Consider the following 115,343-nt stretch of genomic DNA (forward strand, 5'->3'; position numbering starts at 1 on the left):
AGTGCCTCGGCCTCGGCGACGGCCCGGTTGTGGCGCATCGGAATGACATAGCCGAGGCCGGCCATGCCGGCGGCGAGCGCGAAGAACGGGAACAGCGGCAGGCCGGGCATCAGACCGAGCAGCACCAGCAGTGCGGCCGCCACGTAGAGCGCGCGCGGATGGGCACCGAGCTGACCGAACACGGCCTGGTTGGTCGAACCGCGCGTGCCGCCCTTGGAGACCAAGAGGCCGGCGGCGAGCGAGACGATCAGCGCCGGGATCTGGGTGACCAGACCGTCGCCGACCGACAGCTTGATGAACACGTCGGCGGCCTGGCCCATGCCCATGCCGTGCCTGATGTAGCCGATGGCGATGCCGCCGACGATGTTGATGGCGGTGATGATGAGGCCGGCGATGGCGTCGCCGCGCACGAATTTCGAGGCGCCGTCCATCGAGCCGAAGAAGGAGGATTCCTCTTCCAGTTCGCGGCGGCGCAACTGCGCGGTCTTGTCGTCGATCATCCCGGCGGAGAGGTCGGCGTCGATCGACATCTGCTTGCCGGGAATGGCGTCGAGGGTGAAGCGCGCGCCGACTTCGGCGATACGGGTGGCGCCCTTGGTGATGACGATGAAATTCACCACGATCAGGATCATGAAGACGATGAGGCCGATGACGAAGTCGCTGGCCATGACCAGCTTGGAGAAGCCGGCGATGACATAGCCGGCGGCGTGCGTGCCCTCATTGCCATGCGACAGGATCATGCGCGTGGTGGCGATGTTGAGCGACAGGCGCAGCATGGTGGCGATGAGCAGCACGGTCGGGAACGAGGAGAAATCGAGCGGCCGCTGGATCCACAGCGCCACCATCAGGATCAGCACCGAAAGCGCGATCGAGAAGGCGAGGCCGATGTCGATGAGGAAAGCCGGGATCGGCAGGAACAGCACCGCCAGGATGACGATGATGCCGAGCGCGAAAAAGATGTCGCGGCCGTTCTTGGCCACCGCGCCGGGCTGGATGCTTTCGCTGATCGCCATTCTCGTCCTCGAACCCATGGGCTGCCGAGCATGCGACAGCCCGGCGAGGGTAGCTGGCCAAGCTTGCGCGAGGGTGGGAGAGTGGCCGGATGACTCTCTCGCGAAGGACAATCCATGCTGCTGATCATCGGTACGATCCGCCTGCCGCCCGACAGGCTCGACAAGGCAAGGCCGGTGATGGAACGCATGGTTCGCGCCAGCCGCGCCGAGGACGGCTGCCTTGAATATTCCTATGCGCAGGATGTGCTTGATCCCGGCTTGATCCGGGTCACCGAGGCATGGCGCGACAGGACAGTGCTCGATGCGCATTTCCGCTCGCCGCATATCGCCGACTGGCGTGCGACCTGGCCGGAGCTCGGCATCGGCGAGCGCAATCTCGTGCTCCACGAGGCCGGCGAAGCCATGCCGACCTGAGCGGTCCGGCGCCCCGATCCTTGCCGGCCGCCAGCAAGCAATCAGGTCCCGGCGGTGTCGGCGGTGGCAACGCCGACCAGCCACCGCCTGACCGCCCGTTCCTCCGCCGCCGACAGGCCGTCGGCCAATTGCCTCTCGATCGCATGCACCCGGTCCCGGCATCGCCGCAGCAGCGCCTCTCCGCTGGCGCTGAGCTCGATATGCTGGATGCGGCCATGAACAGCGTGCGGCTTGCGCACCAGCGAGCCGGCCCGCTCCAGATTGGTGACGATCACGCTGAGCGTTTGCGGGGTGAGCAGCGCCAGCCGGGCAAGATCGGCGTTGGAGAGGCCTGGATAGGCCGCCAGCATGGTCAAAGTGACGAATTGCGGCTGGGTCACGCCGAGGTCGGCCAGCGCCCGGTCGACTCTCAGCCGATGCGCGCCGGCCGCCTGCCGCAGGAGATAGCCGAGATAACCTTCCTCGCCGCGTTTGCCTTCGCCCGGAGCTGGAACCGACGGAGGCTGATTTGGCTTGCGCATGATGTAAGAGCTCTTATATGTAATTCGAACACTGATATTAAAGCAGAGCGAGGACGAAGACGATGGCCTATCGGATTTTTCTCGCCGGCGCCTCCGGCGCCATCGGGCAGCGGCTGGTCCCGCAACTCCTGGCCGCTGGCCATCAGGTGACGGGCACCACGCGCAATGCCGACAAGGCCGCCAGATTGGAGGCCCTTGGCGTCGAGCCGGCGGTTGTGGATGTATTCGATGCCGAAGCACTGATGCAGGCGATGCTTGCTGCCCGCCCCGACATCGTCGTCCACCAGTTGACCGACCTGCCGGCGGGCCTGGACCCGAGCCGCATGGCCGAGGCTGTCGTGCGTAATGCCCGCATTCGCGACGAAGGCACCCGCAATCTGGTCGCCGCGGCCGCCGCCGCCGGCGTCAGGCGCATGGTGGCGCAAAGCATCGCCTGGGCCTATGCGCCAGGCCCCGAGCCGCATGCCGAGGCCGATCCGCTGGATGGCGGGGCAAGCGGCAACCGCGGCATCAGCGTCGGCGGGGTCATCGCGCTCGAAACGGCCGTGCTCGACGCACCATTCGCCGGCATCGTCCTGCGGTATGGCCAGCTCTATGGCCCGGGAACGGGAGCGAATACGGCCGCCGGCGCGTCGCCGCTGCATGTCGATGCGGCCGCCCATGCCGCGCTGCTCGCGTTGGACAAGGGCGCGCCCGGCATCTTCAACGTTGCCGAACCCAACGGGGCCGTCTCGACGCGAAAGGCGGCCGAGGAACTCGGCTGGCGCGCTGATTTCCGCTTGCCCGCCTGAACCAATCCGCTCGGAGACATCGACATGATCAGCAATCATGCTCGTTTGCGCACTGGCCAGTCCCTGATCGCTATCAGTGCCGTCGCGGTTCTGTTCGCGCTGGCGGCGAAATGGGCCGGTCCGGGTTTGACGGGTGTTCTGCCGGTTGGCATGGAAACGCATATGAACATGGAAGGCGCTGCCGAGGGCAGCCCCGCCGCCGCGCGGCCCAAGACGGTCGTCACGCCGGTCTCTTGCGAAAGGCTGCCTAACGTGCCCGGCAAGTCGATCACCACGGTCGTCGTCGCATTTCCTCCAAATGCCTATACCCGACACCGGCATCCGGGCTCGGTCAGCGCTTTTGTGCTGAAGGGCACGCTGCGTTCGCAACTGGCGGGCGGCCCCGTCGGCACCTATACGGAGGGACAAACCTGGTTCGAGCCACCCGGAGCGATCCATCTCTTCGCCGAGAATGCCAGCACGACCGAGCCAGCCGAACTGCTGGCCACCTTTGTTGCCGACGACGATTGCGGCCTGCTGACGATACCGGACTGACCGCACGACGCCGGCGGTGGCTTTCCGCTCCCAGGGCGAGAAAAGCCGGATCGGGCGGTATCGCGGCCATATTGGCGCCTTTGATGTCGGCATTGTGGTTGTCACGACGTGCCGCCCGGCGTATCAGGCGGGTCTTCCTTTGCCTTTGATATCGGCGAGCCGTCCCGGTGCTTTCCAGAAACCAACCCCAAGTCTACGCCCGCCGGCTGCGCGCGGTGCTTTTGAGGTCAGTCCCTCTCCTGGAGGCGCGCGGCATCGCCGTGGTCATCATGGCGGGCGCTGTCGGCGTCATGGCCGGCATACTGGTTACCTCGATGAGCCAGATCGTGCAGGACCTGCACGGGCTGATGTTCGGTGTCCAGCCCGGCGGGCGGCTGTCCGGCATGTTCTCGCTCGCCAATCCGATGCAGGCGCTGATCCCTGCGATCGGCGGCATCCTGCTTGGGATATCGGTGATCTGGCTGAGGCTTCGGAAATTCCGCACGCCGGTCGACCCGATCGAGGCCAACGCGCTCTATGGCGGGCGCATGTCGCTGACCGACACCTTCATCATCGTCGTGCAGACGATGATTTCCAGCGGCTTCGGCGCCTCCGTAGGCCTGGAGGCCGGCTATACGCAGGTTGGCTCCGGTGTCGCCTCGAGGATGGCGCGCGCCTTCAGGTTGCGCCGCAACGATGTCCGCATCCTGGTCGGCTGTGGCGCCGCCGGCGCCATATCAGCCGCCTTCGATGCGCCGCTGACCGGCGCCTTCTACGGTTTCGAGCTGGTCATCGGCATCTACTCGGTCGCCAATGTCGCGCCTGTCATGACGGCCGCGGTCTCGGCGTCGCTGACGGCGGAAGTGTTCGGCGGCGTACCGTTCCCGCTCGAGCTTTCAGGGTTGCCGCAACTCACCGCCAGCCAATATGTGCCATTCCTTCTGCTCGGCCTGCTCGGCGGCGCGGCCTCAATCGCCATCATGCAACTGGTGACGCTGATCGAGCGCGGTTTCAACAGGCTTTCGATCGATGCCTCGCTGCGGCCCGTCATCGGCGGTGTCCTAGTCGGCCTCCTCGGCCTGATCACGCCGCAGGTCCTGTCCAGCGGCCACGGCGCGCTGCACCGCGAGTTCGCCATGAATTACGGGCTGGCGGTGGTGGCCAGCGTCTTCGTGCTGAAGCTGGCTGCGTCGGCCATCTCGCTGGGCTCGGGTTTTCGCGGCGGACTGTTCTTCGCCTCGCTGTTCCTCGGCGCGCTGCTCGGCAAGGCGTTCGCCGGTGTCATGGCGCTCGTCTCGCCGGCGACCGGCATCGACCCCTCGGTCGCCGCCGTCGTCGGCATGACGTCGCTTGCCGTCGGTGTCGTCGGCGGTCCGCTGACCATGACCTTCCTGGCGCTGGAATCGACCCGCGACCTGACGCTCACCGGCGTGGTGCTGGCCGCTTCGATCATGGCGGCGATTCTGGTGCGCGAAACCTTCGGCTATTCGTTCTCTACCTGGCGCTTCCACCTGCGCGGCGAGACGATCCGCAGCGCCCACGATGTCGGCTGGATGCGCAGCCTGACCGTCGGCTCGATGATGCGCGAGGACATCAAGACCATCGATGCGTCGACGACGCTGGCCGCCTTCCGCAAGGAGTTCCCGCTGGGGTCGGCCCAGCGCGTGATCGCCGTCGACCCGGGGGACGAATATGTCGGCATGCTGATCGTGGCCGAACTGCACAGCGATCCTTCCGGCGGCGAGGTGCCGGTGCGCGATCTTGCCCAGTACAAGGATGCCGTTCTGGTGCCCAGCATGAACGTGCAGACCGCCGCCGAGACCTTCCAGCGCGCCGGCGCCGAGGAACTGGCCGTGGTCGAGGACTTCGCCGACCACATCGTGCTCGGTCTGCTGACCGAGGGGCATTTGATGCGGCGCTATGCCGAGGAACTCGAAAAGGCGCGCCGGGACCTGTCGGGCGAGGGATAGGCGCGCCTGCGGTTTCCGAACTCGTCAGTGCTCGATCGGTCCCTTGGCAGGCACCAACGCCGTGCCGGCGGTTGTCGGGCGCTCGATCACGCGTCGCACGCGCGGCGGCTCATCGCCTGAGTGCAGCGCCCGCAAGCGTTCGCCGACCATGGCGTCGGCATGGGTGATGCGGCCGTTGTGCCTGACATATTCGAGCCAGGTCGGCGTGTGGTAATGCTCGATCCAGATCGACGGATTTTCGAGATCGCGCGCCAGCGTCCAGTTGCGGGCACCGTCACGGCGGCGGATGCGGCCACGTTCGGCCATGGTGGCGAGGAATTCCGCCTCGTCCTCGTGCCGGATCACATATTCGATCATGATGGCGATCGGGCCGCTGCGCGGCTTGAGGTCGAGGGCGAGATGCGGTTCCTTGAAGCGATTGAGCGGGTCGAGGTTGAGCACCTGCTGTTGCGGCAGCGGCAGCACAAGGCCGAGGGCGCCGCCGGCGAGCATTGCGATGGCCGCGGCGATCAGCGCGGTCCCGGCACCATGCGCATCGGCGACGACACCCCAGATCCAGCTGCCCAGCGCGATGCCGCCGAAGGTGGCGGTCTGGTAGACCGAGAGAACCCGGCCGACCACCCAACGCGGCGTCGCCATCTGCACCGTGACGTTGAAATGGGATAGCGCGATCACCCAGCAGGCGCCGCCGACAAGCAGGCCGAGCGAGGTCTGCCAGGCATGCTGGCTGATAGCGGCGTTCAAGGCGCAGGCAGCGAAACCGGCGAAGGCGCAGCGCACCATCGTCTCGCTGGAGAGCAACTGCCGCAGCCGCACGCTGATCAGCGCGCCGCCGACCGCGCCGATGCCGAAGGCGCCCAGCATGATGCCGTAGGTCAGCGCGTCGCCCCTGACGACGTCGCGGGCCACCAGCGGCAGCAGCGCCAGCACCGCGCCGGCGCTGAAGCCAAAGGCCGCGCCCCTGACCAGCACCTTGCCGATGTTGGGCGACATGGCGACGTAGCGCAGGCCGGCACCCATGGCGGCTCCCAATGACTCGCGCGGCAGGGCCGAGACCGGTACATCCGGCTTCCAGCGTGCCAGCACGACGATGAGGCCGACATAGCTCACCGCGTTCGCCGCGAAGGCGGCGGCCGCACCGGCGGCCGCGACGATGATGCCGCCGATGGCCGGGCCGACGCTGCGGGTCAGGTTGAAGCCCATGGAGTTCAGCGCCACGGCGGCGGGCACCTTGTTGCGCGGAACGATGTCGCCGACGGAGGCCTGCCATGACGGGCTGTTGAGCGCCGTGCCGCTGTCGATCAGGAAGGTGAAGGCCAGCAGCGTCCACGGCGTGATCAGGTCCAAATAGGTGAAGGCGGTCAGAAGCGCCGAAACGACCAGCATGAATGTCTGGGCGACCAGCATCACCTTGCGGCGGTCGAAACTGTCGGCGATGGCGCCGGCGACAAGCGCGAATAGCATGATCGGCAAGGTGGTCGAGGCCTGGACCAGGGCGACCTGATACGGCGAGGTGGCGATGGTGGTCATCATCCAGGCGGCGCCGACACCCTGGATCAAGCCGCCGAAATTGGAGACGAGGCTTGCGCCCCACACGGCGCGGAAGATGCCATGCCGGAACGGCGCCAGCGCCGAGACGCTTTCGCTATCCGGCTTTTCGTCAATCATGGGCGGTTCCTGCCACGGCGCGCTGATCCTTGCGGTGATCCGTTTCCCCGCATGATTTGCCGAAACTATGGCATCGCGGCGCAAAGGGCGAATGCCTTGCGGGGAAGATCATGGTCCAACAAGGGGATAGCGAAGGGCCACACGCCTGTGCCGGAAGGCGCCGAGCATCCTTTCTGGAATCGCTCAGAAACCGTTCTGGATGCGCTCGAAGATGACATTGGTGAAGGCCGATATCTGGCCGCCGATGAACGGGCCCGTAAGCGCCACCACCAGCATGATGGCGACGATCTTGGGCACGAAGGTCAAGGTGATTTCCTGGACCTGTGTCAATGCCTGGATCAAGGCGATGCCGATGCCGACGGCCATTGCGACCAGCACCACCGGCGCGGATGCCGTCAGCACCGTCCACACCGCGTACTGGACGATATCGAGTGCGTCGGCCTCGTTCATGTTGGCGGTCGGCCTAGCTCGCCGGCTTGATCGATACGCCCGCGCCGACGGGGACCGTGGTGCCATCCTGCAGCACTGCGATCAGGCCGTTGCTGCCAAGCGTCACCGACGCCACCGTGCCCGTGGTCTTACCATCGGCCGAGGTGATGTTGCGGCCTATGAGAGCGTCGGCCTGCGACAGCGCCGACGACTGCATGATCTGGTCGAGCTTGGTGTTGGTCTGCACCGACTGCTCGACCTGCGAGAAGGTGGCGAGCTGGGCGACGTACTGCGTCGAATCCATCGGCTTGGTCGGATCCTGGTTCTTCATCTCGGCGATCAGAAGTTTCAGGAACGAGTTATAGTCGACAGCGGTCTTGGCGGTCTGCGTGGTGGTCTGGTTGGCGCCAACCGGTACCGTCGTCGTCATATCCACGGTCATTAGTATCGTGCTCCTACGGCCAGCGGGCGCGCGGCGCCCGGAATATCGTCATTGCCGCCAAGCGCGCGGCGTTCGAGAGGATAAAGCGAACGGATCGCCTTCAAGGCCTCGTAGATGTGATCCTCGCCGACCATGCGGTCGACCTGTTTCAGCGCGCTGCCGATCTCGGCGTCTTCGAAACTTGCAATAAGCAGCGGCAGCGAGCGGCGGAACATCTCGCGGGCTTCATCGGCACCAGCGGGGTTCATCAGCATGACCTGCACGATGAAATAGAGCTGCCGCAATGGCGTCGACGCCTCGTCGGCCTGGATCACATGGCTTTCGAGCAGGAACTGCACGTCGTTCATCAGCTCGACGGTGACCTTGCGGTCGACGCGGATGACGGCGCCGTTGATGTAGATCTTCTCGTTGGGTTTCAGCGAGATCTTCAGCGTGTTGGTCATTGAATGCCGTCGCGGATGATCTGGGACACTTCGATCAGCCCCTCGAAATTGTCGGTGCGGCCCTGGCGGATGTCCTCGGCCTCGCGCAACAGCCACAGGCCGATGGAAATCAGGTTGGCGCGCAATTCCTTGGGGAGTGCGTTGTCGCTGGAGCCAAGATCCTCGACGAAGGTGGTCCAGACGCGATTGGTGAAATGCAGCGCCTCCACGGCCTCCATCGAAGCCTGACCGGCCGCGGCGGCGGCCGACAGCATGTCGATCGAGCGGGTCAGCAGCTCCCGTTCGCGGTCCTTGGCGTCCGCGACGGAGGTGCTCTGAACGTCGGCGTAGGAGAATTGGTACATTGTTGGCTCTACCGTTCCGCTAGAGGTGTCAGGTCAGGTAATTCAACAGGCTGAGCTGCTGCAGGCGCGCCGTCAGAGCGAAAGACGTCTCGATATGCTGCGTCAGGTCGGCGACGCGGGTCGCTGCTTCCGCCGGATCGACTGCTTCGAGATCCAGAATGTGCCGTTCGAACAGGTCGATCTGCGTCTTCATACGGTCGCTGGCGTCGGAGACGCGCTTCTGGACGATGCCGGTCTGGGATTGCACCTGCGCGATGCCGCTCAGCGCCTCGCCGACCAGTTTCTGCGAATGGTCGACGATGCTGTCCTTCGCCGCCTGGCTGATATTGGTGGACATCAGGCTGGAGACCAAGGCGGCCGCCATGGCAAGCTTCCTGATACCGTCGCTGTTGGCGCCGGTCGAGGTCTCGGTGGTTTCGTTGAGCGCGATGCGGCTGACGATCTGCTGGTCGGTCGCGTTCGACATGTTGGTCTGCCAGCCCGCGCCGAGGAACTGCGGCGTGACATCGTTGGTGATGAAATCATCCATCTGGGCCGCGGTGATGTTGGCCGCGGCCGGGTCATTGGGCGTGAAGCCGAACTTGGCGACGAAGGAGGCGTCAAAGGCGGCCTTGGCGGGAGAGCCGGCGGCCGTGAAATCGTTGATGGGCTTGACGTCGGTGTTTGTGCCGGCGAACAGATATTCGCCGTTGACGCTGGTGTTGAGGATCGACGTAAGCTGCTGGATGGTTGTCTGGCCGGTCGATTGGGTCAGGCTGTCGGTGTTGTCGCCCGACGATGCGGTGGTCAGGCTGGACAGGAAAGTCTGCGCGACGTTGGAGAGTTGGCCGAGCGAGGTCTGGGTCGATGAGAGCCGGGCGGCCACCAGTCCGTTGGAATCGACAATGACGTTGAGCCGGTCGAGGTCGCGCGAAAAGGTGACGGACTGTGCGGTACGCCCACCGAGTGCCAGACCGACATCGGCGACCTTGCCGGTCGAGGACTCCTTCGTGGCTTTGACGAGATCGGCCTGCATACGCATTTGCTGATAGCGCATGGCATTCGTAAGGGCAGCAGAGGAGACAAAGGTCATGGCTTATCCCACCGCGTTCAACAGAGCCGTCATCATGTCGTCGACGGTCTTCATCATCCGGGCGGATGCCTGATAGGTGTGCTCGAGATCGAGCATCAGCGACATCTCCTGATCGACATTGACGCCCGTTGCGTTGGACAAGGCATCGGCGCTGCGCTGTGCCAGGGCTTCCTTGGCGTCGGCTGCGGTCGAAGCCTGCTGACGAACGCCCTGCAACCAGCCGATCGAATTGGCGGCGTAGTCGGCAACGCTGGAGGTTGCCGAAATCCCGGCCGAGGGATCGAACGTCATCGGCTTGTCGAGCTGGTCGCCATAGGCGACCAGAAGGTTGGAGTATGAGGCCCCGCCAGTGTTGGCGACGTATGCGGCGCCATTGGCGCCGCCGTCACGCAGCAATGTCGGGTTGCCGCCAGTGCTGGGATCCATCGCGGCGTTGATCTTGATCGTTCCAGCAAGGCCATCGACGAGCGTGCCCGCGGCTGGCACCGCCGGTGCGCCCGACCAGGTGAACAGGCCCGCCGCGTTGGGCATCGACGGTGCGGTTTCGGCAAAGGCGGTGATAAGGCCGCGGGCGGTTTCGTCGAGCTGGCTCTGCATGGTCGAGGCGACGCCGTCGCGCAATTGCAGCAGGCCGGCAATCGTGCCGCTGGCGGTGGTGTTGCCGCCGCTGCCCGCCGAGACCGGTACGTTGTCGATGTAGACCGCGTTGCCGGCCGCACCCGCGGCATAGCCCGAAGATGGGGCGAAGCTGACGGCGCGTGGGATCGTCTCGAACAACGTCGTGCCGTCACCCGTGGTGATGACCATGTCGTTGTCGCCACGCGTGAAGGTCGATACCGGAATGTAATTGGCGATCTTCTTCAATAATGCGTCGCGTTGGTCGAGCGCATCGGAAACGTCGGTGCCGGAACGGGTTCCGGACATGACCGCCGTGTTGGCATCCTGGAACTGGTTGAGCAGCGAGTTGAGATCCTTGACGGCGGTATCGATCTGGCCGTCGGTCTGGGTACGAAAATCCTGAATGGCCTTGGAGCCTTCATTCAGGGACCGCACGACCTGTTTGGCCGCGTCGATCACGCTCGAGCCAAGATTCTGGTTGGACGGCGAGGTGGCGTATAGCTGCAGCGCCTGCTGCAGATTGGCGATGGCGGTCGAAGGTGAGGAGGCGTTGTCGACGCCATTCACTGAAACGTCGAGCTGGTCCATGCCGCCGTAGAGCGCGTTCTGGCCGGCGTAGGCGGACAGAGCGCCGAGGTTCTGGCGAAACAGCAGGTCGTTGGCTGCACGCTGGACATCGACCGAACGCGCGCCGGGCGTCGTGCTGGTGACCAGCGCGATGCGGCGCGAATAGTTCGGATTGTCGGCGTCTGCCACGTTGCGCGTGACGACGCTTGTCTGCCGCGAGGTGGCCAGAAGCGCCGATTGGGCGATGCTCAGTGCGGAGGAAAGCGACATGCTGGTCTTTCACGGGCGGAGCCCGGTTTATCTCTTCAGGTTGACGAGGACGTCCATCAGATCGGACCCGGTCTGGAAGACTTTGGAATTGGCGGTGTAACTGCGCTGAGCCGCGATCATGTCGGTCAATTCCTCCGCGATATCGACGTTGGAATTTTCGAGCGCGCCGGAAATGATCGAACCAAGCTTGCCTTCGTTGGCAAAGCCGACACGGATGGCACCGGAGTCGGTGCCTTGCGCGTAGACATTGCCAGGCAGCGCCTTGAGCTGGTCGGGGCTCTGCACGTCGGCCAGCGGAATTTTGTAGAGCGGCTTGGAGGTGCCGTCCTTGTACTGGGCGTAGATGGTGCCGTCCTTGCTGATCTGCACCTTGTCGATGGTGCTCGGCGCGTTGCCGTTGACCTGTGCGTCGGAGACGGTGAAGCCGGTGCCGAGCTGGGTCAGCTTCGACAGATCGAGGTCGAGGCTGGCGCCGCCCGGTACTGTGAATGAAACGTCGGTCGGGGTGCCGGTGAGCTTGCCGGTCGTGGTATCGAAGGTCAGGTTGGCCGTGCCCAGGGCACCGCCGGCAGCGTAGGGGAAGCCAGTTCCGGCCGTCGCCTTCGATTGGTCGAAGACCGCCACCTCCCAGGTGCCGGCACCGGTATTGGTGAAATAGACGTCGAGCAGCTTCTTGTTGCCGAGATTGTCATAGGCGACCATCGACGATTTCGAAGTGTACTGCGCGCCCGCCGAGTTCGTGCTGGGCAGGTTGCCGGCGGCGACCGGTGTCGCACCTGCCGGCAGATTGCCGCTGAAATTACCCTGGGTGCTCGGCGTCGCGGTCAGTCCCTGGTCGGAGATGACAACCGGCTCGAGACCTTCGAAGCCGTTGACCGTCGCCGCCGGAGTGCCGTTGGCATAGCTGTAGGCCATCAGCTGGAAACCGGCGGCATTGACCAGCCGGCCCTGGGCATCGGGAACGAAGGCGCCGGCGCGGGTCAGGAAAGGCGTGCCGCTCGGGTCCTGGACCACAAAGAAGCCATCGCCGCTGACGGCAAGGTCGGAGACCGAGGTCGTGTATTGAAGCACGCCCGGATCGCTCACCGCCTGGCGGATCGTCGTGGTGACGCCGCCGGAATTATAGGCGCCGCCGGTCGACGGCATGATCAGCGTCGAAAATTCGGCCGAAGACCGCTTGTAGCCGGTGGTGTCGGAGTTGGCGATGTTGTCGGCCGTTGTCGACAGGCGGTTTGCCTGGGCATTCATGCCGGAAACGCCGGTCCGCATCATTCCGTAGAGGCTCATCGAGATGTCTCCGCAATATCCATGCCGCTGGCTTCGAGGCTACGCGTCCTGTCTTGCGCGAGGCTGGCGCGGTGCCGCATCAGAACACGAGCCGGTAGCCGAGGAAGCGCTTGGAATCGATCGGGTCAGTGCCGAGCTTCTCGCGCAGTTTCTTGCGCAACTTGCTGATGTGGCTTTCCACCACGTTCTCCTCGACCTCTTCGTCGAAGATGCCGTAGATGGCGTTGAACACCTGGGTCTTGGTGACGCGGCGGCCGCGATTGCTCGCCAGATATTCCAGGATACGGCGCTCACGGCGCGGCAAGGGCAGCGGCTGGCCGTCGATCTCGGGATCGCGGCCGTCCATGAAGATGCGCATGGCGCCGATCTCGGTATAGGCGACGTCCTCGCTGGCGCGTCGGCGGATGGCGGTGATGCGGGCCAGGATTTCGCGGATGTGCACCGGCTTGCGGATGACGTCGTCGACGCCACTCTCGAACAACCGCAGCGTGTTTTCCAGCGAATGCTGCTCGCTGAGCGCAATGACCGGAGCTCCGGTGCGGTCGCGGATCTGGCGCGGCGAGATCGCGCCGTCACGGCAGTCGCCGATCAGGAAGGCCCGGACCGAACGCAGATCGGTGTCGGCGGCCGAGTTGACCCACTCGCCGAATTCACCCGGCGCGAAACCGGCGCAGGCGATCCCCTCGCGGTCGAAAAGTGAATTATAGCCCTCTGTCACGAGCTCTCGCTCGTCAACGATAACGATCATCGGCCCCGCCTCCGAATCAGCACATTTGCCCCGTGGGGAAAGGCGTATCCGCTGGCGGGAATCCTGAACAACCATCATTTCTTGTAACTAGTTTCTTGGGAGTCTGGAATCGCATCGGTTGCATTAGCATGCCGCCAGATATGCTTACCCGTCCAACTCGTGACGAAGTCGTACTACCCGCTTCGTGTCAGGGGATCGATGTATTAGCAGGAGAAAATGCGCTTAGGGGTTGCAGAAGGCGCGGGCGTTCGCGGTCCATTTGCCAAAGCCGGTGGCCACCATGTTGGCGATCACCCTGCAGACATAGACCTTCTGCGCCGGATCGTTGTCGGGACCGGCATGATAGCGGGCGACGGCCATCGACCACGTCTCGTGGCGGGCATGGAGGCTGGCCAGAAAGCGGGCCGCGTAGTCGACGTTCTGGCGTGGGTCGAGCATGTCCTCGACGCTGCGGAAATGCGAGGCATGGTAGTGATGGTTGATCTGCATGCAGCCGAGATCGATCAGCGTCTTACCCTCGCGCTGGGCGTTGGCGAAGGCGGCAAGGGCTTCGGTGCGGCTTCTCGGGAAGACTGCTTTCCCCTCTATATTCAATGCGTTGGGCTGAAGACTGCCTTTGTTGCCGGTTTCCGTCAACCCGACGGCATAGAGGATACCGGCGGGCACGCCATAGCGGTCGGCGGCACGCAGGATCTCGGGTTCGCAAGGATTGGTGGCGGCGCCAGCGCTGCTCGCGAGGCTAGATAAAGATATCGCCGCCAGCGCGCTCGCGAGAAGGCGAAGCGGCGCGGCCGTGTGCTTGCGCTTCATGATGGTTACCCCTTGCGGATTGATGACCCGACTGCTGGCCGCCGGCTCCGCTATTGCCGCCGCCGGAATTTCCAGGCTGGAAGAATGATGGATCGCGGCCCGGTGCAGCGCTGACGGAGGCGGTTGTATCCGTCCGGGTTGTAGAGGGAACTGCGACCGAAGGTTGCAGGATGGTGACCTTATCAACCTCGAAGCCCAGTCCGCGCAGCGACTTGCCGATCGCCTCGCTGTCGCTGGAAAGCCGGCGATAGGCATCGTGTGTTTCGGGCTTCAATTCAATCGACAGTTGTTCACCAGAGAGCCGAAGATGGGCAGTGACCATGCCCAGTTCGGCCGGGTGAAGTTCGATCTTCAACACATGTGTCGGAACGGCAACAGAGCCCGTCAGCTGAGCGGTCGCGGAAGCCGTGGAAAGCGCCTGGTTCGGGCCGCCATCGGCTGAAATGGCGCCGATCACGTTGAGGGCTGCCTGGCTCATCGGCGCCTGCGGCGGCGCAGGAAAGCTGCGTTCGGAAACCACTTCGATGCGTGTCGCCGCCGACTGGCGTTTTCCCGGCTCGGACCGCAATGAGGACTGAAGGTCGGTGATGGATTTCAGCTGCGGCGGCGCGTGTTGCGTCTTCACGCCCGGCACCTCCGCGGACGCCTCGGGCAGGGGGCCGGCCGCGATGGTATTGTCGTGTTTCGGCGCGCCGGCGGCATCGCGGACGAACTGACCGTCGAGTTTGGTCAACGGTCCGTCGACGAGCGATACCCGCTCAGGCTTGGACATGGGCTCGAGACCGTCGGCGGCGGATTTCGGCCGATAGGCCTTCGACGGAAGCTGTCCAACGACAGCCTCGTGTTGTCCTGTTTCGCTCGCGCTTGGGTCGGCCGACTTGGCCGATGTCGAGAAATGGCGCAGGTCATGAAAAGCCATCAGCAGCGGCAGATGCTCATCGAGCGCCGTCGCGCCCGGTTCGGCGGCCGGCGCGTCGGCGTCGGCATCCTTGTCCGCCCCGGCGTCCTTGCCGTCCTTCATGGATTTCGCGGCAGACGATCCGCTCGGCGTGGTCCTTGTCGTGCCGGTGGGCATCGGCTCGTCCTTGCCTTCCTTGCCAGCAAGGTCCGCGGCAAGTCTGCTCCAACGCGGATCGCGGGAGCCTGCCTCGGCCGGTGGCTGCTTTTCCGAATGAGCAGGGCTCGCACCGCCGCGCACCATCTCTCCGAAACCGGTGTCGTCCTTCTTTCCGGACGCGGCCGGCTGCTCGGCCGTGCGCGCGGCGGTAAATCCTGGCAGGGCCGGGCCGAGGCTGGGGGTCATTTCGGGGCGGCTCCAAGCATCTGGTCGATCAGGTCCAGCTGTCGACGGGTTTTCGTCATGGCGGCGTCGGTCGGATCTGTGGTGTCGGCGCTGGCCGAGGCCACCGGCGCCGATGCCCGCAGGACGGTCGCCGCGTCGGTGGGTGCGTTCGGCGCAGCCGGTGCTGCTTCCAGGGATGGCGCAACGGCCGGCTGTTCGGAGACGGCGCCCTCGACAGGCGGCAATCCGGCGGCATCGGTGGGCGACGCGGCCGCGATCTCGGGTTCGGGCGATGGCGCGACCAGGGCGCGCGCCGGATCTGCGGCCGGAGGCGAGGCAGGCGGCGCCACCACTTCGCCGGCGATGGTCTGGGCTGCCTCGAGCAAGGCGCGGTCGCCATCCGACAATTTGCTGCGGTCGATCTTGCCCAGTTTGGCGCGCACATCCTCGATGGTATCGGAGGTCACCGTGGACAGGCTGGAATAGAGCAGGGCGCGCGGATCGCCCTGATTGGTGTTGCCGTCGCGACCCTGTTCGGCCCGTGCCGAGGCGAAGGCCGACAAGTCGCTCATGCCGTCAATCGCGGCGCGGCGGGCGATGCGCAGATAGATTACCTTCTCGCGCTCGGGATCCATCATAGAGGTGATGTCGGCAAGCTTGTCCTGGCTGATCGACATGTGCAGTGCGATGACGCCGGAGACGAAGGAGTCGGCGAACTGGCTGGCATAGGGCGAATAGAGATAGCGCTCGACATATTGGGTGGAGGCAAGCGCGAACCGCGCCGCGTCGCCTTGCGTCACGGCAATGCCGACCGAGCGCCGCAAAGCCGCCTCCTCGACCAGAGTGCCGGGGCTGAGCAGCTTGGCCTCATCGAGCAGCGTGAGCGCGAGCGCCGGCTGGTCCGTGGCAAGCAGCGACCCTTTGACCAAGGCGAGGAACGCGCCGAGATCGCCTGGCAGGGCCATCGGGTCGATCGGCCTCAGGGCTTCGATCGCCTCGCCGGGCCGGCCGTTCAGATAGGCGATCACACCCTTGGCTATGGCAAGGTTCCGCGGATCGGAGGCGGCGCGCGACACCGCCGCCTCGACGGTCACCGGATTGCCGCCGCTCATGCCGTAGACCAGGAGTGCGCGAAGATTCCTGGGATCCTTGAAATCGTCGGCATCCGCCGCGCGCAAGCGCGCATCGGTCATCTCGAGCAGCTTGGCCTGCATCGGCATCGCGGCGTGGTCGCCGGCCGCGATGCGGTCCTGGACAAGCTGCAACGAGCGTACCAGCTGATAAGGCTGCAGCGTATCCTGGGCGAAGCCCGCCGACGGATACGCCGCGGCCAGCAGCAGCAACAGGCCCGTCAGGCGGCTGGTCAGCGCCGCCCGCTTCATCCGCTGGTCGCCATCAGGATTTCGATGCGGCGGTTGGCCGCCGACATTGGGTCTGCCGGATCCTTGGGCTGGCGATCCGCGAAGCCGGCAACCTCGGTGATGCGGCGTTCATCGACACCGCCACGCACGAGCATGTAGTAGGCGGAGTGCGCGCGCGCCGTCGACAGCCGCCAATTGTCGTAGCTGGCGCTGCGGAAAGGTCGCGCATCGGTGTGGCCGTTGATGCTGATGGTGCCTTTCTGGCCGTTGACGATGCGGCCGATCTTTTCCATCGCCAACACCAGTTCACGGCTCGGCACCGCCGACCCGACCTCGAACATGCCGAAGTCGAGCTGATCGGTGATGGAGATGACGACACCCTTGTCGGTGGCTTCGACCGAGACACCGTCATGCAGCTTGTCACCGGGCTTGAAGGCATCGGCGAGCTGCTGCTTGACGTTGGCTGCCGCCTTCACAGCGGCGGCGGTCGGAGCCTTGTCCGCCGCCTCGGGTTTTGTGGCCTCCTGCTTCGCGACGGCCGTGCCCGCCTTGTTGTCTCCAGCGTCGGCGTTGCCGGCCTTGGCATCGACAGTCTTGGCATCGCCGGTCTTGACAATTGTCGCGGCGGCGTCCTTGCCATCCCCGGCCAGGGGCTCGAGCGGTGCGTCCTTCACGGGCGGTGCCGGCGGCACGGCCTTGACCTTGGCGACCTGTGTCTCGGCCGCCTTGTCGCCGGACTTGAGCGGATCGCCCTCGATCCGGGGACGCTGGGCGCTGGCCTCGGCGCCCGGCACGGCGACCTGCTGCGACCAGAAGTCAGGCTCGAAGGGATCGCGGTAGGACGCGCCGCCCGAGGCGCCCGTCGCCGGGCCGGAATTCTGCGCGCCGCCATCGCCCTTCTGGCTGACATTCTGCATGACGCCGGTATCAGTGGCGATCTCCGAGAGCACCGCATAGGGGTCGGCGAAAAGATGCTCGTCGGACTGTCGCGACTGCTGCGGCTCCTGCTTGTCCTGCTTGCGATCAGATGAACCCGCCTCACCATTGCCGCCCTGATCGGCCTTGTCTTTCGCCTGTTGCGGGTTTTGCGCCGTCGTGCCGATCGCGTGCGGCCCGTCGCCAAGGTCCTCCAGACCTTTGCGGCTCGAATTGCGGTCGACCAGCTTGACGGGATTGAAGTAGCTGGCGACGGCCGCCTTGGTCTGTTCGTTGGCGGCATTGATCAGCCACATGACCAGGAAGAAGCACATCATGGCGGTCATGAAGTCGGCGAAGGCGATCTTCCAGACGCCGCCATGGTGACCTTCGTCGTGGTCGTCATGCCCGCGCCGCACGATGATGATCTCGTGCCTGCCATGATCGGCATCGGCGACGCTCATGACAGCACCTCGGAAAGTGTTGCCGACCATTCGGCCATGCGCGTCTCGAACACGGCCTCGTCGATGGTGACCGTCAGGTCGAAGCCGGGCGCCTCGATGAAGTCGAGATTTTCGGAGCGCGGCCCAAGCGATGCCTTCAGCGTTTCGAACAGCGGGAGCGGCCCGCGGACGGCGATGCGCACGGCTTCGCCATCGCCAACGGCGTCGCGGACCGCGCCGGCGAGCGCTTCAAGCGAGCGCTTCCGCAGATCGTCGCTGACAACGCCGCCGATGATGCGGGCGACCGTGGCGCCGACAAGATCCGTCACGCGAGCCTCCATGGCGTCGAGCCGCGACGAGACCGCCTTTCCGACATCGCCACCGAAGCTGTCGAGAAAGGCCTTCGCTTCCTCGACATTTGCCTGGCGTTCCGCTTCCAGCGCTGCCTCATGGGCCGCGGCAAGCCGTTCGCCGAGCGTTGCCTCCGCCTGGGCAACCGCTTCGGCGATCAGCGTACCGATATCGGCCGGCGGTGCAGCCGCGTCGGGCTTTTGCTCGGCGGCGGCCTGGGGCTGGCGGGCACGTTGCGCGCGGGTGCCGAAATCCGGGAGAAGATCGAAGAGGGCTGCTGAGGGCATGGTCTAGGCCGCGACTTCCTGGGCCGCCCATTTGCGCAGGATCTGCGCGGTGCGTTCCTCGTTGATGTCGACCATGCGGGCAAGCCGCTCCTGCGGGGCCGGCCTGATCTTCTGGCGCAGATCGTCGAGCGGGGTGGCGCCGGCACGCGTGCCGGGCAGGGCGCCGATGGGGGCACCGGCATCGGCGGAAGCGGCTGCCTCCGGCGTCGGCAGAGAGCGCTGGACTTCATCGAAATTGGGGCCTGCTATGGCGGGCGTCGCCTTTGCCGTCAACGCGGCCGCCATCGGCCGCAAGCCGAAGAAGGCGACCAGGAACACCACGACGATGAAGGCGCCGGCATTGATCAGCGTGCCGGCATGCTGGCCGATGGAATCGAGCATTCCCGCCTGGGGCACCGCCTCGCCGTCCAGCCCGTCTATGAACTCGACGGCCGAGACGTCGATGACGTCGCCGCGCTTGTCGTCGAAGCCTGTGGCGGAGCTCACCATCTTCTGGATTTCGGCGACGCGCTTGGCGATCTGGTCCGGCGTCGCGTCCTTGCCCAGGATCGACTTCAGCCGGTCCTGGTTGACGACGACGGCAATCGACATCTTGGTCACGGTATAGCCGTTGGAGACGGTGGCGATCTTCTTGGAGTTGATCTCGTAGTTGGTGATCTCTTCCTTGCGGTCGTTCGCCGACGAGGTTTGCGGGCCCTCGGTCGCGGTAGCCTGGGTCTCCGGCAGATTCTGCTCGACACTGGCGGGGGTCGAAGCCTGTTTCTGGTTGCTGTTCTCATTGGCGCGCACCGACTGCACGGAGCGTTCGACGCGGGAATTCGGATCGAAGATGGTCTCCTCCGTTTGACGGGTGTCCGTGTTGACATCGGCCTTGACGCTGGCACGGAAATTGTCGGGACCGAGATAGGGCGTCAGCGCGCGGCGGATGTTGTCGCCGATCTGCGCTTCGACGGTCTGTTCGACGCCGAGCGTGCGGGCGGCACTGGTGTTGGAGGGATCGTCACCGGCGGCCAGCAGATTGCCGTTGGAATCGAGCACCGTTACCTTGTCGGCCGACAGGCCCGGGACGGCGGCGGCGACGAGGTGGCGGATCGACATGGCGCTTTTCTCCGCGTCGATGCCGGCGTAACGGATGACGACCGAGGCGGAAGGCTGCTGTTCGTCACGGCGGAAATTGGCGCGCTCGGACATGACGATGTGGACGCGTGCCGCCTTGATGCCTGCTATGGACTGGATGGTGCGGGCGATCTCGCCTTCGAGCGCACGCACGCGGGTGATCTGCTGCATGAAGGAGGTGAGGCCCATCGCACCGACATTGTCGAACAGCTCGTAGCCGGCATTGGCGCTGGTCGGCAGGCCCTTCTCGGCAAGCAGCATGCGTGCCTGCGCCGTGGTCCCGGCCGGCACCAGCACGGAGGTTCCGTCGGCGCCGACGTCGAAGCCGATGCCGGCCTCGCCCAGCACCAGGCCGATCTGGTTCACGTCGGAGCGGTCGAGTCCGACATAGAGCGTGTCGTAGGCCGGTCGGTTGAGGTAGACCGAGGCAATGCCGATGACACCCATCACCAGGACGGCGATGCCCGCCAGCATGGCCAGGCGCCTGACGCCAAAGCCGCGGAGATTCGAGATGATGCTCTGGATCTGTTCCGGCACGATTGAGCGACTCCCAGCATGACTGTCCGCCGGAACACTAGCCCTCGAAGCTTGTGCGAAAATGAAATCGGGCCGCGCTTGCGGCGCGGCCCGTGAATTGGAAGTAGAAGTAACCCGTCAGCTAAGGCTGGACTAGCCGTTCTTGAACAGCGACAGGATCGACTGCGAGGAGCTGTTGGCGATCGACAGCGCCTGGATGCCGAGCTGCTGCTGCACCTGCAGCGCCTGGAGACGGGTCGATTCCTTGTTCATGTCTGCATCGACGAGTTGGCCGACGCCGCGGTCGATGGAGTCCATCAGGCTCTGCGTGAAGGTCTTCTGCAGGTCGATGCTGCTTTTGGCCGAACCGAGGATGGTGGCCTGGTCGGTCAACTGGGCCATGACCTTATCGATCTTGCCGATCATCTGAGTGATGATGTCGTCGGTCACGCCGGCCGCGGTGATGTCGAGATTGTAGGCGGAGACATTGTCGATCTTCGTGGCAGCCGGGCTTACCGCGGCCTGGCCCGCGGTGTTGGCGGCAATGTCCGTGGCGCCGCCAGCGAGCGCGGTCGCATAAGCGGTGTCATATTGGCTCTGTGCCGCCGCTGTCGAGTAGACAGAGGTTTGGCGATCGAGCGTGCCCTGGTTCTTGACGTCGGTAGCGAGGCCGGAATCGAACAGCTTGGTGCTCTCGACATTGATGTCGATCGTTCCAAGCGAAATGGCGCCCGAGGATGAGCGGTTGAAGGACGAGACGATCTTGGCGTCGGCCTGGACGCCATCATTCGGCGCGGCGACCTGCTTGGACGTCACCGAAAGGTAATTCGAACCCGAAAAGGTGGCGGCATCGGCAAAGGACTTCATCTGCGCCTGGAGCGCCGTGATCTCGGTCTGCGTCTTTGCCTTGGCGGCGTCCGTCTGGCCGACGGTGGAAAGCAGCTTGGTCTTGATCTGGCCGATCGACGTCAGAACATTGTTCATGCCGGTATAGGCGGTGTCGACTTTCGAGGCGCCGAGGCCGAGGGCGTCCTGCACGGTCGAGAGCGCCTGGTTGTCGGAGCGCATCGTCGTGGCGATCGACCAGTAGGCGGCGTTGTCGGAGGCCTGAGAGACGCGGTAACCCGTCGAGATGCGGGCCTGTGTCTGCTCGAGCGACTTGTTGGTGGCGTTGAGGCTTTGAAGTGCGGTCAACGCCGCAGCGTTCGTCATGATGCTCGCCAAGAAACTCGCTCCTTTTTCCAGACCGGTCTTCTCAAAAACCGGCGTTGCCCTCGCGAGCCGCTCGACCCGCCCGTGGATCGCCGCCGCCCCGATCGGGCCGATTCGGCAATCCGTTGTAAGTCATTGGTTAACCATGACTAGCGCGTTATGGTTAACGGCCTGTTAAAAGCTGACTTTTGAGGGTTAAGGAATGAGGGTTGCGCGGGGCTGGAGCAAACGCAAAACGGGCCGCGCTTTTGGCGCGGCCCGTCGGTCTAATGGAGCCGGTTGAGTGTGATCAGCCGCGGAAGAGCGACAGGATCGACTGCGAGGAGCCGTTGGCGATCGAGAGCGCCTGGACGCCGAGCTGCTGCTGAACCTGCAGCGCCTGGAGGCGGGTCGATTCCTTGTTCATGTCGGCATCGACGAGCTGGCCGACGCCGCGATCGATGGAGTCCATCAGGCTCGAGGTGAAGGTCTTCTGCAGGTCGATGGAGCTCTTGGCGGCGCCGAGCTTGGTGGCGGCGGTCGTCATGTCCTTGAGCGCGGCGTCGACAACCGTCATCATCTGCGAGATCTGGCTGTCGCTGGCGGCCGTGGTGCCCGAGAAGATGGCCAAGCTGGCGACCGAATAGGTGTCGGTGCCCGCTGCGGCAGCGCCCAGAGTCGGGGCCGAGGCCGATGTAACCGCTGCGCCAGTGGCGCCGAGGCGGTCTGTGTCCAGAATGCCCTTGGCGGTCGGTGCGGCGCCGGCGTCATAGAGCTTGATGCTTTCGACATTGACGTCGATCGTCGAAATCGAAACAGCGCCGGCGGCGCTACGGTTGAAAGCCGAAACGACTTTGACGTCGGCTGCCGTGCCCGAAGCCGTCGACACCGAAAGCATGTTGGTGCCCGAGAAGGTCGCGCCATCGGCGTAGGCCTTCAACTGATCCTGAAGCGCCTTGATTTCGACCTGGGTCTTTTCCTTGGAGGCGTCGGTCTGGCCGTAGGATGCGGTCAGCTTCTGCTGGATCGAGTTGATGGTGGTGATCGCGCTGCTCATGCCGGTGTAGGCGGTGTCGACCTTCGAGGCGCCGAGGCCGAGCGAGTCCGAAACGGTGGACATGGCCTGGTTGTCGGAGCGCATCGTGGTCGCGATCGACCAGTAGGCGGCGTTGTCCGAAGCCTGGGAGACGCGATAGCCCGTCGAAATGCGGGACTGGGTGGTGGCGAGGCTGTTCTGCGTGGCATTAAGGCTCTGCAGCGCCGTCAACGCGGCGGTGTTGGTCATGATACTGGCCATGGCTACTCGTACCTTGTTTTTACAGGTGTTTTTTGCATACCGGTTTGTCCGGTATGACGGAGCGGCATCATGCCAATGACCGTTGCGTTTGGGTCACCCGCCATCTGCGAGCGACTATGGCGGCGAGTCCCTACCAAAGGACTAAATCGGACGGTTAATCGAAAATAATTCGGAGAAAATTCGATAACGCTCGCGCCACCTGGTTTCTCGGAGCGAACGGTGTCTGATGCCGAGCGTGGGAGATCAGGTGAAAGAGCGCACCAGGCTCCCGACGAGCAGGTTCCAGCCGTCGATCAGGACGAAGAACAGGATTTTGAACGGCAGCGACACGACCGTGGGCGGCAGCATCATCATGCCCATCGCCATGGTGATGGTGGCCACGATCAGGTCGATGACCAGGAATGGCAGCACGATCAGGAAGCCGATCTCGAAACCGCGCCGGATTTCGGAGATCATGAAGGCAGGCACCAGGATGCGCAGGTCGACCGTCTCCTTGGCAACAACCTGGCCGCGCTCGCGGGCGAGGTCGGCAAAAAGATCGAAGTCCTTGTCGCGCACATTGTGCAGCATGAAGGTCCGGAACGGATCGGAAATCTTCTCGAAGGCCTCGGTCTGGCTGATCTGGTTGTCCATCAGCGGCTTGACGCCGGTGTTCCACGCCTGATCGAAGGTCGGTGCCATGACATAGAAGGTCATGAACAGCGAGAGCGAAATGAGGATGAGGTTCGCCGGCGTCGACTGCAGGCCGATGCCGGCGCGCAGGATCGAGAAAGCGATGACGAAACGGGTGAAGCTGGTCACCATGATCAGCAGGCCCGGCGCCACCGACAGGACGGTAAGCAGGCCGAACATCTGAATGATGTAGCCGACGGTGGTGCCATCGGCTTTGCCGATGCCGCCAAGGTCCAGTTGCTGGGCCGCCGCGACGGAGGTGGCGGCACCGATCAGTACCGCGGCAAGAAGGAATTTTCTCATTCGAGCAGCAATGTCCTGATAAGAATCTGTTTGACGTGCCCCTGACTGCGGATGGAGGCGCGTTCGTCGAGGTCGGCCTTCAGATGCTGGTAGCCGCTGGCACCTTCGATCTGGTGCATCTTCAGGGTACGCACGAAAGCCAGAAGATCCTGTTGAATGTCCTCCGCCATGGTCGGCGGCTGCGGCGCGTCATAGACCACGGATACTTCCATCCTGATCCATGTATCCGCGGGCGAGGCGATATTGGTGGTGATCGGCGCCAGTGCGACCAGTGTCGGGCCCGTGCCCGGCTGTTGTGCGGCGGGCTGGGCGACCTTGCCCTCATTTTCAGGCGCAGCCGGCACCGATGGTGGTGCATCGACGCCTTTGAGATAGCCGCCTGACATCCAGCCCATGCCGATGGCGGCGGCCGTCACCACGAGCAGCATGGCGCCTTGGATGGCAAGGGAAGGACCCTTGCGAGGCTGAACCTGTTCGACGTTGGCCACGGTGTTTTGCTCTCCAATCCCCACAAGGCCAAGAACTAGAACGGAAGAACCTGGTCGAGGACCTGCTGGCCATAGGCCGGTTGCTGGATCTCGGTGATGCGGCCGCGTCCGCCATACGAAATGCGCGCTTCGGCGATGCGTTCGTAAGGGATCGTGTTCTCGGCGCCGATATCGGCTGGGCGCACGATGCCGGCGATGGTCAGCACCCGGAGCTCGGCATTGACGCGCACTTCCTGCGACCCGGTGATCATCAGATTGCCGTTGGGCAAGACATCGGTGACGATGGCTGCCACATTGAGCTCAAGTGTTTCCGACCGCTTGATCTCACCGTCGGCAGTCGTGTCCGTCTGGGAGTTGAGCGCTCCAGAGCCCTTGCCGGCGGTGCTGAGCTTGTCCCATTGCGCGCTGATGTCATAGCCGAGTTGCCGACTGGCGGTGCGGCTTCTGTCATTCTGGTTCTTGAAGTTGGCGCGGTCGTTGATGCTGATTTTGACGGTCAGGATGTCACCTTGCGACAGCGCCCGCGGGTCGGTGAACAGTCGGCTCTGGCGGTCGTTCCACAGCGAGAACTTCTTTACCGGCTGCCGCGGCGTTTCCGGGTATTTATACAGCGAGCCGGTGTTGCCGACATCTATGCCGGAGCCGACCGGGGACAATGCCGGTTCCTTGCCGACCTCCTTGAGGTTGGTTCCGCAGCCGGACAGTGCTGCGACCGCGCACAGGATGAGCATTCTGCGGATCATGACGGATCTACCCTTCGGGCTGCGCTGGCCATGATGCCGGTAAGCGTCGCCGCCGCCTTCTGGTCCATTTCGTTGAGGATGACGCCGGCCTTGCGTGAATCGAGCTTCATCAGGATGGCCGCGGCGAGGTCGGCGTTGACGATCGCCAGGCGTTCGGCCGCCGCATCGGGCTTCATGCCGGCATAGATCTTGACGACGCCGTCCTCGGCCCGGGCCAGGAACACTTCACGCCGCTTCAGCCAGGTCTCGTATTCGGCCTTCTTTGTGTCCAGCGCCTTCATGCGCTCGTCGATGCCGGCCTGGAGCTGCTTCAACTCCTCGGCCTGCAAGGCATAGCGGCGATCGCGGGCGGCGTCGGCGATATTGGAGCAGAAGCGCTCGATCTCGCTCTGGTCCGGCGCCTTCTCCCGCTTCAATTGCCGCGGCGCGACCGTGGGCTGCGCACCGGGTAGGACCTGGCGCACGGTATCGTCGGCGTGTGCGCCGCCAAAGACAGGCATGGCCGCGAGGGCGGCCGCAAACAGAAAGGTGCGGGAGCGGCGTCTTTCACGGGATGAGAGGGAGGAGATCATCGGCATCGCCTATTGGAGAACCAGATCGGCTTGCAGGGCGCCGGCCGACTTGATGCCTTGCAGGATGGCAATGATGCCGTCCGGCTTGACGCCAAGACGGTTGAGGCCGGAAACGAGGGTTTGCAGGTCGGGTCCGTCGAGCACGGCGACGCGGGCGTCGGGCCGGCTGGCATCGATAGCGGTGAACGGCTCGACGGCGGTTTCGCCCTTGGAGAAGGGTTCGGGCTGCACGACGCGCGGGGCTTCCGTGATGCGCACCGTCAACGTGCCGTGGCTGATGGCGACACGTGAGATCTTGACGTCGTTGCCGATGACGATGGTGCCGGTGCGCTCGTCGATGACGACGCGGGCCGGCGTGTCGGACTCGACCACCAGATTCTCGATCTCGGCATAGAAGCGGGCAGCCGAAACGCTTTTCGGCCGCCTGATCTGCACGGTTCGGGAATCGCGCTCTGCCGCCACGCGCATGCCGAAGCGCTGGGCGGTGTAGTCGTTGATCGCGTCGGCGATGCGGATGGCGGTCGAAAAATCGGGATTGCGCAATTGCAGCGTCAGCGTCGACTGGTCGTCGAACTCGGCCTTCACCTGCCGCTCGACTATGGCCCCGTTCGGCACGCGGCCGGCGGTCGGCACGCCTTGCGTCAATTGCTGGGCCTGACCCTGGGCGGTGAAACCGGAAACGATGACCGCGCCCTGGCCGACGGCGTATATCTCGCCGTCCGCCGCCTTCAGCGGCGTCATGATCAGCGTGCCGCCGGCAAGCGATGTGGCGTCGCCCATTGACGAAACATCGATGTCGATGCGGGCGCCCGATTGCACATAGGGCGGCATGTTGGCGGTGACGATGACGGCGGCGACATTCTTGGCGCGCGCGCTGCCGCCTTCGGTGGCGATGCCGAGATTTTCGAGCATGGCACGGATCGACTGTTCGGTGAACGGCGAATTGCGCAGGCTGTCGCCGGATCCGGCCAGCCCGATGACAAGTCCGTAGCCGACGAGCTGGTTGTCGCGCGAGCTCTGCAGTTGCGCGATGTCCTTGATGCGCGAGGCGACCTGGCCTGGCGGCAGCGAACTCGGCCCCGGCGAAACGCGGAACATGCGCGTGGTGGTGGCCGGATCATATTCCGGATCGTCGTAGACACCGCCATTCCTGGCGGCGAGCTCGCGCTTGGCCTTGGGCGTCAGGCCATCGGCCAGCGCCGGCTGCAGGCCAAGTGCCGCCGCGAGCAGAAGGGCAAATGGGCGCATCATGAAGCGCCGACCTGGATGGTGCCGTCGGCCATCACCGTGCCGGAGAGGATCTTGCCGCTGTCGCTGTTGCGAACCTTGATGAAGTCGCCGGCCGAGCCCGGCTGCAAGGTCACGGCGGTGGCCGTTATCGTCAGCCCGCCGGCGACGAAGAAGACCTGCACGGCGGCACCCTGTTCGACCAGCCAGGCCTCGCGGATAGCGGCGGACGGAATATAGCGGCCCGGCAGCAGCGTGCGCTTGGCAATCTTGCCCTGGAGTTCCTCGGAACGGGTCGCCACGGCATCCGGCTTGTGCTTGCCGGGGAGGAGGGTCACCTGCTTCAGGGCGCCGAGTTCGATCGTCTCGCCGGGATAGATGACGCGGTTGGGGATCAGCACGACCTCGCCGGCAGGCTGGTTGCTGGCGATCTGGGTGGTCGATTGGCCCGTCGATTGGCTGGCCGACTGACTTGCCGATTCCTGGGCGAAAGCCGGCATGCCGCCGGCCACCAGCGCAAGGGTCAGCGCAGCGCGGCGGAATGCGGAGCAGGAGATCGGCATGGCCATCATCCGTTACCTGATGTTCTTGGAGACGACGGAGGCCATGTCGTCGGCGGCCTGGATCACCTTGGAGTTCATCTCATAGGCGCGCTGCGCCGAGATCAGCTCGGTGATTTCCTTGACCGGGTCGACATTGGAAGCCTCGAGATAGCCTTGCTGGATGGTGGCGAAGCCGGGATCGCCGGGCACGCCGACATTGGCCGGGCCGGAAGCCGTCGTTTCCTGGAACAGATTGTCGCCAAGCGGCGCGAGGCCGGCCTCGTTGGCGAAGTTGGCGATCTGAAGTTGGCCGAGCGTCTGCAGGTTGGTCTGGCCGTCGATGCGGGCGAAGACCTGACCGGTCTTGTTGACGATGACCTCGACCGCATTAGTCGGCACGGTGATGGCCGGAATGACACTGGCGCCGTCCACGGTCACCAACTGGCCGGTGGCGTTGGTGTTGAAGGCACCGGCGCGGCTGTAGAGCGTGCCGCCGTCGGCGCCTTCGATCTGGAACCAGCCCCTGCCGGTCAACGCCATGTCGAAACTGTTGCCGGTGCTGGTCAGCTCGCCCTGGGTGTGCACGTTGCGCACGGCGGTCGTCTTGACGCCGAGGCCGATCGAAACGCCTTCCGGCACCAGCGAGGCGTTGGAACGGTTCGGCACACCTTGCGTGCGATCGACCTGGTAAAGCAGGTCGGAGAATTCGGCGCGCGCGCGCTTGTAGCCGGTGGTGTTGATGTTGGCGATGTTGTTGGCGATGACTTCCAGATTGGTCTGCTGGGCATTCATGCCGGTGGCTGCGATGGCGAGTGCTTTCATGGCCTGCTCCTCAGATGCCCATGCGACTGACTTCGAGATAGGCCGAGACGACCTTGTCGCGGATGGCGACGGCGGTCTGCAGCGCCTGCTGGGCGCTCATCACGGCATCGACCACCTGGCGGGTGTCGGCGTCGCCCTTGAGCGCCTGCATCGATACCTGCTCGGCATTCTGCATGGTGCTGACAGTCTTGGAGGCCGCCTGGCTCACCGCTTCGGCGAAGGAGGTGCCGAGGTTGCCCGATGCCGCCGACGCAACACCGCCCTGCAGCAGGTCGGTGGCTGTATCGCCCAGCCCAGGCTTCAGGTTAAGCGCGCCGATGCCGTTGACGATCATTGGTTCCTCATCAGGTCGATGGTCATTGAAATGAGGTCGCGCGCCTGCTTCACGACTTGCAGGTTGGCCTCGTAGGAGCGGTTGGCCTCGGTCATGTCGGCCATTTCGATCAGCACGTTGACATTGGGCATCTTGACGTAGCCCTTGTCGTCGGCGGCCTCGTTGCCGGGCTGGAATTCGATGGGAAAGTCGCTCGGGTCGCGGTCGATCGAGTTCACCTCAACCGTTGAGCTGCCGGAGGCCCGGTCGAGTTCGGAAACGAAGCTGATGGTCTTGCGGCGATACGGGTCGGCGCCCGGCGTGGTGCCTGTCGACTGGGCGTTGGCGAGGTTTTCCGAAACCACGCGCAGGCGCTCGGACTGAGCGCCGAGGCCTGATGCTGCGACTTTGAGGGCTGCGGTCAGTGCGTCCATGGTCAGCTCTTCACCGCCATCATCATCATTGAGTGGAATGCCTTGACGATGGCCGTGTTGAGCTCGAAGGAACGGCGTACTTCGCCGGCCTTGAGAAGCTGGTCTTCAAGCACGACCGTGTTCTTGGACGGCATGATCACGCCATCGTCTTCCTGCGGCTTGATGGTGAAGCCGGCATTGGTGGCAGCACTGCCGAGATGGCCGGGCTCGGTGATCTGGAGCGACACCGCGGTGCGGTCGAGCACCTTCTCGAACGGCTCGACATCGTTTGCCGTGTAGCCCGGCGTGTTGGCATTGGCGATGTTGCCGGCGACCGCCGACTGACGCACGGACAGCCACTGCGCTTGCTTGGCGGCGAGATCGAAAAGGGAAACGGGCTCCATGAGAATCTCCGGGCATGTGCCCAAAGACTAGGCCGCCAGTCTTGCGCGGACCTTGCGGACGGTCGCTAGAGTATGACAGCGAAAAATATGAGGCGGTTTTCGGACGGCATCTTGCTCCGTCTTTTTGGACTTGGATCCGGCTCGAGGCAAAGCCGAAACAGCCTTATCTGGAAAGCTCGATCACCTGGTTGGCGCTGGTGAGCATGACCCATTTGCCATTGCGCTGTTCGATCGCCGATACCTTGCTGGAATCCGGTAGCGTCGAACCCCGCTGGACCATCCACAGGCCGGTGTCGTCCTCGATCATGGCGCGGCCGTTGGCGACATGGACCATGCGGAACTTCGCGATGTCGGCGGGGAAGGGCTGATCGCCGGGCGGCTCCGTTCTGGAATCGTCCTGCACCGTGCCGGTGGCAAGCAGGTCGACGTTGGTGTTGGGAACGTCCTTGGCTGTCAGTGGCGCGCTGCGCGCGGCAACCACGCCGCCGCCCGCACGTTCCGAATTGGTGCCTGTGCCGCCGAACTTGATCGCCTGCACGCCGAACTGGTCCTGATTGAAGAAAATGTACCAGGGAAACAGGGCGCAGGTCAGGCCGAGCGTGATGCCGAGCGCGGCGATGACGACGTCGGCGCGACGGTCCGCCTTCTTCTTGCCCAGTCTGGGGTATTGCGGCTTTGGCGGTTGCGGCCATTCGGTGGCGGCGAACAGGCCGTCGATCAGCGATTCGCGGCTTGCCTGCGTCATCTCGGGAGCATCGACGCCAGGAACCACGTGCGTTGAGGAAAGGGCGGTCCGACCAAGAACAGGTTCGGATCTGGGGAGAGCCGGTTTGACGGCCCTGGCCAGAACAGCCGCGGTCCTGGCAGCCATGACGCCGGCGGCGTTTGCCTTGGCGGCCCTGGCCTCCTCCGCTCGAGCCTGCTCCGCGGCGTTCGCCTCGGCGATCATCTCGTTCAGGAGGCGCTCGGTGTACTGGCGTTCAGTCTCCTGGTTCGGCATTCTGCTTTCCCTTGAGGTGGCGGGCAAGGTCGGAGAACGGATCGGCGGACGGACGGTCCCTCGGCGATTGCGTCAGCGCCTCATAGATCAGGGGCACCTGGCGCACGGCCATGTCGAGTTCGGCGTCGACGCCGCCCTGATAGGCGCCGAGCAGCCGGATGTCGCGCGTGTCCTCGAAGCGGGAGATCATCGACTTCAGCCGCGTCACCAGGGCCCGCTGCTCGACGCTCCAGGCCTTGCCGGCAAGTCGCGATATGGACGACAGTGGATTGACGGGCGGATAGCGGCCCTGTTCGGCGATCGCGCGGTCGAGCACGACATGGCCGTCGAGGATGCCGCGCACGGAATCTGCGACCGGATCATTGTGATCGTCGCCGTCGACCAGCACGGAAATGATGGCGGTGATCGAGCCTTTACCTTCGGCTCCAGGCCCGGCGCGCTCGAGCAGCTTGGGCAATTCGGTGAAGACCGAGGCGGGGTAGCCGCGGGCGACCGGCGGCTCGCCGGTTCCCGTCGCCACCTCGCGCAGCGCATGAGCGAAGCGGGTGATCGAATCCAGCACCAGCAGCACACGATGGCCCTGGTCGCGGAAGTGTTCGGCCACGCGCATGGCGGTGTCGGGCGCGCGCCGGCGCATCATGGCGCTCTCGTCGCTGGTGGCGACGACGGCGACGGTCTTGGCCATGCTGTCGCCGATCGTGTCTTCGAGGAATTCGCGGACCTCGCGGCCGCGTTCACCGATCAGCGCCACGACGACGGTGTCGAACGCGTCGGCGCCGGCGAGCATGGCAAGCAGCGTCGACTTGCCGACGCCGGAGCCGGCGAAGACACCCATGCGCTGGCCGAAGCAGAGCGGCGTGAAGATATCGATGACCTTGACGCCGGTCATGAAGGCGGTGCCGACACGCTGCCGCGCCATGGCGCCGGGTGTCGCGGCCGCCGCCGACATGTCGTCGCCCCTGACCAAAGGCGGACCCCCATCGATCGTCCGGGTGAGCGCATCGATGGCGCGACCGCGCCACGAGGCATGCGGCGCCACCGCGAGTGGACCCCTGCGGAACACGGCATCGCCGATGCCGGTGTCGGCGCTGCGTTCGAAGGGGGCGATCACAACCTCGTCACGGCTGATTTTGACGATCTCGCCGCGGCGCGCGCCGGCCTGACTGCGCTGCTCGACAATGTCGCCCAGCCTGGTGAAATCGGAAAGCCCGCGCACCTTGTAGTGCGTGGGCGTGACTTCGGTGACGAGGCCGCCGCGCTTGACCAGCCCTTCGCTGTGGCCGAAGCGCCTGACAATTCGCTCCAAAGCGGCAAGCCGATCCTGCGGCGCCGGCTGGAGCTGTCTTTCGGGTGCGCGGATGTATGGCTGCTCTGACGACATGCTATGACTTCGAGCCGAGCGTCTTTATCGCCTCGTCGGTGGAGGAATCGGTCTGCCGCATCAGCGCGGCGGTGTTCTCGAAGGCGCGCTGGACCATGATCAGCCGGGTCATTTCCAGCACCGGATTGACGTTGGATTCCTCGACGAAACCCTGCGCGACGCCGATGTCGGAGCGGTCGGTGACAGGTTCGGGCGTGCGCGCGGGCACAATGCCGGAATTGCCGTAGCGCACGAAATTCTCGCCCGGGTCGAAATTGTAGAGGCCGATCGAGCCGACGAGCTGTTCGTTCTGGCGCAGCGAGCCGTCGGCGCCGGCCTTGGGCGGACCGTTGCGGGGATCGAGCTGGATCGGCGCGCCGCCGGCGTCGAGCACCGGATGGCCCTCGACCGACATCAGCTCGCCATTCTCGTTCATCGAGAAACGACCGTCGCGGGTCATGACGGTGCCGGCCGGCGTGTCGATGGCGAACCAGGCGTTGCCCTGGATGGCGAAATCGAATGGATTGCCGGTCTCCGTCATGGAGCCATGAGCTCCCGACAGAAAGGTTTTGCCGGAGGATGCGAACGAAACCGACTTCTGCCCGGTACCCGACACCACGTCCGCGAACTTCACCCCCGTGGCGCGAAAGCCGACGGTGTTGGCGTTGGCGACATTGTCGGCGATCGTGTCGAGTCGGCGCTCGAGGGCCATCTGCGCGGAGAGGGCGACGTAGAGACTGTCTCGCATGATCAGAACTTCAGTTTCTGCATGGCCATCATCAGGTCGGTGGAGATGCCCGATACGACCGGTTGGGCGAAAAGCACGCTGATCGATGTCACGGCCGGCGAGGTCGGGTTGTTGATCTCGTACATGCTGGTGAAGCGGGTCAGGAACTTGTTCAGTTTCACGGGATCCGTGAAATCCGAGATGTCGAGCTTCTGCCCGAACAGTTGCGCCTGCTTGTCGATGTCGGCGGTGGCGAAGGAATCGGGCAGCCCCAGCGCGGTGCGCACGACGCTGGCAAGCGCGGTGTCGGCCAGCACGTCGTACCAACTGGTGATGTCGGGTGCCTTGCGCTGGAAATAGAGCGCCAGCCGCACGCCCTCATTGGTCTGGCCGGCATCCTCTTCCAGCGTCTGGCGCATGTATTTGTCGACGGTCGGCTGCTGCGCCGGATTGATGGTGGTGGCATTCTCGCCGTATTGTTCGAAGTTGAGGGCCGTAGCCAGTCCCGCGTAGGCCGGATCCGTCTGCTTGTTGGCGACGCTGTCGGGATCGCGCACGCCGCCTTGCAGGACCTGCTTGATAAGGTCCTTGTCCTCCGTCGCCGAATCGAGGCCGTACGCGGCCAGCGCGTAAGTGTAGAGCCGGCTGTTCGACATCAGATCGTCGACTGACTTCACCTTGGTGATGTTGGCGAGATAATACGTCGTCTCGCCCTTCACATAGTCCGAATTCGGATCGAGACCGGCGATTTGCGCCTGTATGGCGTAGTTCTTCGTCACCAGTTGCTGGGCCTTGTTGTAGATCGTCGCATCGGCGCCGTTGGCAGCGAAGTTGAAGGCGCTGACGAAGGCGGCGTAGCGCTTGTCGGTCAGCTTGTTGGCGAAACTGTTGGAATCCGTAACGCCTTCCTTGAGCGCCTTGACCATGAACGCCTTGGCGTAGTCCATGTTCTCCAGCCCGTAGGCCTTCATGGCATATTTGAACAGCCGGTCATTGTTGACGAAATCGTCGATCGATTTCACCTTGGTGATGTTGGCGAGATAATATTGGGTATCGCGATCGACCGTCGGCTGTTGCTCGATGCGGTCGATCGACTTGTTAATGTCTTTGGTGATCAACTGGTAGCTGGTGTAGGTACTGAGCAAGGACACGCCTCCGGCCGAAGCTATGCCAGCACAATAAGCTCACTTCCTTGCGCGAAACTGAATCGCCAATTTTCGGTCCCATGGCGGCTCGGATTCAAGCCTCACACAAGGCACGGGGACTATCGCTTGTCCGACGTGAAATGCGGAAGGACCGGTCGTGGGCATTCTGATTGGACTTGTGGTGACGCTCGGCTGCGTCCTTGGCGGCTTCATGGCCATGGGCGGGCATCTGCACGTGCTGGTCCAGCCATGGGAAGCCGTGGTCATCTGCGGCGCCGCGCTCGGCACCTTCCTGGTCGCCAATCCGATGAAGACGGTCAAGGATACCGGCAAGGGCATTCTCGAAGCTTTCAAGCAGGCTGTGCCGAAGGAGCAGGACTATCTGGAAACGCTCGGCGTGCTGCACAGCCTGATGCGCGAGCTGCGCTCCAAGTCGCGCAGCGAGGTCGAGGCGCATATCGACAATCCGGAGGAGTCGGCGATCTTCCAGGCCTTTCCGACCGTGCTCAAGAACCACGATTTGATGAATTTCATCTGCGACTACTGCCGCATCATCATCATCGGCAATGCCCGCTCGCACGAGATCGAGGCGCTGATGGACGAGGAAATCCAGACCATCAAGTCCGACAAGATGAAAGCCTATCACGCGCTGGTCGCGGTCGGCGACGGCCTGCCGGCGCTCGGCATCGTCGCCGCCGTGCTCGGCGTGGTCAAGGCGATGGGTGCGCTCGACCAGTCGCCGGAAATCCTCGGCGGCCTGATCGGCGCGGCGTTGGTCGGCACCTTCCTCGGCATCTTCCTGTCCTACGCGGTGGTCGGGCCTGTCGCCACCAAGATCAAGACGGTGCGCGAGAAGAAGAACCGCCTCTACATCATCGTCAAGCAGACGCTACTCGCCTACATGAACGGTGCGCTGCCGCAGGTGGCGATCGAGTTCGGCCGCAAAACCATCTCCTCCTATGAACGGCCGACTATCGACGCCGTCGAGCAGAGCACGATGAACACCGGCGGCGCCGAGAAGAAGGCCGCCTGAGCGATGCGCGACAGACCGGTGCCAAAACTGTCATGACCAGTCCGGGCAGCCCCTCGCAAGCGCGTTCGTTGATCATCGAGCGTCTGGTCGGCGACAGCGGCGAGGCCGACCAGGTCATCGACGCCGGCCGCGCCATGGCCGAACGGGCCGTACCGCTGCTGCAGAAGGCGCTCTCGAGCGAGCTGGGCGCTCCCGTGAGCGTTAATCTCAGGGCCGTGGAGGTCAGCCGTGTTCCCGAGGCGCGTTCGCGCGCCGGCGATACCTTCGCCATGACCGTTATCGGCTCGCCGGCATCCTCGGACGCGATGACCCTCGTCATCGACGCTCCGGCGATCGCAATCATCGTCTCGACGCTGTTCGGCGGCGACCCGGATATGCCGGTGTCGCCGATCGAGCGCGACCTGTCGCCGATCGAGGCCGATGTCTCGACCATGGTGTTCCAGGAGGTGGCGCAGGCGCTGAACGGATCGGGACGGCGCTCGCTCGAATTGCGGCTGCCCGCGCCGCGCGCCATGTCGGGCATCGAGGCCAGGCGGCACGTGTTGCGCGACGGCGCCGCGATCCGCATCGTCCTCGGCATCTCGACGCCGGTCGACAGCGGCTCGATCACGGTGACGATGCCGCAGCGTATCGTGCTGGCCGGCCGCGACGGCACGGCCAGCGTCAGCGAGGATGATCACGGCACCAGCTGGCGGGCACGCTTTTCGGAAGAGGTGATGCGCTCGACCGTGGCGCTCGAAGCCACCATGCCACTGGCGCGGCTGACGCTCGGAGACCTCGCCAATCTCGAAGTGGGCCAGGTGATCGACTTCGACGAAACGGCGCAATCACGGGCTCGCCTCGGCGCGCGCGGCCAGACGCTGTTCGTATGCGAGTTCGGCAAACTGGGACAGAATTACACCGTCCGAATCAAGCATCCTTTCGATGCCGGGCAGGATTTCATCGATGGGCTCATGCCGGCTGGTGCCGGGCGCGCCTGAGCTTTTGGAGACGACGCATGGCCAAGACCAAGGTAGAACCAGAGTTCGACCAGCCGGACGAGCGGCTCGATCGTGCCATCGAGGAATTGCGCGGGGTCCTGCACGAAGAAGAGCAGCGCCCCGAGATGGCGGCAAGGGCCGCGGCATCGGCCAATTCAAGCGTCATCATGAACATCCCCGTCGATGTCCAGATCATCCTCGGCAGCACCGAGATGGCGGTTGCCGATCTGATGGCGCTGCAGAAGGGTTCGACGGTCGCGCTCAACCGACGCATCGGCGAACCGGTCGATGTCGTGGTGAACGGCCGCAAAATAGCGCGCGGCGAGATCACCGTGCTTGAAAGCGACCCTTCGCGCTTCGGCATCAGGCTGACCGAAATCATCGCCGGCACGAAGGGCGCCTAGACATGGCTGGCGGGGCTTGCCGATGGCAGCGGAGGCGAGAGGCATGACGACGCCGCTGACGACCCTGACACGCGCACAGAAGGCGGCCGCCATACTGGTGGCGATGGGCAAGCCGTCGGCCAGCCGCCTGTTGAAATTCTTCAAGCAGGAAGAGCTGAAGGCGCTGATCGAGGGCGCCCGGCTGCTCAGGACCATTCCGCAGAGCGATCTCGAGCGCATCGTTGCCGAATTCGAGGCCGAATTCACCGAGGGCGCGGGCCTGCTCGATTCCGCCGACAGGATGGACACGATCCTCAACGAGTCGCTCTCGCCCGAAGAGATGAGCGCCATCATGGGCAACAAGAAGCCGGAGGCGGCGCCCGAAGGGCCGCCGCCGATCTGGCCCGATCTCGAAAAGCTCGAACCCTCGCGGCTGGGCGCCTTCCTCGCGGGCGAACATCCGCAGACTGCGGCCATGGTGCTGTCGAAACTGGCGCCGCAGGCGGCGGCGAGCGTGCTCTTGACGCTGACGAAGCCGATGCGCGGTGAAATCATCAAGCGTATGGTGACGATGGCCAATGTTCCGGCCGCCGCCAGCAGGATCGTCGAGAACCGGCTGCGCGCCAGCGTGCTGTCGGACACCTCGACCAAGGACACTTCGGCCGGGCAGGCGCGCGTCGCCAGCGTGCTCAACGAGCTGGAAAAGCCCCTGCTCGACGAGGTCATGCAGGATCTCGAAGCCGCCGGCACGCCCGACCTCGACGGCGTTCGGGCCCGGCTGTTCGCTTTCGACGACCTGCCGCTGCTCACCCAGAAGGCGCGGGTGCTTTTGTTCGACGGGCTGTCGACCGAGCTTGTCACGCTGGCGCTGCGTGGCACGTCGGCGGCACTGGCCGAAGCGGTGCTGTCGGCGATCGGCGCCCGCTCCCGGCGCATGATCGAGGCCGAACTCGGGCAAGGATCGGAGGGTGTTCCCGCCGCCGACATCATGGCGGCACGCAAGACGATCGTGACGACCACCATCCGGCTGTCGCGCGAAGGCGCTTTCGAACTTCCCTCGACGCAGAACGCCGCCTAAGGCATGCCCGACGCCGCCGACAAGGATTCGAAAACCGAAGAGGCGACGGAAAAGAAGATCCGCGACACAATCGAACAGGGCAAGTTGCCCCATTCGAGGGAGACCGCGATCCTGGCCTCCTTTGTCGCCATACTGGTGTTCACCGTCTTCTATGCCAAGGACGCCATCGTCGAGCTCGGCATGTTCCTGTCGATGTTTCTGGAGAAGCCCGAGGCCTGGCCGATGGACACCGAGACCGATGTCATCGAACTCTACAAGATTGTCATGCTGGAAGTGGGCCGCGCCGTACTCAGCCTGCTGGTGCTGCTGACCGTTGCCGGCATCGGTGCCTCGGTGCTGCAGAACATGCCGCAATTCGTCGGCGAGCGGATCAGGCCGCAGATGTCTCGCATCTCGATCGTCAAGGGCTGGAACCGGATGTTCGGCGCCCAGGGCTGGGTCGAATTCCTGAAGTCCCTTGCAAAAGTCGGTTTTGCCATCGCCGTGCTCACCTTCACGCTGTCGGAAGATCACCGCAAGCTGCTTGCCGGGATGATCACCAATCCGGTCGCTTTCGGTCTCGTCATTCGCGGCATCGCCGTCGACATACTGGTGGCGATCGTCTTCGTCATGGGGCTGATCGCGGCGATCGACATCGTCTGGTCGCGCTTCCACTGGAAGCAGGACCTGCGCATGAGCAAGCAGGAGGTCAAGGACGAGTTCAAGCAGGCCGAGGGCGACCCGATCGTCAAGTCGCGGCTGCGCTCGCTGGCGCGAGACCGGGCGCGCAAGCGGATGATGACGGCGGTGCCGCGCGCGACGCTTGTCATCGCCAACCCGACCCACTTCTCGATTGCGTTGAAATATGTGCGCGACGAGGATTCGGCGCCGCTCGTGGTGGCGAAAGGGCAGGATATCGTGGCGCTGAAAATCCGCGAGATCGCCAAGGAGCACAACATCCCGGTCTTCGAGGACGTGGCGCTCGCCCGCTCCATGTACAAGCAAGTTTCGGTCGATAATGTGATCCCGTCGCAATTCTACCAGGCCGTCGCCGAACTGGTGCGGATCGTCTATTCGAAAAAGGCTGAGCGCAGACAGATTTCATGAACCGGCAACCGCACGCAAAATCCCGCGAGATCATCGTCGCCAGCGCCATCGAGCAGGTGGTCGGCGAACTGAGGTTGATCGATGTCGCCGACTATATCGCCTTCATCCGGCTGGAGCATTTCGCCTGCCTGTCGGACTTGGTCGATTCGGCGGTGGAGCTGTTCTTCATGCCGGGTACGCTGAGGCTCGGCCATGGCGGCGAGGCGCATGTCGACTGGAGCGGCAGCCCGCGCATCGTGCTCGACCTGGAGCTCAGGCCACCCGGCGTGACCGTCTATTTCCAGCTGACGCTGAGCGAGGCCGGCAACACGGTCGTGGTCAATTACGTGTCGTTTGAAAAACCGGGCGAAGACCCCGAGCACAATACGGCGCTGCTGGAGGCGGTGATCGAACAGGCCCGCATCCGCAAAGTCGAACCGTTGGCGTTTTAAAACGCTCCCGTCAGCCGACATCTACTATTCGATAAGCCCCAGCCGCAGCGCCTTGGCGACTGCCTGATTGCGGTTGACGGCATTGAGCTTCTGGGTCGACTGGGTGAGGTACTGGTTGGCGGTGTGCACCGACAGTTTCAGGAGCCGCGCGATCTCCTCGCTGGTGTTGCCGTTGGCGGTCAGCTTCAGGCATTCGAGCTCTCGCTTGGAGATCGAGCGCATTCTGCCGGCATCGCCGGGACGCATGCGCGCGACCGCGGCAAAAAGCGAGAAGCAGCGAGCGTGGATTTCGTAGAGCGCATCCTGCGGCAGCGCGATCTCCGATCCCTGGAAGACGACGAGGCCGCATTGACCGCGATCGGCATGGACGGGAAAGGCAATGCCGCTCGATCCGGGTGTCAGCGGCTCCATCTGTCCGGTCCAGGCGAGACTGCCGAACATGTCGGCCATGGCCGACACGCCATCATCCGTCCACCAGCGCGGCTCGGTCGAAATCCGGCTATGGCGAACGATGTCCTCGCCATTGGCGCCTGAAATGAACTTCGTCGCCACCGCGATGCCGGGATAATCGGAATCAAAGCACGGGACCAGCCGGTCGCGCTCCGGCGACGGGCTGACGAAGAACAGGCCGAAGGCCGAGGCGTTGATGTCGACCGATATCCAGCGGCAGCGGCGCACCGCATCGGGAATGGTGACGGCGTGATGTGTTTCGGATCCCAGCGAGAAGGCGCCGAAGGGGCTGCGCTGCTCGTTGAAAAGGGCTTCCGCGGCATCCTTGATGTCGGCGTGTTTCAAATGATGCCACTCCTGATCGCCGTGGCGATGGCCATCGCGCGGTTGCTGGCCGCGAATTTCTGGATGGCGTGGGTGATGTAGCTGTTCACGGTGTTTGAGGAGACGCCAAGGATGACCGCCACCTCGTCGGTGGTCTTGCCTTCCGAGACCCAGAACAGGCATTCGCGCTCACGGTCCGAGAGCGGATCCTGCATGGCCGCGGCGGCGATCAACTGCGGAATGTGCGAGAGCGCGTAGCAGCATTTCAGTTGCGCCTTCATCAGCGCCGGCTGGTCGATCTGGCCGGCCGCCGCCGCCGAGAACAAGGCGAACAGGCGCCGACGGCCGACATTCAGCCGCAGTGAATAGATTTCGGCATGGCCGAGCACGTCGAGGAGCCGGGCCTCTTCACCCGAGACCAGCCCCTCGGCATCCGGCGCCTCGGCCGCCACGAACGGTGTCGGACGGATACCGGGTGCGGCGGTGAGCGGTCCCTGGGCAAGGCTTGCGATCAGCCGCTTGCCGATCAGCTCGATGGCGTCGAAGATCCAGTTCGAGGAGACGATATGCGCATCGTTGCGGTCCTGGTCATGGACGATGGCGACCAGCATGTAGCTGTCAGCGCCGATCTCGGCGGTCAGCTCCATGAAGAAGCTGGTGAGATCACCGCGCGACGTCAGGCGCGAGCCCAATGTGTCGGATTGAAGAGGCGCGGCGGGACTGCTCATCTGCTGCTTTTGGCCGGAATCGATGCTGATGTCCGGTTGCTGGGGAGCCAGCCGCCGAACCCGAAAACGCGTTACTTTTACGAGACACACACGAGGCGCGGGGCCGCGCCCAACCAGACGGAATCCATTCAGGGCACGCGAAGACATCCGCGTCTGGCGCCGGAGAAGTCCGGAACGTGAGACTTTGGGTGGTTGCCGCGCCCCCCGAGGACCGGCTGATTCGGGTCTAATCTACCCGCAGATGAATCCGACATCAAACGCGATTTGACAAAATCGAATCCGATGGACTCGGCCTGCGACTCAGGGGCCGATCTCCGTGCCTTTCCATGGGCGAGACGTCGAGCCGGGCAGGCCGGTCATCGCGTTTGCGATGGGCGCATGCAATGCCAAGTCGACGCAAAAAAGGGCGGCTGACGCCACCCTTCCTTGTCTGTCTTCCGTGCGGACCGTTGGTTCCTCTGGACGACGAATCTACCGATCCTCGAAGCCGGTCAGCACGCCGACGGCATTGATGCCGATCTCCTCGACGGCATAGCCGCCTTCCTGAACGAACAGCGTCGGCAGGCCGAGTTTGGCGACGCGCCGGCCGATCTTGGGATAGTCGGGGCTTTTCAGCTTGAACTGGCTGATCGGGTCCTTCTCGAAGGTGTCGACGCCGAGCGAGACGACGACGATGTCGGGCGCGTAGGCGGCGAGCCTGGCGCAGGCATCTTCCAGTGACGCATTCCAGGCCTCCCAGCTGGTGCCGAAGGGCATGGGATAGTTGATGTTGAAACCTTCGCCCGCGCCCGCGCCGCGCTCATCGGCATGGCCGAGGAAGAAGGGGTATTCGACCATCGGATCGCCGTGCAGGTTGAGAACCTGCACGTCGGCGCGGTCATAGAAGATCTCCTGCGTGCCGTTGCCGTGGTGATAATCGACGTCGAGGATCGAGACGCGTTTGGCGCCCTGGTCACGGAACCATTGCGCGGCGACCGCTGCGTTGTTGATGTAGCAATAGCCGCCCATGAAGCCGGCGCCGGCATGGTGGCCGGGCGGACGGCAGAGCGCGAAGGCCGATCTCTCGCCGTCCTTGACCAGGCCGGCCGCGGTCAGCGCGACGTCATAGGACGATTTGATCGCGGCCCAGGTGCCCTCGACGAAAGTGGCGCCGCCGTCGAAGGAATAGTAGCCGAGCAGGGCGTCGATGCGCTTGGGCGGCACGTCGCCGCGCAGGCCGCGCGTCGGCCAGGTGAAGGGCATGGCCGAGCCCGTGAAGCCGGATTCCACCCATTGCGGCCAGACCGTCGGCAGGAAGTCGATGTAGTCGGCTCTGTGGACGCGCTTGGCGGCGGCAAGGTCGTGCTCGACCGGCGCGATGATCGGACCGAGCTTCTCCGTTTCGACCCGCGCCTTGATGAACTCCGCGCGCGAGGGCTTTTCAAAGCCGGGCACGATGGCAGAGGTAACCAGTTCCATCTGGCCGGCGTGGCCGGCGTGAAGCGGCGAATAGACAGTCTTCATAAAGTTCCTCTCGAAGCGCGAAATCAACCAAGATTGAGATAGGGGCTCAGCAGCGCGAGCCACATGGTTTCGACATCGTCCTCGATGAGGTCGAATGTCCTGCGGTCCTTCTTCAGCCCCACGAGCCGGCAGGCATGCCCGACCTCCATCATCACCACGCCGAGCCGGCTGGCGATCTTGCCTTCGAGCGCCGGGTTTACATGCTGCAGCCATGCCGCATAGAGGGCGATGATCTGGTCGTCATATTCGTTCTGGATCGGCCGCAGGTCGGCATTGCCTGAGATGGCCTCGATCACCGGCATCAGGGTGGCGTTTTCGAGATAGAGCTTCGACGTGTCGATGAAGAGCTTGCGCACTTCGCGCCGAAACTCTTCGCGGTTGGTGGGCGGGGCAACCTTGATGCGCCTAGCGATCACCTCGGGAAAGGACGACAGCCAGCGCCGTGCTAGGTCCAGAAGAATGGCTTCCTTGTTGGGAAAGTACTGGTAGACCGAACCGACCGACAGGCCCGCGCGCTGCGCGATGGCGAGCGTCGTCGGCGTCTTGGTTCCTTGCTCCCGCGTCAGGATCAGCGCGGCGTCGAGAATCCTGTCGACCACCTTGCTGGATCGCTGTTGCCGAGGCTGCTTGCGCGGTTCGAGCGCTATCCTGGTTTTGCGGTCGAGACTGCGCTTCACTGCTTGATGCCCTCGTACCCCCGCCTGGTCCCAACACAGGCGGAGCGTGCTGTCCACAATACATTCTAAATCCGGCATGTTGACAAACGCGAATAATCAGTCGCATTCTTTATCCACGCTGTCTCTTGGGATAACAAGGGGAATTTCGAAGACAGCGCGCCGGCATCATTCGTTATCCGACGGTCCCGCTCCGTGGTCTGGCGGGTCGTTGGACGCGAGCTTTGCCGGTCTCAGTCAGTCGTCAAAAGCGCGGAGTCGCGATGTCGGTCACGGGTGCGGGTGATAGTGCGGATCTGATTGTCATCAACGGTCGTGTGCTGACCATGGACGGTGACAATCCCGCCGCCGAGGCCGTTGCCGTCAAGGACGGCGCCATCATCGCCATCGGCAGCAGCACCTCCATCGAAGAGTTCAAGGGATCGGGGACCAAGGTCATCGACGCGCTTGGCGGATCGGTCCTGCCCGGCTTCATCGAAGCCCACATGCATCTATTTTCGGGCGCCGCCGAGCTCGCCCATCTGCAACTGGCCGGCGTGCACGGGTTCGAGGCGCTGCAGAAGGCGATCCGCGGCTATGCAGCAACGCACCCCGACGCGCGGATGCTGGTCGGGCAGAGCGTCGACTATACCGTGCTCGACGACGAGCGGGTGACGCGCCACCATCTCGACGCGATCCTGCCGGACCGACCTTTCGTCATGGCCGCCCCCGACCATCATACGATGTGGGCCAACACCAAGGCGCTAGAACTGGCCGGCATCCTCAACGGGCGCACGCTTGGGCCGGGCAACGAGATCGTCATGGGCGACGATGGCCTGGCAGCGGGCGAATTGCGCGAGGGCGAGGCCTTCGGCCCGGTTCTCGACCTTGCCGGCGAAGGCCGCGTGCGACTGGGCCTGGCGACCGGCGGCGAGCCCGACCCGATGCCGTCGGCCGCCGAACGCGCCGCCGACCGCGACATCATGCGGCGCGGGCTTGCCTGGTGCGCGCGCCACGGCATTACCTCTATCCAGAACATGGACGGCAATCTCTACCAGCTCGAACTCTTGGCCGAGATCGAGGCCGAGGAAGGGCTGCCCTGTCGGGTGCAGATCCCCTTCCACTACAAGAATTTCATGACGCTCGACATGCTCGACAAGGCGTCTGTCATGGCAGAGCGCTACGACAGCGAGTGGCTGTCATCGGGCATGGTCAAGGTGTTCTATGACGGCGTGCTCGATTCCTGGACGGCGGTGATGGTCGAGCCTTATGCCGACCGCCCTGACTGGGTCGGCGAGCCATTGTTCACGCCGCAGCAGTTCATCGATCTGGCTGTCGCCATCGACAGGCGCGGGCTGCAGATCGCGGTTCACTCGATCGGTGACGGCGCCGTGCGTGCCGTGCTCGATGGCTACGAGGCGGCGCAAAAGGCCAATGGCAGGCGTGACAGCCGGCATCGCGTCGAGCATATCGAGGTCACCACCACGGCGGATGTGCCTCGGTTTGCCGAACTCGGCGTCATCGCTTCCATGCAGCCCCCGCATCCGCCGGGCGCCATGGATTTTCCGCTGGAGCCGACCGTGTCGCGCATCGGCCCGGACCGCTGGCCGCTGAGCTATGCCTGGCGGACCTTGAAGAACGCCGGCGCCCATGTCGTGTTCGCCTCGGACTGGCCGGTTTCGCCGATCGACCCGATCCTGGGCATCCAGGCGGCAGTACTGCGCAAACCATGGGCAGAAAGCGATCCCGACCAGAGCTTCTCGCTGCATGAATCGATCGCCGCCTACACGGTCGAGGGCGCCTATGCCGAATTCGCCGAGCACCGCAAGGGCATGCTGAAATCAGGCTATGTGGCGGATCTGGTGGTGCTGTCGGCCGATATCGAGAAGACGGCGCCGGCCGATCTGCACAAGCTGCGGCCGGTGACGACGATCTGCGGCGGCAAGGTCACCTATCAGGCCTGACAATGGCATGATGCTTGCTGGCCAAAAGACTGACTGAACTGTGATTCAATGCCGGGCTTGCCAACCTACCGGGCGTGTGGTCACATCCAACAGGGGAACAGCTCCGCCAGCAAGAGCGGGGTCAACAGTGAGGCGTAATCGTGCCGGACAAACCGGATCGGAATGCGATTGAAGTAGTAAACGTCAGCAAAATTTTCGGATCGGGTGAGGGGCAGGTCGCTGCCCTCGACAAGGTCTCGGTATCCATCCGCGAGAACGAGTTCTTCACGCTGCTGGGACCCTCCGGCTGCGGCAAGACGACCTTGCTGCGGCTGATCGCCGGCTTCGACTTTCCAACCGCCGGCGAGATCCTGCTCTACGGCCAGGACATCGCGCCATTGCCGCCCTTCAAGCGGCCGGTCAACACCGTCTTCCAGTCCTACGCGCTGTTCCCGCACATGACCGTGGCCGACAATATCGGCTTTGGCCTGGAAATGCTGGGCAAGCCGAAGGCCGAGATCAAGGCGCGCGTCGCCGAGATGCTGAAGCTGGTCAAGATGGAAGCGCTGGCCGGCCGTCGCACCGGTCAGATTTCCGGCGGCCAGCAGCAGCGCGTGGCGCTGGCCCGGGCACTGGCGCCGCAGCCGAAAGTGCTGTTGCTCGACGAACCGCTCTCGGCGCTCGACTACAAGCTCCGCAAGGAGATGCAGATCGAGCTGAAGCGTCTGCAGAACGAGACCGGCATCACCTTCATCTTCGTCACCCATGATCAGGAAGAAGCGCTGACGATGTCGGACCGCATCGCGGTGATGTCGTCGGGCAAGATCCTGCAGGTCGGCTCGCCCTGGGACATCTACGACAAGCCGGCGGAACGCTTCGTGGCCGACTTCATCGGCGAAACCAATTTCCTCACCGCCGCCATCTCAGGCGCCGGCAAGGGCAAGGCGCGCGCGACGCTCAAATCCGGTGCGATCATCGAGGCGACCGTCGCAGAAGGCTTCCAGCCGAAAGACAATGCCACCGTGGTGGTGAGGCCCGAGCATGCCAAGCTGACGAAGGACAAGGGCGACCTGTCGGGCACGGTCGAGAACATCGTCTATTTCGGCACCGACACGCATATACATGTCCATCTCGACAGCGGCGAGGCCTTCACCGTGCGCCAGCAGAACACGCGCAGCGCCGGCTGCGGTTTCGATCGCGGCGACAAGGTCGGCATCATGATCGGCAACGACGCCGCGCAAGTGCTGAGGGACTGATGGCGACAGCGGAAGAAGTCGCCAAGGCAGCGGAACGGCGCGATGTCCGTGACCGCTGGCTTTTGTCAGCGCCCGCGCTGCTGGTCATTCTGTTTGCCGCGACCGGCCCGCTGCTGATCGTGCTGGTCTATTCGTTCCTCACCCCCGGCGCCTATGGCGACGTGAAATGGCAGTTCTCATCCGACGCCTGGACATCGGTCTTCCTGGAACGCGATATTTTCGACGACACGCTGTCGCTCGCGGCGGCGCACGTCACCATCGTCTGGCGCTCGATCAAGCTCGCGGTGGTGACGACGCTCGCCACCTTGGCGCTCGGTTTCCCGACGGCCTATTTCATGGCGACGCGCAGCGAAAAGACCAGGGATCTCTGGCTGTTCCTGATCACCATCCCGTTTTGGACGAACCTGTTGATCCGCACCTTCGCCGTGCTGCAGATCATTCGCAACGAAGGCATCGTCAACACGATCCTGCTCAAGCTCGGCATCGTCTCGGCACCGGTCCAGATCCTCTACACCGACACTGCGATCCTCATCGGCATGGCCTATGTCTACCTGCCGCTGATGGTGCTGCCGATCTATGCCAGCATGGAGAAGCTCGATTTTCGCCTCGTCGAGGCGGGCTATGATCTCTATGCGACACGCTTCAAGGTGCTGCGCAAGATCATCTTTCCGCTGGTCAAACCCGGCGTCATTGCCGGCTCGATCCTGGTTTTCATTCCGGCACTGGGCGCCTATGTGACGCCGAGCGTGCTTGGCGGCGGCAAGAACATGATGCTGTCCAACCTGATCGAGTTGCAGTTCGGACAGGGCCGCAACTGGCCGCTGGGCTCGGCGCTGTCGATCACGGTGATGATCATCGTCATGGTGGCGCTGCTTGCCTATGTGCGCAATGCCGGCAAGTCGGGGGTGCGGCATGGCTAGCAACTTCTCCATCAAGCACCAGCCGGGCTTCACCGCGATCGCGGCAACCTGTTTCATCGTGCTCTATCTGCCGATCTTCGTGCTGGTGATCTACGCCTTCAATGCGGCAAGCTCGACCTCGGAATGGGGCGGCTTTTCGCTGAAATGGTTCCAGTCGGCATACCAGAACACGCAGGTCATCGATGCGACGCTGCGCTCGTTCCAGATCGGCTCCATCGCGGCGGTGCTGTCGACCATTTTCGCTACCATGGCCGCGCTCGCCACCACGCGCACGGCGTCCTATCCCGGCCTGACCTTCAAATACGCGGCGATCAACCAGCCTCTGATGGTGCCCGAGATCGTCACCGGCGTGGCGCTGCTGATCTTCTTCTCGCGCATCAAGATCTTCACCGGCTACTCCGGCATCGGCTACCTAGTCGCCGCGCATACGGCGTTCTGCATTCCCTTTGCCTATCTGCCGATCCGGGCGCGGCTGGAGAATATGGACCTGACGCTGGAACGCGCCGCGGCCGACCTCTACGCGACGCCGTGGAAGACCTTCCGCCGGATCACGCTGCCGCTTTTGTGGCCCGGTATCCTGGCCGGGCTGATGCTGGCCTTCGTCATCTCGCTCGATGACGTCGTCATCACCGAATTCGTCAAATCGGGCGGCCAAGACACGCTGCCCACCTACATGCTCGGCCAGATCCGCCGCGGCATCACACCCGAGATCAACGCGATATCGACCGCCTTCCTGCTGCTTTCGGTCGCGATCGTCACGTTGTTTTTCTTCGTCAGCAGGAAACGAGACTGAACCTGAAATGGGAGTTGAAACCATGAACTGGAAGACAACAGCGAGCGCCATGGGGTTGGCGCTGCTCGCTTCGACGGGCATCGCCCGCGCCGATGGCGAACTGAACATCTACAATTGGGGCAACTATACCAGCCCCGACGTGATCAAGAAGTTCGAGGCCAAATACAACATCAAGGTGACTATCACTGACTATGACTCGAACGACACCGCGCTGGCCAAGGTCCGCCAGGGCGGCACCGGCTTCGACATAGCGGTGCCTTCGCAGACCTACGTGCCGATTTGGATCAAGGAAGGCCTCGTGCTCGAGACCGATCCCGGCAAGATGGAGAACTTCAAGAACGTCGCGCCCGAATGGGCCAATCCCGACTTCGATCCAGGCCGCAAATACTCAGTGCCGTGGGCATTGGGCACTGTCGGCGTGGTCGTCAACACCGACGTCTACAAGGGGCCGGCCGACAGCTGGGGCATCATCTTCAACACGCCGGACGAGCTCAAGGGCAAGGTCAACGTCGTTCCCGAGATGAATGACGTCATCTTCGCGGCGATCAAATATGTCGGTGGCCAGCAATGCACCGACGACAAGGCGGTTCTGAAGAAGGTGCGCGATACGCTTGTCGCGGCCAAGCCGAACTGGATCGCCATGGAGTACAACACCATCGAAAAGATGGGCGCCGGCGACTTCAAGGCAACCAGCGACTGGAACGGTTCGGCTCTGCGTCAACGCCTGGCCAATCCGGCCATCCACTACAATTATCCGAAGGAAGGCTATGGCCTGTGGAGCGATAACGTCGTCGTTCTCAAGGAAGCCAAGAACGTCGAGAACGCCAAGCTGTTCCAGAACTTCATCATGGATCCGGAAAACGCGGCGGGCCTCTCTGCCTTCCACCGTTACGCCAACGCCATCACCGGCTCGGACAAGTATATGCCGGCGGACATGAAGGACGCGCCGGAAGTGGTCATTCCGGCCGCCGCCAAGCCACAAGGCGAATTCCAGAAAATGTGCGCACCGGAAATCCAGGACATCTACACCAAGATCTGGACCGAACTGCAGAAGTAGTCACAGACACAAGGGACCCGGCGGCACCCGCCGCCGGGTCTTTTCTTTTCCGGGAATGGCCTTTCATGGACTCCTATCGCAACAGCGATCCGCGGCCGCCGATCATGCAGGGCTCGCCGTCCGCCATGGTGCCGCCCAGGCTCGATTGGGACCGGCCACCGTGGAACCGATGGGCTTTCCAGCATATCAGGGAAATTCTGCCGACCGCCGAAGTCTGGCGTGGCGCTGGTCACCGCCACCGCATCGAACGCGCCGAAGTCGATCTCGACGGGCTGGCGGTAGAAGACAGCGAGGGCAGGCCTTCGACACTCGCCGGCTTGCTCGACGAGACCTATACGGACGGCTTCCTGGTGCTCAAGGACGGCAGGATAGCCTATGAGCGCTATTTCAATGGCATGGACGAGCGCAGGCTGCATCTGTCGCAGTCGATGGCGAAGTCCGTCACCGGCACGGTGTTCGGCATATTGGCCGGGCGCGGCCTGATCGATCCGGCCAGGCCGGTCACCGATTATTTGCCGGAACTGAGCGCGACCGGTTGGGCCGGCGCCAGCGTCCAGCATGTGCTTGATATGACCACCGGCGTACGGTTCTCCGAGGAATACACCGACCGCTATTCGGACATCGGCCAGGTCGATGTCGCCACCGGCTGGAAGCCGGTGCCGCCCGGCAGCGATCCGGATTTCCGCTGGCCTTCGCACATGTTCGAGCTGATCCTGGGCTTGAAAGAGACGGTGCGCCCGCACGGCGCGCAGTTTGAATATCGCTCGATCGAGACGGACGTGCTCGCCTTCATCATGGAACGGGTGACGGGCAAGCGGCTGGCGCAGCTGGTTTCCGAGGAGCTCTGGCAAAAGCTCGGCGCCGACGAAAGCGCCTGCTTCACCGTCGACAGCGGCGGTTATGCGCTGGCCGATGGCGGCTTCAACGCGACGCTGCGCGACTACGCCCGCTTCGGCCAGCTGATCCTCGACAATGGCGGCGGCATCGTGCCGGCCGACTGGATCGAGGCGACTCGCACTGGCAAGCATGGTCCGGATTTCTCCGCCAGCCTGCCCGATGGCAGCTATCGCAACCAGTTCTGGATCGAGAATTCCAGTTCGCGGGCACTGATGTGCCGTGGCGTATTCGGACAGTTGATCCACATCGACTGGAACACAGGAATGGTGGTGGTGAAGCTGTCGACCTACCCGGATTTCAGCAACATGGCCTATTCCGTGGCAACGCTGAAGGCCGTGCACGCCATCGCCGCGGCGCTCGCCTAAACCTCAAGAAGAAAAAGACTGGAAGGAAACGCCATGACCGGCAAGACCGCGTTCGAGACACGATACGGATTCCGCCGTAACGAGGTGCTGCTCGGCAACTGGCGCACGGGCCCGTTCAACCGGTGGTCATTCCAGAATCTCGGCGAACTGGTGCCGACCGCCCGCGTGGCTGCGGCGCCGGGCGTCGTCGAAGCCTCTGTGCGAGACCTCAGTGGCTTGCTCGGCGAGAAGGTCACGGTCGCGAGCGCACCGGAGACGGTGGCTGAATTCCTCCTGCGCTCCAGCACCGACGCGCTGACGGTGATGAAGGGCGGCAAGATCGTTGGGGACTGGTTCGCGCCGCATATGGATTTCGGCGCGCGCCACATCATCTTCTCGATCAGCAAATCGGTGACCGCGATCATCGCCGGCATACTGGAAGGCGAGGGGGCGTTCGACCCTGAAGCGCCGGTGACGCATTACATTCCGGAAGCTGTGGGCTCGGCCTATGGCGATGCAAGCGTGCGGCATGTGCTCGACATGAGCGTCAGCCTCGATTTCGAGGAGGCCTATCTCGATCCGGAAAGCGCCTTCGCCCGCTATCGCCGCGCGACGCTGTGGAATCCCGGCGGCGGCACCGAAAGCCTGCGCGAATTCATCCTGACCCTGCAGCGGCTTGCCGAGCCGCATGGCCAGACCTTCCGCTACCGCTCGCCCAATTCCGACCTGCTCGGCCTTCTCTTGGAACGCGCGTCAGGGCAGCGCTTCTGCGACTTGATGCGCGAAAAACTGTGGCTGCCGCTTGGCGCCGTCAGCGAGGCCTCCATCGGTGTCGACATGGAAGGCACGGCACGCACCGCCGGCGGCATTTCGGTGACGCCGCGTGACCTGGCGCGCATCGGTGACATGATGCGGCAGGGCGGCACGGCCAATGGCCGCCGCATCGTACCCGAGGCCTGGGTACGCGACACCACCGGCACCGGCGGCAGCTCGGAAGCTTGGCAGCGTGGTGCCATGCTGCCGCTGTTCCCGAAAGGCCGCTACCGCAACAAATGGTATCAGACCGGCTTCAAAAATGGCGCCTATTGCGGCATCGGGATCCATGGCCAGTGGCTTTACGTCGATCCCAGGACCGAAGTGGTGATCGCCAAGATGTCGTCGCAGCCGGAGCCGGTCGACGATCCGCTCGATATCGAGATCGTCGCGTTTTTCGAGGTGCTGAGCCGTATGGTCTGACCAGCCCGGACGATCCAATCGTCCGCGCTTTCCTGTGGACCTCCGCCGCCGTTGAAAACGTCGCGGTTGGCGGACTGAACGTGTGCGCTTATGGTCGCCGCTCTTTTCGACGAGAGTGGGAACGACATGGCATCCGACATCAAGCGCATCGCAGCCATCATCGCGGCCGAAATCAAGGCGCGGCCCGAACAGGCGGCCGCGGCGATCGGACTGCTCGATGAAGGGGCGACAGTGCCCTTCGTGGCACGCTACCGCAAGGAGGTGACCGGCGGGCTGGACGACACGCAGTTGCGCGACCTTGCCGAGCGTCTTGTCTATCTGCGCGAGCTCGGCGCCCGCCGCGACACCATCCTGGGCTCGATCCGTGAGCAGGGCAAGCTGACCGAAGAGCTTGAAACCAAGATCGCGGCGGCGGCCACCAAGGCGGAGCTCGAAGACATATACCTGCCGTACAAGCCGAAGCGCCGCACCAAGGCCGAGATCGCCAGGGAGCGCGGGCTGGGGCCGCTGGCCGAAGCCATTCTCAACAATCGTTCGCTGGTGCCGGCAGAAGTCGCGCTCGCCTATATCACCGAAGAGGTGGCAGACACCAAGGCAGCGCTCGAAGGCGCGCGCGACATCCTGTCGGAGCAATTCGCGGAAAATGCCGATCTGGTCGGCAAGCTGCGCAGCTACATGAAGGAGCGCGCCTTCCTGCGCGCCAGGGTGGTCGACGGCAAGCAGGAGGCCGGCGCGAAATTCTCGGACTATTTCGATCATGTCGAGCGTTGGTCCAGTGCGCCAAGCCACCGCGCGCTGGCCATGCTGCGCGGCCGCAACGAGGAGGTGCTGTCGCTCGATATCGAGGTCGACGCGGATGACACCTCGCCGGTGAAGCCGGTCGAGCGGATGATCGCCAATGCCTATGCCATCGGCGGCAGCCTGCCGGGCGATCGCTGGCTGATGGAGGTCGCCGGCTGGACCTGGCGGATAAAACTGTCGCTGCACCTGACGCTCGATCTGATGCGCGACCTGCGCGAGCGGGCCGAGGAAGAGGCGATCCATGTCTTCGCCCGCAACCTGAAGGATTTGCTGCTCGCGGCTCCCGCCGGCTCGCGGCCGACGATGGGGCTCGATCCAGGCATCCGAACCGGCGTCAAGGTCGCGGTGGTCGACGGCACCGGCAAGCTGGTGGCAACGACGACGGTCTATCCGTTTCCGCCGCGGAACGATGTGCGCGGCACGCAGGCCGAGCTTGCCGCGCTGATCCGCCAGCATAAGGTCGAGCTGATCTCGATCGGCAACGGCACCGGCAGCCGCGAAACGGAGAAGCTGGTGGCCGACATGCTGTCGGACATGCCCGCGGGGGCAGGCCCGAAGCCGCTCAAGGTGATCGTCAGCGAGGCGGGTGCCTCGGTCTATTCGGCGTCGGCGACGGCGGCGGCCGAGTTTCCCGGCCTCGACGTGTCGCTGCGCGGCGCGGTGTCGATCGCGCGGCGGCTGCAGGATCCGCTGGCCGAACTGGTCAAGATCGAGCCGAAGTCGATCGGTGTCGGCCAGTACCAGCACGATGTCGACCAGTACCGGCTCGGCCGCTCGCTGGAAGCGGTGGTGGAGGACGCCGTCAACGCGGTCGGCGTCGACCTCAACACTGCCTCGGCGCCCTTGCTGGCGCGCGTTTCGGGCCTCGGCGCGTCGCTCGCCGAAGCCATCGTCGCGCATCGCGATGCGACCGGCCCGTTCGCCAGCCGCAAGGATCTGCTGAAGGTGGCACGGCTTGGGCCGCGTGCGTTCGAACAGTCCGCCGGATTCCTGCGCATTGCCAATGGCAGCGAGCCGCTCGATGCCTCGTCGGTGCATCCGGAAGCCTATGGCGTGGCCAAGAAGATCGTCGCCGCCTGCGGCCGCGATGTCCGCGCGCTGATGGGCGACAGCGCCGCGCTCAAGGCGCTCGATCCACGCGTCTTCGTCGACGAGCGTTTCGGCCTGCCGACGGTGCGCGACATCCTGGCGGAGCTGGAAAAGCCCGGCCGCGACCCGCGTCCCGGCTTCAAGACCGCGACCTTCGCCGACGGCATCGACGACATCAAGGATCTGAAGCCTGGCATGCTGCTGGAAGGCACAGTCACCAATGTCGCGGCGTTTGGCGCGTTCGTCGATATCGGCGTACACCAGGACGGGCTGGTGCATGTCTCGCAACTGGCCGACCGTTTCATCAAGGACGCGCATGAGGTGGTGAAGGCCGGCGACGTGGTGAAGGTGCGCGTCGTCGATGTCGACATCAAGCGCAAGCGCATCGCGCTCTCCATGCGCAAGGATGCCGGCGACGGCGGTGCGTCGAGGAGCGGGCCGCGCGACAATGGCGGCGGCAGGCCGGCGCCACGCTCGCCGGCGCCGCAGCGCCAGTCGGAGCGGCCGGCACAGCAAGGAGCGTTCGGCGCGGCGCTGGCGGACGCGCTGAAGCGGAAGTAGCTACCACGCCAGAACAGCTGGCTCCTTCTCAAGCTGGCCTAGCAGCCAGTCTCGAAAGCTGGCAACCGGCGGATAGCCGCGCTTGTCGTGGGGAACGACGAGGTAATAGGCGCTGCGGCTTTGCATCGGCTGGCCTGGCGCTGGCACAAGCTGGCCGCGCTGTAATTCGCCCTCGATGAGGAGCAGCGGCAGGAGCGCCACGCCGAGCCCCGCCATGCAGGCCTGGGCGGCGGTGCCGAACTGTTCGAACTGCATTCCCGGCCCGGTCGGCGCGTTCAGCTCCTGATGCTCGAACCATTCCGTCCATGCACCGGGGCGGGTCGTCATGTGCAGCAGCGGCAAACGACCGATGTCGGCCGGCGTGGCGATGGCGCGGCCGGCGAGGAAATCGGGCGACACCACCGGCGCCACCGTCTCACGCACCAGCAGCGTCGAGTCGGCTTCCGGCCAGTCCGGCAAGCCGTAGTGGATGGCCGCATCCAGCCTCTCCTTGGCGAAGTCGAAGCGGCCGACGCGGGTTACGAAGTTGATGGTGATGTCGGGATTGCTTTCGACGAAATTGGGGATCATCGGCATCAGCCAGCGCGTGCCGAAGGTCGGCAAAATGGCCAGGTTCAGGATACCGCTATGTCGATTGCTCATCAATCCGAGCGCTGCGTCGCGCAATTGGCCAAGCGCCAAGCGTACCGCTTCGGCGTAGATTTCGCCTGCCGTCGACAGGCGGACGTTGCGGCTGTCGCGCTCGAACAATCGGCGGCCGAACTGATCCTCCAATAGCCTGATCTGCCGGCTGACAGCGCCCTGGGTCAAGTCAAGCTCCTGCGCGGCGGCGGTGAAGGACCCAAGCCGGGCCACCGCCTCGAAGGCAGCGAGGGCGCTGATGTTGGGCAAAAGGCGGCGCTGAACACTCATGATCCATTCCTAACGCTCATTGATCCGTGAAGCAATTTCGTTTGATTTTTTCAGGCCACGGGCCGATAAGCCGGGCTTCACCCTTGTGAGGATCAAGTCATGGCCGCCGACAAGAATGCATTCGACTGGGAAGACCCGTTCCTGATCGAGGACCAGCTTTCGGAAGACGAGCGCATGGTGCGCGACGGCGCGGCGGCCTTTGCCGCCGACAAGCTCGCGCCGCGCATCGAGGAGGCCTATCTCAACGAGACTTTCGACACGGCGATCTTCCGCGAGATGGGCGAGGCCGGCCTGCTCGGCATCAACATTCCGGAGGAGTTCGGTGGCCTCGGCGCCAACTATGTCACCTACGGGCTGGTGGCACGGGAAGTCGAACGCGTCGATTCCGGCTATCGCTCGATGATGTCGGTGCAGTCGTCGCTGGTGATGTATCCGATTTATGCCTATGGCTCGGATGAGCAGCGCAAGAAGTACCTGCCGAAGCTCGCCAGTGGCGAATGGATCGGCTGCTTCGGGCTGACCGAGCCGGATGCCGGCTCCGACCCCGGCGGCATGAAGACGCGCGCGGAAAAGACCGCCAGCGGCTACAGGCTGACCGGCTCCAAGATGTGGATTTCCAACGCCCCGGTCGCCGACGTATTCGTCGTCTGGGCGAAGTTGAAGGGCGAGAACGGCAAGGACGAGATCCGCGGTTTCGTGCTCGAGAAAGGCATGAAGGGGCTGTCGGCGCCGAAGATCGGCGGCAAGCTGTCGCTGCGGGCGTCGATCACCGGTGAAGTGGTGATGGAAGGCGTCGAAGTCGGCGAGGACGCATTGCTGCCCAACGCCAAGGGCCTCGGTGGACCGTTCGGTTGCCTCAACCGGGCCCGCTACGGCATCTCCTGGGGCTCGATGGGTGCGGCGGAAGATTGCTGGCATCGCGCTCGCCAGTATGGCCTCGACCGCAAGCAGTTCGGCAAGCCGCTGGCCGGCACCCAGCTTTACCAGAAGAAGCTCGCCGACATGCAGACCGAGATCGCTTTGGGGCTGCAGGCTTCGTTGCGCGTCGGGCGCCTGCTCGATGAGGGCAAGATGGCCCCGGAAATGATTTCGATCGTCAAGCGCAACAATTGCGGCAAAGCGCTCGACATCGCCCGCCAGGCCCGCGACATGCATGGCGGCAACGGCATCCAGATCGGCTACCACGTCATGCGCCACGCGCAGAATCTGGAGACCGTCAACACCTATGAGGGCACGCATGACGTGCACGCGCTGATCCTGGGAAGGGCGCAGACGGGGATACAGGCGTTCTTTTGAGCGACTTTAAGCCGGCAACGGGTTCTTTAATTTAGGTGCACCGCAACATCCGCTTGGAGAATGGCGGCCAGATGTGTCAGGGTTCGGCCAGCTAAACGCCGATCTACGGGGCCCCATGGCAATTCTGGCAGCCGTCTACCACCTGACCCACTACAAATACGACCGGCCGGTGATTCTGGGTCCCCAGGTGATCAGGCTTCAGCCCGCACCGCATTCCCGCACCAAGGTGTTGAGCCATTCGCTGAAGGTCGAGCCGGCGAACCACTTCGTCAATCTGCAGCAGGACCCCTACGGCAATTTCCTCGCCCGTTTCGTCTTTCCCGAGCCGGTGACGGAACTGAAGATCGAGGTCGACCTCGTCGCCGATATGACCGTCTACAATCCGTTCGACTTCTTCGTCGAGCCGTCGGCCGAGGCGTTCCCGTTCGATTATCCCGAAGAAATCAGGGATGATCTCGCCATCTACCGGACACCGGAGCCGGCGGGGCCGCTTCTCTCGGCTTTCCTGGAATCCGTCGATCGCAGCGCGCCCAACACGGTCAATTTCCTCGTCGACCTCAATGCGCGTCTGCAGCGCGAGATCGCCTATATCGTGCGCATGGAGACAGGCGTCTTCTCGCCGGAGGAAACGCTGGCGGCGGCCAAGGGCTCCTGCCGGGATTCGAGCTGGCTTCTGGTGCAGATCCTGCGCAATCTCGGCATCGCCGCGCGCTTCGTCTCGGGCTATCTGATCCAGCTCAAGCCCGACCTTGTCGCGCTCGATGGGCCGGCCGGCACATCGGTCGATTTCACCGACCTGCATGCCTGGTGCGAGGTCTATCTTCCCGGTGCCGGCTGGATCGGTTTCGACCCGACCTCCGGTCTGCTCACCGGCGAGAGCCATGTTCCGCTGGCCGCCACGCCGCATTTCCGCAATGCGGCACCCATTTCGGGCATGGCGAGCTTTGCCAATGTCGAGTTCGGCTTCGCGATGCGGGTCGACCGCATCGCCGAACATCCGCGCATCACCAAGCCGTTCTCGGATGAAAGCTGGCAGGCGCTCGACGCGCTCGGCAACAAGGTCGATGCCGCGCTCGAGGCCGGGGATGTGCGGTTGACCATGGGCGGCGAGCCGACCTTCGTATCGATCGACGATTTCGAATCCGCCGAGTGGAACACCGCCGCCGTCGGCCCGACCAAGCGTGAAAAGGCCGACGCGCTGATCCGCCGCCTACGCGAGCGTTTCGCGCCCGGCGGCTTTCTGCATTACGGCCAGGGCAAATGGTATCCCGGTGAAAGCCTGCCGCGCTGGACCTTCTCGCTCTTTTGGCGTGCCGACGGCGAGCCGGTGTGGAGCGACCCGTCGCTGATCGCGCGGGAGAAAAGCTCGGCTGATGTCGGGCCGAAACAGGCCGAAAGGCTGCTGACGGCGATCGCCGGCGAGCTCGGCATCGACACCTCCATGGTCAGCGAAGCCTATGAGGACCCAGCCGAATGGCTGCTCAAGGAAGGCAAGCTGCCCGAGAATGTCGACCCGTCTAACTCCAAGCTGGAAGATCCGGAGGAACGCAGCCGCATGGCGAGAGTGTTCGAGCGCGGGCTGACTAAGCCGTCGGGCTATGTGCTGCCGGTGCAGCGCTGGAACAGCCAGGCGTCCGATCCGCGCTGGCGCTCGGAAAAATGGAAGACGCGGCGCGGCCGGCTGTTCCTGGTGCCGGGCGATTCCCCGGTCGGCTATCGTCTGCCGCTGGGCACGCTGCCCTATGTGCCGCCGGCGCAGTTCCCCTACATCGTGCCTGTCGATCCATCGCTGCCACGTGGCCCGCTGCCCGTGCGGGAAGCGATCTTGCCTACTGCCGCTCCAGCCGAACTGGAAGGCGCCGACGAAATGGCCCGCCGCCAGCAGGCGGCCTCGTTCACGGCGGCGACCGGCCAGCAGGAGAGGGTCGAGCAGGAGATCACCGAGATCGGCGGCGCGGTGCGCACGGCGCTTTCGGTCGAACCGCGTGACGGCAGGCTGTGCGTTTTCATGCCGCCGGTCGAGGCGCTCGAGGATTATCTCGAACTCGTCGCCGCCGCCGAGAACGCGGCAAAGGCGATTGGCCTTCCCGTGCATATCGAGGGCTACGGCCCGCCGCACGATCCGCGCCTCAACGTCATCCGCGTCGCGCCCGACCCCGGCGTCATCGAGGTCAACATTCATCCCGCCTCGAATTGGCAGGATTGCGTGGCGACGACGACGGCGATCTATGACGAGGCGCGGCAGACGCGGCTTGGCGCCGACAAGTTCATGATCGACGGCCGCCACACCGGTACCGGCGGCGGCAACCATGTCGTGGTCGGCGGCGCCACACCTAATGACAGCCCGTTCCTGCGCCGGCCCGATCTGTTGAAAAGCCTGGTGCTGCAATGGCAGCGGCGTCCCTCGCTGTCCTATCTGTTCTCCGGTCTGTTCATCGGCCCGACCAGTCAGGCGCCGCGCTTCGACGAGGCGCGGCACGATTCGCTCTATGAGCTCGAGATCGCCATGGCGCAGGTGCCGCATCCCGACCAGGGGGCCGCACCCTTGCCATGGCTGGTCGACCGCCTGTTCCGCAATCTGTTGACCGATGTCACCGGCAATACGCACCGCTCGGAAATCTGCATCGACAAGCTGTTTTCCCCGGATGGTCCAACCGGCCGGCTTGGCCTTGTCGAATTCCGTGGATTCGAGATGCCACCCAATGCGCGCATGTCTCTCGCGCAGCAATTGCTGGTGCGGGCCATCATCGCAAGCGCCTGGAAGAACCCGCTCGACGGACGCTTCGCGCGCTGGGGCACCTCGCTGCATGACCGCTTCATGCTGCCGCACTATGTCTGGGCGGACTTTCTCGATGTGCTCGACGACCTCAAGCTCAATGGTTTCGAGTTCCGGCCCGAATGGTTCGACGCCCAGCTCGAATTCCGCTTTCCCTTCTGCGGCGAAGTCCAGCATGCCGGCATCAAGCTGGAGCTCAGGCAGGCACTGGAACCATGGCATGTGATGGGCGAGCAAGGCGCGATCGGCGGCACCGTGCGTTTCGTCGATTCCTCGGTCGAACGGCTGCAGGTCAAGACCGAAGGCCTCAATCCGGAGCGCCATGCGATCGTCTGCAACGGCCGCATCGTGCCGATGAGGGCAACCGACAACCGGGAGGTCGCGGTGGCGGGTGTGCGCTTCAAGGCCTGGCAGCCGGCCTCGGGTCTGCATCCGGCCCTTCCGGTCAACACGCCGCTGGTGTTCGACATCTATGACCGCTGGTCCGGCCGGGCGGTCGGTGGCTGCGTCTACCATGTCGCGCATCCCGGTGGGCGCAGCTACGACACCTTCCCGGTCAACGGCAACGAGGCGGAGGCACGGCGGCTCGCCCGCTTCGAACCGCGCGGCCATACCCCGTCCGGCTATGTGTTGCGCGAAGAACAGCCGGGGGAAGACTTCCCGATGACCCTTGACCTCAGACGTCCACCAAGACTGTGATCTGACATGGCAAAGGGGAATCACAAAAGGGTACGCGGCAAGCCGCAGGCCCATAGCCTGCTGGAGCACTACCAGCCGATCGATGGCGTCGTCGACGAGATGGTCGACGCGTCGGGCAATCCCCGCCCGGTCTGGAAGGATTTTGTCGAGGCGCTGGACGAACTCGGTGCCGAAAAGCTCGGCCAGCGTTTCGCCCGCGCCGACCAGTATCTGCGCGATGCCGGCGTCTACTACCGCGTCTATGACAAGGCGGGCGCCAACGAGCGCGAATGGCCGCTGGCGCACATCCCTGTGCTCATCGAGGACAGCGAGTGGCAGGCGATCAGCGCCGGCCTGGTGCAGCGCGCCGACCTGTTCGAGGAAATTGTCGCCGATATCCATGGGCAGAACCGGCTGGTCGAAAAAGGCATCCTGCCGGCAGGGCTGATCGCGGCGAGTCCTGAATATTTGCGGCCCGTGGTCGGCACCAGGCCGGCCGGAGGGCATTTCCTGCATTTCTGCGCCTTCGAACTCGGCCGAGGCCCGGATGGCCGTTGGTGGGTGTTGGGCGACCGCACCCAAGCGCCTTCGGGCGCCGGCTTCGCGCTGGAGAACCGTGTCGCCACCACGCGCGCTTTGTCCGACATTTATGGCGAGATGCATGTGCACCGGCTCGCCGGCTTCTTCCGTCGCTTTCGCGATGCGCTGATCGGCATGGCAAAGGAGAGCGACGGCCGCGTCGCCATCTTGACGCCGGGACCGCTCAACGAAACCTACTATGAACACGCCTATATCGCCCGCTACCTCGGCATCATGCTGCTCGAAGGCGAGGACCTGACCGTTTCCGGCGGCAGGCTGATGGTGCGCACCGTGTCGGGCCTGATGCCGATCAGCGTGCTGTGGCGGCGGCTCGACGCCGCCTTCGCCGATCCGCTCGAACTGCGCGCGGATTCGCAGATCGGCACGCCGGGCCTGGTCGAAGCGATCCGGCAAGGCACGGTATCCACCGTCAATGCGCTTGGCTCCGGCCTGATGGAGACGCGTGCGCTGCTTGCCTTCCTGCCCAAGATCGCGCGTGAATTGTGGGGCGAGGAGCTGCTTTTGCCCAGTGTGGCGACATGGTGGTGCGGGCAGGAGACGGAGCGCGCCCATGTGCTCGCCAATATCGACCGGATGGTGGTCGGCCCGGCGCTGTCGACGAGACTTGCCTTCGAGGATGACGGACAGACAAAGCTCGGCTCGGCGCTATCGGCCGGGGAACGGGCGGAACTGGTGGCGCGCATCGAACGCGATGGCGAGGCCTTCGTCGGCCAGGAAGCGGTGACGCTTTCGACGACACCCGTCTATGTCGGCGGCTGGCTGGAACCGCGGCCGGCGAGCTTGCGCGTCTATCTGGCGCGCACGCTCGAGGGATGGACTGTGATGCCGGGCGGTTTCGCCCGAGTCGGCATGTCGCTCGACCCGACGGCGATGGCCATGCAGCGCGGCGGCCAGGCGGCTGATGTCTGGGTGGTCAGCGACAGACCGGTCGAGCGCGAGACGCTGCTACCGCAGGAGGGCGACAGTTTCAATCGCACCAAGCCGGGTAGCCTGCCCAGCCGCGCGGCGGAAAACCTGACCTGGCTTGGCCGCTATATCGAACGCTCGGAAGACACCGTGCGCATCCTGCGCGCCTATCATGTGCGGCTCGCCGAAACATCCGATCCCGACATGCCTCTGCTGGCAGATATCAGGGACTATCTCGAGCCGTTCGGCATCGATGTCGAAACGGCGATCCCGTCAGGATTGATCGGCATGCTCGACAGCGCCGTCTACAGCGCCGGCCAGATCCGCGATCGTTTCTCGCCGGATGGCTGGCTGGCGCTCAAGGATTTGTCGAAGACGATCCATCGGTTCGCCACCACCGTGGCGCCCGGCGACGACGCGACGCGGGCCATGACGGTGATTCTGCGCAAGCTTGCCGGATTCTCAGGCCTGCTGCACGAGAACATGTACCGTTTCGCCGGCTGGCGCTTCCTCGAGATCGGCCGGCGGCTGGAGCGCGGCATCCAGATCGCCAGCACGCTGGCCCGACTGACCGGTGGCACGGCGCCGGATGGCGCGCTGGACATGATGCTGGAGATCGGCGACAGCGTCATGACCCATCGCCGGCAATATCCGGTGCAGGCCGGCCGGCGCACTGTGATCGATCTCCTGGCGCTCGATCCGCTCAATCCACGCTCCATCCTGTTCCAATTGGAACGGCTGAAAGCCGAGATAGGACTGTTGCCGGCGACCGGCGGCGAGGGGCACATGTCGGCGGCGGCCAAGGAGATCCTGCAGCTCAACACCGCCATCGCCATCAAGGAGCCGGCTGACATGACGACGAAGGCGCTGAACGAACTCGCCAGCGAAATCGGCGGCCTCTACAACAGCCTCGCCAGAGCCTATTTCGGCTAGAAAACAATGGCCATGCTGTACGACATCAGGCTTCTGCTCCATTACGACTATGCCGCCGCTGCCGGCGGCGGTCGGCATCAGGTGCGGGTGCTGCCGCCGACCATTGGCGACGTGCAGCGTGTCATCGCCGCTTCGCTTTCCTTTGAGCCGGCGCCCAATGAACGATCCGACTTCACCGATTTTTTCCGCAACAACGTCACCTCGATCGCGTTTCGCGACGCGCATGAAGCGCTCGACATAAGGATGAGCGCGCGCGTATCGGTGTCGCGGCCAGAGCCTGGGCTCGACGTGTCGCCCGATATTGGCCGGCTCAGGCAGGAACTGGCCGCCGTGCGGTCGCTGGCACCGGCATCGCCGCATCACTTCTTGGTGGCAAGCGGTCATGCCGGAATGGATGCGGCGATCACCGCCTATGCGCAAGACAGCATCGGTGGCTCGACCGCAGGCACGGCGATGAGCCTCTGCAAGCGCATCCACCATGATTTCACCTATGATGGCGAAGCGACCACGGTGCGAACCCGGGCCAGCGATGCCTTCCGGCTGAAGCGGGGCGTCTGCCAGGATTTCTCCCACATCATGATCGCCGGGCTACGCGGTCTCGGCATTCCGGCCGGCTATGTCAGCGGCTTCCTGCGCACCATTCCGCCCAAGGGCAAGCCCCGGCTGGAAGGTGCGGACGCCATGCATGCCTGGGTCAAGGTCTGGTGTGGACGCGATGCCGGCTGGCAGGAGTTCGACCCGACCAACGGCATGCGGGCCTCCAACGACCATATCACCGTCGGTTACGGGCGCGACTATTCGGATGTGGCGCCCATCGTCGGTGTGCTGAAGACGACCGGCGGACAGGTCGGGGAGCAGGCTGTCGACGTCATCCCGGTGGTACTCGAAAAGGCGTGAAACGGGGGCGTGCCAACTTGTCCGGCATGGATAGACAAAACGTCTTCTCAAACCTGAACGTGGCAGCTACTCTGTCTTCGTTTTGTTGAAGGAGACAATAGGTGTATTCTTAAAGCGCACGGGGCGGGTGCTGTGTAATTTGAAAACGGTTAGCGTAATTATTCCCGCGCACAATGCGGCAGCAACTATCGCGACGACGTTGGCGTCACTCTGCGGCGAAGCCGAGGTCATCGGCGAGGTCCTTCTGGTGGACGATGGATCCACTGATGATACTGTCGCCGATGCGCAGCAGGCGGCCGCTCGACTTTTGCTCCCGTTGCGCGTGTTGGCAGCCAGTTGCCGCGATGCCGGCGGTGCCCGTAACGTGGCGCTGGCGCAAGCGCGCCATCCTTGGGTGTATCTGATCGACGCCGACGACCTGCATCTTCGGGGCGGGTTGGGCGCGTTGCTGCGGCAGGCGGAGACCCAGCCGAAAGCCGACATGATCGTGGGCGCCTACCGGCGACGGGTGAGTGGCCAGGACCGGCAGATCAAGGTGCCGAACGGCTATCAGGCTGCGTGCCTGGCAAACGCTTCGGCCTATGTGAAGGGCGATATACGTTCGGTCGCTGTGGGCAGTGTGCTGGCATCCCGGCACCTGATCGGGGAGACGCGGTTTCCGGTCGGGCTGGCCTATGACGAGGACACGCTGTTCTGGGCGCGGCTGATGAGCAAAGCATCGCTGGCAATGATTCAGCAGCCCGTCATGATCTATGAGGTCTCGCCGGAACGATCCGACGATCGTTTCGCGATCAACCCGGTGCGGCGCTTCCTGGAGTGGCGCCGGCAACTGCGCACCCTGGCCGACTGCGACATCCCGCTCTCGGCGCTCAAGACCAGGGAGGGCCTTGTCGCGCTCAAGATCGCTCGTGTCCATTATGCACGGGGCGACCTGAACATGGCGGCGCGCTTTCTCGCAATAGCCTCGGCGGCGCCGAAGCGGCGCTCGGAAGCTTGGCGCTGCCTGCGCTACAAATTCAAGCTCGCGGCGCGTCGCCGGCTGTCCTTTCCGGTCACTCAGATGCGAAGCGCATTGTAGGCCTTGCCGACGCGAGCGGGATAGCCTGCTTTCCAGACGGGGTGTGGAACCAGCCGTCAGCCCGCAGCTTATCTACGCGTATTTCGTGTGGAGCTTACATGCTGCAGAGAACCGGATCGTCGCATAGCCGATTGGCCGATGGGGATAGCATACCCAAGAATGGAGCACAGGTTCCCGCCAGGGATACCGCGCTGACCTATGTCAGCGATGCCGAGCCCGGTATCCGCCGGCTGAAGGCTGGCAAGGGATTTGCCTACAAGGGACCGGGCGGGAAAGCGGTCTCCGATGCCGCCAGGGCGCGCATCGCGGCGATCGTCATCCCGCCGGCCTGGACCGATGTCTGGATTTCGCCCGATCCGAATGGACATATCCAGGCGACCGGGAGGGATCAGCGGGGGCGCAAGCAGTATCGCTATCATCCACAATGGGCCGAGGAGCGCGACGGTGCCAAATATTCGAGCCTCGTCGCTTTCGCCGAAAGCCTGCCGGACCTTCGGCGCAGAATCGACAGCGATTTGCGCCGTCACGGCCTCCCGCTCGAACGCGTGGTCGCCGCAGTGGTCTGGCTGCTCGACAACACGATGATCCGCGTCGGCAACGCGGCCTATGCACGCGACAACAAGAGCTTCGGCCTGACGACATTGCGGGACCGGCATGTCGACATCAAGGGGTCGAGCCTGCGCTTCGCCTTCAAGGGCAAGTCCGGCAAGGAATGGAGATTGAAGCTGATCGACCGCCGCATCGCCGGGATCGTTCGGGGCGCGCAGGACCTGCCGGGCCAGAAACTGTTCCAGTATCTCGACGAGGGAGACGATAGACGCCCGGTCCGCTCCGACGACGTCAACCGCTACATCCGGGACGCCGCCGGCGACGCGTTCAGTTCGAAGCATTTTCGCACATGGGGCGGCACCATCCACGCCGCGTCGCTGTTTGCGCAGACCGAACTGCCTGAAAGCCAAGCACGGCAAAAGCGGGTCATGAACGACGTCATCGACAAGGTGGCCGCACGGCTGGGCAATACGCGTGCGGTCTGCCGCAAATGCTATATCCACCCGCAGGTTTTCGAGGTCTGGTCGCAGGGACAGCTGCTTGCCGAAATGGCGGAAGCCAACAAGCGCAAGCGGTCCATAAACGGTCTCGATGAGGAGGAAGCGCTCGTGCTGAGATGGCTAAAAACACACGAAAGCTAACTCGGGCGACGGACGAACACCAAACCCACGGCTGCCGGATTTTTTTATCGACGCCGTGTCGGGATCGGTCATACTGTTTCGTCCTTTGATACAGAAAAGGACCGATCATGCTTTACGCCATCCTCTGCTACGCCTCCGAAGATGTCGTCTGCTCCTGGAGCAAGGAACAGGACGACAAGGTCATGGCCGACCTCCTCGGCGTTCAGGAGAGGTATGCCAACGCCGGCCGGCTTGGGCCCGTGGCGCGGCTTTTGCCGACAACAGCGGCAACGACGCTGCGAAAAGTGAAAGGCGAATCGCTGGTCATCGACGGGCCGTTCGCCGAAACCAAGGAACAGTTCCTCGGCTTCTACACGCTCGATTGCGCCGACCTCGACGAGGCCGTCGAATTCGCCCGCGAGCTTTCCGAGGTCAACCCGAGCGGCGGTTCCTATGAGATCCGGCCGGTATCGGTGTTCCTTCCGACCAGGATTCCAGCATGACTGAACTCGCCTGGATAAGCTCCGCGATCAGCGCTGCCCGCCCGCAGGCGATGGGCGCGCTGCTGCGCTATTTTCGCGATCTTGACACCGCGGAGGAAGCTTTCCAGGACGCCTGCCTCAGGGCAATCAAGAACTGGCCGCAAAACGGACCGCCGCGCGATCCGGCGGCCTGGCTGATCTTTGTCGGCCGCAACAGCGGCATCGATGCGGTGCGCAAGCGCGCCAAGCAGGCGCCGATGCCGGAGGAGGACCAGATCTCAGATCTGGAAGATGCCGAGAGCGACATCGCCGAGCGGCTCGACGGCGCGCATTACCGCGACGACATACTGCGGCTGCTGTTCATCTGCTGTCACCCTGATTTGCCCGCAACGCAGCAGATCGCAGTGGCGCTGCGCGTCGTCTCCGGCCTCACCGTCAAGCAGATCGCGCGCGCCTTCCTGGTTGGCGAGAGCGCCATGGAGCAGCGCATCACCCGTGCCAAGGCGCGCATCGCGGACGCCGGCGTGCCGTTCGAGACGCCGGACGCGGTCGAGCGCTCCGAGCGGCTCGCGGCGGTCGCGTCCATGGTCTACCTGATCTTCAACGAGGGATACTCGACCAACAGCGGCGAGGCGCCGGCCCGCGCGCCGCTCTGCGAAGAGGCGATCCGGCTGGCCCGGCTGCTGCTCAGACTTTTCCAGACCGAGCCGGAGATCATGGGGCTGACGGCATTGCTTCTGCTGCAGCATGCGCGCGCACCGGCTCGTTTCGACGGCGATGGCGAGATCGTTTTGCTCGAGGACCAGGACCGGAGCCTATGGAGTCGCAAGATGATCGACGAAGGGCTGGCGCTGGTCGACAAGGCCCTGCGCCACCGCAGGCCCGGTCCTTACCAGGTGCAGGCGGCTATCGCAGCGCTCCATGCGCGAGCGGAGAAGGCCGAGGACACGGACTGGGTGGAGATCGACCTGCTCTACGGCCTGCTCGAACAGATGCAGCCGTCGCCGGTCATCACGCTCAACCGTGCGGTCGCGGTCGCCAAGGTGCGCGGACCGGAAGCGGCGCTGGCGATGATCGAGCCGCTCGAACAGAGACTGTCTGGCTATTTCCATTTCTTCGGTCTCAAGGGCGGGCTCTTGATGCAACTCGACCGGGGCGAGGAGGCGCGCATCGCCTTCGACCGCGCCATTGCGCTCGCCAACACGGCGGCGGAAGCAGCCCATATCCGCATGCATATCGACCGTCTGATCAAGGACGGTGCCGTGCGCGCGCCGGCGAAAAAGGCAAACTGAGCGCGCTCTGTCCGGTCGGCTCAAGAGTCGCCTGGCTCAATCGTGCAGCTTGGGCTTGGACCATGCCGGGGTGGCGATTTTCCCCTGAAACAGGTAATGGCACGCCATGATAGCCCCTTCCAGCCGCGACGGCGCCGGGAAGGCATAGCGCAAGGCGTTGACCCCGCCATACGAGCGGCGGGATCTGAAAGGGACAAAAAATGACCATAGCGAAGGAAACGGCCGAGCTTCTGGCGAAACTGGGCGTGGCCAAGGAGGCGCTTGACGGCGGCGACCTGATCGTGCGCAGCCCGGTGACGGGTGAGCAGATCGCGGCGCTGAAGACGATCTCGCCGGCCGATGCGGCGAAGACCATCGATGCCGCCCACCAGGCGTTCCAGTCATGGCGGCTGGTGCCGGGTCCCAAGCGTGGCGAACTGGTGCGGCTGCTGGGCGAAGAACTGCGGGCGCACAAGGCCGAGCTTGGCCGGCTGGTGTCGATCGAGGTCGGCAAGATCCCCTCAGAAGGGCTCGGCGAAGTGCAGGAGATGATCGACATCTGCGATTTCGCCGTCGGTCTGTCCCGGCAATTGTACGGTCTGACCATCGCCACCGAGCGTCCGGGCCATCGCATGATGGAAACCTGGCATCCGCTCGGTGTCGTCGGTGTCATCTCGGCCTTCAACTTCCCGGTCGCGGTGTGGTCGTGGAACGCAGCGCTTGCGCTGGTCTGCGGCGATGCCGTGGTATGGAAACCTTCCGAGAAGACACCGCTGACGGCGCTTGCCTGCGAAGCGATCTTCAAGCGCGCGGTCAAGCGCTTCGGCGCGGACGCACCGCAAGGCCTGGCGCCGGTGCTGATCGGCGACCGCGCCGTCGGCGAGATCCTGGTCGACCATCCGAAGGTGCCGCTGGTTTCGGCCACCGGCTCGACCCGCATGGGCCGGGATGTCGGTCCGCGCCTGGCCAAGCGTTTTGCGCGCGCGGTGCTGGAACTGGGTGGCAACAATGCCTGCATCGTGTGCCCGACCGCCGATCTCGACATGGCGCTGCGCGCCATCGCCTTCGGGGCCATGGGCACCGCCGGCCAGCGCTGCACGACGCTGCGCCGCCTGTTCGTCCATGACAGCGTCTACGACGCCCTGGTTCCGCGCCTGAAGAAGGCCTATCAGAGCGTCTCCGTCGGCAATCCGCTGGAGACCTCGTCGCTGGTCGGGCCATTGATCGACAAGGCCGCGTTCGATGCCATGCAGAAGGCCTTGAGCGAAGCGACCGCCCATGGTGGCAAGGTAACCGGCGGGACGCGGGTCGAGAATGGCCATCCGGATGCCTATTATGTCCATCCGGCGCTGGTCGAAATGCCGAAACAGGTTGCACCCGTGACGGAAGAGACCTTCGCGCCGATCCTCTATGTGATGAAGTATTCCGATTTCGACGCCGTGCTCGATGAGCACAATGCGGTTGGCGCCGGCCTGTCGTCATCGATCTTCACTCGCGACCTTCAGGAATCCGAGCGGTTCCTCGGTGTCGACGGCTCGGATTGCGGCATCGCCAACGTCAATATCGGCACGTCGGGGGCCGAGATCGGCGGCGCTTTCGGCGGTGAAAAGGAAACCGGCGGCGGCCGCGAGAGCGGCTCCGATGCATGGAAGGCCTATATGCGCCGCGCCACCAACACGGTGAACTATTCCAAGGCGCTGCCGCTTGCCCAGGGCGTCTCGTTCGACATCGATTGAGAACGCCGCCCGCAATCAGTGTCGATCAAGCTCGCCGAGCAGTCGACACAGGTGGAGGGTGTGCACGCGGCAGTAACGCTGGACAGCTTCTGACGCCTGTCCAGCGTCGGCTTTTCGTAACTGGGCACAGGCCGAGCCGCCAACGCTGCCGAGGTCCTCGGCGTCGCGCGGCCACGCAAACGCAGAACCGGTCAATCGACCTGTTCTGGCAAAATTCCGGACGGAAAACGTTTCACACTTTTCCTGGAATTGCTCTCGTGCGCGGCGCTGCTCAGCCCTCGGCTTGCGATGGCGGAAAACAGGCCTTGAAGGCGCCGTCGACGACGGCCAGCTTGGCGGCCTGGACGGTCATGTATTCCTCGTAGAATCCGTGCGACACCCACATCACCGAATGGCCGCGCTGGCCGAGCCAGCCAACGCTGCCGAGTTCCTCCGCCATGCGCAGTTTGCGGCCGAGATGGGTCCGCGACAGCTTGAGCCATTTGGCGAAGTCGCCGATCGAAACCACGCTGGTCGGAATCCGCTCCAGGCCGGCGTGGTCGGGGTCGATGCCCGACATCAGCCAGTCCATGACGATGCCGCCATTGTTGAGCCAGATGAACAGGGAAAAGGTCTGGTTGGGTTCGCGCACCGGCTTGGACGCAAGCAGGCCGTCAGCCACCAGGGGCTGCAGCGTGGCAAGCATCTCGGGCCGCTCCAGGAATCTGGCCAGCCGGTCGCCGCCGTCGATGTGGTCGAGCGTGCGCAGATGGGCTGTCACCCAGCCGGTGAATCGCTCTATGGTGGCCGTCGTCGGCTGCAGGGGATGCGTGCGGCCGTCCCCGCCCGCCACATACTCGGCGATGTTGTAGTGCAGCATCTCCTTGATGAAGGCGTCGGCCGTGTTGCGGCTGGCCACCGCGTTCTTGTGCACGACCTCGATGAAACGCGATACGGTCAGCTCCTTGCGGCGGTCGTTCGGGTCGCGCCTGAAGTGCATGGCAAGGCCGATATGGCCCAAAAGCCAGCGCTGCTGCGTGGCAAAGATGGAAGCCAGCCGCGGGCTTTCCTCGTAGATACGGATCAGGGACTGCGACTGTTCCTGAACGTAGCGGTGCAAGGCCGGATGGTCGGCTATGTCTTCCAGATTCAGCGTTGATCTCCCAATGCCTTGAATGAGCTCGGATGGCGAGGTTGCGTCCCCATTTTCCAGTCTTCAGCGCACATGTCCAGTCGTACCGACTGCGAAGAACAGGGCCAGCCGAGGCACAGATCGACGGCGATGGTTATATGGCGCATTCCGCTAACTGATTGCTATAGCTGGAGAACTCCTTCCCAATAATCGTTAGCCGAACAGCGGAATCCAGCCCCAGCGTTGTGCGACGGTCGTCTGCAGGGGCGTGTCCAATCGCTGGTCATGGCGGCATCTTTCACCCCCATCAACCGATACGGCCGAACCCCGCGAAGTTGGATTAACTGTTGGACAGGTTCGATCCCACATTCCGGCCGGAGTTGAAACCGGCCCAGCGGGTCATGTCGCCTTCACTCGGCGGCCTGAACCCGGTTGGCCAGGATGATCGCGCGAATCTCGGACCGGCAGGAGCCGCAATTGGTCCCTGCCTTCAGCGTGGCGCCGATGGCGTCCACGGTGGTGCAGCCAGCCGACACGGCAGCCGTGATCTGGTTGACCCCGACGTTGAAACAGGAACAGACGGTCGCGCCGGCATCGGGTCGTTCGGCACCGGCGCGACCGGCAACGATCCTGAAGCGCTGGTGCTGGCTGGCGTGGATCTCGCCGAGCCGCTCGGCCGCCCAGCCGCGTGAGACCGCGACCGGACCGGGTGCGATGAACAAGGCACCCGCCAGATGCTCGCCTTCGAAGGCGGCAATGCGGTGCTGGCCGGCCTCGCGGTCGTGATAGGCCAGAACCTCGGCGTCCGCGGTACCGAAGAGCGAACCGGCGAAGGCCGTCCAGTCGACATCGTCATCGGCAAAGGCAAGCTCGACCCGCCAGCCGCCCCGGCATCTGGCTACCGCCCAGTAATCGGCGGCCATCGTCGTGGGTCTGTTGCGCGTCACGGCAAAGCCGAAGGCCCTGGCGGTGAATTTCTCGATGCGGGCCGCGACATGCTTCAACGCCGGCTGGCCTGACACCGGATCGGCAAGCGATGCCGTGAGCGTGTCGAGCCGGCCCCTGGCGGCGAATTGGTCGGTCCAATGCATCGGCGCGAACAGGCTGCCCGGGCGTTGGCGCGTGGTCACCAGCGCGCGGACCAGCACCTCGCCGCGCGGAGTCGAGATGCGTGCGATATCGGCATCGCCGATGCCGTGGCGTTGCGCATCCACCGGATGAATTTCGACGAAGGGCTCGGCGATATGCTGGGACAGGCGCGGGCTTTTGCCGGTGCGCGTCATGGTGTGCCAGTGGTCGCGGATGCGGCCGGTGTTGAGGATGAGCGGGAAGTCGGGGGTGATGCGGGTTTCGACGGTTGGGCGGAGGGCGACGAAGCGCGCCTTGCGGTCGGGTGTGTAGAAGTTGCCGTTGGCGAAGAAGCGGGTGGATCGATGCCTGGTGGTGCCGCCCACTTTTGGCGGATGTCGAGCTTGAACACCCCCCTCTGGCCTGCCGGCCATCTCCCCCGCAAGGGGGGAGATTGGCAGCGTTGCTGCCGGCGCCTGCCTAGCAACGTTGAAGATTGGCGAAGGCCGCGACAACATCCGATCTCCCCCCTTGCGGGGGAGATGGCCGGCAGGCCAGAGGGGGGTGCCTGGGCTCGGCGCCGGCCATTGGAAGGGCGCCAGCGCGTCGTAGGCCCCAGCATCGACCTCGCCATAAGCGCCGATGTCGAAATCGCGCTCGCCATCGTTCTCGAACCCTGACAGCGCCGCGTGCTCGGCGAAGATCTCCGCCGGCGTCTCATGCGCGAACGCCTCCTCAAAGCCCATGCGCCGCGCCACCTCGGCAATGATCCACCAGTCGGGCCGCGCCTCGCCGGGGGCCGGCAAGAACGCGCGCTGGCGCGAGATGCGGCGCTCGGAATTGGTGACGCTGCCGTCCTTCTCGCCCCAGGCCGTCGCCGGCAGCCGGACATGGGCGTGGCGGACCGTATCGGTCTCGGCCAGCACGTCCGAGACCACGACGAAGGGGCAGGCCTTGATAGCCGCTTCGACGGCGCCTGCATCCGGCATCGAATCGACCGGGTTGGTGGCCATGATCCACAGCGCCTTGATGCGTCCGTCGGCAACCGCCTTGAACATCTCGACCGCCTTGAGGCCGGGCTTCCCTGCAATCGCCGGCGCCTTCCAGAAGCGCTGCACGCGCTCGCGATGCTCGGAGTTTTCGATCTCCATATGGGCGGCGAGCATGTTGGCCATGCCGCCGACCTCGCGGCCGCCCATGGCGTTGGGCTGGCCGGTGACAGAGAACGGCCCGGCGCCCGGTTTGCCGATACGGCCGGTGGCGAGATGGCAGTTGATGATGGCGTTGACCTTATCGGTGCCCTGGGACGACTGATTGACGCCCTGGCTGTAGACGGTGACGGTCTTTTGCGTCCTGGCAAACAGGCTGTAGAAACGGCCGAGCTCGTCTTCGCTGAGCCCCGTGGCGGCAGCGATGCCGGCAAGGTCGAGCGCCGAGGCGGCGAACAGTGCTTGCCCAAAGCCGGTCGTATGCGCCGTGATATAGGCACGGTCGAGCGCATTGTGCTGGCCGAGCCAGGCGAGCAAGCCGGTGAACAGGGCGACGTCGCCATCCGGCGCGATCGCCAGATGCATGTCGGCGATATCAGATGTCATGGTGCGGCGCGGATCGACCAGCACCACCTTCATCTCGGGCCGCTTTTCGCGGGCGGCCGCGATGCGCTGATAAAGCACCGGATGGCACCAGGCGAGGTTGGAGCCGACCAGCACGATCAGATCAGCCAGTTCCAGATCCTCGTAGCTTCCCGGCACGGTGTCCGAGCCGAAGGCGCGGCGGTGGCCGGCGACCGAGGACGCCATGCACAGACGCGAATTGGTGTCGATGTTGGCTGAGCCGACAAAACCCTTCATCAGCTTGTTGGCGAGGTAGTAATCCTCGGTCAGCAACTGGCCGGAGACGTAGAACGCGACCGCGTCGGGACCATGCTCGGCAATGGTTTGCGAGAAGGTCGAGGCGACGAGGTCGAGCGCCTCGTCCCAAGAGGAACCGCGGCCGTGGATTTGCGGATCGAGCAATCGGCCGTCGAGGCCGATGGTCTCGGCGAGTGCGGAGCCCTTGGAGCAGAGCCTTCCGAAATTCGCCGGATGATCGGGGTCGCCACGGACGGACACCTGCCCGTCCGCGGCGACCTTCGCCAGCACGCCGCAGCCCACCCCGCAATAGGGGCAGGCGGTCTTTACCTGAAAGGGCGCCATGGCCTTCATCGACGGACCCAATCAGGTGAGGAGACAACCATGCTCGGAACGCATGGGCAGCGGCGCCATGTCGCCATGGCTCCCCGCCGTTCTGAACGGAGGGCGGCGGCCCAGATCAGCTTCGCCATGGACTATTCCGCGGCAGCGCGCGCGCCGGCCGCGAGGCGAGCCGCGGGAGCGACACGCTTCGGGCCGGTGCGGGCATGGGTGGAATAAAGCGTCAGGCCGACAAAGGTTATCCCGCCCACGAGATTTCCGAGCACGGTCGGAATCTCGTTCCATACGAAATAGTCCATGATCGAGAATTTCGCGTGGAGCATGAGACCCGAGGGAAACAGGAACATGTTCACGACGGAATGCTCGAAACCCATGTAGAAGAAGACCATGATCGGCATCCACATGCCGATCACCTTGCCCGACACGGAGGTCGACATCATCGCCGCCACAACGCCGGTCGAAACCATCCAGTTGCACAGGATGCCGCGGATGAAGAGGGTGAGCATACCCGCGGCGCCATGGGCGGCATAGCCAAGGGTGCGACCTTCGCCGATTTCGCCGATCTTCTGGCCGACGACGTTCGGCTCCACGGTGAAGCAGAAGGTAAAGACGATCGCCATCATCAGGGCGACCGTCAGCGCGCCGGCGAAATTGCCGATGAAGACCAGGCCCCAGTTGCGCAGCACGCCGCCTGACGTCACGCCTGGACGCTTGTCGATCAACGCCAGGGGAACGAGCGTGAAGACGCCGGTCAGCAGGTCGAACCCCATCAGATACAGCAGGCAAAAGCCAACCGGGAACAGGATGGCGCCGGCGAGTGGCTGCCCGGTCTGGACGTTGATGGTGACGGCGAAGACGGCGGCGAGCGCGAGGATGGCGCCGGCCATATAGGCGCGGATCAGAGTGTCCCTCGTCGACATGAATATCTTCGCTTCGCCGGCGTCGATCATCTTGGTCACGAATTCCGCAGGTGCGACATATGCCATGGTCAGGTCTCCTTGCTTGAAAGGAACAGGGACGGCGTCCGTCCGGAACGTGAGGTTCTCATGCTACTCCGCCGCGACCGCCACCACCCACGATTGGCCTATGGAAATCCGGTCATCCTCGATCCTGACCGGAATGGTGCGTACCGCGCCCTCGTCGGCGCCAAGCGCCTTGCCCGTCTCCAACGAGATCACCCAATTGTGCAAGGGACAGGTCACCGCTGCGCCATGGACGATGCCCTGGCTGAGCGGTCCGCCTCTGTGCGGGCAATGGTCGTCAATGGCGAAGACCTGATCGTCCGCTGTGCGGAAAACGGCGATCTTGCCCTGCGGTGTCGCGACGCAACGCGCGCCGCGGCGGGGGATGTCGGAGATCTTGCCGATCGATACCCAGTTCATCATCATCACTCCGCCGCCTGCGCAAACCCGACCGACGCCATCGGCCTGAACTCGTGCTTATCCTTGCCGGAGACGCGCTCCGACCAGGGATCGACCTGCGCGAATTTCTGCGAAAAGACGAAGCGCTCGTAATAGGCTTGACGCTTCTCGCCATCGTCCATGATCTGGCGCTTGATCTCGGCGATGCCGATGCGCTTGGCCCATTTGTAGATGCGCTCGAGATAGCGGCCCTGCTCGCGGTACATCTGCGTCAGCGCTACGATATGCTCCAGCGCTTCGCCTTCGGTTTTGACCAGCCCCAGCACTTCCGTGCCCTTGATGTCGAGGCCGGCGGCACCGGCGAAGTGAATCTCGTAGCCACTGTCGACGCAGATGACGCCGACATCCTTGCATGTCGCCTCGGCGCAGTTGCGCGGACAACCCGACACTGCCATCTTGACCTTGGCGGGCGTCCACGAGCCCCACATGAATTTCTCGATGCGAATGCCGAGCCCGGTCGAATCCTGTGTGCCGAAGCGGCACCAGTCGGAGCCGACGCAGGTCTTCACCGTGCGCAGGCCCTTGGCATAGGCATGGCCCGAGACGAAGCCGGCCTGGCCAAGATCGGCCCACACCGCCGGCAGGTCCTCCTTGCGGATGCCCAGCATGTCGATGCGCTGGCCGCCGGTAACCTTGACCATCGGAATCTCGAACTTGTCGACGACGTCGGCGATGGCGCGCAGTTCGGCCGCATTGGTCACGCCGCCCCACATGCGCGGCACCACCGAATAGGTGCCATCCTTCTGGATGTTGGCGTGGACGCGCTCGTTGATGAAGCGCGACTGGTAGTCGTCGGCATACTCGTCCGGCCAGTCGCAGACGAGGTAGTAGTTGAGTGCCGGCCGGCATTTGGCGCAGCCGCAGGAGGTTTTCCACTCCAGCTCCTGCATGACCGCCGGAATGGTCTTCAGGTGCTTGGCCTTGATCAGCCGGCGTACTTCGTCATGGCCGAAGGTGGTGCAGGAACACATGGGCTGCACCGCGGCGGGGTTGTAGGTGTCGCCGAGGGTCAGCACCATCAGCTTTTCGACCAGCCCGGTGCAGGAGCCGCAGGAGGCCGACGCCTTGGTGTGGGCGCGCACGTCGTCAAGCGAAGTCAGGCCCTTGCCCGTGATCGCGCCGGTGATCTTTCCCTTGCAAACGCCGTTGCAGCCGCAGATTTCCGCATCATCCGGCAAGGCTGCAACGGCCGCCATAGGGTCCAGCGGGGCACCTCCCTGGTAGGACTGGCCGAACATCAACGTATCGCGCATTTGCGATATGTCGGTCTGTTTCTTCTTCAGGTCGTTGAACCAGGCGCCATCGGCCGTTTCGCCGTAGAGCACGGTGCCGATGATGCGATCGTCCTTCAGCACCAGCCGCTTGTAGACGCCGGCGGAAGCATCGCGCAGCACGATCTCCTGGCGGTCGTCGCCGTCGGCGAAGTCGCCGAGCGAGAAGAGATCGATGCCGGTGACCTTGAGCTTGGTCGGCGTGTCCATGTGGACGAAGGCGGCGGTTTCGTCGCCGGCAAGCTGATGGGCGGCAACACGCGCCATCTCGTAGAGCGGCGCCACCAGCCCGTAGACCATGCCGCCCACCTCGGCGCACTCGCCGAGCGCGAAGATGTCGGGGTCGTTGCTGCGCATGCCGGCATCGACGACGATGCCTCTGTTCACGGCGATGCCTGCATCCTTGGCAAGTGCCGCGTTCGGCCTGATGCCGACCGCCATCACCACCAGCGTCGCCGGAATGATGGTGCCGTCGGCCAGTTCCACCTGCTCGACCTTGCCATTGCCCGTGATGGCCTGGGTGTTGGCCTTGGTGATGACCTTGATGCCGCGCTCCTCCACCGCGCGCTGCAGGAGGTAGCCGGCGGCCGGATCGAGCTGGCGTTCCATCAGAGTCGGCATGACATGCAGCACGGTGACATCCATGCCTTGTGAATTCAGTCCGGCCGCGGCCTCGAGCCCGAGCAGGCCGCCTCCGATGACCACGGCCTTGGCGCGCGACTGCGCGGCAAGCATCATCGCGCGGACGTCATCCAGATCGCGATAGGTCAGCACGCCCGGCAAATTGTGGCCCGGCACCGGGATGATGAACGGCACCGAACCGGTGGCGATGACCAGCTTGTCGTAGGGTTCGGTCACGCCGTGGTCCGAGGTGACGGTCTTCGCCTGCCGGTCGATGGCTACGATCTTGTGGCCCTTGTAGAGGGTGATGCCGTGCTTGATGTACCAGCCATCGCCATGGATGATGATCTCTTCATAGGCCTTTTCGCCCGATAGAACCGGGGACAGCATGATGCGGTCGTAGTTCACGCGCGGCTCGGCGTTGAAGATGGTGACCGCGTAACGGTCCGGTGCCTGCTCCAGGAGGTGCTCCAGCATGCGCCCGGGCGCCATGCCGTTGCCGATGATGACGAGTTTTTCTTTTGCCATCGCTGGAAGTTCAATGTCCCTGGGGGTCATCCTTGGGCCTCCTATTCCGCCGCCGCGACTGAAAGCGCGCCGTCGCCACGGCGCGTGCGGTGCGCGCGTTTCTGTTTGATCTGTTGCAGCAGCGCCGGATCGGGATCGGCGCCGCCTTCATACGCTTCGAGGAAGTCGAGCAATTCTTCGCGGTAAGCGTAGTAGTCCGGGTGGGCGAGCAGCGCCTTGCGCGAACGCGGCCGCGGCAAATCCACCTCCATGATGTTGCCGATGCGGGCGTTGGGACCGTTCGACATCATCACCACGCGGTCGGCCAAGAGGATCGCCTCGTCGACGTCGTGGGTGACGCAGATTGCGGTGACCTGGGTGCGCTTCCAGACATCCATGAGGACGTCCTGGAGTTCCCAGCGCGTCAGCGAATCCAGCATGCCGAACGGCTCGTCGAGCAAAAGCAGCTTGGGCGACAGCGAGAAGGCACGGGCGATGCCGACACGTTGCTTCATGCCGTTGGAGAGTTCGGCGGCCAGCCGGTGCATGGAGTCGCCGAGCCCGACCCGGTGCAGGTAATATTCGATGACGTCCTTGCGCTCGGCCGGCGTCGCATCGGGATAGACGCGGTCGACACCCAGCGCGACATTCTCGCGCGCTGTCAGCCACGGCATCAGCGACGGCGCCTGGAAGACGACGGCGCGCTCGGGTCCGGCGCCGGTCACCTCCTTGCCGTCAAGGACGATGCCGCCGCTGGAAATGCCGTTGAGGCCGGCCGCCATCGACAGCACCGTCGACTTGCCGCAGCCGGAATGGCCGATGAGCGTGATGAATTCGCCCTTCTTCATCTTGAGGTCGAAACCGTCGACGACGGTGACCGGACCCTTTGGTGTCGGATAGACCTTGCGCACCTCGAAGAACTCGACATAGCGCTCCTCGACCGGCGAGGCCGACGCCTCGCGATAGGCTTTCGGCGGCGTGCTCTTCTGAGTGATCGGCACGATTTTCGGCAGTTGGATGCCACTTTCGAGGTCGCCGCCTTCGGCGCCGGCATCGATCAGATACTGGGTCACCGCGGCGCGCAGGCGGATGAATTCCTCGTCATGGTTCATCGCGGCGCGGTTGCGCGGCCGCTCGATGTCGACGCGAAACGACGGCCCGAGCGTCGCATTCGGCCCCGGTTTCAGGGGGATGATGCGGTCGGCGAGCAGGATCGCCTCGTCGACGTCGTTGGTGATCAGGATGATGGTCTTCTTCTCCTTGCCGCAGATGTCGGCCAGCTCGTCCTGCAGCTTCGAACGGGTGAGCGCATCGAGCGCCGACAGCGGCTCGTCGAGAAGAAGAATGTCCGGCCGCGTCGCCAGCGCCCGGGCGACCGAGACGCGCTGGCGCATGCCGCCGGAAAGCTCGGCCGGCTTGCGGTCGATGGCGTGCGAAAGGCCGACCAGCTCGATATAGTCCCGCGTGATCGCCTGCCGTTCGGCCTTCGGCGTGCCCTTCAGGACGGCATCGACCGCCAACGCGACATTGCCGTAGACCGAAAGCCACGGCATCAGCGAATAGGACTGGAAGACCACGCCGCGATCGGCACCGGGACCATCGATCTGCTTGCCGCGCACCAGCACGCCGCCGCTATCGGGGCTGATCAGGCCGGCGATCGCCGAAATCAGCGTCGTCTTGCCGGAGCCGGAAAAGCCGACGATGGCGATGAACTCGCCCTCCTCGACCTTGAGGTTGATGTCGGACAGGACTTCGGTGCGCCTGGCTCCCTCGCCATAGGCCTTCGACAGGCCGGTCACTTCAAGAATAGCCATCGCGTGCGCCCTACCTGTTGGCCGAGAAGGTCAGCGCCGACTGCAGCGCGAACATGATGCGGTCGAGCACGAAACCGATGATGCCGATGGTCAGAACCGCGACCATGATGCGGGCGAGCGACGTCGACGAGCCATTCTGGAATTCGTCCCAGACGAATTTGCCGAGCCCCGGATTCTGGGCCAGCATTTCGGCGGCGATGAGCACCATCCAGCCGACGCCGAGCGACAGCCGCAGCCCTGTGAAGATCAGCGGCAGCGCCGAAGGCAGGACGAGCTTGCGGATCGTCGTGAGGGTCGAGAGCTGCAGCACCTTGCCGACGTTGACGAGATCCTTGTCGATCGAGGCGACGCCGAGCGCGGTGTTGATCAAGGTCGGCCAGAGCGAGCACAGCGTCACGGTGACGGCGGAAATGACCAGCGATTTCGGCAGCGCGTCGCTTGGATCGACATAGAGCGCCGAAACGACCATCGTCACGATCGGCAGCCATGCCAGTGGCGACACGGGCTTGAAGATCTGCACCAGCGGATTGACGGCGCCGTTGAACGTCTTGGAGAGCCCGGAGGCGATGCCGAGCGGCACGGCGACGATCGTGGCGATCAGGAAGCCGAGGCCGACGGTCTCGAGCGAGGTGAGGATCTGGTCGAAATAGGTCGGCTTGCCGGTGTAGGCGCGCTGCTTGACCTGGTCGGCCTTGCCCTCGCTCACCAGCTGCGCGTTGCGCGCCTCGAGCCGCTGGTAGAAGGCGGCTTCCTTTTCGCGCTCGGCCCAGTGGTCGGCCCATAGCACGCCGGCCTGCTGCCAGACCTCGACCGGGCCCGGTATGGCGCCGAGCGAGGTCTGCACGCGCGGAGCGAGCACGCCCCAGGCAGCCAGGAAAACCGCAATGCCAAGCAGCGGGATGACAAGCAGGCGCTTCAATTCGCCAAGCTGCTCGGCGACATTGTCGCCGGCGGCGATCCTGAATATCGGCGCCAACCAGGCGAGGCCGAGCACTTCCAGCCATCGCGCCGCGCCGTTGATGCGCGTGAGCAGACGCTCCTTGCGTTTGGCGCGGGCCACGTCCAACGCGGCGTTTGTTCCGGTTGCAAACGTCATCAGCCGGCGATCTCCGTGCCCTGGATGACCTGCTTGGCCTTCAGTCCGATCGAAAGGCTATCGATATAGGCGTTGGGCTTCTTGCCGTCGTAAGCGATGCCGTCGATGAACTCGGCCGTAGGCGCCTTGTAACCGTCGCTGTCCCAGGGGAAGTCGGCCTTGCCAGCCTTGCCCTCGTCGACCAGCATTTTCGCGGCCTTGAGATAGATGTCGGGCAGGTAGACGGATTTCGCGGTGTCGGCATACCACTGGTCGTCCTTGCCGACCGGGATCTGCCCCCAGCGCCGCATCTGCGTCAGGTACCAGATGGCATCCGAATAGTAGGGATAGTTGGCGAAATGGCGGAAGAAGACGTTGAAGTCGGGAACGTCGCGCTTGTCGCCCTTTTCATATTCGAAGGTGCCGGTCATGGAATTGGCGATCACCGCCTCGTCGGCGCCGACATATTCGGGCTTGGCCAGCATCTTCACCGCCGCCAGCCGGTTGGCGTTGTTGTCCGCGTCCAGCCACATCGCGGCACGGATCAGCGCCTTGGTGATGGCAATCGTGGTGTTTGGGTATTTTTCGGTGAACTCCTTGGTCATGCCGAAGACTTTTTCCGGATTGTTCTTCCAGATCTCGTAGTCGGTGATGACCGGAACGCCGATGCCCTTGAACACGGCGGCCTGGTTCCACGGCTCGCCGACGCAGTAGCCGACGATGGTTCCGGCCTCGAGCGTGGCCGGCATCTGCGGCGGCGGCGTCACCGAGAGCAGCGCATCCGCCTTGATCTGGCCCGAAATGTCGTCCGGCGAATAGAAGCCCGGGTTGATGCCGCCCGAAGCCAGCCAGTAGCGCAGCTCGTAATTGTGCGTCGAAACCGGGAAGACCATGCCCATGTTGAACGGCTTTCCCTCGGCCTTGAACTTGTCGATGACGGGCTTCAGGGCATCGGCCTTGATCGGATGGACGGGCTTGCCGTCCGCGACCGGGATGTGGGCCTTCATCATTTCCCATACGGCGTTGGAAACGGTGATGCCGTTGCCGTTGAGATCCATGGAAAAGGGCGTGACGAGTTCGGCCTTGGTGCCGTAGCCGATGGTCGCGGCAAGTGGCTGGCCGGCCAGCATGTGGGCGCCGTCGAGCTGACCGGTGATGACGCCGTCGAGCAGGACCTTCCAATTGGCCTGCGGCTCGAGCGTCACATAGAGGCCTTCATCCTCGAAGTAGCCGAGCTCCTTGGCGACGGCGAGCGGCGCCATGTCGGTCAGCTTGATGAAGCCGAACTTGAGCTCGTCCTTCTCGACGGCAAGCATTTCGGCACGGGCCGGAATTGGAAACAGCGTCTTTGCGGCGACGAACAGCCCCGCCGTCAGCGCACTGCTGGCAAGAAAATCGCGGCGCGTGAAATCCTTGAGGAGCGTGTCAGTTCCGATCCGTTTCGTCATCGTCGTCTCCGGTTGGGGCGCCGCTTGGGATCAGCGCCGTCGATTGCGTGTTCGGGTCAAAAACAAAAAAGCCGCCGTCCAGGCCCTCGCGTCCGTACATCCGGGATCGCGTGTCGACCTGAGCGGCAGCTTTGCCTGTGGGCGCCCATCGTTGGACGCCTGTTCCGTTGCCCGTGAAGGGTTCGTTTATTTCAAAGCAGGAACCGTGCCAGTTTTTCCCTCAGCAGGAATTTCTAATGAAATCAGCTGGATCGCCGACTCATGGTTCGGCCGCGCCGGCAACGGATAAGGTCAAACATTGACCAATCCGGTCGATGGATCGCATAAATTTTGTGCAATGCACAAGAATGGCGCGCAAATGCTCAGGGGTGCGACTGGCTCGCAATATAGGTGTCGATCTCATCGGGATCGAAGATCTGGCCGTCGAAGAAGCCGTCCGGGCCGAGCACCAGGCTTGCGCCCGCCGAGCCCACCGGAGTCGCCACCTTCAGCGCGCCTTCGACCTTGGCATTGGCGCCGGGCAGCGCGACGCCGAGCGGCTTCAGCGCCGAGCGGTAGAGGTCGGGCCGGTAGCAATCGCGGGCGATGGCAAGGTTTTCCGGCGTGTGTGCGACGTGGCCCCAGCGGACCATCTGCGTGTAGAACCACAGCGAATGGCTCTTCCAGGGAAAGTTGGCGGCCTTGCCGAAAGGCAGGAAGAAATCCTCGACGGTCCGTTGTGCTCCGCCGCCGAGCTGCAAATGCCCGGTCAGGATCGGCATCTCAATGGCCGCCTTCTGGCCGAGGAAGCCGGGCTGTGCCATCAGCGCCGCCAGTTCGCCATGATTTGCCGCGTCCTGGCACCAGCGGGCGGAGTGGTGCAGCGCCCTCAGCAGCGCCGCCAGCGCGTCCGGCTGCTCTTGCGCCCAGGCCTTGCGCGCGCCGATGACTTTCTCCGGGCTGTTGCGCCAGAGCAGCGCCTTGACTGTGACGATATGGCCGGTGCCGGCTGCCACCGCGGCGCTGTTCCAGGGTTCGCCGACGCAATAGCCGTCGATGCGGCCGGCGGCCAGCGCATCGGTCATGAAGGGCGGCGGCACGATGACGATCTCGATCTCGAGGTCCGGGTCGACACCGCAGGCGGCGAGCCAATAGCGCAGTTCGTAATTGTGCCCGGAATGCGGATGCACGACGGCAAAGCGCAGCGGCTCGCGGCCGGCGGCCGCCCGCTCGCGGATGAACGCACCGAGAGCCGCGCCGGCACGCGCCGGATCGAGATCCGATACGGCGCCGTGCGCCGCCATGCCGGCCCAGACAGCGTTGGAGATGGTGACGCAGTTGCCGCCGAGCCCCAGCGAAAAGGGCACGATGGTCTCGGAGGCGAGGGGGGTGAGACCAAGATTGCAGGCAAGCGGCATCGGGCCGAGCATGTGCGCGAGGTCGAAATGGCCGATGGCGATGCGGTCGCGGATGTTGGCCCAGGAGGTCTCGCGGTGCAGGATGAGATCGATGCCTTCGCGCGCGGCAAAGCCCAGTTCGCCGGCCGCGACCAGGACTGCACTGTCGAACAGCGGCATGAAGCCAGCGGTGATCTGGTGCTCGGCGCCCATGTCTATTCGTCCTCCGCCGGTCCGAGAAGCCCGGCGGCAGTCACCAGGCTCTGGGCGATATCGCTGATCTTGCGGTTCTGGTTCATCGCCGTCTTGCGCAGCAGCGTGTAGGCGGCTTCTTCGGTCAGGCCGCGCGACTTCATCAGGATGCCCTTGGCGCGGTCGATCACCTTGCGGCTCTCGAGTTCGCTGCGCGCCTCTTCCAGTTCGCGCGCCATGCGCGAGAAAGCGTTGAAGCGGCTCACCGCCATGTCGAGGATCGGCTTGACGCGCTCCTGCCTCAACCCGTCGACGACATAGGCCGAGACGCCGGCATCGACAGCGGCCTCGATCGAGGCCTGGTCCGAGCGGTCGACGAACATGGCGATCGGCCGCTTTACCGCACGCGACAGCTGGAACATGTTTTCCAGCATGTCGCGGTTGGGGTTTTCCAGGTCGATGACGATGACGTCAGGCTCGATCTCGGCGATGCGCCGCGCAATGCCGCTGACGTCATGGATGACGGTGACCCGCTGATGGCCGGCCTCGCGCAAGCCGGCCTCGATTATCGAAGCGCGGATGCGGTTTTCATCGATCACCAGGACGGCGAGTGAAGTTCGGATCATGGCCGCATTGTGGGCATGCTCGGGAATTTGTGCAATGCGGCATACCCACCGGCCTTGGAAGGTCGGTGGCTAAGCCCAGAATGCTTGGTGGCGAAAAGTATCTGCCTGGCAGGAGACGCCGATCAGCCGCAGACGCGAACGTCTTCGACCACCCTGTGACGGTGGCGCCAATGCACGACCGTCTCGATATGACAGCGGTGATGACGATGGTGGCGCCGGTATTCGCCGTCGTATTGAACGCTCTGGTCGCCATCATACTGGTTGTCATAGCGGCGCACATGATGACGGCGAACGACGACTCCGGAATCGTCATCCGAGGAATATTGGCTGCCGTCGTCGGACTGGATAGTCACACTGGCAGCTTGTGTTGGCGCAATCGCTGCCGCTGTCGCGGCAAGCGCCAGCACCGAAGCCAAAATCAACTTCTTCATTCCATCCTCCTGAATGTTCAACGCACATAAACTCGCGGAAGAACCGGGTGTTCCGCTCAGATCCACACGCTTTGCTACGCCGGCGACATCAAGGCGTTATCGGCCACATACTACAAGTGGACGAAGGCGGTCAGCGGCAGATGGTCGGAGGCCACGCGCGACAGCGGCGTGTCATGCGCTTCGACGGTCGCGATCATGCCGTGGCGGTTGGCCATGATCCTATCGAGCGCCAGAAGCGGCAGGTTGGACGGGAAGGTGGGGACTGCCGGCGGCTGCGGGCCGAAGGTCGCGTGCAGCGTGTTCAGCGCGGAGCGGTTTCCGAGCCGCCATTCGTTCAGATCGCCGAGCAGGAGCGTCGGCTTCTCGTCGGGGCTGTTCATGAGATCGAGCACGACCTGGGCCTGCTGTGAGCGGGAGCGGCGCAGCAATCCCAGATGGGCCGCGATGATGCGCAGGGATTGATTTCCATCGAGATCGATCTCCGCCACCACGGCGCCGCGCGGTTCGAGACCCGGAAGCCTGATCTGATGCACGTCGCGAACGACGCCCCTTTTGAACAGCAGGACATTGCCGTGCCAGCCATGGCCTTTGCCCGTTGCCGAAATGGGCACCGGCACGAGGCCGGTTTCCAGTTCGAGACGGTGCAGGTCGAGAAGCCCGACACGGTCGCCGAAACGATTGTCGGCCTCCTGCAGGGCGATGACGTCGGGGGCGATCTCGCGGATGACGCGGCTGGTGCGGTCGGGATCGAACTTGCGGTCGACGCCGATGCATTTGTGGACGTTGTAGGAGGCGACCAGCGTCCCGGTGACGCCACCCTTCTTCGGCGACAAGGCGTTGGCCTTGCGCATCCGCCTGTCGCGAATGGACAGGAGCACGCTGGCCGGCAGACTGCGCCCGTTCATTCGCATAGCGCGCCCATCATCCTTGCTGTTCTCACCATGCACCTAGAAATAGAGTCTTTCGGCCGATGTTCCATGGTTGGCGACACGCTATCGGGCAAACACGTCGTTTTGTTAAAGACAGGCTTTTTCTCGGAGATAATGGTTTTTCTAGAGATAGGGCGATCCTAGCCAAAGGATGCGGTCGAACAGGCGGATGATGAACGGCCGGGCGCGCAAGGAGGCCAGCGTGACAGGGACGGCCGTTTCGATCGCCGATTCGATCCGGGTCTCGATCTCGGTGGCAAAACCTGCGTCGAGGATCTCCAGGTCGATCTCGAAGTTGAGCCGCAGCGAGCGGGCGTCGAGGTTGGAGGACCCGACATAGGCCCACACGCCGTCGATCGAAAGCAGCTTGGAATGGTCGAAGGGTCCTTCCGTGCGCCATATGCGGCAATAATTCTTCAGGATCTGGTCGAATTGGGCGGTCATGGCGCGGTCGACAAGGAAGAGGTTGTTAACCGCCGGCACCACGACATCGATCTCGACACCGCGCCTCGCCGCGGTGACCAAGGCACTGATCAGTTCCCGGTCCGGCAGGAAATAGGGCGACATCAGCCGGATCGACTTGCGCGCGACCGAGAAGGCGCCGATCACCAGTTTGTGGTTGGTTTCGTTGCTGGCATCCGGCCCCGATGCGACCGCACGCACCAGCATCGGCTGGCCGGCGGGCGGTGAAACCGGCGTGATCCGCCAGGCATCGCCCTTCAGCGCCTCCTTGGTGGCGAAGCGCCAGTCTTCCGCGGCGACCGAGAAGAGATCGGCGACAACAGGTCCGGTGACCTGGAAATGCGTGTCCCTGGCGCTGTTCGACCCGGCGAACTCCGCCGAAAAACCCTTGCGGATGTTCATGCCGCCGGTAAAGGCAACCGTGCCGTCCACCACCAGGATCTTGCGGTGGGTCCGCAGGTTGGCATAGGGCAGGCGCAGGCCCATGACGATGTTGCCGTTGAAGACATCCGCCGTGATGTTGGCGCTGCGCAGATGCCCCAGGATGCTCGGGACGGAGTAGCGGGCGCCGACGGCATCGATCAGCACACGGACGGTGACGCCGCGCCGGACAGCGCCGGCCAGCGCTTCGACGAAAAGCAGGCCGACGGCGTCATTGTCGAAAATATAGGTCTCGAGCAGGACGCTGCGCTCGGCCCCGTCGATGGCCGCGCACATGGCGGGGTAGGCCTCGCCGCCGCTCTCCAGCACCTCGATTGCATTTCCCGGGTTGAGTGCGCGCCGCGCCACCCTGTCGCCCAGCGTCCGGAGGCCGGTGAAGCGCTGTCCGTAGCGCTCGATGATCAACGCCTCTTCGGCGGCGACGTCGCGTTCATGCTTGGCCGACACCAGCCCATCGGCCAGCGGGCGCTGTGCGCTGATCGTGGCGCGGCGGATGCGGTTGATGCCGGCCACCGCATAGATCAGCACGCCGAGGATCGGCGACAGCACCATGACGCCGACCCAGCCGGTGGCGGCGCGGACGTCCTCCTTGGTCATGACGGCATGGGCAATGCCGATGGTCGCCATCACCACCGAGATGAACGCCAGTATTCGGGGCCAGTGAATCGCCAGGGTTTCGAACATTGCCGGGACTATCCAGCGAGCGCCCGCAGAAGGCAATGCAGCCGGCGATGTCCACACCGCCCATTGGCCGCGCGGCGCTGCCGGTTGCGTCTACGGATGCGAGAACGGCTGGCGCACGGTTATTTGAGCAAGCAAACCAGGACGCTGAAAGCGGCGTCCACCCCTGACCCCAGGAAAGCATAGAACCGGTGTGATCCGGCGTCGTCCCGTGCTGCTTTGGTCCTCCAGGGCTTCCTGTACTTTGGAACCGCATCCGTTGTATATCAAAGGGAATGAAATTGCCGATGTAACACTTCGGCTGAAGGCGAAGGGGGGCGCCGGATGATGACGTTCAACTTCGAAGGGCCGGGCGACGGCGATATGTCGGCCGACTGCCAGGACCAGTTGCTGCCTCTCATCAATGAAATCGTCCAGGCGGCGGTGGCTGCCGGCTGGAACCGGGACGACGTTCTTCTGGCTTTCGTGGAACTCGCCTGGGATCTGTACGAGAACCGGCGCGGTGATCTGTAGCCGCGGGCCGTCAATCACCGGCTCTGTGCGTGGCCTTCAGCCTCCATCAGTGGTTGACGAGAATACAGAATCGCATGACCGGTCGTGTCGGGCCGGTCGGCAAAATTCCGGGATGGCGAAGACCTCGCACGAAGCGAAATGAAACGCTCGTCATCGCCGACCATTCTTTCTTTCCTCTCTCGAATAAAGATTTTTCTTTGCGCGTGGGAGTTCTTCCCAAGCCAAGGTGGCTGCGTTACGCTGTGGTCGGGTCGGGAAAGGGGATTTAAGGCGGCGAGACGGCTGAGGCAGTGCGAATGAAATATGCGGACGAGGCTCGGGAAAGCGGCGTTTCCCGGGGCATCGATCGGGAGCGGACAACTCGATACATCCTGGACGTCATTCCTGAAAGTGCCGGTCCGCGAAGGGCCACCGCACAAGGATGCGTGATCCTTTCCGTTCGCGGGTTCGCGGACATTCCTGGCTGGGAAACATCCCGTAGCGATGGTGCTTGCACCCATGCGGCCTGCACCGTCGGGAGGGATCTACCTATGAGCGCGACTGACGATGCGGGCCCGCTGCCATCAATCACGAATTGTTTTTGGGGGGAACGGGGACGAAGGCCTCGGGTTGAACTTCATCCGGGACATATCAGGAGGCCGAAGAATGCCGGGCGATGATGATTTCCCCGGGTCGGTTGCCCGAATCAATTCGGCCCGGCAGCCGGAGTTCAATGCAAAAGGCGGGCTTTCTCCTCGCGGCGCACGCCAAGTGCAGGAGTTCCTGCGCGAGAACTTCACCCGCAAGCTGACGCTTGCCGAGATGGCTGCGGTGTGCGCACTTTCGCCCTCTCACTTCGTGCGGGCGTTTGCCAGGACGTTCGGGGTGCCGCCGCATCAATATGTTCTCGACCTGCGGCTGGACCTTGCCGAAAGACTGCTTGCCGACAGCCGCATGACGATCGCCGACATCGCTCATTCCTGCGGATTTTCAAGCCAGAGCCATTTTACCACGGTTATGAAGAAATACCGGCAAGTGACGCCGTTGCAGGCGCGCGTTGGCGAGCTTAACGCCAAGGTTAGATGAGGATCGACTTGAGACGTTGTTTGATTCCCTGGTTTTAAAGCTCTAGCTAAAGTAACGAGCCGTTAACCTCTGCCCGGTTGCTCGGAGCTTTTCTCGCAAGACAGCAATATCATGAAATACCGCAAGCGGGAATCGTGTCTTCCTGTCATCGATTGGAATTGTCAGACGATTCCATCCGGCCAGCGGAGAGGGCACCATGACCGACAATCGGATTTCGAGCGGCTCGCTTGTCGTGCAGCGCCGCGCGGCGCATTTCGCCAGGCATTGGATCGCGGGGGCCGATCTGGGCTGGCGCTCGGTTCGCCGGCGCCTGATGGCCGTGCTGCGCATGGCCCATTGCGTGCTCGGGATGGGGCGTAAGCGCCTGGGGCTGGGGACTCTTGGCGCCGGCGGCAGCGTACGTTCAGCCTCGATCTCCGGCGTCAGCCTAGCGAGCTTGATCGGCGGCCTGGCGGCGATCTCCACGCTCGGCCTCGCCACGCCAGCGGTGGCGCAGTATGCCGCTGGCGGCGGTTCGGCGACAGCCAGCGGCTCTATCGCTATCGGCACGACTGCGACGGCCTCTCAGCTCAATGCCGTTGCGATCGGGACCCGCTCTGTCGGGTCAACGCAATACGCAGTGGCAATCGGCCAGGATGCGCAGGCTACAGGCACCGGCGGCGCAGTGGCGGTCGGCGGCGGCGCGATCTCAAACAACATCAATACGGTAGCAATCGGCGTTCAGGCCAAGGCTACTGGGGCCGGGGCCAGCGCGTTGGGCACCAGCGCCAACGCTTCGGGAGGGAATTCCACCGCAGTTGGTGTCGGCGCCACGGCCAGCAACAACTATGCGTTCGCCGCCGGCTACGGATCCGTAGCCAGCGCCCAATACGCGTCCACCATAGGTTATCAGGCCAATGCCGGTGGCCTGCGCGGTATCGCGTTTGGATATCAAGCAACGCAGAGCGGAATCGATTCGCTTGCCCAAGGTACCAACGCCAACGCAAGCAACCAGAATGCTATCGCGATCGGCTTCCAGTCGGTCGCGTCGGACATCAACTCCATCAATATTGGTGCGCGTACTGTCGCGGGATCCGGTGCCCTTGCGCAGGGCGCCATCGCCCTTGGGACGGATGTGACGGCATCTCAGCAAAAAACCGTCGCCATAGGTGTCCTGACCAAGGCAACGGGAACGGGCGCCACGGCGATGGGCAACACGGCCAGTGCCTGGGGCAACCAGTCCATTGCATTAGGCGTTGGTGCGCAAGCAGGCGTTCAGGCCAACGCGGCTCTGGCCAACAGCATCGCCATCGGCACCAGTGCCAAGGCCGATTCCGCCAACGCAGTGGCCATGGGCACCAATGCGGTGGCAACCGGCGGCCAGGCGGTCTCCATCGGCGCGAACAACACGGCCTATGGCAACGGCGCGGTCTCGATCGGCGATCCGAGCTACGCCAGCGGCACCGGCGCCTTCACCGGCGGCGCCAACAACATCGCCAACAGCGACGGCACGGCGAGCGCCACCGCCGCCAACCAGGCCGCTGGCGCCGTCGCCATCGGCAACAACAACAAGGCGATCGGGCAAGGCTCCGTGGCGCTCGGCAACGGCTCCACGGCAGGTGCTGCCGGTCTTGCGGGCAATGTCGCGCTCGGCAATGGCGCGACGGCGGCGGCGAGTTCCGGCGACGTGGCGCTTGGCTCGGGCTCGGTGACTGCCGTGGCAGTCAGCACGCCGAGCGCCACCATCAACGGCACAACCTACGCCTTCCAGGGCACCACGCCGGCCTCGACGGTCAGCGTCGGGGCGCCCGGCGCGGAACGCACCATCACCAACGTCGCCGCCGGTCGCATCAGCGCCTCCTCGACGGATGCGATCAACGGCTCGCAGCTCGCCGCCACCAACCAAGCGGTCGACGCCATTGGCGCCGTCGTCAACAACCTCAACACCGGCGTTGGCATCAAGTATTTCCATGCCAACTCGACGGCGGCGGACTCGTCGGCGACAGGTACGGACTCGGTCGCGATCGGGCCCGTCTCGACCGCCACCGGGACGAACGCCATCGCTGCGGGTACCAATTCGAGCGCCTCGGATGCCAACGCCTCGGCCGTCGGCAGCGGCGCCGTCGCATCGGCCCTCGACGCGACGGCGGTGGGCTACATATCCAAGGCGTCGGGCCAATACAGCACCGCCATCGGCGCCAATGCCAATGCGACAGCCACGTCCAGCACGGCGATCGGCCAGAACTCGCTTGCATCAGGCGTTCAATCGACCGCTCTCGGGCTGGGAGCGAATGCCGGCGCGCAGAATGCGATCGCGCTGGGCGCACTCGCCAACGCCGGCAACGCAGGCGACGTGGCGCTGGGCTCCGGTTCGACGACCGTGGCGGCGGTCGGTACGCCCAGTGCTGTGATCAACGGCACCACTTATGCCTTCCAGGGCATCAATCCGACCTCGACGGTCAGCATCGGCGCGCCCGGCGCCGAACGCACGCTCACCAACCTGGCGGCGGGGCGGATCAGCGCGCTCTCGACCGACGCGATCAACGGCTCTCAGCTCTTCGCCACCAACCAGGCGGTGGACGCCATCGGCGCCGCCATTAACAGCATCAATGTCGGCGGCGGCATCAAATATTTCCATGCCAACTCCACGCTGGCGGATTCGCAGGCGGTGGGCACCGATTCCGTCGCGGTCGGCCCGAATGCCGTGGCCAACAATGCCGGCGACGTCGCGATCGGCCTCAATTCGGCATCGGGCCCAACCACGGCCGTCGGCGGCACGACGATCGGCGGCGTCAACTACACCTTCGCCGGCGGCACGCCGGCCGGGGCCTTCTCCGTCGGCTCGGCCGGCGCCGAGCGCCAGATCCAGAATGTCGCGGCCGGCCAGTTGAACGGCGGTTCCACCGACGCCGTCAATGGTTCGCAACTCTTCGCCACCAACCAGCAGGTGACGCAGAACACCACCGACATCGCCTCCATCGGCGGCAACATCACTGGTCTCGGCAACACGATCAACAACGTCGCCGGCGACACCTCGACCACCTATACCGACGCCAATGGCGTGGGCATCCGCTATGCCCGCACCAACGAGACCGGACTGGCGCAGACCGATTCCTTCGCCCAGGGCGTCGGCTCGACTGCCGTCGGCTACCAGGCGACCGCGACCGGCCTCAGCGCACTGGCGCTCGGCCGCGGCAGCGCGGCCAGCATCGACGGCAGCGTGGCGCTCGGCTCCGGTTCGGTCTCCGATCGCGCGATCGCTCCCGATTCCGGGCAGATCGCCGCCGGTCCGTCGAACTTCATCCAGTACAACACCACCGACAAGACGCTGCTCGGCGCCGTTTCGGTCGGTACCGCCACCGCCTACCGGCAGATCACCAACGTCGCCGACGGCACGCAGGACCAGGACGCCGTGACCGTGCGCCAGCTGGCTGGGGCGATCGCTGCGGTCTCCACCACCCCGACGAAATATTTCCATGCCAATTCGACCGCCGGCGACTCGCTGGCGGTCGGTGCGGAATCGGTCGCTGTCGGCCCGACCACGGTCGTCAACGGCGACAATGGCGTCGGCATCGGCAACGGCGCCATCGTCGATCAGACGGCCCCCGGCGGCACGGCCATCGGCCAGAACGCCCATGTGATGCTGGCAGACGGCATCGCGCTCGGCACCGACTCGACCGCTGCCGGCGTCCAGTCGGTGGCGCTCGGCGCCGGCGCCCAGAGCACCTTCGCCAACAGCGTCGCACTGGGCGCCTCGTCGATCACCTCGGTTGGCGCGCAGGCCGGCTACACCGCCTTTGGCCTGACCGCTGCGCAGACTTCCGCCGGCGAAGTGTCGTTCGGCGCCGCAGGCGCCGAACGCAAGCTCACCAATGTCGCGGCGGGCTCGGCCGACACCGACGGCGTCAACGTCTCGCAGTTGCGAGGCGTCTCGCAAAACGTGTCGAACCTGTTCGGCGGCGGCACCACGGTCAATCCCGACGGTTCGATCACCGGCCCGACCTACACCATACAGGGCAACAACTATTCGACCGTCTATGATGGCTTCACCGCTGTCGACAATGCGCTGACCAACATCAACAATGGCGGCGGCATCAAATATTTCCACGCGAATTCGACGCTGGCCGACTCGGTCGCAGGCGGTGCCAATGCCGTGGCGATCGGGCCGGAGAGCGTGGCGAGCGGCACCGACAGCCTGGCCGCGGGCCATGGCTCGACAGCCACCGGGCAAGGCGCCGTCGCGCTTGGCCAGGGCGCACAGGCCAACAACGCCAGCGATGTCGCGCTCGGTTCGGGCTCGGTGTCGCAGGCCGCGGTTGGCACGTCCGACACGGTCATCAACGGCAAGACCTACGCCTTTGCCGGGACGACCCCGACCGGAACCGTCAGCGTCGGCGACGCCGGCTCCGAGCGGACGATCACCAATGTCGCCGCCGGACGCGTTTCTTCCGACAGCACCGATGCGATCAACGGGTCGCAGCTCTACGCCACCAACACGGCGATCGAGGATCTGACCAAAACGATCGGCGGCATCGGCGGTACCGTCCAAAACACCGTGCAATACGACACCGTCAACAATCCGGACGGATCGACGACCAAGACCAACAAGATAACGCTGCAGGGCGGCGACCCGAATGCGCCTGTCGTCATCTCCAATGTCGGCCCCGGCGTTGCCGGCACCGACGCGGTCAACGTCAACCAGCTGAACCTGAACCTGGCTCAGAGCAAGACCTATACCGACCAGGTGGCGGTCACGACGCTGCAGCAGGCCAACAATTATACCGACCAGAAGCTGGGCCAGCTCAATTCCGACATCAGCGGCATCAGGGACGAAGCACGGCAGGCGGCGGCAATCGGACTGGCGGCGGCCTCGCTGCGCTATGACGACCGTCCCGGCAAGCTGAGCGTGGCGGCCGGCGGTGGCTTCTGGCGGGATTCGACCGCCTTTGCCTTCGGCGCCGGCTACACCAGCGAGGACGGCCGCATCCGTGGCAATGTGTCCGGCACGGCGGCAGGCGGAAATGTCGGTGTCGGCGCCGGCCTGAGCTTCACCTTGAACTGAGGCGGGCAACAGGGCGGCAATGAACAGGCGAACCGGCCATGACAGGCTAGACGCGAATCCGGGGAAACCATCTGGTTTTCCCGGATTTGCCATGGCATGCCTGACCTGCCTGGCGCTTGCCGGCGGGCTGGCGCCGGCTGCCGGGCAGGTGGCTTCGCCCTACAGGGTCAAGCCCTCCGACGTGGTCGTGCCTCCCGATGCGAAGCTCGGACAATACCAGCGCACCATCCGTCCCTTCGAGAACTGGACGCTGATCTGCGACGAGAACCTCAAGGCGCGCAAGAAGGTCTGCAACGTCTCGCAGGTGATCGAGGACGGCGCCGGCAAGATGGCGTTCAGCTGGTCGCTCGCAGCCACCCAGGATGGCAAGCCCTACATGATCCTGCGCACCGCGCCGAACGCCAGGAGCGACGGGCTGGTATCGCTGAAGTTCGATGGGCGCGCCGAGCCGATCGACGTGCATCTGAATGGCTGCAACGAAATGGTCTGCGTCGGCATGCTGCCGGTCGGACCCCTGATGCGCCAGGAGATCGCGCAGAAGGCAACGCCGGCGATTTCCTACCCGACCGTCGATGGCCAGACCATTACCGTCACCGCAACGCTCAAGGGGCTGTCCGAGGCCCTTGCGCCAGTCAAATAACAGAGGCAGCACCGTGAGCCAGCAAGACCCATTCATCTCCGCGACGCGCAGCAATCCGACCGTTGAGCCGGACCGCAGAAGGATCGTCGAGCCGGACCGCAAGAGCAGTGTCGAGCCGCCGCGGCGGTGGCCGCGCATCGTCGGATTGTCGCTGCTGGGGCTGGTCATGATGGGCATTGGCTTTGCCGGCGCGAACTATGCCGCGATCGCCGGTCTGGTCGGCAGCCCGACGGCCGCACAGGCCGAGGCGGCCGCCGCTCCCGCACTGCCGGACTCGCCCTTCCTCCAGCACGTCAAGCAGGCCGGCGTACAGGCCTGCTCGACCGTCTTTCCGGTGCTCGGACAGCTTTTGACGACCGGCACGAAATACAGTGTCAAATCCCTGTGGAACGACCAGGCCGCCGACAAGCACGCCGTCCAGGCCTTCGTCGGCATGGACTATGCCACGGACCGTTACAGCGGGCCGGCGGCCGGCGTGGTCTTCGCGTCGCCCACCGCTTCGGGCTGCGAGGGCGCGATGGTGCGGGTGGCGCCGTTCGCCAGTCCGTGCGCGGACATTCCGTCCGTTCTTCCGCAAGGCAGCAAGATCACCGACCATCTCGGACAGGTCGAGGTGTACGAGCTTGGCGGCAACACGGGCGAAGCGCTTCTGCTGCCGACGGGCAATACATGCGTGGTGATTTCCATCGCATCGGCGGCCAAGTGAGGATGTCAGGCGAACGGGCGAGACGCCCTGGAAAGGATTGCGGACCATGAAATCGCGACGTTTGACAGTCTTGTGCATGGCCTTGCTGTGGAGCGGGCAGGTGGTCTCGGCCGACTTGGTGGAGCCGTCCGAGCCGCCACAGGAGGAGAAAGGCATCTGGGCGGCAATCGCCTACTCCCAGACCGATACCAGGTACGGCTTCTTCTGGGGCGCCGACAAGCGGCAGGAAGCGAAGGACATAGCGCAGAAATATTGCGAGAATGCCGGTGGAAAAGCCTGCAACGTCGTTGCCGTGTTCCGCAATCACCGCCATTGGACGGACGACGACGAGACTGGATTTCCCTACAAGCATTGCGGCGCGCTCGCCGTCGCCGACAAGGTGGAGCACCGGTTCACCCCATGGGGCGTGAACTCGGCCGAGACCCGCCGGGAGGCGGAGGATCTCGCCCTGCAGGCCTGCGAGGCAGGGGGGATCCAATGCAAGATCCGCGAATGGGTCTGTACGTGACGGTAATCACGGGCTCTCGAAGCCGATACTTTGGGCATTTGCCCGGCACCGAAAAGAAGGCCGCATTCATTGGTTCGTAGACATTTTTGCCTGAAGGCAATCGCCATCTGCGCGGCTGCCTTCGCTGCTTCGCTGCCGGCTGCTTTCGCGCAACAGCAGCAGGCGGCGTCGCTTCCGAACGGCGCATCGTCCCTCCAGGAAACCTATCAGGACTGGCAACTGGCCTGCGGCATGCAGGACAATGCCCGGGTCTGCACGGTCACGCAGGACCAGACGCAGAAAAACGGCCAGAGGCTTCTGGCCGTGGAGCTGCGCGTGGCGCAGAAGGGCGGATTGACCGGAACCTTGCTGCTGCCCTTCGGCATCCTGTTCGAGCCCGGCGTGGCGGCGCAGATCGACGATCAGCAGCCCGTCGGACCGTTGAAGTTCAGGACCTGCCTGCCGAATGGCTGCGTGGCGCTGCTTCCGATCGACCGAGCGCTGGCGCAGAGGCTCAAGGCAGGCACCGAGCTCAAGCTCAACGTCACCACCGCGGCCGAGACCCCGCTGAGTTTTCCGGTATCGCTGAAAGGTCTTGGCGCCGCCCTTGATCGCATGGCCGCGCTGAGCGCACGTTGAGGAGCAAGGCCCGGGCAGGCCCTGGCTGGAAATCGCAGACGGTGCGGTCGGGCGAAAGCCGTCTGCCAGCTCTGACATCCACATGCGGAACCGGCGGTGCAAGCTTCAAGGTATTTCCCTCGTTGGCTTGCCGGGTTGCTAGACTAGTATGGTGCCGGCAGGTGCTTGCCAGGGCGGCTCGATGAATCTTCTCGTGGCTGGGTTCCTTCGCCCGCTTTCCAGCCTGCCCATGACCGTTGCAGCAAGCACCTCCCACCCGATCGGCCATTCAAAGGGCCCATTGCAGCGCGAGGCCGACCACGGACAGTCCCATTGCGATCGTCGCGAGCCATCCGAGGAGGCGCAGCCAACCCTCAACGGGGAATTCGCCCATGATGTCGCAACGTCCGGTCATCAGCATCATGACGACCATGACTGGGACGGCGCATACGCCGTTGATGACGGCGCTCCAGTAAAGCGCCTTGATCGGATCGATCGGCGTGAGCATGATACCCATTCCCAGCACCACCGCGGTGGCCAAGGTCGCATAAAATGCTATCGCGTGCTTCGGCTTGCGCTCCAGTCCCACTGGCCAACGGCGCGCTTCGCCCACGGCGAATGCGGCCGAGCCCGCGAGAACCGGCACCGCCAGAAGGCCCGTGCCGATAATCCCCATTGCAAAGATCACAAATGCGAATTTGCCCGCGACCGGCTCCAAGGCCTTGGCCGCATCGGTGGAGGAATTGATGTCGGTCACTCCGGCCCTGTGCAGGGTGGCGGCCGTTGTAACGATGATTGCAATGGCTATCAGGTTCGAAAAAGCCATGCCTGCCAAGGTGTCGGCGCGAATGCGCTGGAAGGCACAGGTCGCTTGCCATGGTGCCCGCTTGAGCGGCTTGGCCTTCGGGTCGATCGTCTCCTCTTCGACCTCTTGCGACGCTTGCCAGAAGAATAGGTAAGGAGAAATCGTGGTGCCGAGTATGGCCAGAAATGTCGTGAAGAACGCTCGGTTCCATTCCACGTGGGGAAGAACTACCCCCTTGAGGGCCTCGTCCCATGGGATATCAGCCAGAAACGCAGCTACCACATAGGCAAAGAGGCTCAGCGTTGTCCATTTCAGGACCGTGACGTATCGGCTGTAGTCGAGAAAGACGATCGCCAAAACGCATGCCACGCCGAACGCGACGACGTAAAGCGAGCTTGGGCCGTCCACCAGCAGTCGCAGCGCGTCAGCCATCGCGCTCAGGTCCGCCCCGATGTTGATCACGTTGGCGACGAACAAAAGCAAGGCTACAAAATACATCAGGGGAGACGGGTAGTGTCGGGCCAGATTGCCGGAAATACCTCGACCTGTCGTCCGGCCTATCCGCGCCGCTATCTCCTGGATCGCGACCATGAGCGGAAAAGTGAATACCATGGTCCAGCCGACGTTGAACCCCAGCTGGGCGCCCGCTTGGCTGTACGTGCCGATGCCCGAAGGGTCGTCGTCCGAAGCGCCTGTGATGAAACCAGGTCCGATTGTGCGCAGGAATCGCTGGAATGGCCCTCTTGCCCGAATGTCACTCTGCTTCCCGGAGACTTCGGCGCTCATGTTGCCCATGCAGGTGCTCCAGAAACGCGGTCCCTTCGATATCCGCTCGAAGCAAAATTCAGCGATCGCCGTTCGGTTCCTTTAGCTATTGCTGAAACATCGTTGGTATCTTGCTTTCGGAGGCGCCTTGCCATCGGAATGCCGCGCATTGGGCGGCACCGTTCGCACGGCCTGACGGCCGGGCGAGCAATCGAGCCAGCCGGCTCAGGCCAAATCGCTTCTGGCGACGGCTTTGTGGACCGGTAGCGGGAGTGCGCTACCGCCTTTCCCCACATTCAGAAACCCCGCGATATTTCTTGCGGTGCTGGGCATGACAGCACCGTTTTCAGGGATTTGCCTCAACCTCATTCGAATGAGCTGCTACAATGCCATGAGCGCGCAGTGCCGGGTGGAACCATTTCCTCTCGAGTGACCTCTAGGAGTGTAGCGGCGCGCCTCGTGCATGGCCGTCAACGACAAACACCGCGCTCGCTTCGCTGACGATGGACACGTGTTCCCTGGCGGCTTTGCCAGCAGCAGCGCCATCGCCACGCAGGATCGCGGTGACGATGGCGTCATGCTCCTGCCAGGACTTCGCCAGGCGTCCGGCCAGCCTGAACTGGGCGCGGCGAAAGGGGGCCAGCCGGCTGCGCGTCGTCGCGGTCAATTCGTGGATGTGCGTGCTGTGGGCACCGCGATAGAGCCGGCTGTGGAACTCGGTGTTGAAGTACTCATAGTCCTCCTCGGCACCCAGCCGTACCAGCCGCGCCGAGGCCTGATGCTCGACCTCGAGCGCGCGGCGCTCGCTGCCGGTCATCCGCTCGGCGCAGAAGCGCGCGCATATGCCTTCCAACTCGGCCATGCTTTCGAACATCGAGGCGAGGTGCTCCTGCGTGACGACGGCGACGATGGCGCCCCTGTTGGGCCGCCGCTCGACCAGGCCCATGGCGCTGAGTTGGCCAAGCGCCTCGCGCACCGGCGTGCGTGACACCTCGAAACGAGCGGCAAGCGAGATCTCGTCGAGTTTTTCGCCGGGACGCAGCACGCCGGTAACGATGCGGTCGCCGATCGCCCTCACCATCTGATCGACGGTCGTGCCCGCCCGGATCAAGCTGCGCTTTCCCGACAAAACTGCTTCGCCTCCCGTGCTTCGGTGTTCCAGGTCCCTGAAACCCTGCGGCCGAACGGCACGATCCCGACTCGGCCGCACCCTCTATGCCTATGTTTTAATCTGCTTGTCAAACTGGCTGTTTTCAAGGCAAAAAGTGCATGCAATTGCCTTTCGCTTGTGCATGGCGCCTCACAATGGTGATTGATTTTATTGATGAAATTTCGAAACTCGAATTGGCACAGCGATTGCATGCACTTTCTTGAGAAGGCGTTAACCGACCCGGAAAGGGTCCTATAGGGGAGCATAAGAGATGACCGACAGATTCGTGCTTAGCCGTCGCCAGTTGCTCAAGACCTCCGCCGCCGGAGCCGCATTAGGGCTTGCCTCCGCAGCCTTTCCCGTCAGCAAGGCGTTCGCCGCCGCTGCCGTGGTCGGCTTCATCTATGTCGGTCCGAAGGACGATTACGGCTACAACCAGGCGCATGCCGAGGGTGCCGCAGCGCTGAAGGGAATGGAGGGTATCACCGTCGTCGAGGAGGAGAACGTGCCGGAGACGGTCGATGTCCAGAAGACGATGGAATCGATGATCAACCTCGACGGCGCCTCGCTGATCTTCCCGACCTCGTTCGGCTATTTCGATCCCCACATGCTGGCCATGTGCGCGAAATTCCCCGACGTGCAGTTCCGCCATTGCGGCGGCATGTGGGACAAGGCCAAGCATCCGATGAATGCCGGTTCCTATTTCGGCTATATCGGCATGGGCCAATATCTCAACGGCGTGGTCGCAGGCCACACCTCGAAGACCAAGAAGCTCGGCTTCGTCGCGGCCAAGCCGATCCCGCAGGTGCTGCTCAACATCAACTCCTTCCTGCTCGGCGCACGCTCGGTCGATCCGTCCATCACCTGCCAGGTCATCTTCACCGGCGAGTGGTCGCTGGCGGTCAAGGAAGCGGAAGCCACCAATGCGCTGGTCGACCAGGGCGCCGACGTCATCACCTGCCATGTCGACAGCCCGAAAGTGGTGGTCGAGACGGCCGCCGGGCGCGGCGCCTTCGTCTGCGGCTATCATGCCAACCAGAGCCCGCTGGCGCCCGAGAAATACCTGACCGGCGCCGAGTGGAACTGGGCCAAGGTCTACAAGATGTTCGTCGACGATCTGGTGGCCGGCACGCCGCTGCCCAACTTCACGCGCGGCGGACTGGCCGACGGTTTCGTCAAGATGAGCCCGCTCGGCCCCGCCGTCGGCGAGCTGGCGCGCAAGCAGTTCGACGCCACGCTGGCCGAAATGATGAAGGGCGGCTTCGCCGTCATCAAGGGACCGCTGAAGAGCAACAAGGGCGCTGTCGTCGCCACCGCGGGCCAGGCGTTCCCGGAGACCGCCATCGAACTCGAAAGCATGGACTATCTGGTCGAGGGCGTCGTCGGCTCGACCGCCTGAGCTGAGGGGAACGGGGCGATGACGGATACGGTGACAGGAGCCGGCATGCCGGCACTATTCGGCGCCAGGGGCTATCCGGCGGCGCTGGAATGGATGGCGCGGCGGGCGGAGGCATTCGTCATTCCGTTCGCGGCGCTGATCGTCGGCATGGCGCTATTCAGCCTGTTCATCGCCTTGGTCGGCAAGTCGCCGGTCCTGCTCTACGAGACCATGTGGCGGGGCGGCTTCGGCTCGTGGTTCTCGGTGCAGAACTCGCTGTCGCGGGCCGCACCCTTGTTGCTGGCGGCGCTATGCGTGGCGTTGCCGGCACGGCTCGGCCTTGTCGTCATCGGCGGCGAGGGTGCCATCGTGCTCGGCGGCGTCGCCGCCGCAGCCATCGGCGTGGCGCTAAGCGGCGCGCCTTCCTCAATCGTCATTCTTGCCATGGGCGTGGCGGGCATGGCCGCCGGCGGCATCTGGATCGGTGCCGTCGGCGCGCTACGCCACTACAGGGCCGTCAACGAGACCATCTCCAGCCTGCTGATGGCCTACATCGCCATCGCGCTGATGAACCAGCTGGTGGAAGGGCCGCTGCGCGATCCGGCCTCGCTCAACAAGCCGTCGACGCAACCGCTGGCGGATATCTACCGCATCGGCAACATTCCGGGCATGGACGTGCATTGGGGACTGATTGTCGGCGTCGTCGCGTGCATCCTCTCCTGGGTGCTCATCGAAAAGACCCGCTGGGGCTTTGCCGCGCGCATCGCCGGCGGCAATGTGCGGGCAGCACAGGTGCAGGGGTTGGCCGTCGGGCCGCTCATCGTCGGCTTCACGGCGCTGGCAGGCGGCTTTGCCGGGCTCGCCGGCATGCTGGAGGTCGCCGCAGTGCAAGGCAGCGCCAACGCCTCGCTCGCGGCCGGCTATGGCTACACCGGCATCCTCGTCGCCTTCCTTGCTCGCCACAATCCGCTGGCCATCATCCCGGTCGCCATCCTGCTTGGCGGCATCGATGCCTCGGGCGGGCTGATCCAGCGCCGCATGGACCTGCCTGACGCCACCGTGCTGGTGCTGCAAGGCATGATCTTCATCGTCATCCTGTTCAGCGAAACCTTCTACGGCCGCTTCAAGGCCTTCAATCCCGATCTCTGGGCGAGGCCCGATCTCCCGAGGGGGACTGCCTGATGGACGCGACCGGCATCGGACTCTGGGGCGTGCCGCTCGCCATCCTCGGCGGCGCCATCCGCGTGTCGACGCCCTTCATTTTCGTCTCGCTGGGCGAGGCGATCACCGAGCGTTCCGGCCGCATCAATCTCGGGCTCGAAGGCACGCTCGTCTTCGGCGCCATGACCGCCTATGCGGTCGCGGTGATGACCAACTCGCCCTGGCTCGGCCTGATCGCCGCCGCCGGCGCCGGCCTGTGCTTCGGCCTGTTCCATGGCTGGATCTGCAAATTTCCGAAGGTCAACGACATCGCCATCGGCATTGCACTGATGCTGTTCGGCTCGGGTCTCGCCTTCTTCTTCGGCAAACCGTTCATCAAGCCGAAGGCGCCCAACCTGCCCGCCATTCCCTTCGGCGGCTGGTCCGACATCCCGCAGGTGCAGGCAGCGCTCGACGTCAACGTGCTGTTCCTGATCGGGGCCGTGCTCTCGATTATTCTGTGGTGGGCTTTCCGCAACACGCGCGCCGGGCTGATCGTGCGCGTCGTGGGCGACAGTTCGGACGCGGCCCGCGCCATGGGCCTCAACCCCGACACTGTGCGCCTGCTCGCCACCGGGGTCGGCGGCGCCCTGGCCGGCATCGGCGGCGCCTATCTCTCGCTCTATTATCCCGGTAGCTGGACCGAGCGCATTTCCTCGGGCCAGGGCCTGATGGCGGTGGCGCTGGTCATCTTCGCGCGCTGGAACCCGCTCGGCTGTTTTGCCGCCGCCCTTCTGTTCGGCGGGGCAGGCGCGCTCGGCCCGGCGCTGCAATCTGTCGGCGTGACGCAGGGCTACTATCTGTTCTATGCCGCCCCCTATATCCTCACCCTCATCATCATGATCGCCACCTCGTCGCCGACACGCTCGCTCGCCGGCGCGCCAGGCGAATTGTCGATCACCAAATGACTGGAGTTTTGCCCGTGAACGCCAGAGCCGAAATCACCCAGCACACGATCGACGCAGAGCCTTATCCGTGGCCCTACAATGGCGATCTGCGACCCGACAACACGGCGCTGATCGTCATCGACATGCAGACCGATTTCTGCGGGCCGGGCGGCTATGTCGACCATATGGGCTACGATTTGTCGCTGGTGCGGGCGCCGATCGAGCCGATCAAGTCGGTGCTCTCGGTGATGCGGGCCAAGGGCTACACCATCATCCACACGCGCGAGGGGCATCGGCCCGATCTCGCCGACCTGCCGGCCAACAAGCGCTGGCGCTCGCGCCGCATCAATGCCGGCATCGGCGACCCAGGTCCGTGCGGGCGCATCTTGGTGCGCGGCGAGCCGGGCTGGGACATCATCCCCGACCTCTATCCGATCGAAGGCGAGCCGATCATCGACAAGCCGGGCAAGGGCTCGTTCTGCGCCACCGATCTGGAACTGATCCTCAACCAGCGCGGTATCGAGAACATCGTGCTCACCGGCATCACCACGGATGTCTGCGTGCACACCACCATGCGTGAGGCCAACGACCGCGGCTATGAATGCATGATGCTGGCGGATTGCTGCGGGGCGACCGACCACGGCAACCATCTTGCGGCGATCAAGATGATCAAGATGCAGGGCGGCGTCTTCGGCACGGTGTCGAATTCGAAGGCGCTCGTCGCGCAACTGCCGTGAGGAGGGCGCTATGAGTGGCAGCGTCAGAAAGGCCGTCGGCGTCGAAACCATCGGCATGACCATGCGCTTCGGCGGCTTCATGGCGCTGGATGCCGTGTCGGTGAACGTGCCGGCAGGTTCCTTCCACGCGCTGCTCGGCGAGAACGGCGCCGGCAAGTCGACGCTGGTCAAATGCATGATGGGTTTTTATCACCCGGCCTCCGGCGACATGCTGGTCGATGGCCGGGAGGTCAAGATTGCCAGCCCCAGGGATGCCTCGGCGCTCGGGCTCGGCATGGTCTACCAGCACTTCACGCTGGTGCCGTCGCTGACCGGAGCGGAGAACCTCGTCATCTCGCGCGAAAAGGTGCCCGGCATTGTCGACTGGCGCAAGGAGCGGGGCGATCTTGCCATGTTCATGGAGCGCATGCCGTTCAAGCTGCCGCTCGACGTCAAGGTGGCGGAGCTTGCGGCCGGCGAGAAGCAGAAGCTCGAAATCATCAAACAGCTCTATCTCGGCCGCTCCTTCCTGGTGCTGGACGAACCGACTTCGGTGCTGACGCCCGGCGAGGCGCAGGAGGTGCTGGGGCTGGTGCGCGACATGACCAAGGCCGGCGACCTCACCGTGCTGATGATCTCGCACAAATTCCATGAGGTCACTGCCTTCGCCGACGATGTCAGCGTGCTGCGCAAGGGCAAGCTTACCGGGGCCGGCCGCGTCGCCGACCTCGGCCGCAAGGCGATGGCGGCGATGATGATCGGCGACCAGCCGATCGCCACGCTTGACAGCCGCGCGACGCCGAAACGCGATGCCGAGATCGTGCTCAAGGTCAAATCGCTGAAGGCGCCGGATCGAACCGGGCTGAAGTCGATCAGCATCGAGGACCTCGGCGTGCGCTCGGGCGAGATCGTCGGCATCGCCGGCATTTCCGGCAACGGCCAGAAGGAATTCCTGGAAGTGCTGGCCGGCCAGCGTCCGCGTGACGCCGGCGAGGTGTTGGTGCGCGGTGCCGCCTATGCGGCGACGCGCGCCGAGGCGCGGGCGCTCAATGTGCGTCTCATTCCCGAGGAGCCGCTCAAGAATGCCTGCGCGCCGAAAATGACGGTGGCCGAAAACATCTCCTTCCGCACCTTCGACATGGACGGCAATGGCAGGCCGGTGAACTGGATCAGCACCAGCGCCATCTGCGCCTTCAGCGCCCGCCTGGTCGAGCAGTTCAAGGTCAAGACCGCTTCGCTGTCCTCGCCCATCGCCGCGTTGTCGGGCGGCAATGTGCAGCGCGCGGTGCTGGCGCGCGAACTGACCGGCGAGGTCGACCTGCTGATCGTCTCCAACCCCTGCTTCGGCCTCGACTTCTCGGCGGTGGCCGAAATCCGCGCCCGCATCATGAAGGCGCGCAATGCGGGTGCGGCCGTGCTGTTGATGTCGGAAGACCTCGACGAACTGCTGGAATTGTCCGACCGCATTTTCGTCATGTCGGATGGCGCGCTGGTCTATGAGACGCCGACCGCCGGCGCGAGCGTACAGACCATCGGCGAGCATATGGCGGGACATCACTGATGGCGCAAATCGACGCGCAGCCGTTCGCCTTTGCGTTCAAGCCCGACACGATGGCGCTGGTCGTCATCGACATGCAGCGCGATTTCGCCGAGCCCGGCGGCTTCGGCGCCAGCCTCGGCAACGACGTCAGCCTCATCCAGGCTATCGTGCCGACGGTGAAGAAGCTGATCGAGGGGTTCCGCGCCGCCGGCCTGCCTGTGATCCATACGATGGAGTGCCACCGCGCCGATCTCTCCGACCTGCCGCCCGCCAAGCGCAACCGCGGCAATCCGTCGATCCGCATCGGCGATGTCGGGCCGATGGGCCGCGTGCTGATATCGGGCGAGCCGGGCACCGCGATCATCGCCGAACTTACGCCGCTGCCCGGCGAGATCGTCGTCGAGAAGCCGGGCAAGGGCGCCTTCTATGCGACGGGCTTCGGTGACGAGCTGAAGCGGCTTGGCGCTCGGCAACTGGTTTTCGCCGGCGTCACCACCGAGGTTTGCGTGCAGACGACGATGCGCGAGGCCAATGATCGCGGCTATGAGTGCCTGCTCGCCGAAGATGCGACGGAAAGCTATTTTCCGGAGTTCAAGGCGGCGGCCATCGCCATGATCCGCGCCCAGGGCGCGATCGTCGGCTGGACGGCGATGACCGACCAGGTGCTGCAGGGAATCGCGAATGGCTAATCTGAGTTTTGCCGGCCTCGTCGGTGGCGGCTGGCGCGAGCTGGCGTTCGAGCCTTTTCGCGACGGCATCACCGTGCATTGGCTGCTCAAGGGCGGACCGGTCGAGCCGTCGGTGGCGATCCTCGACTATCGGGCCGGAGCCGGCGTGCCGCGCCACCGCCATGTCGGCCTGGAAACCATTGTCGTGCTCGAGGGCACACAGAGCGACGAGAACGGCGATTATCCCCGGGGCAGCGTCATCCTGAACCCGGTCGGGACCGAGCATTCGGTGTGGACGAAGGACGGCTGCGTCGTGCTGATCCAGTGGGACCTGCCGGTAATTATTCTGGGGGAGGCCACATGAGCGAGATCCGCTTCGATATCATCAGTCTGCACGCGGCCTATGCCAGCGGCGTGACTGTCGCGGATATGATCGATGCCGTGCATGCCCGCATCGTGGCGGCTGACGATCCCGGCATCTTCATCCATCTCGCCAGCAAGGCGGACATGCTGGCGCAGGCGCAAACGCTCGGACCGTTCGATCCGGTGGCCAAGCCGCTGTGGGGCGTGCCGTTCGCGGTCAAGGACAATATCGATGTCGCCGGCATGCCGACCACAGCAGCCTGCGCCGAATATGCCTATGTGCCGGAGACGGACGCTACTGTCGTGGCGCGGCTGAAGGCGGCTGGCGCGCTGGTCGTCGGCAAGACCAATCTCGATCAGTTCGCCACCGGACTGGTCGGCGTTCGCACGCCTTACCCGATCCCAAGGAACGCCGTCGATGCCAGCCTGGTGCCTGGCGGCTCGTCCTCAGGGTCAGCGGTGGCGACGGCGCGTGGCACCGTCTCCTTCGCGCTCGGCACCGACACGGCCGGGTCCGGCCGCATCCCCGCCGGCCTCAACAACATCGTCGGGCTTAAGCCGACAGTCGGCGCGCTCTCCGCCGCCGGCGTGGTGCCAGCCTGCCGCACACTTGACTGCATCTCCGTGTTCGCACTCACCGTCGACGACGCCTATGCGGTGTTCGCCGTCGCGGCGGCCGAGGACCCGGCCGACGACTATTCGCGCGCGATCAAGGTGCCGGCGCTTGCCGCCCGGCCGCCCGTGCTGAGCGTCGGGGTGCCGGCGAAGAACGACCTGAAGTTCTTCGGCGACGCTTCGATGCAGGCCGGCTTCGAGACAGCACTTAGCCTTCTAGAAACGCTTGGCTGCCGGCTGGTCGAAATTCCGTTCGGGGATTTCTATGCCACCGCCAATCTTCTCTACGAAGGCGCCTGGGTCGCCGAGCGCTATGCGGCGATCCGCGACTTCATGGATGCCAACGAGGCCGCCATGCATCCGGTGACGCGCAAGATCATCGGTGGCGCCAGAAGTCTTTCGGCGGCGGACGCCTTTCGCGGCCTCTATGCCTTGCAGGCCTACAGGGCGAAGCTCGCCCCGGTCGTCGCCTCGGTCGACCTCTTCTGCGTGCCGACCGCGCCTACGCATTACACTACAGCCGCGGTGCTTGCCGATCCGGTCGCGACCAACAGCCGGCTTGGCACCTACACCAACTTCGTCAACCTGCTCGATATGTGCGGCATCGCCGTCCCGACCGGCAGGCGCGGCGACGGCCTGCCGATGAGCGTCACCTTGCTGGCGCCGGCCGGCCGCGATGCGCTGGCGGCGATGCTCGCCCGCGACCTGCATGCGCAGAGCGGCCTGCCGCTCGGCGCAACGGGTTGGCCGCAGCCCGGCCCGCGGCCGGCCGCCGTGCCGCCCTGCGACGGCATGATCGACCTGGTGGTCGTCGGCGCGCATCTGTCGGGCATGCCGCTCAACGGCCAGCTCAACCAGCTCGGGGCGCAATTCCTGCGAGCGACCAGGACCGCCGCCGCTTACAAGCTCTATGCGTTGGCCGGCCAGTCCGTGCCCAAGCCCGGCCTGATCCGCGTTGCCGATGGCGGCATGCATATCGACGTCGAGGTCTGGCGGCTTGGGCCGGAAGCCTTCGGCCGTTTCGTCGCCGCTATTCCGGCTCCGCTCGGCATCGGCACGGTCGAACTTGACGACGGCACCCCTGCCAAGGGTTTTCTGGTCGAAAGCGCGGGATTGGACGGTGCCTCCGACATCTCCTCATTCGGCGGCTGGCGCCGCTTTGTCACACACGGCAAAGACATGGCCGATCAAAGTGAAAAGCGGCAGAACTGGCCCGCTGGCGTCCCGATCTGATTGTCGCGCAAGGCTGGCCTTGTCGGACTTGCCTGTCGCAGGCCGGTGGGGGGCGTCCTTCTCGACAAACAGTTGCACAACGCTTCCTATCTCATGAACCCGCGATGATCAGATGCGCGGGCGTTCAGGAAGAAACGTGTTCCTCGTCATCGCCTCTGAAGTTACTTACGCGCGGTGTGCTGCATTGAAATTGTCGGCCAATTTCAACCGCAAGTGCTACCATCGAGAAAGAATTCTTTCTATATTTCAATATCTTAATGGATTTTGGTAGCGGCAGACCGCTACATCGCAAGACCGACTATTGAGCGGGCGCTCTTTTGCTATCGTCGGCAAGCATGACAGCAAGTCGGGATTGGGCGTCACGAGGTCGAAAATCACGACTCGTCGCGAATGACGGATGGGAAGAATACACAAATAATATCAGTAAGTTATCAGTGTTCGTGCGCAAAAATTGCGCACGAAAGTTCTGCTTCTCTTCTTTTTTCGTTCCCACGAGAGAGCCGCCGACCGCCCTTTTTGGGCGCTCTTCTGCCGAAGGCGGCAAGCGTGCACAGAGTTCCCGGATCCGCCGCCTTTCGACTATGGAATCTTTATATCTTTGGCCTGCCGCACGAATGGAATCTTTATGCGTATCGGCCTAGCTTTGGGCATGCGGCAACGCCGGCGGGAGTGAACCGATGGCCGATGTCAATCCGAGGCTGCAACAGGACATTACTGCGTCGCCGGGTGCCGATTCGCTTTTCGGCTTGGCCGATGCTCCCGCCGCGGTACGCTATCTTGCTTCGTTTGCAATGACCGCCTTCGCGACGGTGGTGGCTGCCGGTGTCGACAGCCAGGTGGCGATCCCGAACATCTCGCTCATATTTGTGGTGCCGGTGATCATAGGGGCCGTCGGCCTAGGTTTGGCCCCCTCGCTCTTTTCGGCGATACTTGGTGCACTCGCCTACAATTTCTTCCTCACCGAGCCTCGCTACACGCTGATCGTCGATGACCCGGCAAACGTCTGGGCCATTGGACTGCTTTTCGTCGTCGGACTTATCGGCAGTGGCGTGGCCTTTACCTCCCGGCGCCGCGCAATCGAAGCGGCGCTCCTGAGGAGGCAGGCAACGATGCTGCAAAATTATAGTCGCGACGTCGCGGGGATCGACAACGCTAAGGCGATCGTCTCGATCACTTGCCACATGCTTGCAGCGCTCTTCCAAGTTCCTGTCGTCATTCTCGTTTTGGACGGCAAAAGGGTTTCCGTCGAGAAAGTCGGCAATGTAGAGCCCCAGGAAGCCGAGATAGAGGCGGCGCAATCGTCATTGGCAACAGGACTTGTCGTGAGCGCCGGAGTCTATCCGGCGTTGACCTCGCGCTTTGACTTCTGGCCCGTAAAAACAACGGCAGGGGGCCCGCGCGCGGCCATTGGGCTCGCATTCGACCCCGATGAACGTCCTGCGACGCCTTCGACGTCGGTCGATATCGTGAGTCGCTTCCTGGCCCTGGCCCTTGATCGTCAATATTTCCGGCATGCTCGAACGTAAACACCCGGGAAGGCGAAAGTCAGCAAACGGCGCGAGGACAGTGACAACCGAAACGTTTGCTCTAGCCGGAGGAGCAGTTTCATGAGCAATGCCGATGCAGGCGACGGCGGGGCTGCAGCAGCACAGTCCGCTGCGCATGTCCACTCCCACCAGAGCGTGCGAATACTGGTTCTGGGCGCTCTCGGCGTCGTCTATGGCGATATCGGAACAAGCCCTCTCTATGCGTTTCGCGAAGCCCTGTTTGTTGCGGCATCGGACGGATCGGCGACACGTGAGGATGTGCTTGGCATTCTTTCGTTGATCATTTGGGCGCTGACCCTCATCGTAACGGTTAAATACGTCACATTTGTTCTCCGAGCGGACAACAAGGGCGAAGGCGGCACGCTCTCCCTGATGTCCCTGGCCGGCAGTAGTCTTCCGGCTCGCTCGGCTGCCATTTTGGTATTGGGCGTGCTTGGCGCGGCGTTGTTTACGGGCGACTCTATGATCACGCCAGCGATCTCGGTGCTCGCTGCAGTGGAAGGTCTTGAGACGGTCACGCCAGCCCTTGAGCCATACGTCTTGCCAGTCACGCTTGTCATTCTTGCAGGGCTCTTCGCGGTCCAACGATTCGGGACCGGCGCCATTGGAGGCGTTTTCGGGCCGATTACATTCGCATGGTTTCTCGCGCTGGGGGTTTCCGGAGTAAGCCACATCGTCACCAATCCCGGAGTGTTGTGGGCCGTCAATCCCTACTACGCCGTCCACTATCTCGTGGCCAATTCAGCACTTGCGCTCGGTACAATCGGCGCTGTTTTTCTAGCTGTGACCGGCGCTGAGGCGCTTTACGTCGATCTTGGCCACTTTGGCCGCAGACCGATTGTGATGGCTTGGCTGTGGATCGTGTTCCCGTGCCTTCTGCTCAACTACATTGGGCAGGGCGCCTTTGTTTTGAACCGCACCGAATTGCCGGAGAATGTTTTCTTCGACATGCAGCCTCGCTGGGCACTGGTGCCGATGGTCGTCTTGGCCACCGCCGCGACGATCATCGCCAGTCAGGCTGTGATTTCCGGGGCGTTTTCGCTGGTGCGTCAAGCCGTTCAGCTGAATCTTCTGCCGCGATTCAGCATCCTGCACACATCCGAGACGCAAGTTGGCCAAATCTATCTTCCGAGGGTCAATTTGCTGCTCGGCATTGGCGTCATGATGCTGGTGCTCGGGTTCCAGAAGTCGGGCAACCTCGCATCGGCCTACGGCATCTCCGTCACCGGTCAGATGGTGGTCACGGACCTGCTTCTCTTCATCGTCATGCGCCGAATCTGGAACTGGTCAGTTACCGGCGCCCTTGCAGCGTCGGCACTGTTTCTGATCGTGGACTTGGTATTCCTCGGCTCGAACATCATTAAGGTGATCGAAGGAGGCTGGGTTACGCTGACCATTGCGTTGGTGATGTGCCTCATTATCTGGACTTGGGTGCGCGGCGGCCGCTACCTGTTCGACAAGACGCGCCGCAATGAGATCCCGCTCGATTTCCTTGCCGGCAATCTGTTGAAGAAGAAGCCCCATCTGGTTTCGGGCACGGCGGTGTTCCTGACCAGCGATCCGCTGAGTGCGCCGACCGCGCTGATGCACAGTCTCAAGCACTACAAGGTGTTGCACGAGCAGAACGTCATCCTTTCGGTGGTGACGGCGCCACAGCCGGTAGTGCCCGACAGCGAGCGGGTGAAGATGGAGACGGTCAACGAGCTGTTCATGCGAGTGACGCTGACCTTCGGCTACATGGAGCAGCCGAATATCCCCCGTGCGCTCGCGATCTGCCGCAAGCAGGGCTGGAAGTTTGACATCATGTCGACATCCTTCTTCCTGTCGCGGCGCTCGCTCAAGGCCTCGCCCAATTCTGGCATGCCGGTGTGGCAGGACAAGCTGTTCATCGGGCTGGCCCGGACGGCGGCCGATGCGACGGAGTATTTCCAGATACCGACCGGGCGAGTCGTTGAGATAGGTACCCAGGTGGTGATCTGATCCGACTGGGTTGCCCCCCGTCGAATGTGTTTCTGGGCTCTTGAAGGCGCGTACTCCCCTTGCACGCGCCGGATTGCGGTCACGCTGAGCAAAAAACAAAGCTTCGGTTTCCGCCGGCTGCCAACACCGCGCCCATTGGCACAAGTCGACGACCTCGATGAGCCGCCCTCGACCTTGGCTCTCCACCCAGCGACCCTGCAGCGTTACACAGAAACCGTCGATGCTCTTTCAAAGATGTTGGCTGACCGCGCAACTGCAGCCGATGACCGTGGCACGCTCACCCAAAATTTTCGGGCTTGTTCACAGTGTCACGATGCATCCCAAGCCTGCCCAAGAGGGCTTCGAGATCGAGATCAAGGGCAAGCTTGCCGCCCTTATTGGAGGGGCAGCATTTCCGAACGCGCGCTACGCCGCAGAGCGGGCCGCATCAGGCGCCCACCGCAACCCAAACATTACGTACGATGTGGGTTTGAAGTGGTAGCGGGAGAGCGCTACCGCCTTTCCCCCCACTCAGAGACCATGCGATGTTTTCTACAGTGTCGGGGGTGATGGGCCTGGCTCGGTGCTGCAAAGACCCGTAGGGAAGGGGAGAGTCTGACCCCAAAGCTATCCATGACGCGAACGGCAGCTTTGCGCCTCATGTCGGCCGTTTTCCGGCGTGTTGGACTTTGTCCAAGAGCGGACGTCCGTGGAAAGCTATGCGTCGATGCCAGAAATGTCGTGCCCCATCTCGCCCCTGATGAGGATAGGCTCAGCGTTTTTGTCGGAACCTCCATATGAAGCTCCTAACGCTGTGCTGTAATCTTTGCTCTAAATATTCTCCCGCGTGTATATCTCGAACGGCAAGATGGCGGTCAAATTGCCACCATCGTTCGGGGCGGCAACGGCGCGGACCATACCGGTCAGCGCTTCGAGCGCGATTCGGGCGAGCGGGTGCGAGATGATGAAGGTCAGCGTGCCGTCAAGCAGCGCCGGGCGGGTCGACTCCATCAACTCATAGCCGACGACGACGATGCTGCCGGCGCGGCCGGTGGAGCGCAGGGCCGCGATAGTGCCGGTGATGCCACCACCGGCGACATAGAGGCCGGACAGATCCGGATTTTCGTTCAGTAGCTTCTCGGTCATCTCCTGTGCGATGGCGCTCGATTCGAAGGTCAGCAGCGGCTCCAGCAGCGTGAAATCAGGGGCGTGCTCGCGGAAATAGGAGCGGAAGCCGCTCTCGTTCATTTCCTGGCAGCGATAGCGGTGATTGCCGACAAGGATGCCGAGCTTGCCGGGCGCCCTGCAGACATGCTCGAACACCCAGGCTGCGGTGCGGCCGACCTTCCAGCCGTCCAGCCCGACGTAATGAACCTGACCCGTCGCCGATATCTGCGAGATCAGCGCAAACACCGGCACGTTGCGGGCCTGCAGCGCATCGACCGCCTGGGTGACAAGCGGATGGACGGCGGCGACGACGCCGACGGCGTCGCATTCGGCGCCGAGCGCCAGCAGGCGCGCTCCGACATTCTGCGGCGACAGGTCGTCGAGAAACTCGATTCGCAGCTCTATCTCGCAGTCGGGCATGGTCGGCGCCACCGCGCGCAGCGCCTCGGCGATGTTGCGGTAGAAGGCGCGGCTGGGCTGGTGCAGCAGGAAGCCAAAGCGGTAGTGCGGCCGGGCGGCCGCTATGCGGCTGCGCAGCGCGCCCATGCCGTAGAAGCCGATCTGCTCCGCCGCCAGCCTGACGCGCTCGCGCGTGCCTTGGCGGACGGCGCCGGTGCCGCTCAGCACCCGGTTGACGGTGGCCACCGAAACATTCGCCTCGGCGGCTACATCCCTGATCGTCGGCCGCTTGTTCTGATCCATTTCGTCTCATCCGCCTGTAGTAATTGATATGAAGATATCATTTATCGTGCCAGATTGATATGAATGACACAATCAGTTTGGAACAAAAATTCTATTCTTGATTCATTTTGGATCAAGATGTTTATCTCGTCAAAAGCAAGCAAGGCGGACGCACCGCCAGCCCAGGGATAGCAGCAGCACAGCGCAGACGGGTTTCGCCCATCGCTCTCAGGCGGTGTGAGGCAGCGTGCGCGTGCGGCCCGTCCCAAGGCGTTGCAGGTGCGGCATTGCGGGTGGAGGATTGCATGGACGATCTCCAATACGGCGTGCGCGACAAGCGCGGCGACTGGAAGCCGAACGGACGCATCGAGGGAGCGCCGTTGTGGAACTGGCCGCCCAGGCTGCCGAAGATTCTGGCGTGGCTGCCCGGCTATATCTGGCCGTGGAATGCTTTCCACATGGGCACGGCGCTGCTCTACTGGTTCTATATCGTCCCGAGCGTCGAGACGATGAAGACGATCAGCTGGGGCTGGGCGCTGTGGCTCTATGCCGTAAACGCAGCCGCGATCCTCGTCTTCTACGGCATCTTCGAGCTGCGCTACTACATCAAGCGAACCCAGGCGACGCGGTTCAAGTACAACCACAAATTCCCTGCCGACGCGCCCTCCGACGTGTTCTGGTTCCAGAGCCAGAACCTCGACAACTTCCTGCGCTCGTTCTTCATCACCATTCCGCTATGGACGGTGGTCGAAGTCGTCTTCCTGTGGTGCTTTGCCAATGGCTACGTGCCGTGGGTTGGCTGGCAAGATCACCCGGTCTACCTCGCCGCACTTGTGCTGGTCGCGCCGGCCGTCCACGAGGTGCATTTCTTCTTCATCCACCGCCTGATCCACTGGGCCCCGCTCTATCGCTGGATCCATTCGGTCCACCACAACTCGATCAACCCGTCGCCCTGGTCGTCGCTGTCGATGCATCCGGTGGAAGGGTTTCTCTATCACGCGGTGGCCTTCTGGCACCTGATTATCCCGTCCAATCCGATCGTCGCGCTGTTCCAGCTGCATATCGCCGGCTTCGGTGCGGTCAACGGCCATCTCGGCTTCGATAAGCTGGAGGTGACCGAGGACACGGCGGTCGAGAGCCACGCTTACGCACACTACCTGCATCACAAATATTTCGAGGTGAACTACGGCGGCGACGGGCTGATCCCGCTCGATCGATGGTTCGGCACCTGGCACGACGGCACCAAGCAAGGCGACGCCATGATGGACGCCCGCTTCCAGAAAAAGAAGGAACGTATGAACGCCAAGGCCGCGGCGAACCATTGATCAAGCGACGCAACGCGCAACGGGAGAGGTGCGCGCCTGCGGATGAATTCGATTTTTTCTAAACCGTCTGACGACGGCAACCGGGAGGAAATGAAATGAAAACGATCACGAAACTGTTGACGGCGATCATGCTTGCGGGCGTGGCGGCGATATCGTCCACGGCAGCCATGGCCGATGGCGCGAAGATATTCGTCATCGGCGGTAAGGCGGACGACCCGTTCTGGTCGAAGGTCAAGAAGGGCGCCGACGACGCCGGCAAGGTCGCCGAACTGACCGGCGGCTCGGTGACCTGGCTCGGTCCGCAGAACTACGACAATCTCGGTCCGGACGCGGCCAAGCTGATCCGCACCGCGCTCAGCCAGAAGCCGAGCGCCATTGTCGGCCCTGACTGGGTGCCGGAGGCCATGGACGATGCTTTCAAGGAAGTCGTTGCGGCAGGCGTGCCGCTCATCATCTACAATTCCGGCGGCATGGACGCGGCCAAGCGGCTCGGTGCCATGAACTATGTCGGCAATGAAGAATACGCCGCTGGCCTGGGCGGCGGCACCTATTACGGCAGCCATGGTTCCAAGAACGTGCTGTGCGTCAACACTTTGCCGGGCGCCACCAACACCGAAGACCGCTGCAAGGGCATTGCCGACGCCATCGCCAAGAGCGGCGGCAAATCGAGCCAGTTGCCGCTGCCGTCGTCGAGCTTCGGCAACCCGACAGCAGTCGCAGAGGCGATCAAGGCCGCCGTGCTGAAGGACAACACCATCGACGGTGTCATCACCATCAGCGCCGGCGACGCCAACAGTGCCGCCAACGCCATCAGCCAGGCCAATGCCGGCGAAAAGGTCAAGCTGGCTTCGTTCGACATGGATGAGACCGGCCTGCAGCGCATCAAGGCTGGCACGCAGATGTTCGCTGTCGACCAGCAGCCTTATCTGCAGGGCTTTCTCGCGGTGTCGCTGCTGAACGGCTTCGTCAATTATGGGCTCGACCTGCCGACCAAGCCGGTGCTGACCGGGCCGGGGATCGTGGACGCCGCCAATGTCGATGCGACGATGGCTGGTGCCGCGGCCGGCGCTCGCTAGCTTCTGCAGACAGAATGTCCGGCCCATCCGCGGGCCGGACATCATCTGCCACGCGCCGCCGACTACTGGCAGCGCCAGGCTCCCATTGTTCAAGCCAGGGACATTTCGATGACATCCCAAGCCCATGACCAACTCGCCGTGGTAGCGACTGCGCCCCCGCAATCTTCGATGCCCTCGATCGGCAGTCTCGTGCGCCGCCCCGAGGTCGGCTCGCTGATCGGCATGATTGCCGTTCTGGTGTTCTTCTCGATCTTCGGCGGTGCCAATTTCATGTCGGCCGGAGGTGCCGCGAGCTGGCTCAACGTCGCCTCGGAACTCGGCATCATCGCGCTTCCCATCGGGTTGCTGATGATCGCCGGGCACCTCGATCTCTCCGTCGGCTCGATGGTCCCCGCCAGTTCGATGACCATTGCCATCCTGTCGGGCCACTACGACCTGCCGATCATCGTCGGCATCCTCGCCGCGCTTGGCCTTGGGCTCGCCGTCGGCTTCATCAACGGCGTGCTGGTGATCCGCACCAAGGTGCCGTCCTTCGTCGTTACGCTCGCCACGCTGTTCGCATTGGCTGGCCTGACGCTCGGCCTCTCGGTCATCCTGTCCGGCAGCACCAGCGTCGCGCTGAAGAGCGGGCCGACCGCCAAGCTGCTGTTCGGCGACTATCTCGGCGGCAAGTTCGAGGTGACGCTGTTCTGGTGGATCGCCGCCATCCTCATCGTCGGCTTCATCCTGAACTTCTCGCGCTTCGGCAACTGGATCCTGGCCATGGGCGGCGACGCGGTGAGCGCCCGCAATGCCGGCATCCCGACCGACCGGGTGACCATCGCGCTCTTCATGAGCAGCGGCCTGTGCGCCTCCTTCGTCGGCATGTCGCAGGCCATCCTCTACAACAGTGCCCAGGTGGCCGCCGGCCAGTCCTTCATCTTCAACTCGATCATCGCGGTGGTCATCGGTGGCGTGCTGCTCACCGGCGGCTACGGATCGGTGGTCGGCATCGTTTTGGGCACACTGACCTTCGCCATCGTTAATCAGGGCATTTTCTACACCGGCTTCGACGCCAACTGGGCAAGCCTGATCATCGGCGTCCTGCTGCTGGCGGCCGTGCTGATGAACAACACTTTCCGCACCATGGCGTTGACCTACGCGCCGCGCACCAAACCGAGGGCACGCTGATGACCACGCCCCTGCTCAGGCTGACTGGGATCAACAAGTCGTTCGGCCCGATCGACGTGCTCCATGACATTTCGCTCGAGGTCAACAGAGGCGAGGTGCTGTGCCTGCTCGGCGACAATGGTGCCGGCAAGTCGACGCTGATCAAGATCCTCTCCGGTGTCCACAAGCCCACGTCGGGTACGATGGAGATGGACGGCAAATCCGTGGCCTTCGATAGCCCCCGCGACGCCGGTGACCATGGCATCGCCACCGTCCACCAGTTCGGCGGGACATTCCCGCTGATGAGCATCGGCCGCTCCTTCTTCGTCGGCGCCGAGCCGACGCGGCGCTGGGGGCCGCTGACCATCTACGACCGGAAACGGGCCAACGAGATCGCCGTCACCGAGATGCGCCAGCTCGGCATCACCCGCATCGACGACGGCGACCGCCTCGTCGGCGGACTGTCCGGTGGCGAACGCCAGGCGCTGGCCATCGCGCGCGCCGTCCACTTCGGCGCCAGCGTGCTGATCCTCGACGAGCCGACCGCGGCACTCGGTGTCAAGGAGGCGGCGCACGTGCTGCGCATCGTCCTGCAAGCGCGCCGCAAGGGCATCGCGGTCATCTTCATCACCCACAATGTCGTCCACGCGCTGACCGTCGGCGACCACTTCGCCGTCCTCATCAGAGGTTCCA

The 115,343-nt window shown here is 64.0% G+C and carries 103 protein-coding genes (2 of these 103 cut by a window edge); 49 read left to right on the plus strand and 54 right to left on the minus strand.

The features are described 5' to 3' along the window. Positions 1-1,013 carry the 5' end (the start) of a flagellar biosynthesis protein FlhA gene (gene flhA, locus LB536_RS12510; RefSeq protein ID WP_224592625.1) on the minus strand. It extends 1,075 nt beyond the left edge of the window, so the window shows 1,013 of its 2,088 coding nt (coding positions 1-1,013); the start codon lies at positions 1,011-1,013; its stop codon lies off the left edge, out of view. A 114-nt stretch (positions 1,014-1,127) separates the two neighbouring features. Here flhA and LB536_RS12515 point away from each other — a divergent pair, with 114 nt between their 5' ends. Then, complete coding sequence (locus tag LB536_RS12515; RefSeq protein WP_224592628.1) at positions 1,128-1,427, plus strand: putative quinol monooxygenase; 300 nt, start codon at positions 1,128-1,130, stop codon at positions 1,425-1,427. A gap of 41 nt (positions 1,428-1,468) precedes the next feature. Here LB536_RS12515 and LB536_RS12520 read toward each other — a convergent pair whose 3' ends face one another. Further along, complete coding sequence (locus LB536_RS12520) at positions 1,469-1,948, minus strand: MarR family winged helix-turn-helix transcriptional regulator (RefSeq protein WP_224592630.1); 480 nt, start codon at positions 1,946-1,948, stop codon at positions 1,469-1,471. A gap of 62 nt (positions 1,949-2,010) precedes the next feature. Here LB536_RS12520 and LB536_RS12525 point away from each other — a divergent pair, with 62 nt between their 5' ends. The 3 genes from LB536_RS12525 (at position 2,011) to LB536_RS12535 (ending at position 5,222) form a co-directional block, all read left to right on the plus strand. Next, a complete protein-coding gene (locus LB536_RS12525; RefSeq protein ID WP_224592632.1) occupies positions 2,011-2,739 on the plus strand; it encodes an NAD-dependent epimerase/dehydratase family protein in 729 nt (242 codons plus the stop codon). A 24-nt stretch (positions 2,740-2,763) separates the two neighbouring features. Beyond that, complete coding sequence (locus tag LB536_RS12530; protein WP_224592634.1) at positions 2,764-3,273, plus strand: cupin domain-containing protein; 510 nt, start codon at positions 2,764-2,766, stop codon at positions 3,271-3,273. A gap of 167 nt (positions 3,274-3,440) precedes the next feature. Then, positions 3,441-5,222 carry a chloride channel protein gene (locus LB536_RS12535; RefSeq protein WP_224592636.1) on the plus strand — a complete coding sequence of 594 codons (1,782 nt, stop codon included), beginning with the start codon at positions 3,441-3,443 and terminating at the stop codon, positions 5,220-5,222. A 24-nt stretch (positions 5,223-5,246) separates the two neighbouring features. Here the strand turns inward: LB536_RS12535 and LB536_RS12540 are convergent, their stop codons facing one another. The 31 genes from LB536_RS12540 to LB536_RS12690 form a co-directional block, all read right to left on the minus strand. Beyond that, positions 5,247-6,890 (minus strand): MFS transporter, encoded by a 1,644-nt coding sequence (locus LB536_RS12540; RefSeq protein ID WP_224592638.1) that lies wholly within the window; start codon positions 6,888-6,890, stop codon positions 5,247-5,249. A gap of 183 nt (positions 6,891-7,073) precedes the next feature. Beyond that, on the minus strand, positions 7,074-7,340 hold the full coding sequence (gene fliQ, locus LB536_RS12545; RefSeq protein WP_013893193.1) for a flagellar biosynthesis protein FliQ: 267 nt from the start codon (positions 7,338-7,340) through the stop codon (positions 7,074-7,076). Positions 7,341-7,353: 13 nt separating this feature from the next. Continuing rightward, on the minus strand, positions 7,354-7,761 hold the full coding sequence (gene flgD / locus LB536_RS12550) for a flagellar hook assembly protein FlgD (RefSeq protein ID WP_140755952.1): 408 nt from the start codon (positions 7,759-7,761) through the stop codon (positions 7,354-7,356). Continuing rightward, positions 7,761-8,204: a flagellar biosynthesis repressor FlbT gene (flbT, locus tag LB536_RS12555; RefSeq protein WP_140755950.1), complete on the minus strand. Its 444-nt coding sequence runs from the start codon at positions 8,202-8,204 to the stop codon at positions 7,761-7,763. Before flbT ends, flgD begins: the two co-directional genes overlap by 1 nt. After that, positions 8,201-8,548 (minus strand): flagellar biosynthesis regulator FlaF, encoded by a 348-nt coding sequence (gene flaF / locus LB536_RS12560; protein WP_140755948.1) that lies wholly within the window; start codon positions 8,546-8,548, stop codon positions 8,201-8,203. Before flaF ends, flbT begins: the two co-directional genes overlap by 4 nt. A gap of 28 nt (positions 8,549-8,576) precedes the next feature. Beyond that, a complete protein-coding gene (locus tag LB536_RS12565; protein WP_140755946.1) occupies positions 8,577-9,620 on the minus strand; it encodes a flagellar hook-associated family protein in 1,044 nt (347 codons plus the stop codon). Between the two features lie 3 nt (positions 9,621-9,623). Beyond that, complete coding sequence (gene flgK / locus LB536_RS12570; protein WP_224592640.1) at positions 9,624-11,075, minus strand: flagellar hook-associated protein FlgK; 1,452 nt, start codon at positions 11,073-11,075, stop codon at positions 9,624-9,626. Between the two features lie 27 nt (positions 11,076-11,102). After that, the gene (locus tag LB536_RS12575) at positions 11,103-12,362 is read right to left on the minus strand and encodes a flagellar hook protein FlgE (protein WP_140810529.1); all 1,260 of its coding nucleotides are present in this window, start codon (positions 12,360-12,362) and stop codon (positions 11,103-11,105) included. A 79-nt stretch (positions 12,363-12,441) separates the two neighbouring features. After that, entirely contained in the window at positions 12,442-13,110 is a 669-nt protein-coding gene (locus tag LB536_RS12580) for a response regulator transcription factor (protein ID WP_015315897.1), read from the minus strand. A 222-nt stretch (positions 13,111-13,332) separates the two neighbouring features. After that, complete coding sequence (locus LB536_RS12585; protein ID WP_224592642.1) at positions 13,333-13,920, minus strand: transglycosylase SLT domain-containing protein; 588 nt, start codon at positions 13,918-13,920, stop codon at positions 13,333-13,335. Further along, entirely contained in the window at positions 13,850-14,941 is a 1,092-nt protein-coding gene (locus tag LB536_RS12590; RefSeq protein WP_224592645.1) for a flagellar hook-length control protein FliK, read from the minus strand. The genes LB536_RS12585 and LB536_RS12590 overlap by 71 nt, the downstream gene beginning before the upstream one ends. A 278-nt stretch (positions 14,942-15,219) precedes the next feature. Next, the gene (locus LB536_RS12595; RefSeq protein WP_224592648.1) at positions 15,220-16,584 is read right to left on the minus strand and encodes a chemotaxis protein MotC; all 1,365 of its coding nucleotides are present in this window, start codon (positions 16,582-16,584) and stop codon (positions 15,220-15,222) included. Continuing rightward, positions 16,581-17,942, minus strand: coding sequence for a MotB family protein (locus LB536_RS12600; protein ID WP_224592651.1), 1,362 nt, complete (start codon positions 17,940-17,942; stop codon positions 16,581-16,583). Before LB536_RS12600 ends, LB536_RS12595 begins: the two co-directional genes overlap by 4 nt. Next, positions 17,939-18,559, minus strand: coding sequence for a hypothetical protein (locus LB536_RS12605; RefSeq protein WP_224592653.1), 621 nt, complete (start codon positions 18,557-18,559; stop codon positions 17,939-17,941). The genes LB536_RS12600 and LB536_RS12605 overlap by 4 nt, the downstream gene beginning before the upstream one ends. Before the next feature lie 3 nt (positions 18,560-18,562). Beyond that, on the minus strand, positions 18,563-20,212 hold the full coding sequence (fliF, locus tag LB536_RS12610; protein ID WP_224592656.1) for a flagellar basal-body MS-ring/collar protein FliF: 1,650 nt from the start codon (positions 20,210-20,212) through the stop codon (positions 18,563-18,565). 132 nt (positions 20,213-20,344) lie between these two features. Beyond that, on the minus strand, positions 20,345-21,415 hold the full coding sequence (locus LB536_RS12615) for a flagellin (RefSeq protein ID WP_140810522.1): 1,071 nt from the start codon (positions 21,413-21,415) through the stop codon (positions 20,345-20,347). Between the two features lie 277 nt (positions 21,416-21,692). Beyond that, positions 21,693-22,679 (minus strand): flagellin, encoded by a 987-nt coding sequence (locus LB536_RS12620; RefSeq protein WP_140755928.1) that lies wholly within the window; start codon positions 22,677-22,679, stop codon positions 21,693-21,695. A gap of 243 nt (positions 22,680-22,922) precedes the next feature. After that, positions 22,923-23,654 carry a flagellar type III secretion system pore protein FliP gene (gene fliP / locus LB536_RS12625; protein WP_027144757.1) on the minus strand — a complete coding sequence of 244 codons (732 nt, stop codon included), beginning with the start codon at positions 23,652-23,654 and terminating at the stop codon, positions 22,923-22,925. After that, the gene (locus LB536_RS12630) at positions 23,651-24,142 is read right to left on the minus strand and encodes a flagellar basal body-associated FliL family protein (RefSeq protein WP_140755924.1); all 492 of its coding nucleotides are present in this window, start codon (positions 24,140-24,142) and stop codon (positions 23,651-23,653) included. The genes fliP and LB536_RS12630 overlap by 4 nt, the downstream gene beginning before the upstream one ends. Before the next feature lie 35 nt (positions 24,143-24,177). Then, on the minus strand, positions 24,178-24,885 hold the full coding sequence (flgH, locus tag LB536_RS12635; protein WP_140810518.1) for a flagellar basal body L-ring protein FlgH: 708 nt from the start codon (positions 24,883-24,885) through the stop codon (positions 24,178-24,180). Continuing rightward, positions 24,882-25,463 (minus strand): MotE family protein, encoded by a 582-nt coding sequence (locus tag LB536_RS12640; protein ID WP_224592659.1) that lies wholly within the window; start codon positions 25,461-25,463, stop codon positions 24,882-24,884. The genes flgH and LB536_RS12640 overlap by 4 nt, the downstream gene beginning before the upstream one ends. A gap of 3 nt (positions 25,464-25,466) precedes the next feature. Then, positions 25,467-26,708: a flagellar basal body P-ring protein FlgI gene (locus tag LB536_RS12645; RefSeq protein WP_224592662.1), complete on the minus strand. Its 1,242-nt coding sequence runs from the start codon at positions 26,706-26,708 to the stop codon at positions 25,467-25,469. Further along, positions 26,705-27,253, minus strand: coding sequence for a flagellar basal body P-ring formation chaperone FlgA (flgA, locus tag LB536_RS12650; protein ID WP_224592665.1), 549 nt, complete (start codon positions 27,251-27,253; stop codon positions 26,705-26,707). The genes LB536_RS12645 and flgA overlap by 4 nt, the downstream gene beginning before the upstream one ends. A 6-nt stretch (positions 27,254-27,259) precedes the next feature. Then, entirely contained in the window at positions 27,260-28,048 is a 789-nt protein-coding gene (gene flgG, locus LB536_RS12655; protein ID WP_023770445.1) for a flagellar basal-body rod protein FlgG, read from the minus strand. Between the two features lie 10 nt (positions 28,049-28,058). Then, on the minus strand, positions 28,059-28,382 hold the full coding sequence (locus LB536_RS12660; protein WP_181182895.1) for a flagellar hook-basal body complex protein FliE: 324 nt from the start codon (positions 28,380-28,382) through the stop codon (positions 28,059-28,061). Beyond that, a complete protein-coding gene (flgC, locus tag LB536_RS12665) occupies positions 28,379-28,795 on the minus strand; it encodes a flagellar basal body rod protein FlgC (protein WP_140755914.1) in 417 nt (138 codons plus the stop codon). The genes LB536_RS12660 and flgC overlap by 4 nt, the downstream gene beginning before the upstream one ends. A gap of 2 nt (positions 28,796-28,797) precedes the next feature. Beyond that, positions 28,798-29,178, minus strand: coding sequence for a flagellar basal body rod protein FlgB (gene flgB, locus LB536_RS12670; RefSeq protein WP_027144748.1), 381 nt, complete (start codon positions 29,176-29,178; stop codon positions 28,798-28,800). 163 nt (positions 29,179-29,341) lie between these two features. Continuing rightward, positions 29,342-30,178 carry a hypothetical protein gene (locus LB536_RS12675; RefSeq protein ID WP_224592668.1) on the minus strand — a complete coding sequence of 279 codons (837 nt, stop codon included), beginning with the start codon at positions 30,176-30,178 and terminating at the stop codon, positions 29,342-29,344. Further along, positions 30,159-31,559 (minus strand): flagellar protein export ATPase FliI, encoded by a 1,401-nt coding sequence (gene fliI, locus LB536_RS12680; RefSeq protein ID WP_224592671.1) that lies wholly within the window; start codon positions 31,557-31,559, stop codon positions 30,159-30,161. Before fliI ends, LB536_RS12675 begins: the two co-directional genes overlap by 20 nt. Position 31,560: 1 nt before the next feature. After that, the gene (gene flgF, locus LB536_RS12685) at positions 31,561-32,286 is read right to left on the minus strand and encodes a flagellar basal-body rod protein FlgF (protein WP_140755908.1); all 726 of its coding nucleotides are present in this window, start codon (positions 32,284-32,286) and stop codon (positions 31,561-31,563) included. Between the two features lie 2 nt (positions 32,287-32,288). Then, positions 32,289-33,410, minus strand: coding sequence for a DUF1217 domain-containing protein (locus tag LB536_RS12690; RefSeq protein WP_224592675.1), 1,122 nt, complete (start codon positions 33,408-33,410; stop codon positions 32,289-32,291). 157 nt (positions 33,411-33,567) lie between these two features. On the opposite strand from LB536_RS12690, the gene motA reads away from it, so the two are divergent. From motA to LB536_RS12720, 6 genes are read left to right on the plus strand one after another with little or no spacing between them, the layout of a single operon-like run. After that, on the plus strand, positions 33,568-34,443 hold the full coding sequence (gene motA, locus LB536_RS12695) for a flagellar motor stator protein MotA (protein WP_140810508.1): 876 nt from the start codon (positions 33,568-33,570) through the stop codon (positions 34,441-34,443). Between the two features lie 32 nt (positions 34,444-34,475). After that, entirely contained in the window at positions 34,476-35,423 is a 948-nt protein-coding gene (locus tag LB536_RS12700) for a FliM/FliN family flagellar motor switch protein (RefSeq protein ID WP_224592679.1), read from the plus strand. A gap of 17 nt (positions 35,424-35,440) precedes the next feature. Continuing rightward, the gene (fliN, locus tag LB536_RS12705; RefSeq protein WP_224592696.1) at positions 35,441-35,827 is read left to right on the plus strand and encodes a flagellar motor switch protein FliN; all 387 of its coding nucleotides are present in this window, start codon (positions 35,441-35,443) and stop codon (positions 35,825-35,827) included. A 43-nt stretch (positions 35,828-35,870) separates the two neighbouring features. Then, positions 35,871-36,884 carry a flagellar motor switch protein FliG gene (locus tag LB536_RS12710; protein ID WP_224592699.1) on the plus strand — a complete coding sequence of 338 codons (1,014 nt, stop codon included), beginning with the start codon at positions 35,871-35,873 and terminating at the stop codon, positions 36,882-36,884. A 3-nt stretch (positions 36,885-36,887) separates the two neighbouring features. Beyond that, positions 36,888-37,970, plus strand: a complete 1,083-nt coding sequence (gene flhB / locus LB536_RS12715) for a flagellar biosynthesis protein FlhB (RefSeq protein WP_224592702.1) — start codon at positions 36,888-36,890, stop codon at positions 37,968-37,970. After that, positions 37,967-38,401 (plus strand): hypothetical protein, encoded by a 435-nt coding sequence (locus LB536_RS12720; protein ID WP_140755894.1) that lies wholly within the window; start codon positions 37,967-37,969, stop codon positions 38,399-38,401. Before flhB ends, LB536_RS12720 begins: the two co-directional genes overlap by 4 nt. A gap of 24 nt (positions 38,402-38,425) precedes the next feature. On the opposite strand, the gene LB536_RS12725 is transcribed toward LB536_RS12720, so the two are convergent. The 4 genes from LB536_RS12725 to LB536_RS12740 form a co-directional block, all read right to left on the minus strand. Beyond that, positions 38,426-39,196 (minus strand): helix-turn-helix transcriptional regulator, encoded by a 771-nt coding sequence (locus LB536_RS12725; protein WP_224592704.1) that lies wholly within the window; start codon positions 39,194-39,196, stop codon positions 38,426-38,428. Beyond that, on the minus strand, positions 39,193-39,903 hold the full coding sequence (locus LB536_RS12730; RefSeq protein WP_140755890.1) for a helix-turn-helix transcriptional regulator: 711 nt from the start codon (positions 39,901-39,903) through the stop codon (positions 39,193-39,195). Before LB536_RS12730 ends, LB536_RS12725 begins: the two co-directional genes overlap by 4 nt. A gap of 471 nt (positions 39,904-40,374) precedes the next feature. After that, a complete protein-coding gene (locus tag LB536_RS12735) occupies positions 40,375-41,406 on the minus strand; it encodes a histone deacetylase family protein (protein ID WP_140810502.1) in 1,032 nt (343 codons plus the stop codon). Positions 41,407-41,429: 23 nt separating this feature from the next. Then, positions 41,430-42,083: a TetR/AcrR family transcriptional regulator gene (locus LB536_RS12740; protein ID WP_127869864.1), complete on the minus strand. Its 654-nt coding sequence runs from the start codon at positions 42,081-42,083 to the stop codon at positions 41,430-41,432. 260 nt (positions 42,084-42,343) lie between these two features. Between LB536_RS12740 and LB536_RS12745 the strand changes: the two genes are divergently transcribed. From LB536_RS12745 to LB536_RS12780, 8 genes are all read left to right on the plus strand, one after another. Beyond that, positions 42,344-44,023 (plus strand): amidohydrolase, encoded by a 1,680-nt coding sequence (locus LB536_RS12745; RefSeq protein WP_224592707.1) that lies wholly within the window; start codon positions 42,344-42,346, stop codon positions 44,021-44,023. A 140-nt stretch (positions 44,024-44,163) separates the two neighbouring features. Next, positions 44,164-45,258, plus strand: a complete 1,095-nt coding sequence (locus tag LB536_RS12750; protein ID WP_140755882.1) for an ABC transporter ATP-binding protein — start codon at positions 44,164-44,166, stop codon at positions 45,256-45,258. Next, complete coding sequence (locus LB536_RS12755) at positions 45,258-46,178, plus strand: ABC transporter permease (protein WP_140755880.1); 921 nt, start codon at positions 45,258-45,260, stop codon at positions 46,176-46,178. The genes LB536_RS12750 and LB536_RS12755 overlap by 1 nt, the downstream gene beginning before the upstream one ends. Next, positions 46,171-46,971, plus strand: a complete 801-nt coding sequence (locus LB536_RS12760) for an ABC transporter permease (protein WP_140755878.1) — start codon at positions 46,171-46,173, stop codon at positions 46,969-46,971. The genes LB536_RS12755 and LB536_RS12760 overlap by 8 nt, the downstream gene beginning before the upstream one ends. A 22-nt stretch (positions 46,972-46,993) precedes the next feature. After that, positions 46,994-48,028 carry an extracellular solute-binding protein gene (locus LB536_RS12765; RefSeq protein WP_140755876.1) on the plus strand — a complete coding sequence of 345 codons (1,035 nt, stop codon included), beginning with the start codon at positions 46,994-46,996 and terminating at the stop codon, positions 48,026-48,028. A 65-nt stretch (positions 48,029-48,093) separates the two neighbouring features. Continuing rightward, a complete protein-coding gene (locus tag LB536_RS12770; RefSeq protein WP_224592710.1) occupies positions 48,094-49,290 on the plus strand; it encodes a serine hydrolase domain-containing protein in 1,197 nt (398 codons plus the stop codon). Between the two features lie 33 nt (positions 49,291-49,323). Next, positions 49,324-50,505: a serine hydrolase domain-containing protein gene (locus LB536_RS12775; protein ID WP_224592713.1), complete on the plus strand. Its 1,182-nt coding sequence runs from the start codon at positions 49,324-49,326 to the stop codon at positions 50,503-50,505. 126 nt (positions 50,506-50,631) lie between these two features. Then, complete coding sequence (locus tag LB536_RS12780) at positions 50,632-52,956, plus strand: Tex family protein (RefSeq protein ID WP_224592716.1); 2,325 nt, start codon at positions 50,632-50,634, stop codon at positions 52,954-52,956. On the opposite strand, the gene LB536_RS12785 is transcribed toward LB536_RS12780, so the two are convergent. Continuing rightward, positions 52,957-53,868: a LysR family transcriptional regulator gene (locus LB536_RS12785; protein ID WP_224592719.1), complete on the minus strand. Its 912-nt coding sequence runs from the start codon at positions 53,866-53,868 to the stop codon at positions 52,957-52,959. It abuts the gene before it with no gap. 99 nt (positions 53,869-53,967) lie between these two features. On the opposite strand from LB536_RS12785, the gene LB536_RS12790 reads away from it, so the two are divergent. The 9 genes from LB536_RS12790 (at position 53,968) to LB536_RS12830 (ending at position 67,690) form a co-directional block, all read left to right on the plus strand. Beyond that, positions 53,968-55,164 carry an acyl-CoA dehydrogenase gene (locus LB536_RS12790; RefSeq protein ID WP_224592722.1) on the plus strand — a complete coding sequence of 399 codons (1,197 nt, stop codon included), beginning with the start codon at positions 53,968-53,970 and terminating at the stop codon, positions 55,162-55,164. 115 nt (positions 55,165-55,279) lie between these two features. Beyond that, complete coding sequence (locus LB536_RS12795) at positions 55,280-58,639, plus strand: DUF2126 domain-containing protein (protein WP_224592724.1); 3,360 nt, start codon at positions 55,280-55,282, stop codon at positions 58,637-58,639. A gap of 6 nt (positions 58,640-58,645) precedes the next feature. Continuing rightward, on the plus strand, positions 58,646-61,057 hold the full coding sequence (locus LB536_RS12800; protein ID WP_224592727.1) for a circularly permuted type 2 ATP-grasp protein: 2,412 nt from the start codon (positions 58,646-58,648) through the stop codon (positions 61,055-61,057). A 12-nt stretch (positions 61,058-61,069) separates the two neighbouring features. Further along, complete coding sequence (locus LB536_RS12805) at positions 61,070-61,954, plus strand: transglutaminase domain-containing protein (RefSeq protein WP_140810487.1); 885 nt, start codon at positions 61,070-61,072, stop codon at positions 61,952-61,954. A gap of 139 nt (positions 61,955-62,093) precedes the next feature. Beyond that, entirely contained in the window at positions 62,094-63,032 is a 939-nt protein-coding gene (locus tag LB536_RS12810) for a glycosyltransferase family 2 protein (RefSeq protein WP_224592730.1), read from the plus strand. A gap of 98 nt (positions 63,033-63,130) precedes the next feature. Next, a complete protein-coding gene (locus LB536_RS12815; RefSeq protein WP_224592733.1) occupies positions 63,131-64,222 on the plus strand; it encodes a DNA topoisomerase IB in 1,092 nt (363 codons plus the stop codon). 107 nt (positions 64,223-64,329) lie between these two features. Beyond that, positions 64,330-64,704 carry a YciI family protein gene (locus LB536_RS12820; RefSeq protein WP_224592736.1) on the plus strand — a complete coding sequence of 125 codons (375 nt, stop codon included), beginning with the start codon at positions 64,330-64,332 and terminating at the stop codon, positions 64,702-64,704. After that, complete coding sequence (locus tag LB536_RS12825) at positions 64,701-65,975, plus strand: RNA polymerase sigma factor (protein ID WP_224592739.1); 1,275 nt, start codon at positions 64,701-64,703, stop codon at positions 65,973-65,975. The genes LB536_RS12820 and LB536_RS12825 overlap by 4 nt, the downstream gene beginning before the upstream one ends. 200 nt (positions 65,976-66,175) lie before the next feature. Further along, positions 66,176-67,690, plus strand: a complete 1,515-nt coding sequence (locus LB536_RS12830) for an aldehyde dehydrogenase family protein (protein WP_224592742.1) — start codon at positions 66,176-66,178, stop codon at positions 67,688-67,690. Positions 67,691-67,961: 271 nt separating this feature from the next. Here the strand turns inward: LB536_RS12830 and LB536_RS12835 are convergent, their stop codons facing one another. From LB536_RS12835 to LB536_RS12895, 13 genes are all read right to left on the minus strand, one after another. Continuing rightward, positions 67,962-68,789 (minus strand): hypothetical protein, encoded by an 828-nt coding sequence (locus LB536_RS12835; RefSeq protein ID WP_224592745.1) that lies wholly within the window; start codon positions 68,787-68,789, stop codon positions 67,962-67,964. Between the two features lie 422 nt (positions 68,790-69,211). Then, positions 69,212-72,073, minus strand: a complete 2,862-nt coding sequence (locus LB536_RS12840) for a molybdopterin-dependent oxidoreductase (protein WP_411966543.1) — start codon at positions 72,071-72,073, stop codon at positions 69,212-69,214. Positions 72,074-72,195: 122 nt separating this feature from the next. Continuing rightward, on the minus strand, positions 72,196-73,047 hold the full coding sequence (locus LB536_RS12845) for a formate/nitrite transporter family protein (protein WP_140755846.1): 852 nt from the start codon (positions 73,045-73,047) through the stop codon (positions 72,196-72,198). Between the two features lie 63 nt (positions 73,048-73,110). Beyond that, positions 73,111-73,449 (minus strand): nitrite reductase small subunit NirD, encoded by a 339-nt coding sequence (gene nirD / locus LB536_RS12850; RefSeq protein ID WP_181178317.1) that lies wholly within the window; start codon positions 73,447-73,449, stop codon positions 73,111-73,113. Next, entirely contained in the window at positions 73,449-75,902 is a 2,454-nt protein-coding gene (nirB, locus tag LB536_RS12855; RefSeq protein ID WP_224592751.1) for a nitrite reductase large subunit NirB, read from the minus strand. The genes nirD and nirB overlap by 1 nt, the downstream gene beginning before the upstream one ends. Positions 75,903-75,943: 41 nt before the next feature. Continuing rightward, the gene (locus tag LB536_RS12860; RefSeq protein WP_224592755.1) at positions 75,944-77,695 is read right to left on the minus strand and encodes an ABC transporter ATP-binding protein; all 1,752 of its coding nucleotides are present in this window, start codon (positions 77,693-77,695) and stop codon (positions 75,944-75,946) included. Positions 77,696-77,705: 10 nt separating this feature from the next. Continuing rightward, on the minus strand, positions 77,706-78,791 hold the full coding sequence (locus LB536_RS12865) for an ABC transporter permease (RefSeq protein ID WP_224592757.1): 1,086 nt from the start codon (positions 78,789-78,791) through the stop codon (positions 77,706-77,708). Continuing rightward, positions 78,791-80,218, minus strand: a complete 1,428-nt coding sequence (locus LB536_RS12870; RefSeq protein ID WP_224592759.1) for a CmpA/NrtA family ABC transporter substrate-binding protein — start codon at positions 80,216-80,218, stop codon at positions 78,791-78,793. The genes LB536_RS12865 and LB536_RS12870 overlap by 1 nt, the downstream gene beginning before the upstream one ends. Positions 80,219-80,580: 362 nt before the next feature. Next, a complete protein-coding gene (locus tag LB536_RS12875) occupies positions 80,581-81,807 on the minus strand; it encodes a CmpA/NrtA family ABC transporter substrate-binding protein (protein WP_224592761.1) in 1,227 nt (408 codons plus the stop codon). Between the two features lie 2 nt (positions 81,808-81,809). After that, a complete protein-coding gene (locus LB536_RS12880) occupies positions 81,810-82,412 on the minus strand; it encodes an ANTAR domain-containing response regulator (protein ID WP_224592763.1) in 603 nt (200 codons plus the stop codon). A 122-nt stretch (positions 82,413-82,534) separates the two neighbouring features. Then, entirely contained in the window at positions 82,535-82,843 is a 309-nt protein-coding gene (locus tag LB536_RS12885; protein ID WP_224592764.1) for a hypothetical protein, read from the minus strand. Between the two features lie 110 nt (positions 82,844-82,953). Further along, positions 82,954-83,754 (minus strand): endonuclease/exonuclease/phosphatase family protein, encoded by an 801-nt coding sequence (locus LB536_RS12890; protein ID WP_224592766.1) that lies wholly within the window; start codon positions 83,752-83,754, stop codon positions 82,954-82,956. A gap of 141 nt (positions 83,755-83,895) precedes the next feature. Continuing rightward, on the minus strand, positions 83,896-85,359 hold the full coding sequence (locus tag LB536_RS12895) for a phospholipase D-like domain-containing protein (RefSeq protein ID WP_224592768.1): 1,464 nt from the start codon (positions 85,357-85,359) through the stop codon (positions 83,896-83,898). A gap of 321 nt (positions 85,360-85,680) precedes the next feature. On the opposite strand from LB536_RS12895, the gene LB536_RS12900 reads away from it, so the two are divergent. From LB536_RS12900 to LB536_RS12930, 7 genes are all read left to right on the plus strand, one after another. Continuing rightward, positions 85,681-85,869, plus strand: a complete 189-nt coding sequence (locus LB536_RS12900) for a hypothetical protein (RefSeq protein ID WP_181178313.1) — start codon at positions 85,681-85,683, stop codon at positions 85,867-85,869. Between the two features lie 645 nt (positions 85,870-86,514). Further along, positions 86,515-86,934 (plus strand): AraC family transcriptional regulator, encoded by a 420-nt coding sequence (locus tag LB536_RS12905; protein WP_224592770.1) that lies wholly within the window; start codon positions 86,515-86,517, stop codon positions 86,932-86,934. 196 nt (positions 86,935-87,130) lie between these two features. Then, complete coding sequence (locus LB536_RS12910) at positions 87,131-91,975, plus strand: beta strand repeat-containing protein (RefSeq protein ID WP_224592803.1); 4,845 nt, start codon at positions 87,131-87,133, stop codon at positions 91,973-91,975. A 91-nt stretch (positions 91,976-92,066) separates the two neighbouring features. Beyond that, positions 92,067-92,615 (plus strand): invasion associated locus B family protein, encoded by a 549-nt coding sequence (locus tag LB536_RS12915; protein WP_140755822.1) that lies wholly within the window; start codon positions 92,067-92,069, stop codon positions 92,613-92,615. A 13-nt stretch (positions 92,616-92,628) separates the two neighbouring features. Further along, positions 92,629-93,321 carry a hypothetical protein gene (locus LB536_RS12920; protein WP_140755820.1) on the plus strand — a complete coding sequence of 231 codons (693 nt, stop codon included), beginning with the start codon at positions 92,629-92,631 and terminating at the stop codon, positions 93,319-93,321. Between the two features lie 46 nt (positions 93,322-93,367). Then, positions 93,368-93,829 carry a DUF4189 domain-containing protein gene (locus LB536_RS12925; RefSeq protein WP_140755818.1) on the plus strand — a complete coding sequence of 154 codons (462 nt, stop codon included), beginning with the start codon at positions 93,368-93,370 and terminating at the stop codon, positions 93,827-93,829. Between the two features lie 69 nt (positions 93,830-93,898). Continuing rightward, positions 93,899-94,447, plus strand: a complete 549-nt coding sequence (locus tag LB536_RS12930; protein ID WP_224592805.1) for an invasion associated locus B family protein — start codon at positions 93,899-93,901, stop codon at positions 94,445-94,447. Between the two features lie 268 nt (positions 94,448-94,715). On the opposite strand, the gene LB536_RS12935 is transcribed toward LB536_RS12930, so the two are convergent. After that, on the minus strand, positions 94,716-96,017 hold the full coding sequence (locus tag LB536_RS12935) for an NRAMP family divalent metal transporter (RefSeq protein WP_411966545.1): 1,302 nt from the start codon (positions 96,015-96,017) through the stop codon (positions 94,716-94,718). A 415-nt stretch (positions 96,018-96,432) separates the two neighbouring features. Further along, positions 96,433-97,107, minus strand: a complete 675-nt coding sequence (locus LB536_RS12940; protein ID WP_224592811.1) for a GntR family transcriptional regulator — start codon at positions 97,105-97,107, stop codon at positions 96,433-96,435. A gap of 310 nt (positions 97,108-97,417) precedes the next feature. Between LB536_RS12940 and LB536_RS12945 the strand changes: the two genes are divergently transcribed. The 11 genes from LB536_RS12945 (at position 97,418) to LB536_RS12995 (ending at position 109,754) form a co-directional block, all read left to right on the plus strand. Beyond that, positions 97,418-98,545, plus strand: coding sequence for a BMP family ABC transporter substrate-binding protein (locus LB536_RS12945; RefSeq protein ID WP_224592814.1), 1,128 nt, complete (start codon positions 97,418-97,420; stop codon positions 98,543-98,545). 45 nt (positions 98,546-98,590) lie between these two features. Beyond that, positions 98,591-99,706, plus strand: coding sequence for an ABC transporter permease (locus LB536_RS12950; RefSeq protein WP_224592939.1), 1,116 nt, complete (start codon positions 98,591-98,593; stop codon positions 99,704-99,706). Further along, the gene (locus LB536_RS12955; protein WP_140810458.1) at positions 99,706-100,632 is read left to right on the plus strand and encodes an ABC transporter permease; all 927 of its coding nucleotides are present in this window, start codon (positions 99,706-99,708) and stop codon (positions 100,630-100,632) included. The genes LB536_RS12950 and LB536_RS12955 overlap by 1 nt, the downstream gene beginning before the upstream one ends. Continuing rightward, on the plus strand, positions 100,629-101,348 hold the full coding sequence (locus LB536_RS12960) for a cysteine hydrolase family protein (RefSeq protein WP_224592817.1): 720 nt from the start codon (positions 100,629-100,631) through the stop codon (positions 101,346-101,348). Before LB536_RS12955 ends, LB536_RS12960 begins: the two co-directional genes overlap by 4 nt. Positions 101,349-101,358: 10 nt before the next feature. Next, positions 101,359-102,888, plus strand: a complete 1,530-nt coding sequence (locus LB536_RS12965) for an ABC transporter ATP-binding protein (RefSeq protein WP_140810455.1) — start codon at positions 101,359-101,361, stop codon at positions 102,886-102,888. Continuing rightward, entirely contained in the window at positions 102,888-103,556 is a 669-nt protein-coding gene (locus LB536_RS12970) for a cysteine hydrolase family protein (protein ID WP_224592819.1), read from the plus strand. Before LB536_RS12965 ends, LB536_RS12970 begins: the two co-directional genes overlap by 1 nt. Continuing rightward, positions 103,549-103,899 carry a cupin domain-containing protein gene (locus LB536_RS12975; RefSeq protein WP_027144369.1) on the plus strand — a complete coding sequence of 117 codons (351 nt, stop codon included), beginning with the start codon at positions 103,549-103,551 and terminating at the stop codon, positions 103,897-103,899. The genes LB536_RS12970 and LB536_RS12975 overlap by 8 nt, the downstream gene beginning before the upstream one ends. Then, positions 103,896-105,746, plus strand: a complete 1,851-nt coding sequence (gene atzF / locus LB536_RS12980) for an allophanate hydrolase (protein WP_224592822.1) — start codon at positions 103,896-103,898, stop codon at positions 105,744-105,746. The genes LB536_RS12975 and atzF overlap by 4 nt, the downstream gene beginning before the upstream one ends. Before the next feature lie 677 nt (positions 105,747-106,423). Next, positions 106,424-107,272 carry a DUF4118 domain-containing protein gene (locus LB536_RS12985; RefSeq protein WP_224592824.1) on the plus strand — a complete coding sequence of 283 codons (849 nt, stop codon included), beginning with the start codon at positions 106,424-106,426 and terminating at the stop codon, positions 107,270-107,272. Positions 107,273-107,353: 81 nt separating this feature from the next. Then, on the plus strand, positions 107,354-109,273 hold the full coding sequence (locus LB536_RS12990; RefSeq protein WP_224592837.1) for a potassium transporter Kup: 1,920 nt from the start codon (positions 107,354-107,356) through the stop codon (positions 109,271-109,273). Positions 109,274-109,493: 220 nt separating this feature from the next. Beyond that, on the plus strand, positions 109,494-109,754 hold the full coding sequence (locus LB536_RS12995) for a hypothetical protein (RefSeq protein WP_224592840.1): 261 nt from the start codon (positions 109,494-109,496) through the stop codon (positions 109,752-109,754). A gap of 329 nt (positions 109,755-110,083) precedes the next feature. Here the strand turns inward: LB536_RS12995 and LB536_RS13000 are convergent, their stop codons facing one another. After that, positions 110,084-111,121, minus strand: coding sequence for a LacI family DNA-binding transcriptional regulator (locus tag LB536_RS13000; protein ID WP_224592844.1), 1,038 nt, complete (start codon positions 111,119-111,121; stop codon positions 110,084-110,086). Between the two features lie 284 nt (positions 111,122-111,405). Here LB536_RS13000 and LB536_RS13005 point away from each other — a divergent pair, with 284 nt between their 5' ends. The 4 genes from LB536_RS13005 to LB536_RS13020 all read left to right on the plus strand — a co-directional run. Next, a complete protein-coding gene (locus tag LB536_RS13005; RefSeq protein ID WP_224592847.1) occupies positions 111,406-112,425 on the plus strand; it encodes a sterol desaturase family protein in 1,020 nt (339 codons plus the stop codon). A 95-nt stretch (positions 112,426-112,520) separates the two neighbouring features. Continuing rightward, positions 112,521-113,501, plus strand: coding sequence for a sugar ABC transporter substrate-binding protein (locus tag LB536_RS13010; protein ID WP_140764649.1), 981 nt, complete (start codon positions 112,521-112,523; stop codon positions 113,499-113,501). A gap of 168 nt (positions 113,502-113,669) precedes the next feature. Beyond that, the gene (locus LB536_RS13015; protein WP_224592942.1) at positions 113,670-114,671 is read left to right on the plus strand and encodes an ABC transporter permease; all 1,002 of its coding nucleotides are present in this window, start codon (positions 113,670-113,672) and stop codon (positions 114,669-114,671) included. After that, on the plus strand, positions 114,671-115,343 hold the 5' portion of the coding sequence (locus LB536_RS13020; protein WP_224592850.1) for an ATP-binding cassette domain-containing protein. Its footprint extends 125 nt past the window's final position; the window shows 673 of its 798 coding nt (coding positions 1-673); it begins with the start codon at positions 114,671-114,673; its stop codon lies beyond the right edge, outside the window. Before LB536_RS13015 ends, LB536_RS13020 begins: the two co-directional genes overlap by 1 nt.

It is taken from the genome of Mesorhizobium sp. ES1-3 (genome assembly GCF_020164795.1).
Lineage (GTDB): Bacteria > Pseudomonadota > Alphaproteobacteria > Rhizobiales > Rhizobiaceae > Mesorhizobium.

Coding starts and splice junctions, on each gene's coding strand:
- LB536_RS12565 (WP_140755946.1), bottom strand. CDS start 9,620: ATGACCTTTGTCTCCTCTGCTGCCCTTACGAATGCCATGCGCTATCAG.
- LB536_RS12950 (WP_224592939.1), top strand. CDS start 98,591: ATGCCGGCACTATTCGGCGCCAGGGGCTATCCGGCGGCGCTGGAATGG.
- LB536_RS13010 (WP_140764649.1), top strand. CDS start 112,521: ATGAAAACGATCACGAAACTGTTGACGGCGATCATGCTTGCGGGCGTG.
- LB536_RS12785 (WP_224592719.1), bottom strand. CDS start 53,868: ATGAGTGTTCAGCGCCGCCTTTTGCCCAACATCAGCGCCCTCGCTGCC.
- flgA (WP_224592665.1), bottom strand. CDS start 27,253: ATGGCCATGCCGATCTCCTGCTCCGCATTCCGCCGCGCTGCGCTGACC.
- flaF (WP_140755948.1), bottom strand. CDS start 8,548: ATGTACCAATTCTCCTACGCCGACGTTCAGAGCACCTCCGTCGCGGAC.
- LB536_RS12985 (WP_224592824.1), top strand. CDS start 106,424: ATGGCCGATGTCAATCCGAGGCTGCAACAGGACATTACTGCGTCGCCG.
- LB536_RS12955 (WP_140810458.1), top strand. CDS start 99,706: ATGGACGCGACCGGCATCGGACTCTGGGGCGTGCCGCTCGCCATCCTC.
- LB536_RS13000 (WP_224592844.1), bottom strand. CDS start 111,121: ATGGATCAGAACAAGCGGCCGACGATCAGGGATGTAGCCGCCGAGGCG.
- LB536_RS12870 (WP_224592759.1), bottom strand. CDS start 80,218: ATGACGAAACGGATCGGAACTGACACGCTCCTCAAGGATTTCACGCGC.
- LB536_RS12605 (WP_224592653.1), bottom strand. CDS start 18,559: ATGCCCTCAGCAGCCCTCTTCGATCTTCTCCCGGATTTCGGCACCCGC.
- LB536_RS12525 (WP_224592632.1), top strand. CDS start 2,011: ATGGCCTATCGGATTTTTCTCGCCGGCGCCTCCGGCGCCATCGGGCAG.
- LB536_RS12710 (WP_224592699.1), top strand. CDS start 35,871: ATGACGACGCCGCTGACGACCCTGACACGCGCACAGAAGGCGGCCGCC.
- LB536_RS12765 (WP_140755876.1), top strand. CDS start 46,994: ATGAACTGGAAGACAACAGCGAGCGCCATGGGGTTGGCGCTGCTCGCT.
- LB536_RS12915 (WP_140755822.1), top strand. CDS start 92,067: ATGGCATGCCTGACCTGCCTGGCGCTTGCCGGCGGGCTGGCGCCGGCT.
- flgH (WP_140810518.1), bottom strand. CDS start 24,885: ATGATCCGCAGAATGCTCATCCTGTGCGCGGTCGCAGCACTGTCCGGC.
- LB536_RS12700 (WP_224592679.1), top strand. CDS start 34,476: ATGACCAGTCCGGGCAGCCCCTCGCAAGCGCGTTCGTTGATCATCGAG.
- LB536_RS12745 (WP_224592707.1), top strand. CDS start 42,344: ATGTCGGTCACGGGTGCGGGTGATAGTGCGGATCTGATTGTCATCAAC.
- LB536_RS12755 (WP_140755880.1), top strand. CDS start 45,258: ATGGCGACAGCGGAAGAAGTCGCCAAGGCAGCGGAACGGCGCGATGTC.
- nirB (WP_224592751.1), bottom strand. CDS start 75,902: ATGGCAAAAGAAAAACTCGTCATCATCGGCAACGGCATGGCGCCCGGG.
- LB536_RS12735 (WP_140810502.1), bottom strand. CDS start 41,406: ATGAAGACTGTCTATTCGCCGCTTCACGCCGGCCACGCCGGCCAGATG.
- LB536_RS12645 (WP_224592662.1), bottom strand. CDS start 26,708: ATGATGCGCCCATTTGCCCTTCTGCTCGCGGCGGCACTTGGCCTGCAG.
- fliP (WP_027144757.1), bottom strand. CDS start 23,654: ATGAGAAAATTCCTTCTTGCCGCGGTACTGATCGGTGCCGCCACCTCC.
- LB536_RS12860 (WP_224592755.1), bottom strand. CDS start 77,695: ATGGCTATTCTTGAAGTGACCGGCCTGTCGAAGGCCTATGGCGAGGGA.
- nirD (WP_181178317.1), bottom strand. CDS start 73,449: ATGATGATGAACTGGGTATCGATCGGCAAGATCTCCGACATCCCCCGC.
- LB536_RS12815 (WP_224592733.1), top strand. CDS start 63,131: ATGCTGCAGAGAACCGGATCGTCGCATAGCCGATTGGCCGATGGGGAT.
- LB536_RS12805 (WP_140810487.1), top strand. CDS start 61,070: ATGCTGTACGACATCAGGCTTCTGCTCCATTACGACTATGCCGCCGCT.
- LB536_RS12935 (WP_411966545.1), bottom strand. CDS start 96,017: ATGAGCGCCGAAGTCTCCGGGAAGCAGAGTGACATTCGGGCAAGAGGG.
- LB536_RS12900 (WP_181178313.1), top strand. CDS start 85,681: ATGATGACGTTCAACTTCGAAGGGCCGGGCGACGGCGATATGTCGGCC.
- LB536_RS12620 (WP_140755928.1), bottom strand. CDS start 22,679: ATGGCCAGTATCATGACCAACACCGCCGCGTTGACGGCGCTGCAGAGC.
- LB536_RS12990 (WP_224592837.1), top strand. CDS start 107,354: ATGAGCAATGCCGATGCAGGCGACGGCGGGGCTGCAGCAGCACAGTCC.
- flbT (WP_140755950.1), bottom strand. CDS start 8,204: ATGACCAACACGCTGAAGATCTCGCTGAAACCCAACGAGAAGATCTAC.
- flgD (WP_140755952.1), bottom strand. CDS start 7,761: ATGACCGTGGATATGACGACGACGGTACCGGTTGGCGCCAACCAGACC.
- LB536_RS13005 (WP_224592847.1), top strand. CDS start 111,406: ATGGACGATCTCCAATACGGCGTGCGCGACAAGCGCGGCGACTGGAAG.
- LB536_RS12520 (WP_224592630.1), bottom strand. CDS start 1,948: ATGCGCAAGCCAAATCAGCCTCCGTCGGTTCCAGCTCCGGGCGAAGGC.
- LB536_RS12595 (WP_224592648.1), bottom strand. CDS start 16,584: ATGAAGCGGGCGGCGCTGACCAGCCGCCTGACGGGCCTGTTGCTGCTG.
- LB536_RS12910 (WP_224592803.1), top strand. CDS start 87,131: ATGACCGACAATCGGATTTCGAGCGGCTCGCTTGTCGTGCAGCGCCGC.
- LB536_RS12800 (WP_224592727.1), top strand. CDS start 58,646: ATGGCAAAGGGGAATCACAAAAGGGTACGCGGCAAGCCGCAGGCCCAT.
- LB536_RS12970 (WP_224592819.1), top strand. CDS start 102,888: ATGGCGCAAATCGACGCGCAGCCGTTCGCCTTTGCGTTCAAGCCCGAC.
- LB536_RS12960 (WP_224592817.1), top strand. CDS start 100,629: ATGACTGGAGTTTTGCCCGTGAACGCCAGAGCCGAAATCACCCAGCAC.
- LB536_RS12790 (WP_224592722.1), top strand. CDS start 53,968: ATGGCCGCCGACAAGAATGCATTCGACTGGGAAGACCCGTTCCTGATC.
- LB536_RS12770 (WP_224592710.1), top strand. CDS start 48,094: ATGGACTCCTATCGCAACAGCGATCCGCGGCCGCCGATCATGCAGGGC.
- LB536_RS12905 (WP_224592770.1), top strand. CDS start 86,515: ATGCCGGGCGATGATGATTTCCCCGGGTCGGTTGCCCGAATCAATTCG.
- LB536_RS12945 (WP_224592814.1), top strand. CDS start 97,418: ATGACCGACAGATTCGTGCTTAGCCGTCGCCAGTTGCTCAAGACCTCC.
- LB536_RS12775 (WP_224592713.1), top strand. CDS start 49,324: ATGACCGGCAAGACCGCGTTCGAGACACGATACGGATTCCGCCGTAAC.
- flgB (WP_027144748.1), bottom strand. CDS start 29,178: ATGGAGCCCGTTTCCCTTTTCGATCTCGCCGCCAAGCAAGCGCAGTGG.
- LB536_RS12780 (WP_224592716.1), top strand. CDS start 50,632: ATGGCATCCGACATCAAGCGCATCGCAGCCATCATCGCGGCCGAAATC.
- LB536_RS12995 (WP_224592840.1), top strand. CDS start 109,494: ATGCTCTTTCAAAGATGTTGGCTGACCGCGCAACTGCAGCCGATGACC.
- LB536_RS12585 (WP_224592642.1), bottom strand. CDS start 13,920: ATGAAGCGCAAGCACACGGCCGCGCCGCTTCGCCTTCTCGCGAGCGCG.
- LB536_RS12760 (WP_140755878.1), top strand. CDS start 46,171: ATGGCTAGCAACTTCTCCATCAAGCACCAGCCGGGCTTCACCGCGATC.
- LB536_RS12825 (WP_224592739.1), top strand. CDS start 64,701: ATGACTGAACTCGCCTGGATAAGCTCCGCGATCAGCGCTGCCCGCCCG.
- LB536_RS12640 (WP_224592659.1), bottom strand. CDS start 25,463: ATGCCGATGATCTCCTCCCTCTCATCCCGTGAAAGACGCCGCTCCCGC.
- LB536_RS12885 (WP_224592764.1), bottom strand. CDS start 82,843: ATGAAGAAGTTGATTTTGGCTTCGGTGCTGGCGCTTGCCGCGACAGCG.
- LB536_RS12880 (WP_224592763.1), bottom strand. CDS start 82,412: ATGATCCGAACTTCACTCGCCGTCCTGGTGATCGATGAAAACCGCATC.
- LB536_RS12530 (WP_224592634.1), top strand. CDS start 2,764: ATGATCAGCAATCATGCTCGTTTGCGCACTGGCCAGTCCCTGATCGCT.
- LB536_RS12580 (WP_015315897.1), bottom strand. CDS start 13,110: ATGATCGTTATCGTTGACGAGCGAGAGCTCGTGACAGAGGGCTATAAT.
- LB536_RS12975 (WP_027144369.1), top strand. CDS start 103,549: ATGGCTAATCTGAGTTTTGCCGGCCTCGTCGGTGGCGGCTGGCGCGAG.
- flgF (WP_140755908.1), bottom strand. CDS start 32,286: ATGCGAGACAGTCTCTACGTCGCCCTCTCCGCGCAGATGGCCCTCGAG.
- LB536_RS12890 (WP_224592766.1), bottom strand. CDS start 83,754: ATGCGAATGAACGGGCGCAGTCTGCCGGCCAGCGTGCTCCTGTCCATT.
- flgC (WP_140755914.1), bottom strand. CDS start 28,795: ATGGACGCACTGACCGCAGCCCTCAAAGTCGCAGCATCAGGCCTCGGC.
- LB536_RS12590 (WP_224592645.1), bottom strand. CDS start 14,941: ATGAAGGACGGCAAGGACGCCGGGGCGGACAAGGATGCCGACGCCGAC.
- LB536_RS12540 (WP_224592638.1), bottom strand. CDS start 6,890: ATGATTGACGAAAAGCCGGATAGCGAAAGCGTCTCGGCGCTGGCGCCG.
- flhB (WP_224592702.1), top strand. CDS start 36,888: ATGCCCGACGCCGCCGACAAGGATTCGAAAACCGAAGAGGCGACGGAA.
- LB536_RS13015 (WP_224592942.1), top strand. CDS start 113,670: ATGCCCTCGATCGGCAGTCTCGTGCGCCGCCCCGAGGTCGGCTCGCTG.
- LB536_RS12895 (WP_224592768.1), bottom strand. CDS start 85,359: ATGTTCGAAACCCTGGCGATTCACTGGCCCCGAATACTGGCGTTCATC.
- LB536_RS12675 (WP_224592668.1), bottom strand. CDS start 30,178: ATGCCGAACCAGGAGACTGAACGCCAGTACACCGAGCGCCTCCTGAAC.
- fliI (WP_224592671.1), bottom strand. CDS start 31,559: ATGTCGTCAGAGCAGCCATACATCCGCGCACCCGAAAGACAGCTCCAG.
- fliN (WP_224592696.1), top strand. CDS start 35,441: ATGGCCAAGACCAAGGTAGAACCAGAGTTCGACCAGCCGGACGAGCGG.
- LB536_RS12840 (WP_411966543.1), bottom strand. CDS start 72,073: ATGAAGGCCATGGCGCCCTTTCAGGTAAAGACCGCCTGCCCCTATTGC.
- LB536_RS12660 (WP_181182895.1), bottom strand. CDS start 28,382: ATGATCGTCAACGGCATCGGCGCGCTTAACCTGAAGCCTGGGCTGGGC.
- LB536_RS12515 (WP_224592628.1), top strand. CDS start 1,128: ATGCTGCTGATCATCGGTACGATCCGCCTGCCGCCCGACAGGCTCGAC.
- fliQ (WP_013893193.1), bottom strand. CDS start 7,340: ATGAACGAGGCCGACGCACTCGATATCGTCCAGTACGCGGTGTGGACG.
- LB536_RS12925 (WP_140755818.1), top strand. CDS start 93,368: ATGAAATCGCGACGTTTGACAGTCTTGTGCATGGCCTTGCTGTGGAGC.
- LB536_RS12720 (WP_140755894.1), top strand. CDS start 37,967: ATGAACCGGCAACCGCACGCAAAATCCCGCGAGATCATCGTCGCCAGC.
- flgG (WP_023770445.1), bottom strand. CDS start 28,048: ATGAAAGCACTCGCCATCGCAGCCACCGGCATGAATGCCCAGCAGACC.
- flgK (WP_224592640.1), bottom strand. CDS start 11,075: ATGTCGCTTTCCTCCGCACTGAGCATCGCCCAATCGGCGCTTCTGGCC.
- LB536_RS12820 (WP_224592736.1), top strand. CDS start 64,330: ATGCTTTACGCCATCCTCTGCTACGCCTCCGAAGATGTCGTCTGCTCC.
- LB536_RS12965 (WP_140810455.1), top strand. CDS start 101,359: ATGAGTGGCAGCGTCAGAAAGGCCGTCGGCGTCGAAACCATCGGCATG.
- LB536_RS12575 (WP_140810529.1), bottom strand. CDS start 12,362: ATGAGCCTCTACGGAATGATGCGGACCGGCGTTTCCGGCATGAATGCC.
- LB536_RS12730 (WP_140755890.1), bottom strand. CDS start 39,903: ATGAGCAGTCCCGCCGCGCCTCTTCAATCCGACACATTGGGCTCGCGC.
- LB536_RS12795 (WP_224592724.1), top strand. CDS start 55,280: ATGGCAATTCTGGCAGCCGTCTACCACCTGACCCACTACAAATACGAC.
- LB536_RS12865 (WP_224592757.1), bottom strand. CDS start 78,791: ATGACGTTTGCAACCGGAACAAACGCCGCGTTGGACGTGGCCCGCGCC.
- atzF (WP_224592822.1), top strand. CDS start 103,896: ATGAGCGAGATCCGCTTCGATATCATCAGTCTGCACGCGGCCTATGCC.
- LB536_RS12845 (WP_140755846.1), bottom strand. CDS start 73,047: ATGGCATATGTCGCACCTGCGGAATTCGTGACCAAGATGATCGACGCC.
- LB536_RS12875 (WP_224592761.1), bottom strand. CDS start 81,807: ATGGGCGCCGAGCACCAGATCACCGCTGGCTTCATGCCGCTGTTCGAC.
- LB536_RS12600 (WP_224592651.1), bottom strand. CDS start 17,942: ATGAGCGTCGCCGATGCCGATCATGGCAGGCACGAGATCATCATCGTG.
- LB536_RS12830 (WP_224592742.1), top strand. CDS start 66,176: ATGACCATAGCGAAGGAAACGGCCGAGCTTCTGGCGAAACTGGGCGTG.